A 110,042-nucleotide genomic window follows, 5' to 3' on the forward strand; every position below is an offset into this window, starting at 1 on the left:
ATCTTTGTGGGCAGTAACATAGCTGATGATTTTCTGCATCCTGACCTGGGCGTTCGGCTCGGCAAATGCTGAGTACCGGAGATTTCTCCGGTCGAAACTTCCGATGAACTCCGCAGGGTCCTTCAGCCGCAGCTCTTTTATGATATCCTCCCGCACCCTTTGAGTGGCCGTGGCCGTAAAAGCGGCAATCGGAACGCCGGGGAACTTGTCCCGCAGATGCTTTATCTCCCGGTACTCGGGTCGGAACTGATGCCCCCACATCGAAATACAGTGTGCCTCGTCCACGGCAAAAAGCGCGATCTTACAGCCGGCAAGCGTCGCGAAAAATGCCGGGGTGACCGCCCGCTCCGGCGAAACATACAGAATCCGGATCTTTCCTTCCTTCATCTCACGCTCGACCCTGCGCCGTTCATCATAGGTCTGCAGACTGTTCAGGGTTTCCACCGTTACTCCTTGGTTCGAGAGCGAATCCACCTGATCTTTCATCAGGGCGATCAAGGGAGAGATAACGATCGTCATCCCCTCAAGCATCATGGCCGGGAGCTGATAACAGAGGGATTTCCCCCCGCCCGTCGCCATCACTGCGAGTACATCCCTCCCGCTGACGATCGTTTCAATGATCTCCTGCTGGTTTGGACGGAACGTCTGATGATGGAAGTATCTTTCCAGAGTTTGCTGTATCCCTTTCGTCATGAAATTCTATGCAGATGACATTCTTCACCTTTATTTTGGTGCCGGCGGGGTATTCACTTTTCTCTTATCCACTTTATTCATTGCTCAGCTTTTGGGAGTGTAATTTTGTTCAGAATAGGTACTCCGAAAAGTCAGATACCAACGCCTTGTCAAGTTCCTGCTCATTAACGACGCTTGTTTCTGTAAACAGGAAAGCGAACAATCCCATTTCCGGGGCTTCAACCTTGCGGACGTCAAGAACATGTTCAAACTCAGTATAGAGTTTACCGTAGTTGAATCTGTCACTGTCTATCTCTTTTCCGCCCTTGTCGAGCAGGATCATGCTGTATATCTTCCCAAGTTTTTTACCGATAATATCATCAAAATCAGGTTTGATCTGATTCAGATAGCAGTCTACTGTGTTTATGCCGTAAGCAAAATACGCTATATCTGTAGAACAGGAACCGGCGAACCTCAGCGGGTTGAATTCTATTGGGATAATATCGTCTTCGGTAACTCTGACCTCGATATGCATCGGAAAATCCGTTATACGTAATTGTGTATTGATGCGTTCAAGGAACCGGGTAAACGGCTGAAGATACTCCTGCATGATTTCAGCAGACGTATAATATATTCTGTCTCTGACATCGCATTCGGATGCAAACCTGTGGGTCAGGATATTCAGTATGACCGGTTTTCCTTCAGTATCGTAATACGCGTCGATTGCATATTCCGTGCCTCTGATATATTGTTCAAGAAGGAATTTTGAACCGATGACCGTTTCCGGGAAATCAGCCGCCCATTTTTGTATATTTGCCTCAATGTCGGATACTGCAGTTCTCAAATCATCTTCATTGAACAGCGCATAGACCCCGACACTGAAAAATCCGACGGATGGTTTCAGAATGACCGGATAAGGAATCTTTGTATGATCGCCGCTTCGAAGTTGATCCAGTGTGACTTCTTCAAAAAACAGATCGGGATAGAGATCGGATACCGTTTTACGAAATGTTGCTTTGTCTTTCAGTATGCTGATCTTATGGACAAGTTCGCCGTCCGGCAGATTCGTATATATCCAATCGAGGGCGTTTTCAGAAACGGTATAGAGCCGTTCGCCGTCATGATATCTCTTTACCGCCTCTTTTGTACGTATGAAATTAAGGGTATTCCCTCTGGTATTGGAAACTGCATACTCGTTTGCAAGTACTGGAATTTTATTTGATGCAAGATATTTAAGCAGATAGTCGGAAACATATGGTTTTTCCAAAATTATCATAGAATCACCCTCGATAAATTATGTAAATTTATATAAATTTGCAGTTAAGCAGACTAATACATGTATTTATGCTAATTAAGCCGGTAAATATTTACCCATACTATATCCGGCGATATTACTGCTTTTACAGCCTTGTCCCTCAATTTCTGAACAAAAAGGGTATATGCGATTAGGATTAAGAGTAAATCGTCGATCCGGGTTTCATTTTCTGTATTGCCGAAAGGAATCCCGTCGAAAAACAAATCAATAGGATTACTTTTATGACAAAAACAGTAGGAATTATTGGCGGAACAGGCAACATCGGTGAAGGTCTGGCAAGAAGGATATGTCTTGGCGAGAAATTCCATGTGGTTATTGGTTCCCGTGAGTCGGAAAAGGCCTGCATCGCAGCAGACGGTGTTGTCTGTGCTCTGAACGACCGGAAATGCACGGCAACGACCTGCTCGGGCACGACGAATGCAGAAGTATGCTCAGCAGATGTCATCATCATCTCCTTACCTTTCGAGAGAGTTCAGGGAACGATTGAAACCATCGGCAAAGCCGCCTTTGAAAACAAGATCGTCATCTCCCTTATCAACCCGATGATCAGAAACCCGAAAGAAAAGTACTTCCTCCCGGACGCACCGGCAGAAGGTTCCGCAGCACTCGCTATCCAGAAGATGCTCCCTGCCTCTGCAAAACTCATTGCAGCATTCAACAATGTTGCAGCTAACAAATGGATGGAACTCGACGAAGTTCTGGATTACAGCGTCGCTGTCTGCGGTGATGATGAAGACGCAAAGAAGACCGTTATGGAGCTTGTCGGCAGCGTATCCAAACTGAAGCCGCTCGATGCCGGACCTCTCGCAATGACGAAGGTCGTTGAGGGGATCACGCCGCTTGTCATTACCATCGCAATGAGAAATGGTCTGAAGGATGTAGGTGTATACTTCAAATAAATAAAATCAAAAAAATTGAGAATCCCTCTCTTTTTTCAGATGCCGGGAATGTGGGATCCCTGTTCTTTATAATACGGAATATATACGATCCGCGAGTTCTCCACAGTGAAGTTGTACCTGAGGACCTGCAGGATACCCGGCTTTTCCGTTTCGTATCGGAGATACAGAAACTCTGTGAGTTCCCGTGCGGTTTTCTGGTTCATCAGGATCGGCAGATAATTCCCTTCATACCCGGCGATCATCTCAACGATCTCCGGGTTTCTGATCGTCATATCGATCTCCCACGGCTCGGAAAGATACCTGGGGATATCCGCCGCACAAATATAGTAACTCCGTTTTCCGTCAATGTCGGGAAGACCAGTCGTAGTATCTCCGCCTGTGAGTTTATCCGTCACTTCGAAGTCCACATCGAATCTCCAGAACGGAATGAAATCAGCTTTCACTCCCTCCATCGCTACTTTCGACAGAAGATCCGGTTTGGCCACATCATAGGGAACGATTTTCACCGTATCTGCGGTGATGTCCAGGAGATGGGCGCATTTCTTACAGGGAGAGATCACCTCACCCCACGGCTGGTTCACCTCTTCCCCGCAGAGCGGACACTTCAGGATGGTCGATTCGTGGTTCAGGATCTCGTGATCGGTGAGCTGTTTGGGTACTCTGACTGCGGGACGGAGCGAGGAGATATGCTGCATCGTTCCCGAAGCAACGAAGGTCTTACCCTCTTTGAACGCGGGGTATCCCGCCATACACATGGCAATACCCAGGAGAAGCAGAATGATCTGGAACATCTCGGCCAGCTGATAGGGCCCGGAATGAATGAGCATGGCAACCGATGAACCGATCATGATCCCCCCTACGGCAAGGGAGAGGATCATCATCCGGGTACGTGCGGTGAGGTTGATCGGGCTGGACCCGCCAAGCACATCGCCTCTCACTCCATCCACGATCGCCGTGAAGCTCCCGCCTTTGTACTCATAGTGCGCTATCCATATCGGGGCATACACCAGTTCGAACACCTTCGGGATCAGAAACGACTTGGTCAGCGTCAGGATATCGATCCGCTTCTCGGCCGCATCCTGGATCAGATCATGGACGGCTTCCCGCCCCCGTTTGCTTGCTTCGATCGCGGAACCGCCTGGCTCCATCGAGACGACCGAGCCCCGAACGTACGGCATCTCTCCTCCGGGATCCAGCCAGAGTTTTTCGATGCCGTATTTGCCGGTATCGCAGGCACACTCTGTCCAGATGAACTCCTCGTCGATCAGTTCTTCGAAGATGTTTCTGATCACGTTGCCTGTCTGCTCGGTGTATTCAGAGTAGCCGCAGGCGACTGCTTTACCTTGAGCTATGAATCTCCAGAACGGCAGATAGATAAGATACATTTCGCTGACTACGGCATACTTTGCCAGATCGGGGGCCTTGATCCCTTTTGCAAACCAGGTACGGAGTGTCCGGTCGGCGACACCTCTGGTGATCTTTGCCTTGTAATAGAACTCGGCGACCTGATCCTCGACTGAACGTTCAAGCCCCATCTTTTCCCTCCTTGCGTTTGAGGTTTATCACACCAAGCATCTCGCTTTGATACAGGAAGAATATCAGCAGTGCCGCCACCAGAAGGAATAACCATGGACTAAAATAGACGGCGATCAGCGAGAGGATCATTACCGGGATACTGGCGATCATCGCAGTCTTTCTCCAGTTGACCGGCTCTTTGATCGGGTGCCACTCTTCATAGACCATGCCGGATTCCGCGTCCACCTCGACCATGTAGATGGAATTTTTCACTTTGTAACTGATCAGCCAGAGCGGGATCCCGATCAACTCCTCTGCCCGGGCGATCCCGTGGAGATCGGGATAATATACCGAGGAGTAGATGGTGGCAGGCAAAATATTTGCGTCATCCGGGACCGGGCTGGATTTAATATCAAACCTTTGCAGATTCTGCAGACCCGAAAGAAGTGTTCCGAAGGCCGGCCGGTAGATGGTCACATCCGTGCCGCCGTCTTCCCTGCTGTATTTCCAGAAAGGATAATAGAGCATCACGGCTTTCCCGAACCTGATCTTGTCGTCGGGGATGAACGGCTTGGTGTCCGACTCCAGCCACTCGCGGACGATCTCCCGCGCCCGCGCCTCATCGATCAGAGGAGCAATTACGCCGGAGCACTGCAGAGGTGCGGGTATTCCTTCTGGTGTTTCTGCCATAAATTAGTCAATATATTTACGTACGTTCTGATAGATGTTTTCTTGCCTTGCCTCAGGGAGGTTCCTGCTCCCCGTTCAATTGGGAGCATATTTATACCTATGATGCACACAATTATACATTAACGTATATTGTTGTGATAGTTGATGTTGAATATAACCACCTTTCTTGATGCAAACTCCTGCCGTCTGGCAAAACCGGTTTTTTTCTGTCCGGAAAGAAACACGTCATACACCTCCGCTGAAATACTCTCAATAAGTTCCGCGATCGCCCGCGATCTCCTCTCCCTCGGTGCCGTGAAAGGCGACCGTATCCTTCTCTATATGAACAGCAGCCCCGAATACCTCGTTTCCTACTTCGCCGTCTGGAGGATCGGCTGCGTGGCAGTTCCTACAAATCGTGTCTATACGCCAAGCGAACTTGCCTATATGACGGAGAATTCCGGGGCAAAGATCTTCATTACTGATGTAGAAGGAGTGTCTGCAGCCCGTGATCTGCCGGTCAAGACGTATGTGCCGGACGACATCGAGTCCATGCGCGGCGCTCCCCGTCTCTTACCGGAGAATACTGAACACGATGATCTCTGCCAGCTCCAGTATACTTCCGGAACCACCGGCAAACCCAAAGGGGCAATGCTCACCCATGGAAACTGGCTCGCCGCGATCCACAACATCTGCGATGTTTTGACCTACAAACAGGACGACGTCTATCTCGGCATCTACCCGATGGGGCACGTAGGTCTCGCCTGGGGGATCGCCGCGATGCGGGCAGGCGCTCTCTATGTTATGATGGAGAGGTATGACTACACCAAATACCTCGATCTCTGCAAAGAACATAAAGTGACCGTTCTCGCCGGCATGCCGCCGGTGATCCATTCACTCACGGAAGCCCCTGCGGGACCCGAAGAGAGCCTGGCAACCGTCAGAGAGATCATCTCCGGCGGCGGCCCGCTCCACCACGATATCTGGAAAAAATTCTATTACCGGTACAACATCCCGGTCATCAACGCCTATGGTCTTTCAGAAACTGTCGTCATCGGCACGGGAACGGTGATCCGTCCCGAGGATTATGCATCGGCCGACCGGTTCCAGAGTGTGGGTCACCCGGTCTGCTTCTCGGAAGTCAAGATCGTTGACGAGCTCGACTCTTCGATCGAGCTGCCGATCGACACGCCGGGCGAGATCGCGCTTCGCGGTCCGGCCGTGGCAAAAGGCTACTGGAACATGCCCAAAGAGACCGCCGCGTCGTTTCTTGAGGACGGCTGGTTCCTCACCGGTGATGTCGGGTATCTCGACAAAGATCTCAGACTTTGCCTCACTGACCGGAAAAAGGACATGATCGTGATGTCAGGCTGGAAAATTTATCCGACCGAGGTCGAAGAGGTCCTCATCGGTCACGAAGGGGTCGCCGAGATCGCGATCTTCGGGATCCCGGACGAACATCGGGGCGAGATGCCGGTCGCCGCCGTCGTTTGGCGGAGGGGCTGGGACAGCTCTGATAAGGAAGGCTCTCTTCGCGCATTTGCGAAAGAGCGGCTTGCGGGATATAAAGTCCCCCGCAGGATCATTACGGTGGATGCCCTCCCCCGGGTAAACGGCTGGAAGCTCCTGAGACGGGAACTTCGCGAACAATACTCATAACACATACCAATCATGAAATCACGTGATATAGCACTCGTCGGCATTTTACTTGCCGCCGGAGCAATTGCCCGGTACATTTCCTTATTCGTACCGGGGGCCATCGTCGCGAATCTGACGATCGCCTTCTACTGCCTTGCGATCATCCTCGTCGTCCCGAAGTTCAAAGAAGCTCTTGGGATAGGCGTTGTAGCCGGAATTATCTGTGCGGTTTTTTCGCATTCGATCTTTCCGTTGGGAAACCTGATCTCGGAGCCGATCGGCGCCGTTGTCTGTTTAGCGGTGTATAAACTCGTCAAGGATCATACCCGCCTTGCCCCGGCAATTTCAACTGCGATCGCCACCCCTGCAAGCGGATTCACCTTCATCGCGGTCACCTGTTTCGTGATGTTCTTCACGACCCAGACCACCGTTGCGACCGTTCTCGCATTCGCGATTGCACTGATCCCGATCGTGATGAGCGCCATGGTGGTGAACGTTATCATCGCCCAGATCATCGCGATGCCGGCAACCTCGGTCATGCAGAAGACGAAGACCGTCATCAAAACCACCCACACGGAATCTGCGCCGAGTGATTCGGTCGCCTTGGACAAACTCACGTTCACCTATCAGGCGGCAGATACGCCGGCCCTCGATAATGTCTCGCTCAAAATAAACCCGGGCGAGTTCGTTGTTATCAACGGTCATTCGGGAGCCGGAAAAACCACGCTTGCCCGAGCGATTTCTGGTATCCTTGCTCACGCATACGGCGGGACGGTTGTTGGGAACGTCTCTCTTTACGGAAAATATGCCGATGAATACAAAGATGTGACCGAGCTTTCGTCAAAAGTCGGCATGGTCTTTGACGATGCCGATGCCCAGCTGATCTTCACCACGGTCGAGGAGGAGATCCTCACCGGTCTGGAGACCCGCGATCTTCCTGAGACCGAGGTCAGAAAGAAACTCGACGAGATCTACAAGGTCACCTGCACGGGTCATCTTACAGACCGTGCCCCGCACAACCTCTCCGGCGGTCAGAAACAGCGGGTCGCGATGGCCGCGGCACTTTCCCGCGAGACCCCTCTCCTCGTTCTGGATGAGGCGACCTCCGAGCTGGACAAAAATGCCAGACGCCAGGTGTACACCCTGCTGAAAAGCATGACGGCAAAGGGTCATACGATCGTTTTGATCGAGCACATGATCGATGAGACGATCGGGTATGCCACGCGGATGATCACGATGAACAATGGGAAGGTCGTGTATGACGGCGTTCCAAAACCCGAGAACACCAACTACCCGGCGCTCGAGAAGACCACTCCGACCCATGAAGTCGTGCTGGAAGCGACCCACGTCACGCACAAATTCCCCGAGGTCCTTGCTCTGGACGATGTCTCGGTCTCCTTTTACAAAGGCGAGATCGCGGCGATCCTGGGTGAGAACGGATCAGGCAAGACGACGCTCGTCAAACATCTGAACGGTCTTCTCCGTCCGGATGCAGGATCGGTCCTGTTGAAAGGCGAGGACATCGCGTGCCGGTCGATCCCGGAGATCTCGAAGCATGTCGGTCTGGTGTTCCAGAATCCCGACACGATGCTGTTTGAAAATACGTGCGAGAAGGAGATCATGTTCGGTCTGAAGAACATCGGCAAGTCCGATGCTTCGCCGTCGGTCTCTCTTGCGGCGGTCGGTCTCGGCGGCAAAGCCGGGATGAATCCCCGTCATTTAAGCCGCGGGGAACGCCAGAAGCTTGCTCTTGCCTGTGTTATCGCGACGGGTCAGGAGATCGTTATTATGGATGAGCCGACGACGGGTCTTGACCCGAAGGAGTCGTATGAGATCATGCGTGTTCTGACCGGGATGCGGAATGATGGTAAGACGATCCTTATGGTGACGCATGACCCCGTTCTTGCGGGTAAGTATGCGGACCGGATCATCGAGATGGAAGCGGGTAAAATAACCGCGATCCGCGGAGGTGAGTGAAATGGAAGACATTATGCAGTATATCCCGGGGAACCGGTTCGTTCACCGGTTGTCGCCGATGACGAAGATCTTCTTCGCGGTCGGTATGATGTTTGCGGCGATCTTCACATCGAATCCGCTGCTTCTTGGCGGGATGGTCGTTTTCGTGCTGGCGTTCGCGGCGATCGGCGGGCTTATGAAGCCGCTGATCCGTCAGGTCCCTCTGCTGATCATTCTCGGTCTTGCTCTGGTCGTCCTGACGGTGCTTACGAGTGCGTCGGGCGATGTGCTGTTTACGATTCTGCCGAACGGGATGATCCCGGTGACGACGGGCGCAATCATGTTCGCGGTCCAGATGGCTCTCCGGTTTGCGGTGCTGATCTTCTCGTTCCAGCTGCTGGTCATCTCGACCCAGCCGCGTGATCTGGTGAATGCTCTCTACACGCTCCGGATTCCGGGCGATTACGCACTGATGTTTTTGATTGCTATCCGGTTTATCCCGACTCTGCAGAGAGAGGGTGTCCGGATCAATGAGGCTCAGCTTTCCCGCGGGTATTCTCCCGGAGGAGGCGTTATCGGCAAGCTGAAGCAGCTTGGCCCGGTGATGCTTCCGCTGATGCTGAATTCACTCGCAAAGGCGGATACGCTTGGTCTGACGATCGATATGCGGGGCTACCGGAAAGCGTCGGAGCACCGGAGGAAGATGGTCTACCATGCGGCGGATCTCGTGACGGTTCTTCTGGTTGCCGGGATCTTTGCGGGCATCGTGTATGTGACGTTTATTCTGTGAGAAGAGCAAAAACCTTTTTTTTTTAAATTTTAATTAATATTGTCCATTTTATTCATTCTTTTTAAACTAAAATCCCATTTATTGAACAATGATTTGGCATTTTCAACATGAATTTCTATATTTGAGATATTTGAAACATCAACTTTTTCGATTTCTCCAAATCTTGCTTTATAAAATGCTATATTTTTAATTCCAGATCCAACAGGAGTACCATTGAATTCTTCACAATTTATTCTATCTAACAAATAGTAACCTATTAATTGCATCGTATTTTCCTTACGATATCCGTTGCGTTTGATTGTTTTGAAATCATACAATGTTCCGTCGATAAATATATCTGCATCAGCTCCATGCACAATCTCACTTGCATGCCCAAAAATAGGATTGAATATTACTTCGCTATCTTCATTTATTAAAACATTCACGAATTCTGTTTCAAAATCTGTGCATAATTGTGTCAAATCTTGATTTATGTTTTTCGGAACTTCTTCAAACCATTGCTGCAGATATTCTGTAGTTGGGAACAACTTAGAACGAAAGACATGTTCTAAACGTGACAAAAAAATTGCTGAACGAATTAATATGTTAAAATCATCCATATTGCCTTGGATATATTCTATTATTTGATTTATACTTGAATTAAACATCCCATCAATATCAAAATCTTCTTCGAATTTATGTCTATTTAATAAATCTAATCCAGCAAAAGCGACTAATTTCTTTGTTACCTCCATTCTATTTTTTTTGATTTTCTGTGCAATCATAAAACGTGCTAGGTAATCAAATGTGAATCCAACAAGTTGAGCCTCATATTTTGTCTCTAGGATATAGGGATAGTTTGTACAAATATTTAAAAATGGTTTTTTCCCGGAAATCGTAGTGAAATCTGATTTTAAAGGTTTAGCCTCTTCTAAAATTGTTCTGAACCTATCTTCATAAATGGATCCTGAACCATTGATAATTGAAGTTAATGACATTATATTCTCTAATGTTTTATCGAACGTACATACAGATAAATGGTTAGCCCTCTGTTAAAAATTGAGATGATAATAAAATCAGGGAGGCGCTGGGGCGCCGACAGGATTTGCCCGAACGGTCCCGATGAAGGGACGAGCAAGACAGCGAAGCTGGATTGCGAGAGTGAGGAATAGCAAATCCGATTCTCTCGCCCGTAGGGCGGATTCGCGCCGATTCGCGGTTGGTTTAATCTCATAATATCGCATATTTGCCTTCACGAAATCAAAGAACACTAAAAAAGAAAAATCCCTTTGCTCCTTCCACACAATATCCCGGATTTTTCACCCTTTCTTCAGCTCATCCATCCGTGTTTTCACATCATTCTGAAATTTATCATAGGTGGCCTTGATTTCAGAATTTCTCTTATAACAGTTCTCCGGGTACACAGCACGTAATTTTGCATCTTCCGGAGTCTGAGCTTCCGGTATGTATGCCTGTGCATAATCACACGCTTGATATGAACAGGTTTCTGCAAATTTCCGCAAATCAACAATGATATTTTCAGGAATGGAAGATGTGCTTGCCTCAGATAAAACTTCAACCTTACGAACTTTTTCCAATAATTCATTGCACCTCTCTTCATGCCATTTATTTCGTTCCTCCCGAGAAGAGGGGCCTCCTCCAAGTCCGTGACCTGGGTGCAAACCTAATGCATATGAATAGCAATCCGCAACTACTGGGGTGAGAGTTCGGTAAAGGAGAATTTCATTATCCATAAAGGTGCTAAGAGTATGCTCAATTTTCAACATATCTCTAGTTGATTTATTTTGGAAATTATACACCAAAACCGCAACTACTATTGTGATAATTATTCCAATGAGAGTAAGCACAATACTGATAATCGCGAGAGTATTTGGTGAATTATTTAGTAATATATATTCAATTGTCATATTAATCACAGAATATAACAGTAATATATATTCAATCATAAGCTATACTCCACAATATACGATAATGTTAGATTCAATCTCAGTGTATTTTAGGATTAGAAAGTTCATATTTCCCTACTCCCCCCTCTCCTCCGTCTTCACGATCCACTTCCCCTTCTTCTCCAGCCCCTCCATCACCCCTGCCGGATCCTCCAGAACCTTCAGAACCGCGTCAAGATCCCGTCCTTCCTCAAGCTCCTCCCTCAGCAGATCCTTCAGCCACGCGAAATACATCGACCTCTTACTATCCTTCAGACTCGCCCCGCACTCATTACAGAACTTCGCCGTCCCGGAATTCACCGTCCCGCACGTCGGGCACACATTCAGCAGACTGATCCGATTCACCATCGCTTTTCGCACCCAATCCTGAACCGTCGTCCCTTCCACGCGTGCCGCCGTTTCCAGCTGCATCTTCAGGTTCTTCGGGAGTCGAATCAGGATCTGATCATCGTTTCTTTCTTCAGACATAATACTAAGATATACATATGAGACTTAAACTATAAATACTATGCTATCTAATTATTCTGTATATCATGATACATTTGATAAATACAACAAAAGGAGTGACAACCTAGCCTTGATTGAAGTACAAACAACCCTGCCGATGCCTTACACAGTAAAGCATCACGAAACGATCACAGAACAACTCTCCCCCGAACACCCCGGCGTCAACCTGGATTTGAACGCCTACCGGTTCGGTCTGTATAAAAACGGCGAACTCGTCGACATAATCACCACCTTCGATACCGGCCCCGACCTTACACGGGCCGTCAAAGAACACATCACGGACAATGAACCGGAAGGTCCCGAAAAAGCGTTCCTTCTTCGGTTCTTCGACCCGTCTTCTGCCCCGCCCTGGGAGCGAAAGACCATGACCCGCCGGCAGCTCCCCACCCCCGAAGCTCTGCTGAATTCTCTCAACGACGAAGGAAACGCCGTCCGTTTCGAAAAAGAAGCTGCCGGCCACCTCATCTACGACGCGGCCCGGGGCGAATGGTTCGCCTACATCAACAATCACTGGGAACCCGCCGGCGACAAAATCGGCAAAACCCTCCGGTTCATCGGCAAAAGCATCGAAGAAGAACAGAAATACTGGAACCGGCGGGCAGAAATCGAAAACACCCCCGAAATGCGAAACCTCGTTGCTCAGCTCCAGAATCACCTGAACCTCAGCAAAAACCACACAAAACAGATCGCTCTCCGGAAAATGATCGAAGGCTCCTCCATGCAGGTGAACCTCGCCGAAGCGTCCGACGGCCGGTATATCACCTTCAAAAACGGTGCTCTCGACTGCAAAACCGGGGAGATCATCCCGATCTGGGCGTGCGATTCGATCCGGGAGAAGTATCCGCTGATCTATCTCGATCGGACCTATACGCCGGGGCTTCGCTCGCCGGCGTTCATCGGCCACCTGAAAAAAGCGTTCGACGACAACATGAGCGGGCTCGGTGAAGAGGAGCGGACGCTTCGGATGATGGAACTCGGCCGGTTTTTTCTGCGGCTGATGGGCTATCTGCTGTATCCGGGGAATCCGGAGCAGATCATCCTTTTCCTGTGGGGAAAGGGAAGCAACGGGAAGTCGACGACGATCGATGTGCTGAGGGAGATCTTCGGGCCCGAGATGTCGGAGGCTTCGGTTAGGGAGCTGTATTCCGGGGCCGAGGATCGGCCGGCTTCGGGTATTGCCCGGTCGCTTAGAAAACGTGCAATGTTGATCGCCGAGGCGAGCGATGAGGAGTCGCGGGGCGGCAGGATCAGTGCGGACACAGTGAAAGCTCTCACAGGGGACGCGGTGACCAGCCGGTTTCGGGACATGTATGAGAAGTCCCGCCCGCAGAAGATCGTCTGTACGCCGGTCGGGGTGACGAACGAACTGCCCCGGTTCGATAAGGTTCTGGATTTTGCCCTTCTGCGCCGGATCTTTACGATCCCGTTCCCGCATCTGTTTGCGGGGGATGAGCGGGTGCGTGATATCCGGGAGTCTTTGCTTGCCGAAAAGAACGAGATCTTCTCGATGATGGTAGATGAGCTTATCGCGTATACGAAAGAAGGTCTTTTGCCGGTTCCGGCGTTTTGCGCATCGACGCAGAATGAGCTGCTGGCAGGCTTCGAGGTGTCGGCGTTTATCGAGGAGTGCGTGGAGAGGTCGGAGACGGGGAAGGTGTCCCGCCTGGAGCTGGAGGAGGCGTATATCTCGTGGTGTGCCCGGCATGATATTCCGGTGGGCCTTGCTAAGATCCAGATGCCGGGGTATGATGAGTATTCGCAGGTGAATTTCCGGCAGGGTCTGTCGGAGAAGGAGAAGAGGGGGCTGTTTAAGGGGATGCGGGTGTATGGGTATGATGAACTGCGGACAAACAGTCAGCGGTATTTCAAGTGCCGGCTGAAATAGAGGTGGGTTTTGTGTCACGTTGGTTTTTGAAAAACGTGACACCTCTTTTCTGGAGGGAATTTTGTGTCAGGTTTTGAAAAATGATGGTGACACCAAAATCAGGCTTATTTTGGCTGAATTCTTAAAAAACAGGACATATGGTGGATTTATTGTGTGGTGTCAGGTTTTTCCCGAAACTCTCTTTTTAGTAGTATATAGGTATAGATTCAGGTGTTTGAAGATTTTCCCAGGGTTTTGAGAAAAATGTGACACTAGGGTAAAAGAGGATTTTATAATCGATGCCTTTTTTCACCGCGAATGTGTTAATTTAATCTGTTTTAGGTCTTTTTCTTCAAGGCAGGGTTTGGATTTGAAATAGCCAAATGAGTTCTTCACTTCTTCTGCGGCAACTAATTGAAGGTGCTGACACTCTGCTGTTTGCTCCTGAAGATTTACAAGCCCCATCTTCTTTTCCTTTGTAATTTTAACAGGCTCTGCCAATATTTCATCACGAGAAAATAATGCAGATTCTGGGAAATGGGACGTATCGTGTAGACTTTCAACTTCAAGACGGTAGTATCCATATTCCTCCTTATCAAACACGCGGAACTTTTTTGGAACAATTATTGGTGTCGTTCCATTTGTTGGTCTTACAAATACGCGGGGTCGATGTGCATTACCCATACTATCCAATCCGGAGCCAAATCCAAGGAAATCTCGTGCTGGAAGATAGATTGCTTCTCTATTTGTTTTACCATAATCCATGTTCACAAAATGAAGAAAATGATTTTCTTCGAGTCCATGCTTACCTAACCGTCTCTTTATTGTTGTTAGGGCAGTTGGATTGCTCAATGGTCCTTTTCTGTTAAAATCAATGTAATACGCGTTAATCCCATGTTCCACGTACAAGTCCACAATATTATTAAGAATTGGTCCTACTGTGAGGGGAATATAACCCATAATTGGTTTATGATTCCATTCTTCTATTGAGGTAACTGCTGATGTGAGATAATTGAGAAATTCCTCCTGATTATCGATAGTGAGTTTACTTGCATAATTTGGGAGGGCGGGTATTGGTGTAATATCTGAAAAAGTATATGCAAAATTTGTAAGGGTGTCTATCTCTTTAGCAGTAGGAATTAGGGGATTTTCCGTGTTTCTTTCCTTAAAATCCAAGAGTGTTATTGTGGGTGAATTTGATCCGTTGTTAAATAATTTACCGAATTCTTTGTTTTTCGTCTCATTATATTTTTGATCAGTTTGGATTTTATTCATTATCTCTGAGGTAAATGATTTGTAGATTTCATTTAACTGATTCCCGGCATTGGGAAAAGATAATTTCGGTGAAACTAAATCTGCTCCAAGAGATTTGGAAGGTGTCGTAATTTTAGATTTTCCAAGCGATATTTCCAAGGATCGAAGTGCCGTGTCGTCTGCAACAGAGAGGGTTTTTATTCGTGTTTCAGTTGTCATGAGTCAAGTTTTTTTAATAGAATTTCACTGACTCTGAATGGTGAGTCACGAAGTTCCTTTTTAATTTTGTTTATATCATCCGTTCCAAGCTGTTCTTTGTCTCTCTCCCAGATAATAAGCCCGATAGTTCCTGTTGTTGGAAGATTTTCAGCTTTTGAAATATTTCTTGCATCCTCATCTATAATACAATAGAATGGTATGTTATTGTCTTTAAGATAATGCCCAACACAGATCACGCTTGCTTCTCCATCGTGTATCCATGGATATCGTTTTTTATATGATTCTATAGCTTTTGTAATATCAAATGGTAATTTATCAGAGGGTAATACTGCTATTTTGCCATAATCCTGAAATTTCTTAAATGTATGTTCATTTTTCTTTAATTCTTCATAGACCTCGTTTGTGACATAGAGCTCATGACCTAATGTTTCACAGATGTCAAATATTTTTGGTTCTTCGATTTCTTTTAGGACACATATAACAGGACTTGCATCAAGTATTTTCATGCAAGATTCCTCTTTACCCGCATTTTGTCAAGGAGATTCTCCATGGATATCCCGGCAAGGTGTGCTGCCATTTCAAGTCCGACTTTTCCTTTTTTGTAGAGTGAGATGGAAAGTGGGATTCGTTTTGCAAGGACCTTCTCACGTATTTTCGATTCTGAGGTGTAGTCCGGGTGCAGGATATAGGTAAAGAGTATCCGTTCGTCGTGGGTCATGTCATTGAGGAATATTTTGACATCTTCTATCTCATCAAGATCAACGTCAGTATCCTCATTTTTGAGCAGATCTGCAATCTCTTTCCCACGTTTGGTAAGGAGATATTTCTCATCGATTTTTTCTGCAAGTCCGTATACGATGAGATTTTCCATTGCCGTTTCTCCGGGTTCACTAAAAGGACCGAAGTTATATGCCTGAAAATCTGCAACAGTGTTGAGTTCTTCATCGTAGTTTGCAATGAGGAAGAGCTCTTTTTGATATGCAGTATCACCAGGGATGGGGGAGTTGTTTGCTCCGCTCAAAAGAAAGAGAGCGCTCCGCTCCAGTTTGTCAAGGTATGATATTATTTCATCGTTGGTAGTCTGCATAGTGTATAGATAATATTAATATATTCGTTTTCAATAGCAAAAAAAGTTTAGTTGCTGAATTAATTCTTTGTGAGATATTAACTCGTACATTCTTTTCATCCATCTCTCTCTCCAGAATACCCCGTTAATGTCGAGGCGACTGCTCTTCTGAAATCACTCGGATGTGAATAATGATGAAGAGCCTGCCCCTCTCCATTTCGATATCGCCCAGAGAAATACCATCTTCTGGAACGACAATGAAGATCTCAAACAACAGCTCATCATGAAAATAAAAGAGTTACAGGAGACTGGAAAATAGCCCCTCACCCCTCCATCATCTTCAGCACACCCGCGATATCCCGCTCAATCAGCGGCCGCATATTCGCATTATACCTCCCCGTATCCGCATTCTTAAGCGCCTCCCTGATCTCCGGGACAAGATCCCTCCTCGCCGAAACAATACTCTTCAGCGCCTGAATACACTGCCTTGCCGTGATCGGCTTCTCATCACAAACATGCTCAAGATACCGGGCAAGGACCCCGTCCATCTTATGCTCCGTATCCCAGGCGGCATTCGCCGCAATCAGCAAAAGCCCCCGCGTCCGGACATACGAATTTTCGCTCTCGATCATCCCGGCAAAATCGTCCCAGAACCGGTAGACCGCATTGCCCGCCTCGCTCTCCGCCTTCAGCCGCAAAAAACTCGCATACGCCGCTTTCGTATCCGGTGAATACAATCCCCGGACATTCTCCTCCAGCTCTTTTGCATCCATACTATTCTCCAGGACCCCGGTCCGCAAAACTGCTGCCTCATCAATCTCAAAATGAATTTATAGTAGTATCATCATGAATTAACTATGTTAAACCGCTTCATCCCCCACTTATCCGGCGTAGAATCCCTCATTCTCGCACTGATTTGCGGGATCGGAACGGCGATATTCACGCCATGGTCTCTCGAGTTCGAACTCTTTGCCCTTTTCGGACTGGCATTCCTCATCATTGGCGTGATCCTCCTCCTCAAAAATCACAACCGCAGTACGGAGAAATAATACTATAAAAAAAGTGAACGGAAATATTCCGGTTATTTCCGTCTCTCACCATAAAGCGGCCCTTCGACCCGGGCCGGCGCATTCCCGCTTCTCACCTCAGCGGGTTTCGTATAACAATCCATACACAAGATCATACAGTTTCGCACTTCATCCTTCCCCCCCTCACTCGCCGGTTTAATATGACGTGCCTCCCAGGCTCCGCGTGCCTCCGCATTTCCTCTGCTATTAAATATCAATTTCTTCCCGCAGATCTGACAATATCCATTCACTTTGTCAAACGCGTTCTTTACCACATCTTCTGAAAATACCATTCCTTCTCCGATACGTAGGAGTAGGTATCTCTGTCACGATAAAACTATCCCTACAATACATTCTGCCGGAATATTTTGGGGTTTTGGGAGAATCAGGCCCGGAAATACGTTTTTTGCTCTCCTTACCCTCTCATCAACTCGTAAGAAACAGGAACTGATAATAGGTCCCATTCCAGAAAAGGATCTTCCCGCCGTACTTCCCGTAAATTTCCTGCCCCTCCAGAGAGGTGACCCCTGAAAACTTAAAATAATCAAGGGGGCGCTCATAGATATGCACATATTTTCCCATACACTCATAGAGACTCTGATGGGCCGCAAAATCCTCCTCCGTCAGATTCATGAGAACAGCATCATGCGGCAGTTCATCCTCCGCAATCGGGCGCATCGTAAACGCCTCGATTGTATCATTAAACGGTTCGACAATCACCCATAAGCCGATCACAGAGATGATAAGGATCCCGATTATCAAGAATATCACCGTTTGTTTCTTCATGATGGGTCTTTCGTTCCAGAAATATATAATCTGTCCGTTTGGTCAGAGTGCTTTTCTCACATTCCGCGTCGCTTCGCACATCCTCGAAAGCTTCTCGAACGCCGTCTCAGGCGTATGCATCCGAAGACCGCAGTCCGGATCGATCAGAATATTCTCCGCCCCGAACGCATCTACGCAGAGCATGATCCGCCGTTCGATCTCCTCCACCGACTCCATCGTCGGATCCGAACTCTTCACGCACCCGCACCCGATCTTCTTCCCGGCAAGATCTCTCTTTGAAAGAACCGACAGATTTTCCATCGACACCGCATACTCGAAATCCAGAATATCCACCGGAAGTTTTGTCCACGAATCCGCGATCTCCCCAAGCATCCCGCACGTATGGATACATGACGGTGTTTTGATCCCTGCAAAAATAATTTTCAGTGCCTCCCGTGCCGTATCCACAGAGATCGCCCCCGTAGAAAGGATCGGCTCATCCACCTGAATGATCGTTACCCCAGTCTCCGAAAGAAACTTTGCCTCCTGATGCAGAGCGGCGGCGAGATCCATCACCACTTCCTCCTTATTCCGGTAGGCGGGCGTTGCCACCTGCAAAGCATAGGCAAGCGTGCACGGACCTGTAAGGATCCCCTTCACGTACTTTGTCTGCGTCAAAGCATACTTCGTATCTCCCACAGTGATCGGCTTATCCGCCGCTCCGATCTTTCCAACGACTGTCTTCTCCGAGATCCCCGGCAGCTTCGAAACGAATGCCTGGACCATATCCGATCTGACCTGCCCGTCGGAAATAATATCCACCCCTGCCCGTATCTGCTCTGATACCGCAAACTGTACCGCTTTCTTATACGGGTCCAAAAGGGACGAAAGTCCCGTCCCTTTCACGCAGGGAAACGAACCGACGACCGTCGTCGGCAAAAGACAGGGGAGATCCATGATAAATTAGGTCGTCCTGAGCAGATAAAAACCCTCTGGGTCGGGGCCCACCTCTTCTGCCGCAAACCAAGAGTTTATTGTTGCCTGCGAGAACTTATTGCATGATCACCAATGTCCGCACCATTAAAAATCCCGAAGATGCTAAAACCCGAATACGACTCTCTCATCAGAAACAATGTCGTATCGCGTATTGCCTTCTCAGGGAAGGAATATCCTTACATCGCACCCTTCCTCTACGTCTTTGACGAGAAAAACCTCTACTTCCTCTCGACCCGATACGGCAAAAAAATGGAGCTGTTCTCCCAGAATCCAGCCGTCTCTGTCGAGATCGAAAGTGTGGCGCCGGATATGTCTGCCTACAAGTTCGTGACGCTGCTCGGCAAACTCTCCGAGGTTACGGACGATGAGAAAAAACGTGCGGTAAAAAATCACTTCGTCAAACTTATCTCAGACAAAAAAATCTCGGAAAACAGTCTCTATGCCCTGGGTCACTCACCCACCGAGTCTGCTGAGAAAATCATCAGCGAAGAACGAACAATGGTTTGGAAACTGGTTGATGTTAAGGAGATCGTCGCGCTGAAAAACGCATGACCCCTTAACTTTTTTTTAATAGGACTTACGCGGTGTGCTCTCAACCGAAAAAAAAACTGAAGTCCTTATGAGATGTACTTCGATTTCGTGTACGGCATTAATCTAGACACAAGAGAAAAAACCAACCGCGAATCGGCGCGAATCCCGCAAGCCTTTGGCTTGCTCCCAGAATCGGATTTGCTTTTCCTCACTTTCGCAATCCAGCTTCGCTGTCTTGCTCATCCCTTCATCGGGACCGTTCGGGCAAATCCTGTCGCCGCCCCAGCGGCTCCCATTATTGATTTTCATCTTGATTTTATGTCGTGATTGTCAGAAAAATGGATATTTTTCAGATTAAGAACTGCTCAATGAATTTCTCCCTCACGGGAGGCGCTGGGGCGCCGACAGGATTTGCCCGAACGGTCCCGATGAAGGGACGAGCCGTTGGGTCGAGCGGGTTGGCGACGAAGTCGACGACCTTAGCGGAGCAAGGCTTTGCCTTGCGACTTGACCCAACGAGCGAGAGTGAGGATAAGCAAATCCGATTCGCCTCGCCCGAAGGGCGGATTCGCGCTGATTCGCGGTTGATTTTATCTCAGATATCCACACCCAGTAATACCCTTCCCGAATTGGATTGGGAATAACACCGCGTAACTCCTATTTTAAAACACCTGATGTGAAGGAAACTTCATATGAAATAAACTTCATATGATATTGTATGCAAAAGAATATTCTCTTCTCAATCTTTGGGCTGGTTATTGGAATCGTGCTGATCCTTCTCGCAGTCTTCGTCTTTACGGGCAGTACTACGTTGAATGGTGCATGCTACGGAATCGGGGCCGCGTTGATTGCCCTGTCTGCGGGATTTCTGATCGGAAAATCCGTTATAAAATCGGTAGAGACGCCCGAGACCCTCAAAATACAGGCGATCGAGGTAAATGACGAGAGGAACATCCGTATTCGTGAACGTGCCGGCTGGAATACTGTCCGGATCTTTACGCCGGTTCTGTGTTTTCTGACACTTGCCTCGGCTCTTATCGGCGTTGAATTATATGTGACGCTTGCGGCGTGCGGACTTGTGATCCTGCTGGCAGGTCTTTCCATCGGTTCACAGATCTATTATGACAAGAGGCTCTAATGGAGAACAGGATAAAAGAACTGCGGACCGCCCGAAATCTGACCCAGGCGGAGCTTGCAGAGACCATTTTCGTGTCGTCCAGAACGATCATTTCGCTTGAGAAGGGCCAGTATAACCCATCGGTCCTTCTCGCCTACAAGCTGGCTCTTGTTTTCGGCTGTGCTATCGAAGAGGTCTTTATTTTCGGCAAAGAGGACGGTATCCTTTGAGACCGGTCCCTAAAAAGAAAAGAAAATAGGTGGAAAGTTCAATTGGTTCACTTAAGTTTTTTCTCGAGTTTCTTGAGCTTTTTCTGGGCGTCTTTGCTGCCCCCGGCTGCAAGCTTTGCGAGTCCTTCTGCCTTGACCTTCTTTTCTTTGTTCAGTTTCCCCATCTGTTTCTTACTTGTTGGCATATTATTCACTACTCCTTTGACTTACTCTATATAGGTTTTTTCCGTTTTATAAATATCCCTGAATAAAAGCCGGGTACGATTCCCGCGAATTTATTTTTTTTAGATGATGTAATCGACGACGACGCTTTTTTCGCTCGCCTGCGTCATGTATTTCTTGACGACGTCCAGATGATAGGGATGATCGGCATACCCGCGGAGTCCCTCATCATCATCAACGATCACCGTTAAGGCGATGTCGAAGGACCGGTCGGTGTGATACAGGTCGATGCCGACTTCGATCTCCCGGATATGTTCAACGGTTCCTTTCATGGAGAGGAGCAGATCGCGGACTTTTTTGCAGGATTCTTCGCTGTTGTCGGCGAGTTTGAAGAAGACGATGTGTTTTATCATAAAAAGAAGGGTTATGGACTGACTCTGTGTCGGTCACGCGGGAAGAGAACAGCTTCCCTGATATTCTGAAGGTCGAGCATGGTCATGACCAGACGCTCGGCGCCGAGTCCCCAGCCTGCGTGGGGCGGCATCCCGTATCTGAACGGGTTTAAGTAGAACTCGAATGCGTCGGGGTTGAGACCTTTTGCTTTGATCTGATCTACGAGAAGGGAGTGGATATGACAGCGCTGTGCGCCGGAGGTAAGTTCCATTCTGGGGTGCATCATATCGAATGCACGGCAAACCTCGGGGCGGTCTTCGAACGGCATGGTGTAGAATGGTCTCGTCGAGGTCGGCCATTCCGTGATGAAGTACATGGTACCCATCTTTTCTCCAACAACTCTCTCGGCAGCGGTCGAGAGGTCGTCACCGAAAACGAGCGGTTCGCCGCCGGCGGTGGAGATCTCGATGGCTTCTTTGTAGGTGATACGGGGGAACGGAACGGTCGGGATCTTGAATTCGGTGATGCCGAGTGTTTCAAGAGCATCGCCGCAGTGTTCTGCGACGTAGGTATACGCAGCTGCTACGACGTTTTCGAGCACCTTCATCGCGTCTTCTTCGTCAGCGAAGGACATTTCAATATCGATCGAGGTGGCTTCGTTTAAGTGACGAACGGTGTTGTGTTCTTCAGCACGGAAGATCGCACCGATCTCAAAGACTCTGTCGAACCCGGCGCTCATGAGCATCTGTTTGTAGAGCTGAGGGGACTGGTTCAAGAATGCTTCTTTGTCGAAGTAGGCGAGCGGGAAGAGTTCGGTTCCTCCTTCGGTGGCGGCAGCGACGATCTTCGGGGTCTGGACCTGAGTGAATTTCTGGTCCCAGAGGTATTCGCTTATGGCACGCAGACAGGCGTTTCTGATCTGGAAGATAGCGTTGATGCGGGGTTTTCGGAGATCGAGGTACCGGTTGTCGAGCCGGGTGTCGAGTTCTGCGAGAACTTTTTCCGAGACGTCAAGCGGAAGGGGGGTTTCTGCACGGGAGATAACGCGGAGTGTGTCGGGGACGAGCTCCCGTCCTCCGGGTGCTTTTTCGGTGGCTTTGACTACGCCTTCGCATTCAATAACGGACTCGCGGGTAGCGTCTTTGACGGCAGCGAGTACTTCGGCGGTGACTTTCTTTTTGGGGATGGTGACCTGGAGGATCCCGGTTCTGTCACGAACGAGGAGGAAGGTGAGCCCTCCAAGATCACGTTCTTCGTGGACCCAGCCTGCAATGTGTGCATGCCCAATTTCAGGGGTCACGTCTTTTATTGGTATACGCATAAAATCTCTATAGTATTTGCGGTGGGAATAGATTATAGTTTGTTCGGGGACCAAAGATGAGCCGCCCTCATTTCGAAGAAGTACTATGCTCAGAGATCGGCGGCCTTCTCAGCATGAAGGAAAAAAGGAGTTTTTAGGCAAGATGGACTGCATCGGTCCGCCATGCAATATGCACGACTTCTCCGGGATCATATGTGTCCCCGGTCTGCCGGAATGGGCAGATGACCGAGAAGATGCAGCCGGCATCTACCAGAACATGCAGAAATGCTCCCGCTCTATCTGAGGAGACCACTCTGCCCTGAACCGAGATCCGTCCGGGGTCGATCTCCGTTTTCGACAGAGAAATGTCTTCGGCGCGAAGCATGATCTGCACAATTCCGTCCGGAACATGAGGAGCAGGGCAGAACACGACGCCGCCCGATGTAGCATTCCCATTTCTGACAACGCCGGTGAAGAGGTTTTGGACGCCGACAAACTTTGCCACACGCTCATTTGTTGGATGGTAAAACACCTCATCGGCAGAACCGATCTGGACAAACTCCCCGTTCATCATCACCGCCACCCGGTCCGCGAGCCGCTGGCTCTGTGACTGATCATGGGTATTGATGATGATCGTGGTCTTGTTCACCCGGTTTTCGTGCAGGATCATTTCTTCGAGCAGTTTCGTTGCGACCGGATCAAGATTTGCTGTCGGTTCATCAAGGAACAGGATCTCCGGTTTTGTTACCAGGACGCGGGCGAACGAAACACGCTGTCCCTCTCCGCCGGAAAGGGTCCGGCTGCTCCGTCGTGCATACTCGCTCATCCCCATCTCCTCAAGGATCTCTGTTACCCGTTTTTGTCTCTCTTCATGGGAAACATGTCTGTAGGACAGACCGAGAGCGATATTTTCCTCCACGGTTCTGTCAAAGAGGACCGTTTTTTGGAAAAGCATCCCCATCCGGTTCCGGAGATTGTGAGTTGAGTGTTTTGTCACCTTTTCGCCGAACAGCGTGATCTCACCTTCGGATGCCGGTTCTATCGTGTCCAGCATGCGGAGAAGTGTACTTTTTCCGGCACCTGACGGTCCTATGATCGCGAGGATCTCGCCCTTTTTCACCGAGAAGTTCAGCGGGTGAACGACCTCTTTTTTTCCGTAGCTTTTTGCAAGGCCGCAAACCGAGATAATATCAGTCATCTTTCATCCTCCCGTTATAGTGCTGGAAAAAATTCACACCGAAGTTTACGATCAAAGCGATCGTCAGCAGAATAATTCCGAGGGCAATGGATGTGGAAAACTCACCCATGGAAGTGTTCAGGGTGATGGCCGTTGTCAGGGTCCGGGTAAAGTGCCGGATATTTCCGCCGACCATCATTACTGCGCCGACTTCCGCGATCGCCCTGCCGAATGCCAGGACGACTGCTGATAAAATAGCAAATTTCGTCTCGCGAACCAGGGTCATCATTGCCCGGTATGCCCGTGCATTGAGGGACATGGTCGTGTATTTCATCTCTTTGTCCAAGCCGGAGAGTGCGGCTATGGCCAATCCGACGATCAAGGGTGAAACCAGAATGACCTGTGCAATGATCATTGCATTGGTCGTGTACAGGAGTTTTAAGGGACCGAGAGGTCCCGAATTCGATACAAGGAGATATACCAGTAATCCTACGATGACGGTCGGCAGAGCATATAATGTCTGGACGAGATTGATGACGGTACGTTTTCCGCGAAAATCATAGTAGTAGATGATGGCGCCGATCGGGATCGCGATCAACGCAGCGACGAGCGTTGCGATCGATGAAACGTACAGACTTCGTCCGGCGATTTCCATAAGCTCCGGATTCATCGTAACGATGAGCGTTATAGCTTCCAGAAATCCGTCGGTTATCTCTCCCATGAGTATTTTCCTGTATTAGATAAAATAAAAAAAATTGGATGACTGTTTTATGCAGTCGGTATGACTACTGGAGTCTTACAGTCAATGTTGAACGGCGGAAGAGTGCTGTCGTTCAAGGTGCTCATCGGCGTGAAGAGTGGTTTGCCGTAGGTTTCAACACCGTATGCGCCGATAAAGTTCTGACCGTCTTCGGAGATGAGCCAGTTGGTGAAATCGGTTGCATCTTTAACATTGGTATCCGGGAATTTAGCAGGGGATATGGTCATGATACTGTATCTGTTCAGAAGGCTGGCTCCCTCATTAATGATCACTTCGAGTGAGAGGTTGTTGTTCTTCTTGTAGGTGAGATAGGTTGCTTCATCAGTGAGGATGTAGGCGCCAAGCTGACCGGCGGTGGTCAGGGAGTCTCCCATACCTGCACCGGTCTCTTTATACCATGGGCCGCATCCGGTGATCTGAGCAGTGTAGTTGAATCCGGCTGATTTCCAGATGGCCTTCTCTGCAGAGTGGGTTCCTGAGTTGTCGCCGCGGGATACGAAGATGATCCCCTCGGTTCCTGCATCTCCCAGTGCTTTGAGTGTGGCAACGCCCTCTTCCGGAGTCATTCCTGCAATTCCTGCCGGGTCATCAGCCGGACCGACGATGATGAAGTAGTTGTATGCAATACCTCTGTGGTTTACACCATAACCATCATCGATAAAAACTGCTTCCTGAGATGGGGAGTGGACGAGTAAGACATCGACATCACCGTTCATTGCGGAGGCGATTGCTTTTCCGGTTCCCTGCGAGGTGATCAGGAGATCAACATTGTATTTGTCAAGATAATAATCCTGGACGGCATCAAGGAGGCCGGTATCATACAGCGACGTGGTTGTCGCGATTTTCAGCTGGGTCGGTTCCTGCTGTTGTGTACTTACACATCCTGCTGCACAAATGACGGCGAGCAGAATGAGAAAAACACCAAACACACTTAGTAACTTTTTCATACGGATTTACGTATCTTAGGCATCCCATAAAAATCAATCTGGAGTTAATTTAATCAATTAAGTTTATTTAACTTAATGTTTGAAACGAATTTGGTGAATTAACCCTCATTTTTATGATAATTTTTGGTTATTGTTTGAAAAATTCTGATAAATTATCGAAATTTCAGCACAGGTCGCAAAGCATCGATTTTCGGGATGCAATCCTTCAGAAAAATTACGGGGCGCATATTTTGGTGAAAAAATTCAAAAAAAATATGCAAAAAAGTACGTATACCCTCTTCACTCAATGAAAAGAGGTCAGTATATATAAATTATCCCGGTGAGATTCAGATAGATATTGATGTCCTCTCTGATTGTACCGTCAGCAATCTTTTCCGGCACGGCGGTCATTACCCGATTCATCAGTGCGCCGGTATCATACTGGACTTTGATGTTAATCTGGCGTGCGGCTTTGTAGATCAAAAAAATTTCATGGGTAAGCTCGCTTCCTGCAGAAAGTGTGCAGACAAGGGTCGCCTCAAGTGAATAGACATAGTCCAGAGCCTCTTTTGCGAGCCGGATATTATCGTTGGCCGATTTCTCTATAAGACTGATGTTCGAGCGGGTGGTCTGGAGTTCATCAGCGATTTCCTGTTGAGTCATACCATCCTTTCGGCAGTGGATCACCATCTTCTGACGATCTGTTAACAACGGTCCGGGCATTATTCTTACCTTTGCAACTGATGAGTATAAAATATCTTTGATTCCACTATTTTTTTGAAAAAACCCTTCAAAGATGGGGGAAAACCGGCGCACGCACAAACACCACCATTATTGATCAAAAAATCGAAATGGGGCGAGCAGAATGGCCCGAATGTAATTACAAGCCCTAATGCGTTCTCCCTCAATTATTAGAAATACCTTGAATCCTTGCGCGTATCAGCAAACTGGGGCGTTTAGTGCGTTAATTTAATGTTAATGTAAAAAAATAAACACATCCATTTTGTAAACTAAAAAGTATGTTTTGTGCTGATTTATGATACTTTGTAAACTAACATCATTTTACACAAACCACAAATAATTGACAACACTGTCAATTAATATACCCTCGTTCAAAGAAATTTAACTATACGAGGTTTACCAAACATGGCTGATTTGAAATATATTCAGAGCACTTGCCCCTACTGTGGAACGGGTTGCTCTTTCAACCTCGTTGTAAGTGACGGGAAGGTAGTTGGTGTGTCTCCCTACCCCCGTTCACCTGTCAACGAAGGAAAACTCTGTCCGAAAGGCATGTACGCCAACGAGTTCATCAACTCCCCCGACAGACTGACAACGCCCCAGATCAGGAAAGACGGCAAACTTGTGCCTGTTTCCTGGGATGAAGCAACGAGCTTCATCGCGGAAAATCTGAAGAAATACAAACCATCAGAGCGGTGTGCTCTATCTTCTGCCCGTGTGTCCAACGAAGATAACTACGCCATGATGAAATTTGCCCGCGGTGTTTTGAAGACCAACCATCTTGATCACTGTGCACGTCTGTGTCACTCTTCCACCGTCGCCGGTCTTGCTGGTTCCTTTGGATCCGGTGCAATGACCAACAGTATTCCCGACATTGCCGAGTCCAAATGTGTTTTCATCATTGGTTCCAACACCTTTGAGCAGCACCCGCTGATCGGACGCCGCGAATACATGGCAAAAGCAAAAGGTGCCCACTACATCTACGCTGACCCGAGACGTACCATCACCGCCAGTCAGGCAGATCTCTTTTTACAGTTCCACTCCGGATCTGATGTCGCTCTCCTTAACGGTTTGATGCATGATATCATCAAGAACGGATGGGAAGACAAAGAGTTCGTCGCAAAACGTACCAAAGGCTACGAAGAACTCAAAGCCCTTGTCATGCAGGAGAGATACAACCTTGAGAACGCTGCCAAGGTTACTGGTCTCACGCCCGAAGAGATTCACACCGCAGCTGACTGGATCGCCAATTCAGGCGGATGTGCGTTGATCTACTCCATGGGTATCACCCAGCACACAGTCGGTGTCGACAACGTGCACGCGACTGCAAACCTTCAGATGCTTACCGGCAACCTCGGGAAACCAGGTACCGGCGTCAACCCACTCCGTGGCCAGAACAATGTTCAGGGTGCCTGTGATATGGGCGCACTTCCGGTTAGCTTCCCCGGATACCAGAAAGTCACCGATCCAGAAGCACACAAGAAATTCGCCGATGCCTGGGGCTTCCCCGAAGACATCGCTCCGACCCAGAACGGATACGAAGTTACCATCATGATGAACGTTCTCGTGGACAACCCCGGAGAACTCAAATGCATGTACATCATGGGTGAAAACCCGCTTATGTCCGATCCGGACTTAAACCACGTGAAGGAAGCATTCGAGAACATTGAGTTCCTCGTTGTTCAGGATATCTTCTACAACGAAACCTGTGACTACGCTGATGTCATTCTTCCGGCCGTCTGTTATGCAGAACGTGACGGAACTCAGACCAGCACCGAACGCCGTGTGATCCGCTGGAGAAAGGCTCAGGACGCTCCAGGAGAAGCACTTGATGACTGGCAGATCATCTCCATGGTCGCCGCAAAGATGGGCTACGAAAAACAGTTCGCATGGAAATCTGCATCTGAGATCTTCGACGAAATGGCGGTCCTTACTCCGCAGTATCACGGTATGAACTACGAACGTCTCAACACGCCCGAAGGTCTCCACTGGCCATGCAAGACCCCCGAAGACCCCGGAACCCCGATCCTCCACAAAGAGAAGTTCCTTACACCGGACGGACTTGGTGTCTTCTTCCCGGCAGAATGGAAAGCACCGGCTGAGGTCCCGGACGAAGAGTATCCGTTTGTTTTCACGACCGGACGTTGTTTGTTCCACTGGCATACCGGAACCATGACCCGCCGCAGTCCGACTCTCGACAAGGAAGTTCCGACCGGCTGGATCGAGATCAACGACGAGGATGCTAAAGCACTCGGCATCAATGACGGCGAGATGGTTCACGCAACGACCCGCCGTGATACTATCTCCGTAACGGCAAGAATCAGCCCGCAGATCATGAAAGGAACGACTTTCATGCCGTTCCACTTCGCTGAATGTGCAGCCAACCTGCTTACCCACAACGCACTTGACCCGGTCTGTAAGATTCCGGAATACAAGGCATGTGCAATTAAAATTACCAAGATCGAGGAGGGCCAGTAAATGTCTGCCAAAGGCGATATGTTCTACGCATGGACCGCAGTTCCCGGAATTAAGGGAGAATGCGGTGGTGCCGTAACATCCATTCTCAAATACCTGCTTGACAGCAAGATCGTTGACGGTGTCTTAACCGTCCAGAAAGGTCTTGATGTTTTCGATGCAGAACCGGTCGTCATTACCGACTCTGCAGATCTTGCAAAGACTGCCGGCTCCCTTCACTGCGGAACGCTGCTCCTGCCAAAGCTCATCAAGAAGTACCTGAATGGTGCAAAAGACATGAAGCTTGCCGTTACCTGTAAAGGTTGCGACGCAAAGGCAATGTACGAACTTGCAAAGCGTAACCAGATCAATCTTGACAACATCGTCATGGTCGGTCTGAATTGCGGTGGTTCAGTGTCTCCGGTCGTTGCCCGTAACATGATTTCATCGAAGTACGGCATCAACCCGAATGATGTAGTGAAAGAGGAGATCGACAAGGGACAGTTCATTGTTATGACCAAAGACGGTCAGCACAAAGGCATCTCGATCGATGAACTCGAGGAACAAGGTCTCGGCCGCAGAACGAACTGTCAGCGCTGCGAAACCAAGATCCCCCGTCAGTGCGATATCGTGTGTGGTAACTGGGGAGTTATCGGAGATAAAGCCGGTAAAGCGACCTTCGTTGAGATCTGCTCCGATAAAGGCGCAATGGTCTTTGACGGTGCCGTCAAGGCAGGCGTTCTTGAAACCTGCGCACCGAACCCGAAAGGTCTCGAGATCCGCGGGAAGATCGAGAACGTCATGATCAAGATGGGCAAGAAAAACCAGGATAAGCAGTTTGCCGCGATCGGTGAAGGCACCGGTGGCCGTCTGGTCCGCATCATGGCTGATACCAGCCGCTGTATCAAATGTTACGGCTGTATCGAGAGCTGCCCGATCTGCTACTGTGTTGAGTGTTCAACCAAGAAGAACTACTTAGTCCCGTCAGGAAGACTCCCGCCGGACTTTATGTTCCAGCTGATCAGATTCGCCCACATCGCAGATTCCTGTGTGAACTGCGGTCAGTGTACCGATGTCTGCCCGATGAACATTCCGAACTCGCTCTTTATGCACGCCCAGCAGGTCGAGCTTCAGAAGATGTTCGGCCACAAGCCGGGTATGGACATGGAACTCCCGGTTCTTGCCTTCGCAGAAGAAGCCGACGAGCGTGCCCGTCTGCATGCAACCGGCTCGGATATGATCTACGAGAACGTATTCAAAGAGTAAATTTCCAGTCTCCTATAATTTGGATTAAAACCTTACAGAGATAAACGGAGGGGGTCTACACCATCCCTTCCGAGCCTTCCTTCTCTGACTTCTTTTTGAAATAATAATATAGTGTATATTTTCAGATTTGACTTTTTTTGCACACCTATTGTTTGCACATGTAATGTATCCATCTGAAGAAAAATAGAGAAAGATCCCGTCTGATTGTATCCTGACGACGGGATACGGCTTTTATCAGGATCCATCAAAAGCAGTCGAAACTAGATTTGGTGAATATATTATTGCGTGCATCGCAGTATTTCCGGAACGGGAAATAACGTAACTGATACATACTGCAGATCGACATTGCCTGGGTGGATATTTGACGCAATTTTGTAAATATTATTATTTAACTTATTCAAAATAATAAATGAATCTATTTATATAATTGCGAACGAATAATGATACCGATAGGCAAAAATAATGACTTTTGATACCCCGCATTCCGATGAAATGAGTTTTGGATTCTGTAAAAACAGGGAGGGATACACATGACGATAAATACCCTGTATCCTAAATTCTCGAGAAGAAAAGAGAATGATGCGATGATGATCATGGAGCAGCGTCTTCTCACATCAGTATCACAACTCGTTCTTGACACCTCAAGATGTGCCGGTTGTGGAATCTGTGTTGAATCCTGCCCGAAAGATGCGATCGTTTTACAACATGTCGGTGTTCTGAGAGGGGAGGGTGCGATTTTGGTTGACCCGGCGATATGTTCATACTGTGGTATCTGTTCGATCCTCTGCCCGCTTAAAGCTCTGAAAATCACCGTTAACGGGGCAGAGACCCTGCCGATCATTGATAATGAAGGTTTCCCCCAGTTTGATAATACCGCTCAGATCGATGAAACGAAATGCACAAGATGTACTGTCTGCAGCGAGGCATGCCCTGAGGATGCGATCGTTCGTGACGTTCCGGTTTTTGAAGGTCAGGACCCCACCGGGGCAAAACGTCAGTCTGCTCTGACGGCGAATATCACGATGGTCATCTGCCTGCACAAGTGTACAGTCTGCGGCGTCTGCGCCTCACTTTGTCCAGCCCTTACTATCAAGCACCGCCGGTTCGATCCGGAGAAGATGTCCTTTGGTCCAACGGGCTGTCCTGCGGAAAAAAGCGGTATCAAATGTGATAGTCAGTCGGGAGAGATCAAGTGGGAGAAATCCCTTTGCGATGCCTGCGGTGTCTGTGTTGCTGCATGTCCGGAGAAGGCGATCCTTGAAGTTACCCGTAAACTGACGAAGGATCCGGTCCTTCCGGGGAAAGTCACGATCAACAAAGACAAGTGTGTGGCATGTCGCTGGTGTGATGAACTCTGTCCGTCCGATGCCATTGTCGTTACGAAGTTCTTCGAGGGAGAGATCCTCCTGGATACGGCAAAGTGTCAGGAAGGCTGTACTGCCTGTGTGGATGTTTGTCCGTGCCGTGCATTCTATGTTACTGTTCCAAAAGCGGAGAAGGGAAAGAAAAAGGGGAAGGGAAAGAGTTCCAAAAAGGCGTATGTTGCCGTGAATCAGGATCTCTGTATTCTCTGCGGTGCCTGCGTGTATGCTTGTCCGGGTGAACAAGCTCTCACGATCCAAAGGAAGGGAATCAATGTGAAGGGCGTGGAGACGGATATGTTCAAAACGATTGCGGCTAAACTCTGCACCCCGAGAACGTCTGCAGGTATAGAGAAGACCGAGGATGCGGCTCCGGTCGAAGAGTGAAGAAAAGAATTACCGTATTCCCGCACGCTTGAAAAAATCCAGAACCTGCTGCATATGGGGTGATGCGCCGAATATTTCTGTAAATTTTTTCAAGCACCGCTTATTTTGCAAAAAAGAGGTCTTTTAGACCTTCCATGAGATATGTGCGTACAGCCCCTCTTCAGGGAACCTCAAGTTCCCATTCTCCCCCCTCACGAGGACAGTGTTTAAATACTCTCCAATGATCGCCTTTTGCCGCTTATCATGCGCATCCATCCGGTCCGCGTAATCATCGACCGCTGACGTCAAATCAGGATATCCCCGTTCGTCCTTCATAGGATATACTGAGATGTCTGCATAGATTCCCATTTGATACAGACAGTTCCAGACCACATCCGCCTTCGGTTTTGCCCCGTACTTCTCCCCGTGTAGACTTTCCCACAACTTTCCATACGTCACATCCCAGACCGGCTCGTTCATAAACCAGAAAATATGCACCTCTTTCTTCGCTGCATGCTGCATCTTCTCCAAAGCCTCCTTCAGATCCGGTACACTCAGAGCAAATGACGAGATCACATAATCATATTTTCCAAGACTCTTCTTGTCCACATCTTCCCAGGCAGCCGGGATCACATCAATCTGTGCATTCACGTTTCGAAACTGCCGGTACTGGTCCATAGCAAGGATCATCGGCTGCGAAGGCTCGACCACTGTCACCTGGCACCCAGTTCCGGCCAAAGGCACGGCAAACGTACCTGGTCCAGCTCCGATATCCAGAACCGATGAACCGGGCGGGATCCCGAGAGCTGCAAGCTGGTCGGTTACCCGCCCCATCCCGCCGCTTTTGAGATTTTGCATCATTTTGTCCACAATCATTTGGATCGAAAAAAATTCCGCACTGGTTCTGTAATTCGCAACTTGCTGCTGATTTCGGGTCATTTCCCGCCATTCAAGATATGCGTTGTTCATATTTCTTCTGAGGTAGTATCTGGGGGTGAAAACAGATATGGTTTTCTTTCTCTCTCCAGTAACACGAAATTTTTTAACATTAATATTTCACACACATCAATTTTAAAAACTAACATATTAATAGAATCAATACCAAGAAAACAGTAGTTGCTATGTATCAGAAAAATCATGTTGTGTTCGTAGGGATCCTTCTCCTTACCCTCATCCTCGTCTTTTCCAGCGGATGTATCGGATCTTCACAGACCGATCAGGATGCAGTACTTAAGATTGCCACGCCAAATGAGATCACCGAAGCCTCGTATTTCGGGAACTACAACTTTGCTCAGATGACCCGGGTCACTACTCCGCCACTAGTCCAGGTGGATGAAAACGGTGATTATATCGGCGCAGTTGCGAAGTCATGGACCGTTTCTTCCGACGGAAAAACCTGGACCTTCACGCTGGATCCAAATTATCAGTGGAGCGACGGAACGTCTCTGACTGCTGATGATGTCAAATTCTCGCTTCTGTATACTGCAGAAAAGATCACTACATCCCCGTCGTGGATAAAGAATGCCACGATCACTACAAACGGGAATGTGGTTACCATCAGTCTTGCAGAACCTGTCTACCGTCTGTGCGGAGATCTTGTTGCGATCAACATCGTTCCACAACACATCTGGGAATCGATCGACAATCCTGAGGAGTACATCAATGCAGGACCTTACGTCGGCTCGGCCGCCTACTATGTAAAGTCGGTCGATATCAACTCCGCGACCCTCGTCCTCGCGGCGAACCCGAAGTGGAAAGGAGGTGCTCCTTACTATGGAACTGTCGAGATCCACTGGTTTGCAACCGAAGATGCCGCGATTTTCGCCATGCTTGGTGATGAATGCGACACCTATTGGAAATATGCAGCATCCTTCCCTACAGGCTCGGTCGCTCTTCTCGACTCCTCGGATAAATTCACCACGGTCGAGACCCCCTCCCTGAAAATGTCGTATGTTGGATTCAACACGATCACCTCTGATGTGGGAGGCGATATCGCGTTCCGCAAAGCGATCGTCTATGCACTGAATTATGATGAACTCGTTGAGATCTCCGCGTCGGGATATGCTCTCTCGGCGAACTCGGGATTCATTCCAAACGGTGTTCCGTATTATAAGAATACTACAGCCAACACCTATAATCTTGATACTGCCAAATCGATGCTTGATGCGGCAGGCTACAAAGATGTGAATGGTGATGGGATCCGTGAAGACACAAACGGCAATGCTTTAACCGTTACTCTCCTGACCCGTGACAAAGTCGCGGGAGAACTCATTAAAGAGTACCTCGAAAAGGCAGGGCTGAAGGTCGAGTATAAATTCGCGTCCGATCTGAATGCATGGATCGAATTAAAGGATGCCCATGCATACGACATCGCCTACAACGGGATCACACCCAAAGGCATGATGATGGATTCAGGCTGGGCGACCGGATACTTTGCTTCGAATACCGTGGGTGCGGGAAAACTCCAGAACGTGGATGATCCGGTATTCCTTGAACTCTGTGCGAAAATCGCGACGACCCCCGACGGGGATGAACTCAAGGCCCTTATCTACGATCTTCAGGATTATTATGCAGCCAACATGCCGGGTATCGCCATATACTGGTGTACGGATGTGACTCCGATCAACACCGAGATCGACGGATGGTACATCTCGAAGGCAACGGGGATCCTGAACGAGATCAATCTTGTCTCGATTCATCCTACTAAATAATCTACCTTTTTTTACTTTTGTGACAAATAGTATACATACTTCGAAATACGTATGAATAAAATACTTGTCAGAAAGATCATCCGCTATGCTGTATCCTTGCTGATAGTTGTTCTGCTCGTGTTTTTGCTCCCCCGGTGTATGCCCGGTGATCCGGTACAGTGTATTGTGGGCGAGGATGTGTATCTGACTCAGGAGATCCTTGATTCTGTCACGATAAAACTCGGACTTGATCGCCCGCTGATCGATCAGTTCTGGATATATATCGGCGATCTTTTTACAGGGAATCTAGGATACTCCTATACACGTCATCAGAATGTAGCGGAGCTGATCTGGGACCGTCTTCCCTGGACGCTTCTCCTGACTGGGGTCTCGATGCTGATCGGCTATACATTCGGTATCATCGCCGGCACCTGGTCCGGATGGATGTCTGAAAAAAAGGGTGCCAAGATCCTGACCGCGTTCGGGGTCGTGGTGTCCTGTGTCCCCCCGTATCTTCTCGGTCTGATTTTTTTCTCGGTGTTCGTGTACCAGCTCGGCTGGTTCCCGTACAAAGGATTTTACGAGACCCCGGATATTTTCAGCGTTGTCTATCACATGGCGCTGCCCGTTTTGACTCTCGCATTGTTCGTGTTTGTCAGGAACATGATCATCATGCGGGGTTCGGTTCTGACGGAAAGAACTCAGCTGTATCCGCAGTTTGCAAAAAGTCTCGGCGTCCCGCGAAGAAAAATCATTTACGGCCATGTGATGAAGAATGCGATCCTGCCGATTCTCACTCATTTTGCGATCGACTTCGGGTTCATTCTCTCGGGAGCACTGTTTATAGAGATCATCTTCTCTCTTAACGGTCTGGGCAGAGTCATGTACACCGCGATCCTGAATCTGGATTATCCTGTGCTTTCCGGACTGTTTCTGGTGATCGCGGTCATGGCGATCTGCGCAAATATGCTTGCCGATATTCTTTACGGGATCATCGATCCGCGGGTGAAACGGGGTGATGATCAGTGAAGTTCGACCGGCGGTATATTCTTCCGGGTCTTCTGATCCTGGTCCTTTTGATCGTTGCAGTTTTTCCGGGCGTGTTTGCCCCGTATTCGATCACCGACCGTAGTGCGACCTATCAGGCGCCGAGTGCCGAGCATATTCTCGGGACCGACAACATGGGAAAGGATATTTTCTCTCTTCTGATATACGGAGCGAGATGGACGCTGATGATCGGCTTTGCGTCAGGTCTTCTTGCCGTTTGTGTCGGTACCGCTTTTGGTCTTCTTGCGGGCTGGAGAAAAGGGATTTTGGATGAGTTTCTCATGGGGACGACGGATATCGTTCTGATTCTCCCAAAGATCCCTCTGGTGATCATTCTTGCCGCCTATCTGGGTCCAAGTCCGTGGGTACTGATTCTCGTTCTCGGGCTTTTGTCCTGGGAGTCGATCGCCCGTGTCGTACGCTCGAAGGTGATACAGATTAGGTCGGCCGAGTACATTCTCGCCGCCCGCTGTCTGGGATTTTCCGATGTTAGAATTATGGTCAGGGAGATCTTACCCGTGGTGTTTCCGGTGATCGTGCCGAAGTTCGTGCTCGTGACGGCGGCAGCGATGATATCGGAGACCTCGCTGGCCTTCTTAGGCCTTTCTGACCCTCTTATGGTCTCATGGGGAGGAATGATTTCGAATGCTTTTACCTACAGTGGATTCCTTCGCGGGATGTGGTATTGGTGGCTTCCGCCTGCATTATGCATCATTCTCGGTGTTCTGGCGATCACCAGCCTTGCCTTTATCCATGAACGCGGGGTTCGCGAGGTGATGCAGTTATGATGAATCTTCTTGAAATCACTGATCTTTCTGTTTCGTTTCCGGGTCCTAAAGGAAAAATCCCTGCTGTTCGAAACCTCTCTCTCTCGCTTGCACCGGGAGAGTGTCTCGCGATCGTCGGCGAGTCCGGGTGCGGGAAGTCTGTGGTCGCCCAGTCAATAATGCGTCTGCTTCCTTCCGGGACCGAAGTTCTTGGCCGAATAATGTATCAGGGTCAGGATATTATGCATCTCTCGGAACGCGAGATGGAACATATCCGGGGTCAGGAGATCGGGATGGTGTTTCAGAGTCCTGCACGGGCTCTCAATCCGATAATGAAAATTGGAAAACAGCTGATCCAGCCGCAGGTGCTCCACGGATTCTGTTCAGAAAAGGATGCAGAACTCCGGGCGAAAGGGGTCCTCCAGGGTCTTGGTCTGGATGCAGAATGGATCATGACCGCCTATCCCTGGATGTGTTCCGGGGGTATGTGCCAGCGGATTGTGTTTGCCGCGGTATCCCTTCTTCACCCGAATCTGGTGATCGCCGATGAGCCGACCAAAGGGCTGGATGCTGCGAATGTAACGGATCTTGAAGCAATGCTGTCAACGGTCACCGCCGGAAAAAGGACTGGTCTACTGCTGATCACGCATGATATGGACGTAGCGTCCCGTCTGTCGAACCGTATCGCAGTGATGTACTGCGGCATGATCGTTGAAGAGGGAGAGACCAAGGCCGTTTTATCATCACCGAAGCATCCGTATACCCGCGGTCTTCTCGGGAGTCTGCCGAAGAACGGATTCGTGCCGATCCCGGGTATGTCTCCTGCACTTACCGATCTTCCCGAAGGCTGCGTCTTTCATCCGCGGTGCAGGTTTGCGGACGAGAAGTGCAGGACGGATGTCCCCGATCTTAAAGACGGGGTGAGGTGTCACCGATGCTGATTCTTGAAGCTGAGCATATCTCAAGATCCTACGGGAAGATGGCTGCTCTCAAGGAGTTTTCTCTGCAGGTCGCCGCAGGTGAGACCGTTGGCCTTACCGGGTTGTCGGGCTCGGGGAAAAGTACCTGCGCCCGGGTCCTTGCCGGGCTGGAACGCCCCGATACCGGCGTCGTCAGATATGCAGGAAGAGAGCTAACCGGACCAGATCCCGGGATCCAGATGATCTTTCAGGATCCGGCAGGGTCCTTCAATCCGGTTCGGACGATCTATCAGTCATTATCTGCAGTGCTGAGTCTGCAGGGCGTGGCAAAATCCGAGCGCCGCGATGTACTTTCCGAGCATTTCCGGCATGCCGGGCTGCAGACCGAGATCTTATCGCGTTATCCAGATCAGATATCCGGCGGTCAGGCCCAGAGGGTCGCGATCGTCCGGGGTATGATCGTCCAGCCGAAGGTGATGATTCTGGATGAACCGACCTCGGCGCTTGATGTCTCGGTTCAGGCCCAGATCCTGCATCTTCTGAAGCATATTCAGGAGGAATATGATATGGCTTATGTGTTTATCTCGCATGATCCCTCGGTCGTTGCATTCATGGCGGATCGGGTGATTGGGATTTGATTTTTTTCTTTCCCGGTTTTGATAAACAGATTGATATTTTGTGTTGCCGATTATACTAACAATACCATGTCCGGGACCGTCTATCTGCATAAGGTCATACTGAAAAATTTTGATGACCACTCGTATCTTGCTGATTTACCCGTGGTCCAAAATCTTCAGCGAATGGGCGAACTCGCGTTCGATTCCCCGGTGACGTTTTTTGTCGGAGAAAATGGTTCGGGAAAATCAACATTGCTGGAGGCCATCGCTATTTCAGCAGGATTCAATGCGGAAGGAGGTTCCCGGAATTTTTCATTTGCCACGAGATCGACCGAGTCACATCTGCACTCCTATATCACTTTGTCACGCAGGGCACGGGAAAAGGACGGATTTTTTTATCGAGCAGAGAGTTTTTACAATGTGGCATCTCAGGTGGTGGATCTGCAACTCAACCTTGACGGGTACGGCGGGAAATCCCTGCATGATCAGTCGCATGGGGAAAGTCTGCTGGCACTTGTACAAAACCGGTTTCGAGGAAATGGTCTGTATATCCTCGATGAACCCGAAGCGGCATTGTCTCCTTTACGTCAGATGACGTTGATGCTGGAGATCAAACGGTTGGTCGAAGAGGAGCATTCCCAGTTCTTGATCGCGACCCATTCTCCGATATTGATAACCTATCCCGATGCGGATATTTTTGAGGTGACCCCGGACTCAATCAAAAAAACAACATACGATAAGACCGCATCATATCAGATCACCAAACGCTTTTTGGACGATCCAAAACGCATGCTCAATGCTCTATTTGAGGATTGAATACGAAAAAAGAAGGAAAGGTCAGCGTTCTTCTCTGACCATCTGAATACACTTTTTCGGGCATTCGTTGGCACAGATCCCGCAGCCTTTACAGTAAACCAGATCGATCTCCAGGGTGTCCGGATCAATGACCGCATCCGGGCAGAACATCGCACAGATCCCGCAGTGGTTGCAGGTTTCCCGGTCCACGATCGGACGGAATGTTCTCCACGTACCGGTAAGACCGGCTCCCCCTTCATGGGGAACGCTGATCGTCATTTTCGGCATTCTGCTCATACGATGACCTCCTCATAAGCTGCTCTCGCAGCTGACGTGTTTCTTGGATCGGCGAACGTTTCGGTGATCGCTTTTACGCCTGACTCACGGCTGAAGAGGCCGAGTTTTGCGAGAGCTCCGATCACCGGGGTGTTCAGGATCGGACTGCCGGCAACCACGAGATTTTCGCGGAGCGCGATCCCGGTAAGATCCGCCTTGTAAACCTTGAAGCCTGCGGGGAATGAGACCTCTTCATGCGTGTTGATGAAGATCGAGCCTCCTTCTTTCAGGCCGTCCAGAACATTGACCGTGTCCATGACGGTCGGATCAAGGATGACGATCATATCGGGTTTGTTGATCTGGGAATAAATTCTCACCGGCGCATCGTCGATTCTTACGAATGAAACGATCGGAGCACCACGGCGTTCTGCACCGTAGAACGGGCATGCTGTCGCGAATTTGCCGTCTTTTACGGCGGCGGTGGCCATCATTCGGGCCGCCGTCACGCCGCCCTGACCGCCACGTGAATGAATACGGATCTCGTACATTTACTGCTCCTCCTGCGGGATACCGAACCAGAACTCTGTTCCCATCTTGCGGCTGCGAACGAATTCTGCCATATCTTCATAGGTGACTTCCTGTCCGCCGAGACCGGCAATGACGCTCGCGATTTTCGCATCTGGGTATCTTGCCTGGATCTCGCCGGCAACAACGCCGCCGAATCCAAACGAGTAGTCACGGTCGATGACCACGAGGTCTTTTCCTTTGATTTTCATATCGAGCGGGAAGGGTCTGAACCAGCGGATCCGCATGACTCCGGCTTTGATGCCTTCTTTTCTGAGCAGATCAGCGGCGACCTCGGCCTCTTTGCCGAGTGTTCCCATTGCAACGATGATCACGTCTGCATCGTCACAGAAGTATTCTTCGACCGGTGCATAGCTTCTGCCGAAGCGTTTTGCAAACTCGGCCTCGGTCTCGTCGATTACAGTTCGGGATGCCCTCATGCATTTTTCCATGTCGAATCTGAATTGGTAGTGGACATTTGCCGGGCTCATTGCGCCGTAACCTTTCGGGTCTTTGACGTCGATTTTGTGCGGCAGGTCCAGTGGCGGGATGAAGTCGTCCGGCTCGGTCATCTCGAACGGCTGCATGATGTGGGATAAGAGGAATCCGTCCATGTTGATCATGACCGGCAGAAGAACACGGTTGTCTTCTGCGATCCGGTATGCCATTAAGGTTGCATCGTATGCTTCCTGCACGGTCGAGACATAGACCTGAAGCCAGCCGGTGTCTCTCTGCGAGAGGGCATCGGAGTGTTCGGCCCAGATGTTCCATCCCGGGGCGAGAGTCCTGTTGACCTGACCCATTACGATCGGCAGGCGTGCGCCTGCTGCCCAGTGGAGCATCTCGTGCATATAGAGAAGACCGTGCGAGCTTGTCGCGGTGAATACACGAACCCCGGTAATGGATGCGCCGATCGCGGCGGTCATTGCGGAGTGTTCAGACTCGACAGGGATATAGCGTGCTTTGAGTTTGCCTGACTCGACGTAGTCGGCGATGCTTTCGATGATCTCGGTCTGGGGGGTGATGGGGTATGCGGGAACGACGAGCGGTTTCGCCATTTTTACAGCTGCGGCGACGGCTTTGTTGCCGGTGGACATTATAAGTTCGCTCATTCTGTTTCCTCCGATTGTGCTGCTTCGAGAGCAATTTTCTTCAGGTTTTTGTCGACGTTTGCCTGGATGATTGCTTCGGTCTTTTCATCGACTTTTCTGAAGCGTCCCTGGGCTTTGAGGTAGTCGCCTACGGGTGTCGGCCGTTTCATGGCGGCACGCGAGGGGGTACTGACGGTGAATTTGTCGTACTCTTTTTCCCAGAGGACCCAGATCCCGGATTTGACTGCCATCTTTCCGATCTCAACGGTCTTTTCCGAGGGGATCCTCCAGCCCGGCGGGCAGGGTGCGAGGATGTGAATGAATTTCGGTCCCGGGATCGTGAGGGCTTTTTTCACTTTGTTGTAGATGTCTGCGGGGTAGGAGGAGCAGGCCGTTGCCTGATAAGGCAGGTTGTGGGCCTCAACGATCCGGTCAAGATCTTTTTTATTGACGGTTTTTCCGTTCGGAGTCGTGGTGGTTATGGCCCCAAGCGGGGTCGCACCGGATCTCTGCATGCCGGTATTTCCGTATGCTTCGTTATCATAACAGATGTAGAGGAAGTCCTCACCGCGTTCCAAGGCTCCGGAAAGTGCCTGGATACCGATGTCGGCGGTCCCTCCGTCACCTGCGTAAACGATGACGTTGGTCTTTTCGCCTTTTGCCCGTAGAGCTTCGCTCATGCCCGAGGCACAGGCTGCTGCAGCCGCAAATGCGATGTTATAGACGGGCACCGTGTGAAGCATGTAGGGGTAGACACCCTGGATCACACTGTTGCAGCAGGCAGGGATCACAAGTATGGTGTCTTTGCCTGCGGCCTTGAGGATATAGCGGAGTGCAAGTAAGGAGCCGCATCCAGCACAGGTGGATGGACACTTTAAGAGCATCTCTTCTTTGGGAATTTCCGTCATGGGTTCTTTATGTATTTGTCACGATTTATAATGAGGTTTACTAATCGAAGCGACGCTTCGATCAGTGAACCGCTGAGCAAATCTCTGAACTAGGCTGGTGATAGCGGGTTGGACGCGAAGCGGACGACCTCAGCGGAGCCAGTTTCCAAAGGAAACTGGCGACAGAGGTTTGCGACATTATGTACCCGCAAAGCAAAAATGAGCGAGGTGATTATGGGGAATAGAGTGTGCCTATTCGCTTCCATCCCCATCCACTGGTAGCTTCAGATTCGAATGTCGTAGCTGCTGTAGTAGAATCCCATACATAGAGTTTAGTATTGTTATAGTATAGTGTTCCTTTAGATACTGGTTTCACACCCTCATGGAATGATAAGTATCCCCACCCAATGAAATCTCCATCGTCATAGGTGAGCACCCGGCTTGTATTAATTTTAGTCCATTCATCGTGTTGTGGAAGTTCTGTGAATATAGTAATATTTGATGTTGTCTGAGCCTCTGCATTACTCAATGTGTATGGAGATACTCCGAATGAAGTAATAGCCCACCAGTGATATTCGCCATCATAATAGACATTATTATTTGGTAAGGTTATACTGCCAGTAGCGTTTGCTTCATCCCTGAGATTCTTCCATACTCCACCCCAAACAGCATCGGAAATTAAATATTTCTGCCCAGCTGCTAATAGTATCATCGGATCTGCACCCCCTCCGCTCCCCGCTTTACCGACCGTCTTCTCTGCAAGAAGTGTTGAGATGCCTTTATCACTCGTGGAAACTACGGAAACCGTTCCAACCGCTTCCGTTCCTGAATCCCATGTTAAGGTGATCCCGGGACCAAAATCCCCTGTCCCGCCGAACTCTGCTGTTTTGTCTACACCATCGACAAGGATCTTATATGTCCCTGCGGGAAGGAGTTCCCCGTTCAGATGTGTCACGGTGATGATATTTCCCTGTTGTCCTATGGAAATTCCGAGGATCGGAGCAGGCTCTGCCATACCAAAACCAAGAAAAACGACTGCAGATATTGAAATGAGTACTACGGTAAGAGCAATGATCAGTATTGTTCCGATGACCGGTGATACCGCATTGTCTTTTGAAATAGGAGTACTCAGCATGTGTTTAATCATCTATGAGTAATACCGTAATATGATTTTCCTTGTAGAAGCTTTCAAAATCTGCTGTTATTTGAAGTATGCTGGTGAGTCAATCTTTATGGGAAATCTTCGAAAGAATATTCATTCATGCGGGTATGGGAGATAAAATGAAGAGAGGTCTATTTTATATATGCAATTTTAACCCACTCACCTGTGTCTGGATCACGTGATGGATTCCATTGATTAGATGCTGTAATTACATCCATATATAATGCCCCAGAGTATTCATATAGTGAGCCTATTGTTGGATATGGGTATTTCCACGTTCCGCCAGGGGTCTCAATATCACTTGTATTATAAATCTTTTTTGACAGATCAATCTCTATCAACCTATAATCAGAATAACTTGCCATATACTCTTGGATTGATGGGTCTGTCGCTGCCTCTGCTTTAGACATATACTGATTGTTAATAGAAACCCAATACTCTCCATTATCAACGTACACAATCCCATGACCTAAAAGAAGACCACCCGAACTTGCATTCACATCATCAAGAAATGTCTGCCAGTTTACTCTGTGGATAATCGTATATTTATCTTCAAAGCCCCCTCCGCCGCTTCCCGCCTTCCCGATGTTCTTCTCCGCGAGTAGCGTTGATACACCCTTATCACTTGTATATACCACCGACACCGTTCCAACTGCTTCCGTCCCAGAATCCCAACTAAGCGTTATGCCCGGACCAAAATCCACGGTCCCGCCGAACTCTGCTGTTTTATCCACGCCGTCGACGAGGATCTTATAGGATCCTGCGGGGAGCTCTGCTCCATTCAGATGCGTGACCGTGATGATATTTCCCTGACTTTCGATCGATATCCCGAGAATAGGCGTCGGCTCCGCCATACCAAACCCCATTAGTACAGCTCCGATAATACCGATAAGAACGACCGTGAGGGCGACGAGAAGTATCGTTCCGATGACTGGAGACACGGCGTCTTCCTTCGGCGAAGCTGGAAAATGCATAATAAAAAGGTACATGGACTCATTAGTATATTAATCATCTCTAAAGGGCAAACCAGAAATTATATCAGGTATATGAGAGGAAACTTTTTTCAAGACATTCTACGAGAAATAGTATTATCATCTCAACCCGCCCTAAATTCATTATTATGGATGATGTTCCGAATGGATTAACCGACGAAGAGATTCTTCAGCGGGCTGAGGGTATCAGAAAGGCCGAAGAAGCTAAAAAGGCTGAAGAACTCAAACGAGCTGAGGAAATCAGAAAGGCTGACGAGGCGAAGAAAGCTGAGGAGCTCCGGCGTGCTGAGGAGATCAAAAAAACCGAAGCAGCAAAAAAAGCCGAGGAACTTAAGAAAGCTGAAGTTCTGGTCAATGAAGAACAAGCCAAAAAAGCTGCGGAAGCCAAAAAAGTTCATGATGCAGAAAGAGCTGCAAATCTCGAAAAAGAAGTTGCACGTCTAGCTGCAGAAAAAGCCGCGGCAGAAGATGCTGCAAAGAAAGCTGCTGCAAAAAATGAACCGAAACCAAAGAAATCCCATAAGGGTCTGATGATATTCGGGATCGTTCTCCTTCTCGTGATCGTCTTTGCAGGAGTTGTGGTCATTTCGGCAGATGTGACGATAACCGGCGGAACCGACAAAACCTACGGGTATGATACGACCTACAATGTCTGGATCCCACTCGACAAAGAACTGAGTGTCGGCGGCTACAAAATCATTGCCCTCTCTCCCTCATCAGGCAACGTCATGATGATCTCCCTAGGCGGCGTGACCTATCCGCTTACAGTCAATGCAGTGACCTATGTTCCTGATCAGATTGCTACGCTGACCATTTTCTGGGGCAAAGTAACGGTAATGAAACTCCAGTATGAGATCGCTCTTACGTATCTTGGCAACACGAACGACAATGAAGCAGCATTTAAAATGGTGATCTCAAGTGATCAGCAGTTGCCGGAGTTCATAATAACTCTCTTCCTCTCGTCAAGCGGGGTCAAGGTCCAATCAGTATAATTAAAAGATGACAACAAAATTCCTGGTGCTTTGCATCCTGGAAAAAAATACCGGCAAGTATGTGTCCGGCGAGCAGATCGCGGCGGAGCTTTCTCTCTCGAGAACTGCGGTCTGGAAAGCGGTCCGGGCTTTACAGAGCGAAGGCTATCTTATCTCAGCCGTTTCCAACAAAGGATATCTTCTGGAAAACTCCGACGTCCTCTCGGCTGAAGGTATACGTTCCCGACTTCTGCCGAAGTATGCCGACACGGTCGTCATTGTCAAGACCTCAACTGAATCGACGAATATTGATGCGAAGGTTTTGGCCGCTGCCGGAGCGAAACACGGAACGGTGATTCTTGCAGAAGAACAGACCGCCGGCCGCGGGAGATACGGGAAATCCTTTTACTCCCCCAAAGGTACCGGCATCTATCTAAGCATCATCGCCCGGCTTGGGATCTCCTTTTCGGACGCGGTTATGATCACGACCGCGGCAGGCGTTGCTGTCTGCAGATCGATCGAATCCGTTTCCGATCTTCGCCCTCAGATCAAGTGGGTCAACGATATATTTTTGAACGGAAAAAAGATATGCGGGATCGGAACCGAGGCGGTAAGCAATATCGAATCGGGAACTCTCGAGTCGGTGATCGTGGGGGTCGGCGTGAACTTCAAAACCTCAGAGTTCCCAAAAGACCTCGAATCCATCGCGGGTCCGCTGTTTCCAAAAGATTTTCCGCTCACCAGAAATGCGTTCGCCGCGATAATGATCAATCATCTGCTGGATATGTTCGCCGCTCTTCCGGAGAAAAATTTCATCGAAGAGTATCGTTCCCGATCGCTTATTCTTGGAAAAGAGATCATGTTTATCGAAAAGAATGTCTGGCACTCTGCGAAGGCGGTTGAAATCGACGACAAGGGCGGTTTGGTTGTTGAAACCGACGGAAAAACCAGGACACTGACCTCGGGTGAGGTCAGCGTTCGCATTTAGACAAAAAACTGAAGGATAACTGTCGGCATAAGTGCGAGATAGAGCAGGACAAGCGATACGGCAATAACTACGCCGAAGATGACCGGGTTCCATCTCAGAATCTTTTTTCCGTCAAGCGGCCCGACCGGGAGCATGTTGAAGAATGCGAGCATCGCATTGACCTGGAAGCCGATCATTCCCAGATAGAACAAAAATCCCGGCAGGGTTAAGAGGACGATTCCAGCAGAAGGCGAAATCAAAAACCCGACGATCATTATGATAAGGAATGGGATGATCAGGACAAGATTCGTCAGGGGTCCGGCGATGGAGATAAGTCCGTTCTCTTTTTTGGTCATCTCGCGTCCGGCAGTGTTGATGAGCGTGGCTCCGGGTGCGGCAAATACGATCCCCGTGATTGCCGCAACGACTACGGCAATGATCAGCATCTGCGTGCTTTTTCGAAACTCTGCCCAGTAGCCGAACTTCATGGCGGTGAATTTGTGGGCAAGTTCGTGAAGAACGAAGGAGAGTCCGACCGCGATCAGCGATACGAGGAAGGTTATCAGAAGTCCTTCTACGGTTATGTTTTGATAGTCGGTGATTAGTGCAAGTCCGCCGTTAATGCCGAGCGTAAAGGCAACACCGAGGACGAGCCAGGCGATCAGAAGATCTTTTCTTTCAAACGGGGAGATTTTATCTAAGAGACTCATTTATTCACCACATCCTACACGGACACATTCCTCGAGAGTGCCTAAAAGCGGCGTCGCTTTGCACATTCCCGGAAGGTACGTGAATGCTTTTCCGGAGTTCGTCATAACAACTCCGGCTTTGTCCATTAGCGGTGAGACGACCATACAGGTGTCGGGAACGATTTTTGCACCGCTGCTGAGGATCTTATTACAAAGATCCGGGTATTTTGCTCTCAATTCTTCTGCAGCAAAGATGTAAAACGGCATTACGACCCGTCTGTTTTCCAGAAGCGAGGCAAGTTCTTCGAGTTCATCCGTCGAAAGGTGGGGGCATCCAAGGGCTATGACATCCGCCTCCAGATTGCCGAACAGTTCTTCGATCTCGGCCACTTCGATCTCGATGACTTCGCGGTCATCCTCTTCGATGTGTTTTTTGAAGAAGGGGAATCGGGTCTCCGGAGTGATCTCGTTTACATGGTACAAAGCAACTGCCCCACTTGCGGCCATGGCAGCTCCCAGACTTTTGAGCATGTCGCGGTTTGGACGAATGTCGGTGAAAAACGGGATCCTGTTTCCGGAAATTGCTCCGGCGATGATGCCGAGTGCCCCGTAATGCGCATTGGTCCAGGATTTTGTCGCCGCCGGATCGTCAATGTGGAACTCGATCTGGGGGACACGGTTCTTGACAATGTGGAGACCGTAGTAGGGTGTCTTTCCGGTGAGGGCTGACGCGAGGGCTGACGGTCCGCCTTCTCTGTTTGTCCTTGCACCGAGAACAGAGTTCACGTAGCTGACTGCCGAGGACTCCGACCATGCGAGGTGGTCACCTCTTTCGATGATATTGAAGTAGTAAGGTGTGCAGGTGCAGGTCAAACGAATCCCGAGTCGTGCATATGCGGCATTTACTTCCAGCTGTTTTTTCGCGAAATCATTTGGGATCCCAAGGTTCTGCCACTCATCACGCGGCATCCCTATCGGATTCAGGAATGACGGGACGACTGCTTTTCCCGAGAGGGTGTTGAGCCAGGAGAGTCCTGCATCCCCGATGGTTTTGAAGGAGGCTCCGGATACCTGGACACTTTTTACTTCGATGAACTTCTCCGCCTCGTAGATCTTTCCGAGAGCGAGGAGGATCTCCATCATCTTTTGTTTGGTTTCGCCGTATTCTCCGTTCAGCAGCGCCTGATCATATTTGTCTAATTCCATTGTTCACTTCCTTATTATTCAATCCCATTCAGCACGGATAAACTCATCTTCTGATCCAAGCGGAATAGTTGCGTCCACTCCTGCCTTTACATTCATGCCGTCTCCGATCCTGCAGGGGTCGAGGGAGGATCCCCTGACACCTGATATGATCATGACATCCGTGTCTGCCCGGACGCGTGTTGCGATCGCGAACTCCACATCCGAGGGGTCGTAGATGTTGATGTCTTCATCGACGATGACGACATGTTTGAGCGAGGTGTGGGCGGCGAATGCTGCCATGATGGCATTTTTCCCGTCACCGTCGGTCATCTTTTTGATCTGGACGACCGCATGGAAGTATCCTGCTCCTCCAGGCGTCAGATACACGTCTTTTACGTTCGTGACGCCAGAAACCGCCTGATAGATCCTTGGTTCATACGGGGCACCCATGAGCATTTTGTGTTCTGCGCCGGCCGGGACGATCCCGTGGTAGATGAAATCGGTTTTTGTCCGCATGCCGATGATCTCAAGCACTGGCTGCATACGGACCGGGTCATAGGTCCCGCTGATGTCCACGAATGGCCCCTCTTCATGGAGTTCTTCGGTCAGGTATCCGTAGAGAACGATCTCAGCGTCGGGAACCTGGATTCCGTTTGGACAGGTGAAAAGATCCAGCTCTTTTCCGAGGATCTCTGCAGCATAGTTCATCTCTTTTCCTTCCGGGACCCGGGTGGAGGCGGCAAATGTCACTGCGGGGTGTGTTCCGATCGTGATCGCGATGGGTAGTTTTTTTCCTTCGGAGAAAGCCTGCTTCATCAGTTTGTAGGTATGTCTTCCCTCAACGATCCTGCCGATCAGATGGGTTTCATCCAGGACCTGCAGGCGGTGGATCGAGGCATTGGTGACCCCGTTCCATGCAGAAAATACGATACCTGATGTCAGGTATTTCCCTGCATCCTTCGGGAAATGCTTCATGATCGGGATCTTTGCAAGGTCTGCCTTTTCGAACTGCAGGGTTCCTGCATCCCGGGTTTTTCCTGCGTATGTGCAGGCAGCGAGTGTTTTTACAAGTCTTTCCTTTGGGATGTTGAGAGCGACCGAAAGCGATTCCCGGTCGAAGATGGTGTTCATCACACAGCGGTGACCATCCATATTCGTGAACTCAAGCATTTTTTTAGTTTGGAAAGCACGCTTTGGGGCTTCGTATTTGGAAGAGACCGGTTCATTGATCTCTTCAACAAGCCCTGCTGTTTTCATCTGCTGAATAAAATTTCTCATTATTTCCACCGTGTTCCAATGGTGTGTTCGATCCCGATGTGATCCAGGATCCGTGCGGCGATCATATCTGCAAGTTCGTCGAGAGTTTTTGGCTGTGTGTACAGCGGAGGGGATGCCGGCAGGATCAAGGCACCGGCATCATGGGCCGCGAGCATGTTGATGAGATGGACCCGTGAGTACGGGGTTTCCCGCGGAACAAGGATGAGCGGTCTCCTCTCCTTGAGACAAACGTCAGCGGCTCTCGCAATCAATGTTGTCGAGTATCCGTTTGCGATCTGGGCAAGGCTTTTCATGCTGCAGGGAACGATCACCATCGCATCGAACTGAAACGATCCGCTGGCGATTCCCGCTTCCAGATCTAAATTTTCCTCATAATGTACCGGGTATCCGGAGAGATCGACCCCTTCGAGTTTGGCGACGGTCCGGGCGGTATCCGAGATGACGAGAAAAACTTCGGCTTCCGCGTGTTTGAGCGCCTCAAGTAACCGTTTTGCATAAAGTATCCCGGATGCTCCGGTCACCCCGACGACGATCCTCTTCATAACTATACTATAGTACCTGGGAGTTTATCTTGTTTTGTTGCCCGGCGCAGGGAAAGGACCTCTCGTGCTGCGTCACCAACTTTGTCAAGGACGTCTGCCGGTGCATAAACCCCGAGCCGCCACTGGCCCTGCCGGGTGGCGTTCATCATGGATAACAGCGGGATGATTTCTTCGAAGGCGACAAGGTCGTGCTGGTTTTGTACCTGGACCATCATCCGCATCTCTTTTCGGATCGGCGGGATGTCGAGGATGATCTTTTCTTCAGGTACGCCGGCAGTTTCGGCGATCGCCCGTCTCATCCGGGTCTTCTCTTCTGGTCTGAGCGAAGAGAGCCGGTCCATGTTCAGTTGTTCCCGTCCGGTGTAGACCGCCCGTTTATAGAGATCCCTTCTCCAGATCCTGTGCATCATCTCGCGGGAGATGGCCGAGGGTGAGTTCATGAGGAGGGTCGTTCCGGCGACATCATCCATTCTCATAAATGAGTCAGGGGTGCTGTCGGCAAAATGACTTCTTCCGGCAAGGAGGAACATCTCCTCTGCGATCCTTCCGACATGGTGATAATAGACCGAAGGACCCATGAGTGTTCTGGCAATGAGGAGCGACTCGGCGGCCGCAACGCCGGATTCTTTGATGGCAAGACCGTCGCCGGTGAAAACAAGGGACTGGATAAGCCGGCTCGCATCCAGATTCCCGTACGGGACGCCGGTGTAATGTGCATCGCGTAAAAGATAGTCCATACGGTCGACATCCAGATCCCCGTGAATTATCTCTGCCAGTCGGTGGTTTCCTGCCACGATCCCGGCGATCTCTTTTGGATCCGTTCCGTTCTCTTCCAGGATGTCGGAAATTTCCGGCGTGATGAGGTATGGTCCGATCTCATCGTGTGAGAACGGTCCGTACTCTGCCCGGAGTCTTTCACTTGCATGGGAGAATGGTCCGTGACCTATGTCGTGGAGAAGGGCTGCTGCGCAGACGAGAAACGTGTCGTCCCTGCTCAGGTCAAGCTGACGTGCGAGGAGTGAGGCGAGATGCATCGCTCCAAGCGAGTGTTCGAATCTGGTGTGGTTCGCTCCGGGATAGACAAGGTAGATGAATCCGAGTTGTTTGATGTATCTGAGCCTCTGGACCGCTTCTGTGTCCAGAAGCGGGACAAGAGGCGTTGGGACCTCAATGTATCCATGGACCGGGTCTTTTATCTGTTTTGGCATTTATCAGGATATTCCCAGTGTGTTTTTCAGATCGGCAGGATCCCGTCCCCCATCGCTGAACGTGATGACGGATGTATGTTCTTTGATAATTTTACCGTCTTCTATCGTATATATGATCGCATACTTGCTTTCTCCGTAGTAGACCCGAATCAGCGAAGCTGCGTTGATGTAGTCTCCCTCTTCTGTTCGAATGACTGGGACCTGTGTTCCGTCGGCTGCCGTGGCCGTCAGAAGTTCGACGCCGAACCATTCCTCGAGGTTCTGTGCCTGCCGGTCCGAGGCGGTGTCGATCCCGATTCCTGCAAATCCGAGAGCTACGCCGGTCGAAACCATACATACTGCAAAAATGATCGCTATAATTTTCAGATATGTCTCCATGAGTAGAGTATTCGGGGTATAAGGTAAAGAATTTTTATATGAAAATGAGAAGGAGAATGCCGATTGCGGCACAGATGACCGTACACCATCTGATCGTACTGATGATCGATCTTCCCCCTTCAGCGAGGGTCTGTTCAGGATATCCTATCTGATAGACGCCGGGTTTTTCGAACATGACCCCGCAGCCGCCGGCAATCAGACTCATGGGGATCCCGCCGTTGAAACCAGGGCGTAATTTTCGGTCGTGTTTGAAGATATACCATGCCTGTTTGATTCTTCCTTTGAGAAGGAAGATGAGGAGAAGCACTGCTCCGGTGATTCGTGCAGGGATGAAGGCGAGGATGTCGTCCATTCTGGCAGGGAACCAGCCAAGACGGATCCGTTCGTCTTTGTATCCGAGCATGGCATCCATGGTGTTGGCCGATCGAAACATTACTGCGCCGATGATCCCCATGCCGAAGAGGAGTTCAAAGACCACGAACCAGAATATCGGGGAGATGATGCTGTCTACCAGATTTTCTGCTGCTGATTCATACGCTCCCGACCTGATCTGTTCAAAGGTGAGGGTTTTTGTGTCCCGGCTGACGAGATACTGAACGGCTTTTCTGCCCTCTTCTTCTCCCTGTTCCAGCGCAGTTTCGACTGCTCCGACATGCTCTTCGAGTGAGCGCCACCCGACGCAGAAAGCGAGTACGAGTATGGAGAACGGGAGGGATATGTACCATGGGGTGTAGAGGAGTATGAGAAGACAGGGAAGGATCACTATACTGACGGTCAGCAGCCAGCCGCAGATCCCTATGAACCGTTCCGTTCGACGGTGATAATAGGTCGTGCGACCCCAGAGACCGATGAATCTACCAATAAGAGCTACCGGATGAAAATTAGAACGCGGATCACCGATCAGACGGTCGATGACCAGTCCAAAAAAAAGAGTTACTGCACCGATCGCCATGTAATAATGATCCCGGCAAGCATAATGATATAGAGGATCACTGCCATGACAGTAGTATTGACCGCTGCGGGTGCCTGTATCCAGAAAATAAGAACGATGAAGCCGAGAATTGGAGCGATGAGGTTGATCAGGATCACACTCAGTCCGATCTTTGTCAGAGGAGCACGTTTGCTTTGTTTTTGTACCGGTTCCTGACAGATCGGTTCCTTCTTTTCTTCAAGTTCCGGCAGGATCACATTGACCGTAAACCCGGTACGCCGCATGCCGTATCCGGAGATGACCTGCATCTCAAAACTACCGGGGTTTGCTGAAGGAAGGATGTCGACTTTGATTTCCGACTCGGCCTCGACGTAGAGGTTTTCGTAGGTGAAGTTGGTATATGCCGATCCTTCGGTCCGAAGAGTTGCGTGGGTGGGTGCCCCGTAGTTTACGATCCGGATATGGAGGGGTGTTCCGGCACTGACCTCGACAGAGTCGGTCGAGATTTCGAGTGAGTTTATTCCGAGACGGTTCAGATGGACTTCAACAATTGGCATTTTAGGTTACCTCTGATCTTCTGGAAGGAGATTTGCGATCCCCGATGAGATCGGATACACCCGTTTGCATACGGTACAGGTCAAGAGTCCTTCCATTATTTCTGTATCATTACCCTCCATCTCTGTAAGCATAAACTTTCCCTTGCATACGGGGCAGCAGATGATGTCAAGTATTCGGCGTTTCATTGATTAAAGCTCTGATCTGATGTCGATGATATGTGATTGGTCAGGTCCGGTGGAGATGATCCCGACAGGTTTTCCGGTGTCGGCTTCGATCTGGTCAATGAAAGCCAGTACTTTGGGAGTGAGTTTTGCGTAATCGGTCGCTCCAAAGACGGTCGAGTCGACGTGGTCGACTCCGGTGATGGCGATGGTGGTACAGCCGTTGATCATTGCGGAGTAGCGTGCCATTTTGCCGTCCCAGGTTCCGATACGGCGTTCTCTGTGGGTGACGGCTCCAAACTCCTGGATTCCAAGGGCAATTGATTCTTCGTGGGTGAGTTCGGTTGGGAAGGGTCCTTCGCCGACTCGTGTTGGGAATGCTTTGAAGACAACGACGACGTCATCAATGTTGGTTGGTCCGACGCCAACGTCAGCTGCCATCTGGGATGCCGAGGTGTCTTTGCTGGTGACGAATGGGTAGTTTCCGTAGTAGAGGGAGATCCCAAAGCCCTGTGTTCCTTCAATGAGGACAGAGTCGCCCTTTTCAATAGCGTCGTTGACGCTTTGGGCAACATCGGTGATGTAGGGGGCGAGTTCAGGAATGTCTCTTGCAAGACGGCCTTTCCTCATGACGCGGTCTGAGTTGGCAGGCCCGCATCCTGATCCGGTCGATCCGACTGTTTTAGACAGGTGAGGATCTTTTTTGTCCAGAGTGATGTGTGCCTCTTCGATGATCCCGCAACGGCCGTCGATCTTTGTTCTATCGGCGCATTTGAGGATGTCAAGTTCGTGAGCGAAGACTCTTGGGTCAACGAGTACGCCGCTTCCGATCATGAGTTCCGCTTTGGGGTAGAGGAATCCTGACGGGATCATACGGACAACATATTTTTCGTTTAGTACATTTATGGTGTGACCTGCGTTCGGCCCCACACCGCCGCGGGCAATAATGGTTGCTTTGTCTTTTTGCGCAATGTGGGCGACGATTTTCCCTTTCCCTTCGTCGCCAAAAAAGCCACCGACTATGATCGTACTTGGCATGGTTATCGAATATTATTGGATGCAGTTGGTGATAAGGACTTGGGTTATTGGGTTGCGAACGGAGTGAGCGACCTCAAAGGAGCAAACCGTAGGTTTGCGACCGGGGCGGATCACGACCAGAGAGCGTGGCCAAAGCTTGAGCAAACCCCTGGTTTGCGTGTGCGGCTTACGATGCATCCTTCCTTCAAAGAAAACCACCTCTCTAAATCTCTCCAGCAAAGATGAGGTCCTCGTTCGCACTATTATATTATAGTGCATCTTCTTCCTTCTTGTCGTATGTGACGTATTACCAGCGGCAACATTCCGTCGTTTGTCGAAATGAATTATGCGGTTATTTCGCTTGAATGGTATGCCCCATAAGGATGCGTGTTTTATCTTTTGGCTCACGTTACCACCTATATTGGCCTGGATTCGAGACCCCGACCACAAAGTCTATTATATAACATAATCAAATATCAAAGCATATTCCGTTCATCGGAGTATGACCCTTGCAGAATGCTTATTCGACAAATGTCGAATATCACGTATCGCATGTTAAACATGCACAAACAAATTTACAATCCTAATTTAGGAGGAATTGAAATTGAAAACAACTAAAACTATTGCAGCAGTCCTCGCTGTGTTCCTTGTTGCCGTTCTCTTTATGGGAGCAGCATCAGCAGCACCAGTTGGTGGATCTACTGTATATGTATACCAGTATGGTGCAACAGGAGATGTTGCCCCCACAACGTACTACCTGTACCAGAATGGTCAGGTAGCAGGGTCTGCTACTACTGATGCCACCGGTACATTCGCTTCCGAGGGTATCGTTGCAGGTACATACGATAGCGTAGCTACCGGTCTTACCGCAGGCGCTTTCATCCTGAAATACCCCGCTTTAACTCTTGACGCATTCAAAGCAGGTACCGGAACATCAATCGTCGGAACCTCTGTCTTAAAGAGCCAGAATGTCGATTTAAGTGTGTCTGGAACCAACGGTCTTACCTATGGATTTACTTTTACTACCCCTGAAGGCGGTAAAACCAATGAATTCGGTAAGGATGCAGTAACCGGAGTTCCGCTTGTATTTGCAGACTCCACTGTCTTCCCCGCAGCTCAGCTGAGCAACATTGATATCAGCGATGTTGCCACTGGCGAATGGACCGCAAAGTATGCATTAAAGACTGGTGCTGTTGCGACCAGAATGACAGGAATCACTCCGTCAAAGTACCTTGACTCACCGTCAATTAAGTTCACCGTTGGCGCAGCCGTTACAGAATCTATCTCCATCAATACTGAGAAGATCATTCGCGGCGGCTCCATTCTTGTAACCATCACCGGTGATCCATATGCTGTAGTTCCAGTAACTATTGACTCCCTTGGTTTCACACCTCTTGCTGGTCAGTCAGGTATTACTACAGTAGCTGCTGATTACGATGTAACAACTGGTTACCTTAAAAGCTTCAGAGCAACCCTTAGCTCCTCTGGAACCCGTACTCTCCAGTTCGACTCCAACACTAAGCCACTTGCAATCGACGCAGAAGACACCACTTACACCTTCGCAGCAACCTTCCCTGTGACTCTTGTCACGAAAAAGGCAAAAGTAGCTGTTGAACAGGGTACAGTAACTGTTAAAACATCCCAGGATTCTTACTTTATCGGTAACGATATGACGATTTCCGGTACAAACACCGAGTCTGAAGTTGTTTATCTCTTTATCAAAGGTGCCAACGTAGCAACCACAGGTATTGCCGGTTACTCTGGTCTTACCCCAGTATCAGTTGACTCCGATAACACCTGGAAAGTAACCTTTAACACCAGAACCACCCTTGGTCCATTAGATGCAGGTACTTACACGATCTACGCAGCAGCATCTGCTCTTCCTGTTACCTTTGCATTTGACTCAGACTCAGTATATGAGAGTACCTCAGTTGCTCTTAAACAGCCGTTCCTTACCGCAACTGCAGCATCATCAACTGTTGCACAGGGCGATAAGATCAAGATTACCGGTACTGCAGAAGCAGCTACACAGGTTATGTATTACATCTTTGGTACCAACAAATTCGCTTCCGCAACAATCTCTGTTGATGATGACGGATCCTACTCCAAAGAAATCGCAACCGACAACTTTGCAGCAGGTCAGTACTTTGTTGTAATCCAGCACCCGATGTATGACGGCTGGTTCAACATTGGTCCAGTCCCAGCAGTTCTGCCGGCAACTGGATTTGATATCACTGAGAACACCCTTGGTCCGTATACCTTAGGTACCACTGTTCTGTTCAACACTGTAGAGCGCCAGAGCGCAAATGCTGCTGAAGCACTTTGCGTTGCAATGGACTCTCAGAACATCGATGATATCTACGTGAAACTCACCTTCATCGTTGCTCAGCCAACCCTTACAATGAACTCTGTTTCCGATGTCACCAAAGGCTCTGCCCTTAAAGTCTCCGGAACCTCTAACCTCAAAGAAGGTACTATTGTAACCGTTGATGTCCTTTCAACTGCATTCACTGCTGTTGATAAGAGCACAGTAAGTTCCGCATCCTTCATCACTCTGACCACTAAGGTCGTAAAGGGTGCTGACGGCGTTAACACCTGGGAAGTCACCTTTGACACAACCGGATTAAACGTTGACACTTACACTATCCGTGCAATAACTGACGATCTCTCTACTTCTACGACTGTCAAAGTCCTTGAAGCAACGAAGACTCCAACTGCAACTGCAACTGCAACTGCAACTAAGACTGCAACTGCAACCGCAACTGCAACTCCGACTAAGACTCCCGGCTTCGGTGCATTCCTTGCACTCGCAGGCCTTGGCGCTGTCGCTGTTCTCGTCCTCCGCCGCGACTAAATTCTTCTTGAAGAATTTTAACGGCTAAGACAGATTTGTGTCCCGCATGGGGCACAAATCCCCTAATTTTCCAGAGTTGCTTTTTTGAAGATTTAGTATTCTGGCTATGTTGGTATTTTTCCGTGATGTGGCTGCTTCTCACTCTAGGCATTCTCACTCCCTACTGAGCGCCCCGCACTCGCAAGTCTATCGACTTGCTCGACTGAGGGCACCCCTCCGGGGTCCCCCGTAACACAAAAATCCTTATCCTATCCCGACCAAAAGAGAATCATCATGAACCTCATCCTGGATATTATCGATATCTCTACACCTGTTATTCTTCTAAATGACACTGATGCCCGGCAGATCGGTGTTCTTGAAGGTGATCGTGTAACCATTACCCGCATAAAAACAAAACATACGATAACCGCTCCCGTTTCGATTACCAAAACACTCACTCGTCAGGGAACTGGCACCGTCTCTCTTGGAACTAATGAAACGCTTGCAGCCGAAAAAGGCGATGAAATGGAAATACGTGCTGCTCTTCGACCTGCCTCAATTGCCTTCATTCGAAAGAAAATGGACGGAGGCAAATTCACCCGTGAAGAAACGGCCACCATCATCTCCGACTTGTCATCCAACGTGCTTTCTCCATCAGAAATCACCGCCTACATCACCGCTGCCTACATCAACGGACTCGACATGGATGAAGTTGAATATCTCACCCGGGAGATGGTAGCTTCAGGAGAGCAGATCACCTTCTCGAAAAAACCTGTCGTTGACAAACATTCGATCGGCGGGGTTCCCGGAAACAAAATTACTCTTCTTGTTGTCCCGGTCATCGCCGCCGCCGGTCTTCTCATTCCTAAAACCAGTTCGCGGGCAATCACCGGGGCGGGAGGAACAGCTGATCTCATGGAAGCCCTTGCCCCAGTTGCCTTTTCAGCAGCCGAAATCAAAACAATGACCGAGAAAGCAGGCGGAGTTATCGTCTGGGGCGGGGCAACAAACATCGCTCCTGCTGACGATATCATCGTCACCTACGAGTATCCGCTCAAAATCGATGCCAGAGGTCAGATGCTTGCAAGCATCATGGCAAAGAAAATGGCCGTCGGTTCAGACACCTGCGTCATAGATATCCCGATCGGTCCCGGCACGAAAATTGCTGATGAAATTGAAGGCCGTGTCATTGCAAATGAACTCATTACACTTGGCAACCGTATTGGGATCCGTGTAGAATGTGCCATCACGTACGGCGGGTCTCCCATTGGAAGAAACATTGGCGTAAACCTTGAAGTATCCGAAGCTCTCAGCATTCTGGAAGGAAAACAAGGGGCCAATTCTCTTGTTCAGAAAAGTGTGGCCATCGCCGGAATCGCCCTTGAAATGACCGGTAAAACCGGGGCCGGTTCGGGAGCGGAAGCTGCGCATGATCTGATCAAAAAAGGCAAAGCTCTCAAGAAAATGCTGGAGATCATCGAGATCCAGGGCGGCGATCCAAAAGTCAAATCAACTGATTTCCCATCTGGAGAACATACATTTATTGTTCCATCAGCTTCAGACGGCTATGTGGTCTCCATCAAAAATCAGGCTCTGATTACTATTGCCCGAGCCGCAGGATCTCCGGTAGATCATGGGGCTGGTCTCCACCTTCACAAAAAACCCGGAGAGTATGTCAAACGCGGTGAACCGCTTCTCACCATCTATGCCGAACGCGGCTGGCGGCTAACCCGTGCGATCGAAGAAGCAAGAACCTCCCACCCTGTCCTTGTTGAAGGTATGCTTCTTGAACGGATCTCAAACAACCGATGAACTAATAGGAGTTGACCGCAAAATATGAATACAATGATAAAGCGTATCCTTGCAGTATTATTCCTCCTCTTTCTTTTATGTGGGACAGTCTCGGCTGTCTCCACAACTCTCACCGTAAATGTGTTTGACAACAACGCAAACTACGATGCGGTCAGCGGAGCGAGCGTCACTATTACAAAAGGAGCGATTAGTAACACTCTGTACACTGATGTGAATGGAGTTGCCCAGTTCATTGAGGTTGAATATGGGGGTGTGTACACCATGTCGGTTTACAAATCCGGTTACATCACCCAGACGAAAACCATCACTATAAGTACAATGCCCAGAAGCGAGTCCGTCTATCTCGTCTCTGAAACTCCCGTCTCCATAAAAATCATCAATGAGAATGGAGCCGCTATTTCCGGAGCAGTAATCAGCATAGATGGAAAAGAGGAAGGTACAACTAATAGTGCAGGTTTGCTTCACGTAGGAATGGGGAAAGGTGTGTATCATCTGATCACTGTCAGTGCTGATTCATACGATCCCTACAGCTCATCCCAATATATCGGTACAGATCAGACCTCCCTTACTATTTCCCTAACCAAATCCCAATTTACGCCATTGATCCTTATCTACAATGAGGCGAAGCTTCCTATCTCCGGAGCTGCAGTATATATCAATCAGAAGATCGTCTCTTACTCGGATGCATATGGTCGAGCTCAACTTCCGACCTATACCTCAGGAACCTATGCTCTGAAAATTGTAAAGGATGGTTATGTTTCAAATGAACAGGAGATCCAGTTCAGTTCCGATACACCCGACATCATTGTTGAACTTAACTACTCAGTTGTCCCTCTGATTATCTCCGTGACCGCACATGAAAAACCGGTTCAGGGGGCCATTGTCTACTTTGATGGAACGGTGAAAGGCATCACCTCCTTCAACGGAACCTACACTGCAAGCATTAAACCCGGGACAACTCTCGTTCTCTCTGCATCCGCTGATGGATATACGGGAACCGATGTTACCTATCTGGTTCTTGCTGACTCAAACAACAATGTAACCCTCACGTTATCGGAAAATCTCCCCACAACGTTGATCGGTATTTCTGCTCTTGCCGCAATCATCGTTATACTTATTCTCATCCTGGTTGCCACCGGCAAAAAACGGCGAGGGAAAAAATCAGGAAAAACCAGATCTCCTGCACCAAGCAGAAGGGATTCACTCTGATTTTTTCTATTAACATTATATCTTTGCAAGGGGAATAATAGAAACAGGCATACATGAGGGCATTACTTATAGGAGTCGGAGGTGCGGGATGTCGAATCGTTGAGACGTTATCCCGTCATGATGCAAAAAGTGGTGTGAAAAGTGTCCGCTCTTATGTCTTCGACTCAGATCGTGACCTTATCAATCGGATGTCCGGAATCCCCGCGGTTAACCGGATTGTTTTAACACCCATCGATCCGGTAAAAAAGGTTTACGACCGCGGGACGGATTTTGATACTGGTCATCTCGCAAGTTGTTTTCAGGATGCCGGTGTGGACGAAGTCGATGCAATTTTTGTATGTGCCGGACTTGGCGGCAGAATGGCCGAACTTGTACCGGATTTTGTCAAACAGCTGAGTTCCGCATTTCCCGATCCGGTCTTCACTATTCTGACCCTTCCCGGAAGAAACGAAGGGATCAAAGTCTCTGCCCATGCTTCAGAGACCCTTGAAGCTGTCCGTGCGGTCACAAGTGCCTCTCTTCTCTTCGACAACGAAACATGGTATACACGAATCACCGAGGATATCTCTCTCGCCGCAGAAAAAAACGGCGTTGCTGCCAAACCAACGCTCGAAGAACTTTATCCCCGGCTGAATGAAGATCTTGCTGCCCGAGTGGGTCTGCTCCTCCGTGCCGGCGAGTTTGGTCTCAAAGGTGTTGAGTCAGCTGAAGTTGTTTTGGATGCCGGAGAGATCCTGAATACGTTAACAGGCATGGATCTTGTCGCGGTCGGCTATGCGGTGGAAAAACTTCCGACAGCATGGTCAAGTTTTATGAAAAGACTCCGAGTTGAGGAGTATCTGCTCAACGAAGGACATCTCAGAACATCCCGAATAGTTGAGCTTGCGAAAAAAGCGGTGTATGAGGAAATCTCCGTTCCTTGCGACCTTACCTCGGCAGACAAGGCTCTCATTCTCATATCCGGTCCTTCGAAGGAGCTTTCCATGAAAGGGTTCCAGACAGTTCGCAAATGGATCGACCGGAGTATCAGGGGGCTTGAGATGCGTGCCGGTGATTATCCGGTCAAATCCAAGACGTATGTTGGTGTCATCATCGTTCTTGCCGGCATAGAAAATGTGCCCCGGGTCGCTGAGCTTGATGAGATCAGAATGATCTATGAATCGGAACAGACCAAAGTCTATGGTTTCGAGGAGATAACCGACTCCGACATTCCTCTTTTGACGATGGCAAAAGATGAGGTTATTTTTGAAGACGAATTGGTCGACTTGGGTGAAATACCTGAGGAACAGGATGATGATTTAGATATTGGTGGCCCCATGGAATTCGAAGACGAGGAAATATTTGAAGAACGTATCGTGGTAGAGCAGACGCCTGATCCTGAGGATGATCTTTTTGAGATCGATCCGGTGATCATCCCGACAAAACCTGTCAGGACTCCGGTCGCTGCCCCTCCCAAAAAAGAACCCCCAAAGAAAAAAGATCCGCAGATCCTTGTGGGCGGTCCCAAAAAAGTGGAAAAAATCGACAATACCATTCCCCTTCCGAAACGTGAGAAGAAGGAGGACGGTGTTCTCTCAGGCAAGGCAAACGTCGGCGGAAATGACAAGCCCAAGGAGATGTACGGAGGTGAAAGAAAACCTGCTGTTGGAACAAGGAAAAGACCGGACGCATCCGAGTCCGGTGTTCTGGAGGGCTCGATATCTATGGGTCGCGGTCAGCAGCTTCCGAGAGAAACCGACGGTCATGTCCGAATGGCAGATACCCAGCGCCCGAGGGAAACCGATGGTCATGTCCGAATGGCAGATACCCAGCGTCCGAAGGATACTTCGGATGATAAGGTTCGGATGAAAACATCCCAACGTCCAAACGACACCGGAGGTTCGATCAGGGCTGGAAGTTCCCAGAGAGCAAAAGATGACACTGCGGGGATAAAAATGCAGGGGAACAAAATCGCAAAAGATGTGAACCAGCCGATTCGTGTTACGTCGATCCCTCTCCCGAAAAATATTGACGGCAAAGTAGAAGCGAAGAAAAAAAAGCAGACCTGATTTCTTTCACTCCTCCAGCACAAATCCATCTACTTTTTCCGGCTCGACTGGGTTTTGTCCCATATGGATGTGAATGGGGCACCCCTCCTCTTCATGCCCGCCGTTTTTCATCACCCAGGTGAGAAGCGGAATCAGCAGTTCGCGTAACTCCCATCCCGCTACGGTCAGATAATATCTGACGGTTGGTGGACATGTGTCCTGCACCCTTCTCTCGACCAGTTCCTTCTCTTCAAGGTCCTTGAGCGTTACAGAAAGTGTTTTTGAACTGACGTCGCACAGTCCGCGTTTCAGCTCGTTAAAGCCTGCAGATCCCGAGTTTCCTATCACTGCGATGATCATGAGGGCCCATTTTTTACTGATCGTATCCAGGATTCCGTGCAGCGGACAGAAACATATGGTCGTGTGTTCAGATATTTCCAAAGTACCCACCTCTCAATGATTTTATGTTATGATTCGGATAGTAATAAATTTAACACTAAGTTACAAAAGGAAATCATATGGTTTGTGAGCCTCCCAACACTCGGCCAATTTGAATCTCAAATGATATTATTTATCTCAGAAAATATACTATACTATGTTAATATGTTTGAACAGAGAATATTTGAAACCGATTTTCGCGTGGCATTGTCCGAAGAGCTTGACCGCAGGGGGTTAAGCATCCGCCAGCTCTCGGAAATGACCGGGATACCTGCTGTTACTCTGTATAAAATCGCATCTGGGGAACGGGACCCCCGGTTATCTACCGTGAAAAAAATCGTCGCCGTTTTCTCCCCTCATCACGGCAAATTCATTGCCCTGATTGCAGCAAAGTTCCTCCTTGATGAGAACGAAGGCGTAAAAATCGAGGCAAACGGAACCGAGTACAGGATCAAAGGGTATGCGGCAAACTCTCTCGAAGACTGTCTTATCGTTTCTGTCCGTGCAAGAAATGACGGAGCAGCCGGTATTATCTGTGCGCCCATCCTGGCTTCTCTCATCGAAAAAATGGTGGATGTTCCGGTCGCGATTCTGAAACCGGATGGGCATGCCGTCCTTGGAGCGGGAGAATCAATTGCAAAACGACTGTAAAACAAGAACGCTGAGGGGGAGATTTGAACTCCCGAGAGACTTTCGCCTCACGGGCTTTCCAGGCCCGCGCCCTACCGCTAGACTACCTCAGCATTAAAACTAGCATAAAAGATGTGTTCTCAGCCTTTATTAACTTACTGAGTTGGGGGTGACGAAAACCCGTGTTGATTTCGCTATCAGACCAGGGTTGCCGCAGACGATTTTGTCTGAATCAAACAGTGAATCGGCAAGAGCGATCAGTTTCCCGCTTTGCGTGATCAGAGCAACACTCTGGCCGCGTGAGAATTTTTCTACTGATAATGCTCCGACTCCAGCCAGAATGGCCCCATTTGCCACAGCTTTTGCCGCACTGTCCCTGATGATAATCTTAGGGATATCTGCTATTGCCTGTTCGGGAGGAAGGATCATTGCTGAAAGTGCCGCTTCGTCTTTCATCTCCACCGCATCACGGATATCTTGAAGGGTGTGTGCCTCCTCGCATGAAAATCCGCCGGATTTTGTCCGCCGCAGTTCTACCATCTGACCGCCGCATCCGAGAACATTTCCTATGTGAACACAGACTGATCTGATATAGGTCCCTGCTTCGCACCGGACCCTCAGAAGGACTAGTCTGTCCTGCATGTCGATGAGTTCGATTCTGTAGATCACCCGTATACGAAGTGCACGTTTTACTGCAGAGCGTCTCGGCGGCCGCTGATATACTCTGCCGGTAAATTGTTTTACGACCTCCTCGACACGTTCACGCGGAATGTCCGCATGCAGACGCATACATGCTACGTACTCTTTTTCATGCTGAAGCAGAAGTGGCGCCAGTCGTACAGCTTTTCCCAGCATGACGACGAGGACTCCCGAGACCATGGGATCAAGCGTTCCTGAATGTCCCACATCGGATTTCAGCATTTTGCCGACCCAGGCAGCAACCTGGTGGCTGGTGGGTCCCCGCGGCTTGTCGACCAGGATGACCCCGGTATATCCCATCAGTGGCTCTCCGTCACAAGATAGGCATTCAAAGCTTTGAGTGTTCCTTCAATGGATCCGTCCCCTATTACGGCAGGGGCATCTCCTCCGTACATCATCTCATTTGCCGTGACCTCTCCTATTGCCATCTGGATTATGTTTTCCATCTTTGGAAGTATTGCCAGCTTGAATGCTATTGGGCTCGTGAATAAAATTGCGTCAACTCCTGTCAGATCCATGACTTCATCTGTCTTTTCCACGTCATAACAGATGTATTCTATGGGAATCCCTCCTGCATGTATGATGTCTTCGGCCAGTTTGGGGTAGGTATTTCCTGCTCTCGGGATCCCGATTTTCTTCCCGCGGATCCATTTGTCGAGATACAACACAAGATCCTTTGTGTAGAAAAACGGCAGCATCTCTGCGGCGAGTCCAATGTTATGCAGAATTTTTGCGGTTTGCGGTCCGTTTGCTATTATCCTGACTTTGGACGCTAGCTGCTGCTTGATGCAGTGTCCTAGTTTTTCAGCGACAAATGCATTCGGGAAAAAGATGGCATCAAACTCCTCTCCGTTTGCTGCTTTAATAAAACTCTCAATAACCTCCATATTTTTGACCGGTTTGATAGGTGAAACGACCTTTGCCTTATGATTGTATTTCTCGCAAAGGGCAGCGTCCTCTAAAGCCCCGGTATGGCGGGTTATGGCAATTAACATATATGCACTTATTGGACTGTTAGATTTAATAGTCGTTGTGTCTAAATCACTATTATGTTCGGGGTTGTGGCCGGATTTTTTGCGGGTGTCGTCTGCGGGACCATCTCCGGTTTTGTCCCGGGTATTCATTCAAATACCGTTGCGGGAATTCTTGCCGCACTTTCCGTTCCTCTGATTCTTGTATTCGGCGTTGAGGGTGTTTGTGTGATGATCGTATCAATGATGATCGTTCACACGTTTGTAGATATCCTCCCCTCAACGTTTTTGGGTGTTCCCGATCCGGATACCGTCCTCTCGGTTCTTCCTGCACACAACCTATGTCTCCTGGGAAATGGCCAGGAAGCGGTCAGAGTTTCTGCCCTTGGCAGTCTGTGGGGATTTATGTTATGCCTCCCGCTCTTTGCTCTGTTTGTGTTCGTTCTTCCATCAGTTCAGGAGTATGTTGATTGGGGCATTGGTCTCGTGATCCTGCTTGCTGCCGGGCTTCTGATCGTATTCAGCAAAGCTCCTGCCTGGTCATTTTCAGTTTTTCTCGTGTCTGGTTTACTTGGGGTTTATGCGATGCGGTTTTCGTATTTCTCCTTTGGTGTGTTTGGGATAGGAGAGATCCTCCTGCCTCTCCTTACGGGTCTCTTTGGCATTCCTGTTCTTATCACGTCGATGAGATCTCTGGTAAAGCCTGCCGAGCAGATTTTTACCGGACTCATGATATCACAGAAAACGATCCTGAAAAACGGCTTCAAAGGGGCTATTGCCGGCGCGATTGTCGGGTGGCTTCCGGGTTTTTCAAGTGGGACCGCAAATGCTTTGCTTGCCGTCCGAAGAAGCTCAGATTTCGAAAAAATGGATCCAAGGGAGTATCTCGTCTCAACATCTGCGGCGAACACGGCAAATGCCGTTTTGGGTCTTGCGGCCCTGTATGCGCTTGGGAGAATGCGTTCAGGTGCAATGGTGACTCTTGCATCGTTCGATCTCCCCTCGATCTATCTGCTGGTCCTGGCAGCAGGGGTCGCGGCTCTGGCCGGCTACTTTGTAACGGTCGGCGCCTCGACATTCAGCCGGGTGTTTATGAGCATAAATCAAAGAGTCCTTGCCAGAGTTGTTCTTATTTTTCTGGTTGGCATGACGGTGATCTTTTGTGGCCCCTTCGGTGTTTTGATTTTGATACTTTCAACGCTTGTCGGCCTGATCCCCGGGATGATCGATATCCCGAGGATCTTCTGTATGGGGGCAATAATGCTCCCTGTGATGCTTTTTACGCTCGGGATCTTAAATTTTTGATTTGACCGCGCCGTAACTATCCTGATAATTTCCATTGTATACGTTTTCCACTTTACCCTCAACAGAGTGGATGAGCATCTGGACGACCCGCATCCCTTTTGTTACTGGTATGTCCTCGGGTCCGTAGTTTGCCATGCAGAGTGTCAGGTTTCCGCGAAATCCCGGGTCGATATATCCTGCACCGAGCACAATTCCTTTTCTCCCGAACGATGATCGTCCCCAGAGTGTTGCGCAGAGATCTTCCGGGAGACTGACAAATTCCATCGTCGGAACAAGTGTCAGTTCACCTTTTTTTATTGTGATATCTTCTGCACTTCTGAGGTCGTATGATGAAGGCTGAAGAGATTCCTCGGCAAACGGGTCTATGCCCAGTGTCCCATTTTTGATGCGGATCCTGATTATTGATGAAGAAAGAACCATACAAGATAATACGCACCGGATACAAATATACTATTAACTCTGGACTTGTAGGGTAGTGGATATCCTTTCGGGCTTCGAACCCGAAGAACCGGGTTCGATCCCCGGCAGGTCCGTCTTCTGCTCATAAAGAGCGCATACTAAAACGCTGTATTTGCTGTTTTTTTCGTGTTGGGTTGCAAATGGGCTGAAATCTGCCGCTGATTCCTTTTTAAAATCATAATATATTTAAGCAGAGGAAAGCAATTTTAACGTGAGGTGTAAAGAACTATGACTTATGGAATTGAGTTTGTTCCAGGAAACGTAAATGTCAAACAGGTAGTTAACTACTGCCAGCTCGCAGAGAGCAAAGACATTGATTTCGCATGGATTACCAACCACTACAACAACCGCCACTGTTACCCGGTCTTAACCGCAGTAGCACTGGCAACGACCTCTCTTAAGATGGGTCCGGGTATCATGAATGCATTCACTGACACTCCGGCATCAATGGCATCCTTTGCCTGCACTCTTAACGAGATCTCCGATGGACGTGCAACCCTCGGTATCGGTCCAGGTGACCTGTCAACCCTTCCGAAGCTGGCAATCAAGGCAGAAAAGCCCGTTGCAAGACTTGGTGAAGCAATTGACCAGATCCGCGCACTCTGCAGTGGTGCAGAAGTAAAGAAAGACGGCAAAGAGTTCTTCGACTACGATGGTGCAAAACTTACTGGTGTTACTCTCCCAGGCAAGAAAGGTATCCCAATCTACGTCGGTGCACAGGGACCCAAAGTCCTTGAGCTCGCAGGACTGAAAGGCGACGGTGCACTTATCAACGCATCCAACCCCAAAGACTTCGCAATTGCAATCCCAATCATCAAAGCAGCATGCGAAACTGTTGGCAAGAAAGGATTCGATGTCGGTGCATACACTGCACTTTCGATCGACAAAGATGAGAAGAAAGCAAAGAAGGCAGCAAAGATCGTTGCAGCATTTATTGCAGCAGGATCTCCCGAAGCACTTCTTCTCCGCCACGGACTCGACCTTGCAAACGTAGCAAAGATCAAGGACGCACTGTCCCGCTTTGACTTCGGTGCAGTCGGTGGACTTGTAACTGACAAAGAAATTGAAGCATTCACCATCTGCGGTACCCCAGACACTATCCGCCAGAAGTGTGAAGACCTTACCAACGCAGGCGTTACTCAGATCATCTTCGGTTCCCCACTTGGACCCGACATGACGACCTCAATCCGCCTTCTTGGCAAGATTATGTAAATTCGGTACAACCGATTTTACCCTTTTTCTTTTAACATTATTATCCAGACATTTTTGACTGAATCGGGCGGAATGCTCTTCACTCTCTCGATATCTTGCTCTTATTAATAATAACTGAAAAAAATCCTTGTCATAGACGCGATTCTTTCAGTGGTCCGTCTATTATTATCTAAAAAAGATTATCTTGAAAAATAGTATATGTGATATTTCACACCCTCCTTCATCCAAAACCCTGATATAACGTCAGTGGTATATTGAATAAGGTATTCTAATGATGGGTCACCCGCCTTTCAAAAGATAAAAACTATACAATCCGTGAGTGTTCATGACAGAAAATCGTTCAAAACTTAACAAGGAACTTGCACAGATGCTGAAAGGAGGAGTGATTATGGATGTCACATCTCCAGAGCAGGCAAAAATCGCAGAGGATGCAGGAGCCTGTGCTGTTATGGCTCTCGAGCGTATCCCTGCTGATATTCGTGCCGCCGGGGGCGTGTCCCGAATGAGCGACCCGAAGATGATTAAGAGTATCCAGAAAGCGGTCTCGATTCCGGTTATGGCCAAAGTCCGTATCGGTCATTTTGTTGAAGCTCAGATTCTGGAAGCCATCGAGATTGATTACATCGACGAAAGTGAAGTTCTCTCCCCGGCTGACGATCTCAATCACATCGATAAAACGCAGTTCAATGTTCCTTTTGTCTGCGGTGCCCGTGATCTCGGCGAGGCTCTTCGCCGCATTGCCGAAGGTGCAACGATGATCAGAACTAAAGGCGAGGCAGGTACCGGGGACATTGTCCAGGCTGTTCGTCATATGCGCACATTGAACGGCGAGATCCGCCGCGTTGTCAGTCTCCGTCAGGATGAATTGTACGTTGCCGCAAAAGATATGCAGGTCCCGATCTCTCTTCTGCAGTATGTTCATGACAATGGAAAACTCCCGGTGGTAAACTTTGCAGCAGGAGGAGTTGCCACTCCGGCAGATGCCGCTCTAATGATGCAGCTTGGTGCTGAGGGCGTTTTTGTCGGCTCAGGTATTTTCAAATCAGGAAACCCGGCAAAGCGTGCAGCGGCTGTTGTGAAGGCCGTTACGAACTATAATAACCCGTCCATCCTTGCAGAGCTCTCCGAAGATCTTGGTGAGGCAATGGTCGGTATCAATGCAGACGAAATCTCTATTCTGATGGCGGAACGGGGAAAATAATTTTATGAATATCGGTGTTCTGGCACTTCAGGGTGCATTCATCGAACACATCAGGATGCTGGAAAGTCTGGGGGCTGAGACGTTTGAGATTCGGAACCTTTCCGATCTCAAACAAAAACCGGATGGTCTGATTTTTCCGGGAGGGGAGAGTACCGTCATGTTGAAACTTCTTTTGGATCTCGGTCTGTATGATGAGCTTCGTTCACTCATTATATCAGGCACCCCCGTTATGGGTACCTGTGCCGGACTGATCCTTCTTGCAAAATATGTTGAGGGTGGGGTACCTTCTCTTGCAACGATGGACATTACTGCGGTCAGGAATGCCTATGGTCGTCAGCTCGGCAGTTTTGAAACCATTGCGCCGTTTGCTGATGTCGGGGATGTTCATATGACCTTCATACGTGCCCCGGTGATTTCCCGTATTGGGAAAAATGTCAGAGTTCTTGCAGAAGTTGATGGAAACATTGTTGCTGCACGTGAGGAAAACCAGCTGGTGTTGTCTTTCCATCCTGAGCTGGGTCAGAATACTGCCGTCCATCAATATTTCCTGAATATGGTTTCCAGAACGAACTGAACTTTTAAAAAAAAATCTTTGTAATACAGAACAGAGAAATTTTTCATTAATACAGGGTCGGGAGAATTTCTCCCGCTCCCGCATCCAAAAAGAAAAATGGTAAATTGGGATGTCCGATTACTCGGGCTTGCTGATAAGGGTGACCTTAGAGACGATCTCACCGGTCTTCTTGTGTGGCTTGCGGATAACGCCGTCACATCCCTTCTCGAGCTCGCGTGCCTGATCACAAAGGTTTGCAGCTGCACGCATCATTTCGTGTGCTGAGGTGACGATTGGTACATAGTCTGTCCACTCTTTGGTCATGAAACAGCCTTTGACGTTGACGCCTGCGACTGCTGATGCGATTTCGTATGCTGCACGTGCTTTTGCCTGTGCATAGGGGTTTGTGAACTCGCCTTTGGTCGAGTTGTCAGCGTTCAGAACAAGTTTCGGGAGTTCGATCTCTGCGCCTTTCTTGCCTGCTTTCACCTGATCGATGACTTTGTCAAGCTCCATCTGGATTTTGCGGAATGCACCGGTAAGTGCAAGGACTTTCACGAGGTTGCCGTTGTAGTCTGCCATCTCGATTGGGTCGAGGAATTCACGGCGGGCACCGATCATTGCGTCTGCTTTGACAATGATGTAGCCAAAGCCAGATGCCTTCAGTAATTCCCAGCCTTCTTTCTTGGTCGTGACATCGTCAGTGATGACGATGGTCGGAATACCTGCTGCTTTGAGATCTTCGCGTGCACCGACCGGGCCTTCGAGAACTCCGTTCGGGGAAACAACGATTGCAAAGTCAGGCTGCCATGCTTTCAGGTTAGAAACAACACGGTCAACATCTTCCTTCTGCAGTTTAGTTCCGGAAGTTGCCATGAATGTCATCATGTCTTCGCGGTCTGCACGCTCATCTAAAAGCAACTCTGCCATAACACCTGATGCGATGTTACCGAGTTTTGCAACTCCTACCTTAACTACCATATTTGATACACCTCTCATTTTGAAATGAGAACATCAGTTTATCGACGAGAATCAATATAAGGTTTGTGAATGACACTGTCCAGAAATCAAATAACAACAATTCCTGCCTGTTATTATCTATCGGAATCAAATGCGCAGGTATTTTCACGATGGTTTCTCTACTATATCTCAGAATACTGATACCTTGTCTCGTTTTTTAGGAAATTTTGTATATATCCTTCTCTCTCTGTCTGCGCGCAATGTCCTCATGACATTTCATTGACAAGAATGTTTAATCAAATCATTTATAGTTAATCAGGTTGAATTAATACTTATGAAAGATACGCTTCTTACCGACCGTCAGAAGGAAGTCATCCGATATCGTAAAAAAGGTATGACGCAGCAGCAGATCGCTGACCGACTTGGGACATCCAAGGCAAACATCTGCACTATTGAAAAATCCGCCAATGAAAATATCCGTCGGGCAAAGGAGACGCTGGAGTTTCTGTACACACTTGACGCCACTGAACTGTGTGTTCTCCCTGAAGGTACGGATCTGATAGAAGCTCCGAAGATCATCTATGTCTCAGCGGCCCCTCTCAATATTAAAATCCGGTATGATACCCTTGCCTTGATCAACCGGATCTCATCCTACATGCCGGAAAAAATTAAAGGTCGGCATGTCAAGGAGGATATCATTGTCTATCTCAATAATGACGGCGAACTGTACTTCGGCTGATCACGGTCCCGATCGTATTTTTCAGGTAATGCCGAGTGTGTGCCTCCAAGGTTCAGTGTATGGCGGCTGGGTGGATCCGAAGACCATACAACAATTTATATTCTCTCTTCTCCAATAACATAGGAGCCTTCAATAGGCTGATATCAGCAAAATCTGCTGAATGAGGATATCCAGTTGGTATGAAACAACCGTGGTTTCACGTTTGTTTTGTAATTGTGTAACTCTAAGCGGGCAATCCCGCGGTAGATGTTAAGACCTACTATAGGTCTGATTAGGTGCGCCGGGCGAACGTCTTAATGATGTGCCCTTTCCTGGACGTCAGGAAGCGTATCGGAAGTCAGGTTCTCTTTCGTGAGACTTGGAAATCGCAGTAAAAACTGCAAATCGGGTAAATGAACAGATAAGACGTTATCGTGTTCATAATCGGATATCCCACAAGGAATCTCAATTGCGTGCAAAGCAGTGCTTTGCGTGCCTTCACACGTTGAAATACACGTGAGTTGAACTCCCGTCTTTCCGTCCAATGTGTCACATGCCCGCGCTTACCAGCGCAATCAGGTGTGTTAAACACAGAGACCGACAAAATGCGTCCCGCAGGTCGATTCCTGGATTCTAGGAAGCCGGCGGTGAAAGAACGGCTGTCATATTGATGACAACCACAGCAGACGTCTTCCTTGCATAATGCAAGAGAAGGCACTAAAGGATTGATTAATAAATGAGAACAGTGAGACCCCGTGCCGGGTCACTTGCATACTATCCAAAAGTGCGGGCTAAGGGCATCGTACCAAAGTACCAGTCCTGGCCAGCATACAATGGGCAGCCAATGCTCCAGGGATTTGCAGGCTACAAAGCCGGTATGACCCACGTGATCATGATCGATGATCGCAAGAAGAGTCCGACTGAAGGTAAGGAAGTAATGGTTCCCGTAACCGTTATTGAAATCCCAGCCATGATCGTTGCTGCCATTCGTGTTTACGTTAAAGATACCTACGGCAAACACCCGCTGACTGAAGTCTGGGCAGAAAACCTCGAAGCACTCTCCGGCAGAATCACCAAAGCAAAGACCAACAATGCTGCAAAAGCAACTGAGAAGATCAATGCTGCAATTGGCGATGTTGTTGAAGTAATGGTGCTCATGTACACTAAACCGACCGAGATCACCGGTATTCCAAAGAAGGTCCCTGACCTTATGGAGATTCGTGTTGCCGGCGGCAGTGCACAGGAACGTTTTGATTACGCTCTCTCCATCCTTGGGGCCGATGTCGATATGAATTCCCTCCTTAGCGAGGGTCAGTTCGCTGACATTACCGGTATCACCAAAGGAAAAGGATTCCAGGGTGCAGTCAAAAGATTCGGTATCACCCTTCGTAAGAGAAAACACGCAAGAACCAAGAAGGAAAGACATATCGGAACTCTTGGTCCATGGACTCCCCACCACGTCCGCTGGCAGGTACCAATGCCAGGTCAGATGGGTTTCCAGCAGCGTACTGAGTTCAACAAACGTATCATCAAGATCGGTGAGAACGCAGACGAAATCAACCCGGCCGGAGGCTTCCTCCACTATGGTCTTGTCCGTAATAACTACGTCTTGATCAAAGGAAGCATCCCCGGACCGGCAAAACGCCTCGTCAGAATCCGGTCTGCTACCCGCATGGGTGAGCAGAAGGTTCAGACCCCGGTTGTAGAATATGTCAGTCTTCAGAGCAAACAGGGGTGAAATGACCGATGAAAGCAAATGTAAAAGCAATTAACGGCTCAGTCCTCCATGAAATTGAACTCCCGGCCGTATTCGACGAAGCATACCGCCCGGACCTTATCAGAAGGGCCATTCTCGCATACCAGAGCGAACAGTACCAGCCGCACGGGGCAGACCCGCTTGCAGGTCTGCGGACCTCTGCAGTAGGTTGGGGATCCAAACGCGGTGAAGCTAAGATTCCGCGTATCAAAAACGGAAGCCGTGCTGCAAAAGTACCTAACGTAAAAGGCGGTCACCCAGCACACGCACCAAAAGCAGAGAAGATCCTTGTTGAGAAAATCAACAAGAAAGAGAAAGCAAAGGCAATCCGCTCAGCTATTGCAGCTACCGTTAACACCGGACTTGTCACCGCCCGCGGTCACAAATTCGAAGGCGAAGCAGCAATCATCGTTGATGACTCCTTTGAACAGATCGTCAAGACCGCCGAAGTCAAACTTGCCCTTATGGCACTTGGACTTGGGGCTGATCTTGAACGTGCAAGACTTTCCAGAAATATCCGTGCCGGTCGTGGAAAGATACGTGGACGCAAATATAAGCAGGCGAAGTCTGCTCTTATCGTGACGTCCGGTGAATTCCCCGCTGGTGCGAATATCGCAGGAGTCGACTGCGTATCCGTCAATGCCCTGAACATCAATGTTCTTGCACCCGGAGCCGACGCAGGCAGACTGACCGTCTGGACCGAAGCTGCAATCAAGAAGTTCGGGGAGGCCTAATCATGACACTCGCACACCCCCTCGTAACAGAAAAAGCCATGGTCCTTTTAGAGAACTCGAACCAGCTCTCTTTCATTGTTGAGAAGGAAGCCCGCAAGGCATCCATCAAGGCAGCAATGGAGAAGAACTTTGGCAAGAAGGTCGTCTCAATCAACACCATGATGACCTCTAAAGGAAACAAGAAGGCAGTCATTACCTTCGAAGAGAAAAACGCCGCTGAAGAAATCCTTTCTCAGCTCGGAATCGTGTAAGGTGAGATAAATGGGACACAGAATCAGTACACAGTCACGTGGAAAAGGCGGTCCAACCTACCGCGCCCCGTCGCACCAGTATAAAGCAGCACTCAAGCACTTTGGCTCCGCGCTTCAGACCGTTCGTGCAACCGTCATCGACATCGAGCACGACCCGGCACGTCACACTCCGATTGCAGTCGTGAAAATCGAAGGCACGGTAGCTGAAAAGAAAGAATACGCACTGATTACCGAAGGTGTTGGTATTGGCCAGGAACTCGTATGGGGACCTGAAGCCACTGTCGAAAACGGTAACTCGTTACCACTTTCAGCAATTCCGACCGGAGTTGCCGTCTGCAACATCGAAGCCCGCCCCGGAGACGGTGGCAAATTCGTTCGTGCAAGCGGAGTTCAGGCCGTTATCATCGGAAAATCCGCTGGTAAAGTCGGTGTCAGAATGCCTTCAGGAAAACCCAAATGGTTCAATGAGGCATGCCTTGCAACCGTCGGCCTTGTGGCCGGTGGAGGACGCTGTGACAAGCCAATCCTGAAAGCAGGTAAACAGTATCACAAGATGAAATCCTCTGCAACCCGCTGGCCAAGAACCCGTGGTGTCGCAATGAACGTCGTCGATCACCCATTCGGTGGTGGAGGACATCAGCACCCAGGTAAACCAAAGACTGTTGCACGTGGAGCATCCCCCGGTAGAAAAGTCGGATCTGTTGCAGCGCGCAGAACTGGATATCGGAGGTGAACGTAAATGGCAAAGAAAACTACTAAGAGAATGCCAAAGCGGCGAGAGGAATACACCTATCACGGCTTTAATATTGAGCAGCTCAAAGCCATGTCCATGGACGAGCTTCTTGCTATTATGCCCAGCGGCGCACGCAGAAAGGTCCTTCGCGGATTTACCCGTGATGAAGAGGATGTTCGCGCGAAGATCGCTGAAAGTGATGGTGTCAGAACCCACAGCCGTTCAATGATTATCCTCCCAGAAATGGTTGGCAAAAATGTTGCCATCTACTCCGGTAAGGATTTCGTTAACGTAGAGATCCCGGTTGAAGGAATTTTCCACTACTTTGGAGAGTTCGCCTTAACCCGCAAGAAAGTTGCTCACGGAAGTGCCGGTATCGGTGCAACCAAGTCGAGTAAGTACGTTCCGTTGAAGTGATTGTTATGGCAAGAACAGAATACAGTAACAAACTTACCGGCGACAACATCGCCCGTGCCAAGGCTAACGAACTCAGCTGCTCTCCAAAGCACTCTGTGGAAATCGCTCACCTTGTCCGTAATATGATGGCAGACGACGCAGTTGCATATCTTGAACAGGTCATCGACCTCAAGCGTGCAGTTCCGTTCCACCGCTATAACAGAAATGTTAGCCACCAGAAGAGCTTAAACGGAAAAACCTTTGGAACCGCAGCCGGCAGATACCCGGTCAAGGCAGCCGGAGAATATATCCGCTTAATCCGTTCTGCACAGAAGAACGCTGAATATGCAGGTCTCGCACCGGAAAAGATGGTCATCATCCACGCCGCTGCAAACAAAGGACGCTGCATGAAAGGAATCTTCCCCCGTGCAATGGGTAGAGCTACCCCCAAACACAGAGATTCCGTCAACGTCGAGATCATCCTCCGTGAGGTACAGTAAGTATGACAATCGAAAAGAAATTCGTTGCAGACGGTGTCCGCAAAGTCAGAGTCGAGCAGTACCTTAACAAGGAACTCAAACGTGCCGGCTACGGAGGTATGGACATCGTCCGGACTCCCGTTGGAACCCAGGTCACGATCTTTGCAGAGAAGCCAGGTATCGTTATCGGTAAAGGCGGTAAACTGGTTCGCCAGCTGACCTCTGACCTCAACACTATCTACGGCATCGATTCGCCGCAGGTTGAAGTTCAGCAGGTTGCAAACCCGAACCTCAACGCCCAGATCATGGCAGAACGCCTTGCAAATGCACTTGAACGCGGCTGGTACTTCCGAAAGGCTGGAACCTCCGTAATCCGCCGTGTCATGGACTCTGGAGCACTTGGCTGTGAAGTTATTATCGCAGGTAAGCTGACCGGTGCCCGTGCTCGTGTGCAGAAGTTCGTAGAAGGCTACATCAAACACTCAGGTGAACCATCAGAGTCAATCGTTGAGAAGGGCTATGCAACTGCAATCAAAAAGCTCGGTATCATCGGTGTCCAGGTTAAGATTGTTCCCCCGGGAGCAAAACTACCTGATCAGTTCGAAATCCGTGCGGATGCAGCTCCTGCTCCGGCACGTGTTGTTGAGACCGATATCTTCGAAGAGTTCGATGCAGAACTTGCAGCCGAACCGGAACCTGAATTTGTTGAGGAGGTCTGAAAATGGCTATCTTCAGAGCAAAAGAAGTCGCCCAGTTTTCCGATACTGAACTGATCGAGAATGAGCAGAAACTCAAGATCGAACTAATTCAGAACTATGGAAAAGTCAGCGCCGGTGGTGCACCGGAAAACCCCGGAAAGATCCGGGAAGTTCGCAGAACTATCGCACGTATCAAGACTGAACAGACTAAACGTCAGGCATAAATCTCGTCTATGATCACTCCGCAGAATATAATCAGACATGAAATGATCGGTCTTCTTGTATCTGTGGAGTATTCACCGAACAAGTCTGAAGAAGGTATTTCCGGTGTCATCATTGATGAGACCAGAAACACTCTTCGGATCAATACAGGGAATGGCATTAAGTGCCTGGAGAAACAACGTAAGTTACTCCGGGTGACCCTCCCGGATAGTGTTCAGGTGATAATAGACGGCAATGCTTTGTCTGTTTCTCCAACGCGGCGCGTAAGTATGCGCGTAAGCCCATATCGTAAGATGTGAGCGAGACATGAGGGTTAATATGGCAAAAAATATCGGCTTAAATGTCACGGTCCCAGAAAAGGATTGTGACGATGTAAATTGTCCGTTTCACGGCAGCTTACCGGTGCGCGGCCAGGTGATTACCGGTAAGGTCGTAAGCGAACGAATGCAGGGAACTGTTGTCGTCGAGAGGAACTTTCTCCATAAAGTCAAGAAATATGACAGATATGAGAAACGCAGTTCCAAAATCCACGCACACATGGCTCCATGCCTTGACGCCAAAATCGGCGACGAGGTAAAGATTGCAGAGTGCAGACCACTGAACAAAACAACCTCCTATGTAGTTGTCGAGGTGACTAAGGAATGAGAGGCTTAACGTCAAAAATTCCGCGCGCACTTCAGACCGGCTCAAAGATGGTTTGTGCAGACAACACGGGTGCCCGTGTTGTACAGATTGTATCCGTCTTCGGTTACCACGGTGTTAAAAACCGGCAGCCTAAGATGGGACTTGGGGACCTTGCGACTGTCACAGTCAAAAAAGGAACCCCGGACATGAGAAAGAAGCTCGTCAGAGCAGTCGTTGTCCGTCAGAAGAAGGAATTCCGTCGACCCAATGGTCTCAGAGTATCCTTCGAAGAGAACGCAATGATCCTCCTGAACGAAAACGGCGATCCGCGTGGAACCGACATTAAAGGACCGGTTGCCCGTGAAGTCGCAGAACGTTTCCCGAAGGTTGGATCAATGGCAACCATTATTATCTAAGGTGAAAACATGGCACGTATTTCAAGCACTCAGCCAAGAAAGCAGCGGAAGTTCCGGTATAATGCTCCTATTCACATTCGTGGTGCATTCTTACACTCTCCTCTCGCAAGCGATCTTCGCAAAAAGTATGGAAAGCGCAGTTTCCGTGTTGTTACCGGCGATACTGTCAAAGTACTTCGTGGTGAATTCAAAGGAATCGAAGGCGTTGTTGATGGCGTAGATGTCAAAAACACGAAGGTCCTTGTTCACGGAGTTTATGTCAAGAAAGCCAACGGCGAAGATGTCCCAAGACCACTCGATCCGTCCAAGATAATGATCACCAAACTCAACACAAAAGATGCAATGCGTGTTGCACGTCTTGAGGTGAAGGCATAATGACCCGAACTAAGAGAATGACAGCACCGGATGCATGGCAGATCGCCAGAAAAGAAAGCAAATATGTCGTCAGCACCGCAAGCGGTCCGCACGATGGTTCAGCTCTTCCGATTGGCGTCTGGCTTCGCGACCACATGCAGTTTGCATTAAACACCAAAGAAGTCAGAAAGATTCTGCACGACCGCCAGGTTTTCCTGAATGGTCACATCGTAACCGACGAACACATCGGAATCGACGTCTTTGATATCATCAGCTTCCCGAAAATTGACAAGCACTACATGATTCTTGTTGACGAAAAGGGACGCCACAATGAATATGAGATATCCGCAGATGCTGCAAAAGTCCAGCTCGTTAAAGTTGCAAACAAAACCACCATCAAAGGCGGCAAGACACAGATCAACTTAACCAGCGGTGCAAACTTCATTGGTGAAGACAACTGCAAAGGCAAAGATTCGCTTGTCATCGGCATCGCCGGCGACGACCGTTTCGCAGTCCAGCAGCACTTCCCGTATGCAGTCGGCAACATGGTCATCATCATTGGCGGACAGCACACCATGAAGACCGGAAAGCTTGTAGAAATCCTTATTCAGGACTCCTCACTGCCGAACCGTGTCATCATCGAGGATGCTAACGGCGACAATTTCGAGACCATTGAAGACTACGTCTACATGATCGGAACTACCGAGTCCTTCCTTAAAACCTGGGGTGTTGACGCATGAGTGATATGCAGACCCCGTTCGTTTCAAAAGTCGTCGTCCACATGGGCGTCGGTGAAGCAGGTGAGCGTCTTGTCAATGCCGAGAACATCATGGCAGATCTGACTAAAGGCGCAAAACCAATCCGCTCATATGCCAGAAACACACTTCCGGCATTTGGTATCCGCAAAGGACAGCCAATCGGATGTAAAGTTACTCTCCGTGGTAAAAAAGCGATGGAATTCCTCGAAAGGGCACTCAAAACCTACGCTGTGGAAAATGTTCTCCACACCCGTCAGTTTGATGTAACCGGCAACTTTGGGTTCGGTATCGAAGAACACACCGACTTCCCGGGTCAGGCATATGACCCGAAGATCGGTATCTACGGTATGGATATCATCGCTGTCATCGAAAAGAAAGGAACCAGAACCGCACGCAGAAAAATCCAGCAGAAGAAACTCAACAGCAAACTTCGGATGTCTCGTGAAGAATCCATGAAGTTCGTTACTGAGACCTTCGGTATTGAGGTGGAGTAATATGGCAGCAAAAGAGATCGGCAAAGTCCAGCAGAAAAAGTTTGGCCGCGGTGCAAACCAGTGCCAGCTCTGCGGACGTAAGCAGGGACTTGTGCGCAGATACAACATTTACTTCTGCCGTCAGTGCTTCCGCGAATGGGCGCCCACCATGGGCTTTAAGAAGATGAACTAAGAGGTGAAAGGAGAATGACAAAACAGAATCCTATCGCAGACGCAATGAGCGCTATCAAGAATGCCGGTGACACTGGCAAACTTGCAGTGGCCGTTGAACCGGCAAGCCGCCTCTTTGGTGACATGCTTAAGGTCATGCAGGAATATGGCTACATCACCGGTTTTGAGATGATCGACGACGGCAGAGGAGGTCAATTCCAGATCGCTCTCTCCGGCGGCATCAACAAATGTGGTGTAATCACGCCGCGTTTCTCGGTGAAAGTTGAGGACCTTGAGTCCTGGGAAATCAGATACCTTCCGGGAAAGGGCTTTGGAATTATTATTCTGACCACTTCCAAGGGAGTAATGTCCCACGAACAGGCACGTAAGCTCGGCATCGGTGGCGAGCTTTTAGGGTATGTCTTCTGAGGAGTGAAAACAATGGCAGAATTGATTTTCGAAATCCCGGAAGGCGTAACTATCACCAAAGATGGTGATTTCGTTACCGTGAAGGGATCCAAAGGCGAACTTACCCGCACAATGTACCACCCTGCAATCAGTATTACTATTGCAGATGGTTCAGTTACGCTTGTAAGCTCTTCCGCAAGACGCAGTGTCTATGCACTGCTTGGAACCTACAAGGCACACCTCGGTGTCATGAGCAAAGGTGTATCCGAAGGCTATGAATACCACATGAAAATTGTGTACAACCACTTCCCGATCCAGGTCAAAGTTGCCGCCGACAAAGTTGAGGTCGCAAACTTCCTTGGTGAGAAGCAGGCACGTTACGCAAACATCGTGGCAGGTGTCAAAGTAAAAGTCCAGGGCGACGAACTGATCTTAAACGGTATCAACCGTGAGACGATCGGTAACACCGCAGCAAATGTCGAACAGGCATGCAAGGTCAGAAACCGTGACCCGCGTGTGTTCCAGGACGGCATTTACATTACCAGCAGAGGCGACTAAAATGGCGAGTGAAATCAAGAAACTTATCAAAGCTCGTGGAGCTAAGAAGTCATCACGCTTTGCCCGCCAGTGCCTCCAGGCTAAAGTAAAACTGGCAGACAGCTGGAGAAGACCACGGGGTCTCCACAGTAAACAGCGCAAGGATTACCGTGCAAAGGGTGCACACCCGGAAGCAGGTTTCGGAGCACCGAAAGCAGTACGTGGATTCCACCCAAGTGGATACCGTGAAGAACTCGTCTTTACTCCATCCGAGCTTAGCGCAATCGACCCGGCAACCACCGCAGTACGCATCGGCGCAACTGTCGGCGGTGCAAAACGCAGCATTATCCAGAACAAAGCAGCTGAACTCGGCATCAAAATTTTGAATCCGAAAGAAGCCAAAGTTGCCGTTACACCGGTTGCAAAACCATCAGAAGAGGTGAAAGCAGATGAGTGATCTCGCATCCCAGCGCAGAATTGCCGCATCCGTTCTTGACTGTGGTCAAAACCGTGTATGGTTTAACCCGGAAAAACTCTCTGACATCCAGAATGCAATGTCCCGCGAGGATATCCGCAACCTCATTGACGAGGGTGCAATCTCTTCCCACCAGAAGAAAGGAATCTCGCGTGGACGTGTCCGGGCCCGTATGGTCAAACGTTCATACGGACACGGGAAAGGTCCGGGACGCCGGAGTGGTGCAAAAGGTGCCAGAACTCCGTCCAAGACCCAGTGGATCAAAAAGATCCGTGCCCAGCGTAAGGAACTCCGTAACCAGCGTGAAGCAGGATCCATCACACCGACCGAATACCGCAGACTTTACCGTCGCGCAGCAGGTGGTCAGTTCCGTAACGTCGCTCACATGAAAACACAGGTTGAGCTCGTAACCTCCAGGAGGGAGTAAACAATGGCAATTAATGGAAGATATTTCGTTCAGTTCAGAAGACGCCGTGAAGGCAGAACTGATTACTACCAGCGCCAGCGTTTAATCGTTTCTGGTAGAAACCGTATGGTTGTCCGTAAAACAAACCGCCACATCATCATCCAGCTCATCGCTGCCCAGATGGATGGCGACTACACCCTCGTTCACGTCAACAGCCGTGACCTGGTAAACTACGGATACAAAGGATACCTCGGAAACACCCCTGCCGCATATCTTACCGGTATGCTTTTCGCAGTTCGTGCCCAGAAAGCCGGTTACGAAGGTGGAATCGCAGATCTTGGTCTGCAGGTTGCATCGACCGGTGCACGTGTGTTTGCTGCAATCAAAGGTGCAGTTGAAGCAGGTTTCGATGTCCCGGTAGGAGAATCAATCCTTCCGGATGATGACCGCTGCAACGGCGCCCACATCGCTGAATACGATGAGCGCTTTGGTGACCTCGTTGAAAATGTCGAGGCTACGAAAGACGCAATTATGAAGGAGCTGGAGTAATATGGCTTACGAGCAGGAAGTATGGGTCCCTGTAACCGGTCTTGGCAAAAAAGTCATGGCAGGCGAATTTGCAAGCTTCGATGAGATCCTTGCAAGCGGACAGCCCATCAAAGAGGCAGGCATTGTTGACGCAATGCTTCCCGATCTTGTTGACGAAGTCCTCTGTATCGACATGATGCAGCGTATGACTGACTCCGGACGTCGTATTAAGTTCAGAGCTGTGGTCGTCATCGGCAACAAGAATGGTTACGTCGGTTTTGGTCAGGGCAGAGATGTCCAGGTCGGAACTGCAATCAAGAAAGCAATCACAAATGCAAAACTGAACATGGTCAAAGTCCGCCGTGGATGCGGTTCATGGGAATGCGGCTGCGGTATGAAACACTCTGTACCAATGCAGGTCACCGGTAAAGCCGGCTCCGTCACCGTTACTCTCAAACCCGCTCCGAAAGGAATCGGTCTTGTGACTGGTGATGTTGGTAAGAAAGTACTTACCCTTGCAGGAATCCAGGATGTCTGGGTTTACACTAGTGGAAACACCAGAACTACCCTGAACTATGCAAAGGCAACCTTCAATGCACTTCGTGAATCGAATCTGATTCGTATCGGAGGGCGCAAATAATGTATGCTGTCGTTCAGGTTCGCGGTGTGGTTAATACCCGCCGTGACATTAAGGAAACCCTCAAGATGCTCCGTCTTCACCACATCAACCACTGTGTTCTTGTGCCTGAGACCCCCGAGTACCTCGGAATGATCCGTAAAGCAAAGGACTTCATCGCATTCGGTGAAGTTGACGCTGCCACATTGGCGACTATCCTCACCACTCGTGGAAGACTTACCGCCAACAAACCACTCACTGAAGAGTACGTGAAATCTGCAACCTCCTATGGAAGTATTGAAGAATTTGCAGCTGCTCTTGTCAACGGTGAGATCCGTATGAAAGATGTCCCCGAACTCAAGCCGGTGCTTCGTATGCACCCGCCAAGAAAGGGATACAAGACCACGAAACGCACGTATAACCAGGGCGGTGCCCTTGGCTATTACGGTACGGCGATCAATGATCTTCTGATCAAAATGAGGTAAGTAGCATGCCAGTAAACAAGCGTTCAAAGTTCCGGGGGACCCGCACCTGTGGTGGAGGTACCCACAAAAACCGCCGTGGTGCAGGTAACCGTGGAGGTCGTGGAGCAGCCGGATGGCGTGACCACAACTTTACCCACTGGTATCTTCTCGGAAAGACCGAGGGAAAACACGGATTTGTCAGTAAGATATCTGTAACATATGAGGTTCTTGATATTGGTGACATCGATCAGATGATTCCTGATCTTGTTGCCCGTGGAATTGCAACCCAAGATGGAGATATTATTACTCTTGATGCCGCACAGATCGGTGTGGAGAAAATCCTCGGTGGAGGCAAGGTCACTCATAAACTTGCACTCACCGCAGAGGGCTTCTCCGTCCGTGCTGTTGCTAAAATCGAGGAACTGGGTGGCACCATCCAGACCTCAGAATAATTTTTTGGTGTATAACTCATGGGAGAACTGTTGGATCGAATGGAACCCCTGCTGGCCCGAATGCCGGCAGTCAAGCCACCGGAAGGTCATGTCCACTTCAAAAATAAGCTGATGTGGACAGCTGCGGTGTTGCTGCTGTACTTTATTTTAACGAACATTCCGGTGTTTGGTCTTTCCGCCACATCAATTGATGTTTTTCAGTATTATCGTGCCCTTTTAGCTGGTGCACAAGGTACTATCCTGCATCTTGGTATCGGACCGATCGTCACCGCATCAATCGTTTTGCAGTTACTCCGTGGTGCTGATCTGATCAAAATCAACACATCAGATCAGCGTGGTCAGGTCCTCTACATGGGTCTGCAGAAAGTCCTTATCTTTGTCATGATCATCATTGAAGCTCTGCCGAATGTGCTGGGTGGATGGATGACTGCTGATTCGACCGTTTCAGCATTTTTCGGCGGAAACGCCGGTTTTGTCATGATGCTGATTTTCCTGCAGATCTGTATTGGTGGTGTCCTTGTCATGTTTATGGATGAGGTCGTCTCCAAATGGGGTATCGGATCCGGTGTGGGTCTTTTTATCGTCGCAGGAGTCGCCCAGGGTCTTGTTAACGGATTCTTCAACTGGGAAGCAACAACCGATCAGTTCGCTGTCGGATTCTTCCCTAGACTGTTCCAGGTCATTGCCGATGGTTCAAACTTTATCGAATACTTTGGTCTTCAGCTCCTGGCTCTCGTAACAACCGTAGGATTGTTCTTCGTTATTGTATATGTTGAATCAACCCGTATTGAGATCCCCCTCGCACATGCGAATGTCCGTGGTGCCAGATCAAGATTCCCGGTAAAGCTTGTCTATGCAAGTGTTCTGCCAATGATTCTTGTTCGTGTGCTTCAGGCAAACGTCCAGATGATTGGTATGTTCCTCTCGAGTATTGGATTTACTGCACTTGGTGAGTTCAACGGCTCAACGCCGATGAACGGTCTGATGTGGTACCTTGCTCCGATTAACCAGCCTCAGGACTGGATGTGGTGGCTCTCCTCATTCACAGGAACCGGTCATGCCGTATGGGAAGTTATTCTCCGTGTAGGTATTGACTGTACTGTAATGATTCTTGGAGGTGCTCTCTTCGCAATCTTCTGGGTCAAGACAGCAGGTCTTGACTCAAAGCATGTTGCCCGGCAGATTCAGAACTCTGGTATGCAGATCCCCGGCTACCGGAGATCTCCCGCCGTTCTTGAACGTTACCTCGACAGATACATTCCCCGTGTAACTGTTATTGGAGGAGTGTTCATTGGTCTTCTGTCTGTCCTTGCAAACATGCTTGGTATCATCGGTTTTGTTGGCGGAACCGGTCTGTTACTGACGGTCTCGATCATTTACCGTCTGTATGAACAGGTTGCTAACGAGCAGATGATGGAGATGTATCCGTTTATGCGGGGCTTCTTCGACAAAGAATAACCAAAATCCCAAAAATTATCCTCAATTTTTCTTTTTTGCTGATAGTAAATCTTTCAAATATCTGGAATCTAGTTATTACGCACTGCTATCGTGAAAATACATTTATTAGCCTCCAAACCCAACCTTAGAGATACTATCTCTAAAGGAAGAGAATAACTATGTCAGGCAAAAAAGTAATCATCACCGGTGTTCCCGGCGTTGGAAAAACCACCGTCATTAACGCCGCATTTGACAAAATCACCGCTGAAGGTGTCAAATACCAGAATCTCAACTTCGGCAGTTTCATGTTCGAAGTTGCTCAGGCCGAAGGTCTGGCCACTGACCGCGACCAGATGAGAAAGCTCAACCGTGTTTCCCAGAAAAGTCTTCAGAAGATTGCTGCAGAAAAGATCGCTGCGATCGAAGGCAACGTGATCATTGATACACACGCATCGGTCAAGACTCCGAATGGATATCTTGCCGGTCTTCCATCATGGGTCGTATCTGCAATCATGCCGGATGTGATCGTTCTTGTTGAGACCGATAATGATCAGATCCTTATTCGAAGACTCTCTGACGAAACGCGTGTCCGTGATATGGAAGGGTCGAAATCTATCGCTGAGCACCAGGAAATGAACCGTGCATTCGCCGCTTCATACTCCATGCTTACTGGATGTACCGTTAAGATCATCACCAATGCAGATTTCCTTTTAGACAAGGCTGTCGATGAACTTGTAGCAACGCTGAGGTAACTGGTCATGGACAGAGCCACATTCAGCAAGAAATACAGTATGTATATAGCTCTTGCTGTAGTTTTTGGCATGATGATGCTTTACGGCTGGCAGGAAGCCCGTCAGGTTATTGCAGGTATTGTAAATATAGTAATAGGTCCTTTTGCGGCACTCGGTCTGCCGTTCTTTGCCCTGGTTCTGATTCTCGCAACCATCACGGGTTTTTACTCTTCACTGATTCAGAAATACACGATGGATTATGAGAAGATGGCTGAAAATCAGGCAAAGACAAAAGATTTCCAGGCAAAGTTCCGGGAAGCTCAGCTTTCGGGTGACGAAAAACTCATCAAGAAGATGCAGGCCCGTCAGCAGGCCATGATGGCCGATCAGATGGAAATGTCCAAAAATCAGTTCAAACCGATGGCATTCATTCTGGTTTTGACGGTGCCGATTTTCTTCTGGCTGATCGAACATATCCCGACTGAGCTTGAGATGCTTGCAGACCCGAGTCTTTCTACAGCGATCATTATCCCGTTCGCCGGTTTATCCACCTACTTTGAAGTCTACCTCGGCTTCTTCCCGCTGTGGATCCTCTGGTATATGCTTTGTTCATTAGTAATGTCCCAGATCATCAGAAAAGCCCTGAATATCGGGGGAATATAAGTGAGGATCACGATCAGCGGGTCGCCTGGTTCAGGCACGACAACTCTTGGTCGTTCAATTTCTGAGAAGTATTCATACAGATATGTATCGGCGGGGGAGGTGTTCCGCGGCCTTGCAAAGGAACGGAATATGGATCTCGCAGCATTTGGTAAAATTGCCGAAAATGATCCGGCAATTGATCTGGAGATCGACGCCCGTCAAAAGGAGATCGGCGAGTCATCGGATGATATAATCCTCGAAGGCCGGCTTGCAGGCTGGATGGTTGAGAATGCTGATCTGAAGATTCTCTTGTATGCATCTCCTGAGTGCCGTTCGATCCGTATCGCTGCACGTGAGGGTCTTACCGAAGAGCAGGCGTTTGAGATGACGGTCGAGCGTGAAGCGTCCGAGGCCGGTCGGTATATGGAGTATTACGAGATCGATATTCTCGATTTCTCTCCGTATGATCTGATACTTAATTCTGAAACATTTAGCGCGGATGAGTTATTTTCTATCGTTAACGGTGTTGTCTCTTTGCTCCTGAAACGCGATTAACTCTTACCTCCAATCTCTTTTTTGTGAGTATTTAGGTCTGAACCTTGATGTTCATTTTTGCTTTCACTCCTTCACCACATCGGAATTAATATCTGGTGACGATCGGCGAGAATATCGTTATGACCGGAATTATTTTTGTAGAAGACGTCATTGAAAAAAAAGAAAAGAGTAATGGTCCGGTAATCAGCAGGGGTGCCCCGCGTACCTAGAACGAAGCGATCAATGCGGTAATGATTCCTGTAAGGAAGATCCCGTCAAAGGTTCCTGCGCCGCCAATGGACAGCATCGATGTTTCCTTCCCGGGAACATCCTTAAGATGCAGGAGATCTGCTCCTATCAGAGTCCCGAGCGTTCCCGCCACAAAGGCGATACCCGCTGCTGGAAGGCCGAACCCTCCACCCAAAATCAAAGCCGCCGCGAGCGTTACGACCGGGCCGACAAAGAACGGTGTGGCAATGCCAATTCCCCTCACCGGTTTTGCAGCGAGATAAACACATATCGTCGTGATTGCGAGAGCTGCAACCATCTTTATGAGATACCAGGGATCATGCGAAATATTGCCAAATGCTCCCATGAATATGATATAGATTGAGATGAGGATCGGTATCACTGCACCCCCGACATTTATTGAGATCCGTGTCCCATGCTTTTCTGAACTGGTGGTATAGGGTTCAGGTTCGAACCGGTCCGTGCGGTACATCTTATCATACATGGAGGGAGCATACTGTCCGGCCGGTTTTCTTGGGGTCGGCTCATCTTTTGGTTTCTGATCTTTTGGCTTCAGAGTTCCAAGAGGAATATTAATAAAACTCCCGACAACGATTGCGATGATCAAAAGGACAATCATCCAGAATCCGAATCCCAGATTTCCAAGAGCAGCTCCGATGAGTCCGAAGAACAACAAAGGGAGGCCAATTACGACAAGGAGGATCAGGGCAAAAAGGACCCAGATCGAAATTGGGCTGAAGATAAGTCTTGACACTGGTATTTTGTTTGTGAGGGCTGATATAAAATCTATCTGGTCATCGTCCAATCGCTATCTTAATATTCTGTCATGTCATATTCATTAAGGTAATTTAGCCCGTTAGTGTAGTGGTCAATCATGGGGGACTCTGGATCCCTCGACAGCAGTTCGAATCTGCTACGGGCTACTTGTTTTTTTTCTGATCGTTAGGTCTCTTTTCAAAATGATCATTGACTAAAAATATCTATCTTAAGGTTCTATTCTATTACATGAAACTACTTCGTGCACCGGATCTTGCACGGGCACATGAACTTGTTATCCGCTATATTCTGGAAAAGGGTACATTGCTGACAACTGAGAATGGAGAGGAAACGGTCGAAACGGACGAGGTATGTCTGTGTATTGACACACCTCTTGCCTCGCCGATGGTCTCACCATGTTCTAGATTTAAGGAAGCTTTTCTGGATGAATATGCCCGAAATCTGATTGAAGGTTCGGATTCGGTGTTTGAATATGATTATCACGGACGACTTTTTGACTGGGGGTGTGGACTCTCGCTGAACGGCGAGATCCATCAGGATCAGATCCAGTATATCATCGATAAATTACAAGAACGTCCTGTCTCCCGTCGCGCCGTCGCGATTACCTGGTGTCCGCCTGTCGATGAAAAACTGGTCGATTGTCCCTGCCTTCAGCTGGTCCAGTGTGTGGTCAGAGAAGGAAAACTGAATATGAAGATCGTTTTCCGAAGTAATGACATGCTCTCGGCAGCCGGGTCAAACATGTTTGCGCTTGCAAAACTTCAGGAATATATGGCAGAAAAAATCGGCGTGGGGGTCGGGACATACACGCACATATCGCTCGTACCTCATGTCTATTACAAGAGAGATGCGGCCGATATTCCGCCGTTCTGTGGAAAAGGGGCACACTTCACCCCGCGCGTTGAGGTATGCCGTGTCTGCGGCGTTTGCCCGAAATCAAAACGGTAACCTTTTTTTTATTCCTCGTCCATAATGCTCCAGAATCCGTCTTTTGGTCCGATGATCAGATGATCCAGCAGTTTGATTCCGAGCAGTTCGCCGGCAGCTTGCATGTCCTTTGTTATCTTCAGGTCCTGCTTGCTTGGATGAAGATTTCCGGATGGATGGTTGTGAATCAGGATCATTGCCGCTGCCCTGTCCAAGATCGCGCCGGCAAACACCTCCCGCGGATGGATTTGTGATTCATTCAGCAGCCCTTTCGTGATAAGTCTGACCTTCAGCACCTCATGAGCTCCGGACAAAGTCACCGCGACAACATTCTCCTGTGTGTCGTATCTGTATTGATGAACAAACGGCAGTACATCTTCTGCTTTGTGAATGACTGTAAGCCGGTGAATCGGCGGAGGAAACCGCCGGGCGAGTTCCAGTGCTGCTATGATCTGGCACGCCTTTGCCTCTCCCATCCCGTTCACCTCACAGAGATTGGAGACCTCTGTTTCGTAGGTCTTGGACATCAAAATCTTTCCGACCTTCTTGCCGATTTGGATCGCATCACATCCGGGGATCCCTCTCCCGATGATTGCCGCCACCAGTTCATCAAGTTCCAGACTTGCAGGGCCCTTGGCAATCAGTTTTTCCCGAGGTTTATCGATATCAGCGGTATTCTTCAGACTCATATGTAATTCTCTTTTGGAAAAGAGCATACATAGTTGTTTCGCATAAATGTTCCTCCTTCCAAATCTTTATCCGATTTTCCGGGCAATAGTAGTGTATGAACACTCAGGATTGTATCGATGGAGCATTTGCCGGAGAATCACAGGCAAACCGTAAGTATAAGTCCTTTTCCGAAGCAGCAGCCGACGAAGGATACGACCATGTAGCAAAACTATTCCGTGCAACGTCTGCGGCTGAAGAGATCCACGCACGCCGGCTTCTCCGTGTCGGCGGCCACATCGGAAGCACGGTTGCCAACCTTGAAGCAGGCCGTGATGGCGAACTTCACGAGACCAATGAGATGTATCCGGAGTTTATTTCCATTGCAGAAAAGGAAGGAAGACAGGATGCAGTTATCACGTTTACTCACGCCATGAAAGCCGAGGCCGTGCACGCAGACCTCTACAAAAAAGCACTTGAGGCAGTAAAAGCAGGCAAAGACTTCAATGTAAAAACCGTCTACCTCTGCCCTGTCTGCGGAAATGTTGAGATCAACAAGACCTCGGAGCGCTGCCCGATCTGCGGCATTCCTGGCGAATCATTCAAAGTGGTCGAGTAAACCCTGGTTTACCCTTTCTCTTTTTAACCCAGAATTTAGTCTCCTTTGCCCTCTCCCTCCCTCTCCTGGATTTTCAGACAATATTAGTCGTTCTTGAGAAAATATTTCGAGATATGCGGTTTGAAAATGTTTCCTCTCCATTATCTTTATCAAATTTCTGCACATAGTAAAATATTATGAACACAGATGACTGTATTCTCAGTGCGTTTTCCGGTGAATCCAGGGTAAACCGCAAATATAACTCCTTTGCTAAAATAGCGGCCGACGAAGGATATGATCACGTTGCAAACCTCTTCCGTGCAACCTCAGCGGCGGAAGAGGTCCACTCACACCGTCTTCTCAGTATCGGAGGATACCTCGGAAACACAGCCGCAAATATTGAGGCCGGCATCATAGCTGAACTCCGTGCGAGCACTGAGAGTTATCCCAAGTTTGTCACGATTGCAGAAAAAGAGGATAGACAGGAAGCAGTTGTCACGTTCACGTATGCTATGAAAGCCGAAGCTGCACACGCAGAACTTTATAAAAAGGCGCTTGAAGCGGTCAAAGCAGGCAAGGACTTCGAGGTAAAAACCATCTACCTCTGCCCGGTCTGCGGAAATGTTGTGATCAATAAGACCCCTGAACGCTGCCCGATCTGCGGAATTCCTGGCGAATCATTCAGGGTAGTTGAGTAAGTCCGATTTACTCTTCTTTTATAACCCAGAATTTATTATCCTTTGCCGTCTCTAATCATATAATGAATATTCCGCAGTATGCAAGGGACCATTTCAGTTTGATACTTGTCGCTCTGATATTTCTTGCAATCCTTGCTGTCTCGTGGAATTATATTTTCCTCTTTATCCTTGCTCTTTCCGTAGCGGTGGTTATTTTGCCGCTGCACAGGAAGATGATTCGACGGATTCCTGCAGCGTTCTCTGCGGGAATCTTAACAACGCTCATTCTTGCGGTAATCATCGGTGTCTGTGTGGGTATTATTGTCGTGGTCAGCTCTGATTTTGAGTATTTCATGTCCATTTTTCAGACCATCATAACCACAATTACTAATATGCTCCATCTGACTGACGGCAGTGAGTTCTCCATAAAAATCGTCGAGGAAATAAAAAGCATACTGCTTACCATGTTTCCAAGCTTTGCCCTGAGCGCAGCACAGATGATTCCGGCAGTCATCATCGATATGATCCTGTTCTATGCTCTGGTTTACCTTTCGATCATTTTGGGGGACAATGTTTGGGCAGATTTCCGTGGGATCGTTCCTGAGAGCTCGATGGAAAATGTTTCTTTGATGGCAAAAAAGACCAAAGATATTCTATTCTCAATTTATATCGTACATGTCTTCATTGCATTCCTGACCTTCTTTTTAGCATATGCGTTTTTCCTGGTGCTCGGATATGGTCACGAGATCTTTTATTCCACAATGTGTGCATTGTTTGCCCTGATCCCTGTCTTAGGTCCTTTGATGGTGATCATCTTTGTCGGCATCTATGCCCTGTGTCTCGGGGATATCCGGGGTGTTATTTTGATCGCGACGCTTGGTTATTTCTTGACCTGTGTCCTGACCGATCTGATCATTCGCCCGAAACTCACCGGGAAACGGGTGAAGATCAGACCGATGCTTATGTTTGTCGGATTTTTTGGCGGAGCTATGGCTATGGGACTATTGGGTTTCGTTCTGGGTCCGGTCCTTTTGATCCTTGGAATAACTGCGTATGAAATCTTCATCAAAGAGGCAAGAAAGAAAAAAGCTGAAGAGTTGACATATGAAAAAATCCAAGTTTGATCCTGAGCAGTATTCCCTCCTTTGGGAGTGCTCAAAGGCGAAGAATTTCACCCGCTGGAACGAGTGGTATGCTGCCCATCTGAAAGAGACCATGTATCTGAGAAGTTCGGATGCATACGGTGCTCATCTTGAGGGCGGAGACCTTGCCTACTGGTTTTTGGAGGGTGCAGATCTCAGATTTGCCAATCTGCAGAAGGCTGATCTCTCTTATTCTTATCTGAAGTCAGCTGATCTTTCAAACGCGAATCTGGCAGGTGCGAATCTCTGGCGGGCCTATTTATCCCGTGCTGCCCTTGACGGTGCCAATCCGGATGCTGCCGTATATGACGGGGCGGGTAAAATAAAGTGTGATCCTGCTCAGGTTGCCCGCCTCAAATCAGGGGTTTCCTGCTGGAATGAGTGGTATGAAAACGAGATATCTAATAAACCCGATGATACCAGGGTCTATGGTGCGTATCTGGAAGAAGCTTCGTTAATGGGTCTGGATTTGTCGGGAGTAAATCTTTCCTATGCTCATTTGGAAGGTGCCGATCTCAGGCATGTAAATCTATCGGGAGCTGATCTTTCCCACGCCCATCTGGAAGGTGCCGATATGTGGAAGGCCGATCTTACCGGCGCTGATCTCCGTTTTGCTGAGCTTGGAGGCGCAAATATGGCTGGTGCCAAAAAAGTAAATGCCCTCTTTTAAACCACCCGGCGAAACCATATATAGTCGAAACAACTGATACGTTAGTATTATGGTAATGGGTTTTAGTGAAAACATCCAGAACTCAATGGAGTATGCAAATCACGCATTCAAATCCTTTGGAAGCTGGTTTGTTCTGATCCTCCTGTATGCAGTAATGTTTGCAGGCACAGTTATGCTGATCCTTGGAACGATCTTTATGCTCGCGACGCTTCTCGCCGTCATGACTCCTGCTTTTTCATCGGCGGTCGATTCTGCTATGATGACGGGTTCGATGATGACCGATCCGGCTTTTGCTATCCTTACTTCGGTTTCGATCGTCTTGTTCATTCTCGGGACCATTGTGACGATACTTGCGGGCATCTTCATCTATGGATTCATGATGAGAGTTTACCGTGGAGGGGAGCTTTCACTGAACAACTGGGGTAAGATGTTTGTTGAGGGTATCCTTGCAATGATCATCCTCTTCATCTACATGATCCCCTACATCGTCATCTCCACCCTTGTGGCCCTCGGTCCGATGGACAACATGGCCTATCTGATCATTGTCGGCATGATCATACCGATCATTATTCTGATCATCTCAATTATGGTCGGCATGATGGGTGTTATCAAATTCGCAAAGGAAGAGAAGTTCGGTGCTGCATTCCACGTAAAGGAACTCTTCAGCCTCATTGCGAATATCGGATGGCTCAGATATCTCGGATACTGGATCCTTCTCGGTCTTATAGTCAGCGTCGCAGAACTCGTTCTTCTGTGTATCCCGTTCGCCGGCTGTATTTTACTTGTTGCAGCCATGCCCTTCATTATGATCGTCACTGCCCGGTTCTTTGCCAATCTCTATGATTCGGCTCTCCCGGCAGTTACGGAATAACTCTCCTTTTTTTTATTTTGTAGATCGACAATCCGGTTATACCAACTCCCGTTCCCGGCTTGGACATCAGGTATTATCAGATTTGAAAACACATACTTACAGACACATCTATAGCAGGTAACAATACATGGAAGAAAAAATACATGAGAAGATTCATTGGGCTGATGCAAAATCCGCGCAGGTTTCAGCCGATGCCCCGCAACTGATCGCAACCGGTATCACTCCATCTGGTCCGATCCACCTCGGAAATATGCGCGAGGTCATGACGGGTGATATGATCTACAAAGCCCTCCTCACACGGGGAGTCGAGGCCGAACTCGTCTACATTGCTGACGATTTCGATCCGCTCAGAAAAGTGTACCCGTTCCTCTCAGATGACTACCAGAAATATATCGGCTGGCCTGTCAGCGATATCCCGTGTCCCTGCGGAAAACACAAAAGCTATGCAGAGCATTTCCTTGATCCGTTCCTCTCGGCAATCGAAGAACTCGACATCCACCCGCGGATCATCCGGACCAGTGAAGCGTACCGCTCTGGAATGTTTACCGAACAAATCAAAGAAGCACTCATCCATGCTGAGGAGATCAAAGAAATCCTCGAACGAGTTTCCGGAAGAAAACTCGAAGAAGGCTGGACTCCGTATTATCCGATCTGCTCATCCTGCGGCACGATTTCACGTGCAGCGATCCTCTCCCATGATATCGAAAACCATATCGTCACCTACAAATGTTCCTGCGGCCACGAAGGCGTTTCCGACTACTCCAAAGGTGAAGGAAAACTCGTCTGGCGTGTTGACTGGCCGATGCGCTGGTCCGTACACGGTGTGACGGTCGAACCATTCGGTAAAGACCACGCCTCGCCCGGAGGATCGTATGATACCGGGAAAATCATCACGAAAGAGATCTACGGCTACAATGCTCCGGTCCCGGTGACGTATGAATGGATCAGCCTGAAAGGAAAAGGCGAGATGCACTCCTCAAAAGGCGTCGTCTTAACGATTCGGGATATGCTTGACATCGTCCCGCCGGAAGTTCTCCGTTTCATGATCGCAAAGACCAAACCCGACAAGACCATCGCGTTTGATCCGGGAATGGGCTTACTCCGTTTGATTGACGAGTATGACAGAGCAGCCGCTGCCGGTGATTCACGCGAGTATGAACTTTCCAAAATCGCCACCCCTCAGACAACGATCCCCTTCCGTCATATGGTGACGGTCGTCCAGATCGCTCGGACCGATGATGCCGTTTTCGATATCCTGAGACGCAGCGGGTATGAGATCATTGACAAAGATGCAGTTCTCGATCAGGCAAACCGTGCCAAGATGTGGCTTGAACGATATGCTCCCGACGACTCCAAGTTTGCCATTGCTGAATCCCTTCCGGAAGTTGCTGCAAACGAAAGGCCCGAGGTCAAAGCTGCCGTCGTTGCCTATGCAAAATCTGTCATTGATGCTGAGTGGAAAGCTGATGTCCTGCACAATGCAGTTTACGGTGCGGCAGAAACTGCCGGTGTTACCGGAAAAGATCTCTTTACCGGCATTTACCGTGCCTTCCTCGGGGCTGACAGAGGTCCGCGTCTTGGCTGGTTCCTGGAAGCACTCGGTCGTGAAGAGACGCTGAAACGTCTCCTTGAGATGTCGTTATAATTATGGCTAAGGACAAACAACCAAGAAATCTCTCTGAAGGCTGCAAACTCTGCTATATCGGGGCAAAGCTTGTCCTTTTTATTACCGGACGGTGTGATCGGGACTGCTGGTATTGTCCTCTTTCCGAGGAGAGAAAGGATCTCGATGTGATCTATGCAAACGATCAGAAGATCACCACTCCTGAAGAGGAGATTCTAGAAGCAGAAATGATGGATGCTCTTGGGACCGGTGTCACGGGAGGAGAACCCCTTCTGGAAATCGAACGGGTCGTTGAGTTCTGCTCGGCGCTCAAAAAACATTTCGGCAAGGATCACCACATTCACCTTTACACCGGCCACGCCCCGACCGAAGAGGATCTCGCCGCTCTTGTCGGGTGTGTTGATGAGATCAGAATGCACCCGCCTCATGAAGTCTGGAAAGATATTCTGAACTCACCGTACGTTCAGTCGATTGAGAATGCAAAACGAATGGGTTTTTCGGTCGGTTTCGAGGTTCCTTCCCTGCAGGGTCTCAGGTATTTCTTCCCGCTTCTTGACTCTCTCGACTTTTTCAACATCAATCAGCTTGAGTGGGGTGATGCCTGTGCTGACAACATGCGTGAGAGAAAACTCGAGACAGAAAATCCTCTCTGTAATGCGATCAAAGGTTCGACGAAATGGGCCGGTGAGATCAATGGTCATCCAAAAGTCCATTACTGTACATCCACCTTCAAGGACTCTGTTCAGCTCCGCGAAAGGCTCAAGCGTATCGCCATGAACTCTGCACGTCCGTTTGATATGATCACCGAGGACGGCACGGTGATGTACGGCTCTATGGAACCAAATGGGGATCTCGAAATGATCCTCCCATGTCTTCGTGCCGGAAGTTATTATGAAGAGATGGAGGACGGGACCATCGAACTCGACTGGCAGCAGATGCGAAAGATCCCCCGCAAGTTTGGCGGTGAGCGGAAAATCATCGAGCGGTATCCCAATAACGGGATGATCGTTGAGGTGATTCCTCAGTGAGTCTCCGGTCTTTTGCAGAGGACCTGTATGTCCACAGGCTTATTCGGCAGTTAACCTATGTCCCGAACCATGTAGCTATCATTCAGGACGGAAATCGGAGATTTGCAAAGGCCCGTGGAAAAGACCCCGCATTCGGGCACCGCGCCGGAGCTGAAATCACTATGAAGGTTTTTGACTGGATGGAGGAGCTTGGGGTCATACACACCACCTTTTATTCTTTTTCCACCGAGAACTTCAAGCGCTCGCCCGAAGAGGTGAATGAGCTTCTGGAACTCTTTATCGAAAAATTCTCGGAGATGATTAAAGACCCGCGGATCTATGACAAAAAAGTGAACATAACCGTGATCGGGGACAGGTCACTTATCAACGATCGGCTTTTGGAAAAGATCCGGGATGTCGAAGAGGCCACGAAGAATCATCACCAGTATTATCTGCATTTTGCCATCGCATACGGCGGGCGAAACGAAATTCTGGAAACAACGAAGTCGATCATCTCAAAGGTCCGTGCCGGCGAGTTATCTCCTGATTCGATCACGCCGGATTGTGTGACCGAACGCATGTATTCTGAAGTGGAGATGCCTCCGGTCGATCTGATCATCCGGACGGCAAATGACAAACGTACCTCGAACTTCCTTCCGTGGCTTGCGAACGGAAATGAAGCGGCCGTTTGTTTTTGTGTACCTCCCTGGCCCGAATTTCGGTATGTGGATATGGTACGTGCTCTCAGGACGTACGATCAGCGTATGAAAGTCTGAGATTATTTTCTTTTCATTCCTCTGAGGATGGTTTTTGCCTCTTCGTCGGCCCGGTAGGATTCGCATATCTTCTGGATCGCTTTGTTATAGGTGACGTTATCTAAGGTGCTGTTTTCCAGATACACATGAGTGATCTCGGGGAACTTTACATAACAGACTGAAACTGCCCAGGCGACTGCCATTTTTACATAATAGCCGTCGTGAGTGATGGTATCGAGCCGCTCCAAAACTGCAGATATGTGTTTTTCATCCACATAATAGGACAGAAGCATCACGACCCCGAACCGAACGAAAAATTCCTTGTTCGAGTCAAGATACGGCTGGATAAACTTCCAGAACGTATCCTGATGTTTTGTGACGATCTTCAGCCCCATCGCGGTTGAATCATTGATTGACCAGTTGTCTATTTTCGGGATAAAATATTTGAGCGCCGCAATTATCTCATCCGGCTGGCCTTTTGCATACCCGATAACAAGACCCTGCAGCATGATCTCTTCAAAGGAGTCATCGGTTGCTTCTTTCAGATATTTCTTCCAGTCGCCTGCGGCAATTCTTTTTGCCAGATCGCGGAGGTCCGGGATTCTTACCCCGATCATATTATCAGCTCCCGGAATGAGACCGCTGGAGAATGTACGGTATTTCGGATCGGCAAGCCGTATAAGTTCCGGTTTTATATCCAAATTATCCGCGTGCTTTCGTGATTGCTTCACCTAATGCTCTCCCTTTTTCGTATGCTGCTTTCAGCACATCTGGTTTGGTCTCTATTTTCTTAATGGTGTCCATATCGTTTTGCAGAAGTTCATCAAAGTATTTCGTGTCGATGATCTGACAGAACGCTTTTACGGTGAGTAAGGGGCCGATGAAAACTTCGGGCGTGTTCATTCCTGAGATGCAGATGAACAAGGTTTTGCGGATCTTTGCGTGTTCAGGAGTGATGAAGGAGTTTTTCCGATGATATTTTGCCATGTAAAACGGCTGACATCTGTCCATGAAGGATTTCAACTGGCCCGGTATCCCGTAGGTCATCACCGGGGTTGCAATAATAATCCCGTCGGCCTCCTTAAGCATAGTAAGATATTTTTCTGCTTCATCCTGAATGGCACAGTGTACTTTATCCATGCAGTGGTAAATCTGTCTGCACCCGGAGAGATTTAGTCGGACAACATCCACTCTTTCAACGCTACATCCGGCTTCCTCTGCGCCGCGAATCGCTTCGGTAAGAAGTTTGTCGGTGTTTCCTCCGAGAACATTACTGCCGAACAAGGCCACGATCTTTTTCGTCATTACTGAATGATATGCCGGGCAATCTATAAGAATGTGCTTCGATACATAGAATAATTACCCTCACAGACAATATTTTGCTGAGTCAAAATGTCATTTGAAGAAAAAAAAGGTACCTGCGGATGTCAGGGGAAAATGAAGGAACTTGAACACAATATCGGGCACGTTCCTGTATTTTTCAAAGAACTAGCCGAATCTGATCCGCTTATTCATGACGCAGTTCTGAAACTGGATAACTATATCTGGTCGGATGGCTCTCTGACGCGGAAAGAGAAAAAACTGATCGCCATCGGCATTGCGGCGGCAATGAGAGATGACCATGCTCTCCGTGCACAGCTTGCCGGAGCACAAATGGTTGGCGTTTCTTTAGATGAGGTCGAAGAGGCATTACGCGTATCATATATGCTTGCGGGCATGCCGTCATATGTTCACGGAAAGTACGTAGCCAAGACTGTTTTTCATGAGTGAGGATCCCCTCACCCATTGATTTTATCTGATTTCAGATCGAATCGTAGGTAATGATTTTCTCACTGCCGCTTGCATTGTCGGCGTTCCTGCTCCTCGCGACATTTCTCTATGCATGCTGGCAGGACCTGAAGACCCGTACGATCTATGCAGTGACCTGGTACCCGGCGGCAGTCGGCTGCGGAGTTTTGGTTCTTTGGTTCTGGGCAGAATCTTTTTTGGCCCCCTGGGCATTGTATGTCTTACTCACATCAGTTTCCATCGCTCTCTTGATGGGTGTATTCACCTATTTCGGTCTTTTTGGGGTTGCCGACGGAAAAGCCCTGATCCTTTTATCACTCGCGGTTCCCGTTACTCCGTTTGTCGCATGGATCTTTCCCTCGCTTGCTCTGTCATCTCTTGTGAACGGTGCGGTTTTTGCGCTGATCGTTCCGGTCGTATTCCTTATTCGGAATCTTGCCTTGAAAAATAAAGCTCCGTTCTGGCTGATGTGTTCGGGAAAACCGGTTCCAGGCGATTCCATCACTGAGTATTTTGGTTTTGTATCCGAGGATATCACCGAGGAGAACGGCGTTATTTCCCGAAAATTTTCCCGTGCACACAGTTCGATCCGTGCTCTCAGAACTCAGTCCGATATGTCGATCCGTAATCTGCGTGAGGATCCGGATACGTATGCCTCAAAACTTGAACTGTATGCAAAAGCCGGAAATGTATGGATTTCCTATGGGGTTCCGTTTATGATCCCGATCACGATCGGGTATGTGTTTGCCCTCTTCGGATTTTCGCTGGTGGATATCCTTCTTGGTATCCTTATTCTGTGAAAAAGCAACTCAGCGGTAAAAAAGAGAAGATCAGAGGAGATTATAGAAGGTGTCTCTCTGATGAAGTGTTCTGCCGATATCTTCACACATCAGTTCCATATCCTCGGGACTGAAATAATCCGATTCATCTCCGCCGCCGGCATCCCTTGAGAGCGAGTCCACAAACATGGTTCCGCCGACATCGTTTCCACCTGCCATTAGACAGAGTTGTGTTACCTTCCTTCCGATTTTTGACCACGGGACCTGAATGTTGTCGAAGTTATCCAGGAAAAGCCGAGATATGGCGATCAATAGAATATCCTCACGTCCGGTCGCGTCATGATTTACGAGACCTGCTCGCTCGAGCGGCGTATTTTTGTGCAGGAATGAGAGCGGCACAAGCTCGGTGAACACACCGGTTTCGTCTTGGACCTCGCGGAGAACCGATAAATGACGTGCTCTCTCCTCTGCTGTTTCCACCGAGCCGTACATTATTGTGGAAGTCGCCCGAAATCCTACGTCTGATGCCTCTTTGATGATTCTGACCCATTCTGAAGTGGAGAGTTTTTTATCACAGATGATGTTTCGGACCCGATCAACGAGAATCTCGGCGGCAGTTCCCTGGACAGAACCTAGTCCGGCAGCTTTCAGGCGGATGAGTGCGTCTTTAGTTGAAATGCCGCTTTGATTTGCTGCAAACAGGATCTCATCCGGACTGCATCCATGCACATGAATGCCGGGGATCTCTTCGTGGAATGTTCGGATCATCTTTTCGTAACTTTCGATAGTGAACCCGGGGTGGATCCCGGAAAGATACGAGACCTCGGTGACCTTTTTTCTGCCGGCGTCTCTGGTGTGTTCCCGAAACTCTTCATCCGTAAAGCAGAACGCTTCGGGATCGGTACTCTTTCGTCCGAACGCACACAACCCGCAGCAGTTTTTACAGATGTTGGTCATGTGGATGTTCATGTTCCGGACATATGTTACGACATCGCCGTTTTTTCGTTCACGAATGATATCAGCGGCTTCTGCGATCTTCCAGATATCCCGGTTTTTTACCGAGAACAGGAATGCTGCTTCATTTTCAGTGAGCCGTGCGCCTCCAAGGACATCATTCAGGATGGTGTTGACGTTCATTTTTTCTTTCCTTTTGATTTGTTGTCTTTGCTCTTCTTCAGTCTTCTGCTGGCGAGTTCAATGATAACTATGATGAGTACGACGACCAGAGCTGATTCAAACAGGTGAAGCGGTATAAAACCGATCAGCGGGATCGCAAACAATGCTTTTCCAACGATCCATTCCTTTTTGACCGGCTGCATCCTCCCGTATTCTGAGAAGATCGCATTCTGATCATACAGTTCGTTGTTGTCTCCTTTGGTAATATATCCTGCATGTGCCGCATCGCCGGTGAATCCGGCTTCTTCGGCCACGGATTCATTGATCCAGGTTATTGCCCGGTGAATGATCGGGGTCACGCCGGTTTGCCCGTTCGGCTGATAGACGATCACATCTCCATATCCTCCAAACGAAATCTTCCCAGCTTCTTCCGCCTCAACCATGATCATGTATCCGCCGTATCTGTTCTCTTCAACAACAAACACGAGGTCGTTGACGTTCAGATTCGGGACCATACTCGGGGATTCAACGGCCACCAGAGCCGGCCATGTTCCGGATACTGCAAACAAAGCACCCCCTATTGCCGCAACAACGATGAAAACAAGCAGGATATCCCTGATAAAATTGATTTTCGGGTCTTTTGATTCAGGTAATTTTGGAATGGAAAGCGACATTGTTGTAGTACCTTATTCATCTATGAAAGGTATAGATGTTTTCCCTTTTGGGATCGGATCAGGTTCCATACCGCCGGCCTCTCGACTGATAATCGCGAAGTGCCCGCAGGAAGTCCACTTTCCGAAATCCGTCCCAGTTGATGTCTGTGAAAAACAACTCCGAGTAAACTGACTGCCAGATCAAAAAATCGGTGAGATGGTTTCCGCCGGTTTTGATCACATAATCCGGGTTTACCTGGAAGGCCAGGTGTTTCTCTATCGTCTCTTCCGTGATATTTGCTGGATCGATTTCCTCTTTTGCGATTTTTATTATCGCATCGGTGATTTCTTCTCTCCCGTTTTTACCAAGGGCGATCAGGATCTCAGGCGTTCCGTTCCCGAATGTCGTGTCATGTTTTGGCGTACTCACACGAACTTTCGTCTTTTCTCCAAGGGATGCGGGTCTCAGCAGCTCCTCAACTTTCCCGGCATCTTTCGTGCTGATGTGAAAAATGATTTTTTTGATATCCGGGAACTCTTTTGCCCAGGTAATTACCTCTCCTACTTTTTTTGAATCGGCAATGACATCTGCATCGCTGAGCATGAAACATATTTCTTTTGGGAACTTCGTAAGATCGCGGGAAATCAGATACTCATAGAGGCGATATATCATGAGGTATTACTCTATTGCTTCTTCAGGCATATCAAATTCGTGTATTCTTCGATTATTCCATATAAGCGGTATGTATTTATATACAGAGATACATAATAAAAAATATGCTTTCACCTTCAGATCTGCGAAAGGAGATTGAGCGAAGACTTCGCAGTTATCTATCCCGTGACAAGTCAGGAATCAGAAAGGCACTGTTGCGTCTGCTTATCCGTGCCAAGTCCATGACTGTTCCACAGATTCATGAGGCACTTTCGACAAAGTTTGATGTAACCTATCATTCCGTGGCATCCATGGTTGGTATCGTTGCCTCGAAACTAGGTATCCTGTCGACCCACAAAATGAAAGACGGCGCACTTGGGGTCTATGAACTCAAGGGTCAGTATGCCGAGCTAGTCGAGCAGGTCGTTGCATCCACCTGAATATATCAGTGGATCCAGTACCAACTTTTTTGAGGATATACTTCCCATCTATATGAAATGGATAACGAGCAGGGTGGTCCTTCCCCTCTTTCCGATATTTTGGTCACGGACGAGGTCATCGCGTACATGGATAAACGCGGCGGGGATTTTCGAATAAGTACTTCGTGCAGCGGTCCGGTCCTGATGCCGGTACGGATACGCCCGGCGAAATCGTCTGATATCCCCCTTCGGGCGGGAGACCATGTGATCTTCATCTCCAAGTATCAGATCCAGTGGATATCCGAGATCAACATGCGCATGGTTCCGCGGCTTCTTTTCGAAGACGGCGATTATGGCTATTGAAGAGCTGGAACATACTGCGGATATCCGCATGCGGATCTCGGCACCTGACCTTTCATCCCTGTTTTCTGAAAGCGGGTCCGCTCTGGCAAAGACTTTGTACGGCGACTATCCTTTTGAGACCCCGACGGTTTCATTTTCCATTGAAGCTGAAGGAAAAGACCGCGAGGAGCTGATCGTTAATTTCCTTTCTGAACTGTTGTTTCTCACAGAAACCGAGTATCTCGTACCGCAGAAGTTTACGCTCACGGTAGGAGACTCTGTTTCCGGCACGGTCGAAGGGGTCCTCTTCGACAGAAAAAAACATGCCGGCGGTACCGGAGTGAAAGGTATCTCCTACTCAGGTCTTTCACTGACCGGAACAAAAACAGGATATGAACTGATAATCATCTTCGACATCTAAACATCATGAACGATCAGATACATAAGATCACAAATAACGAGTGGGAGATCCCCATGGATTTTGTTCCGGGGATGCGGGTCCCCGGACGGTTTTTCCTTTCGGAAAACCTTGCAGAAACTCTTGAAGACGGAGCTCTCACTCAGCTTGCCAATGTGGCAACACTTCCGGGCATCCTGCGGTATTCGCTTGGCATGCCGGATATCCATTGGGGGTATGGCTTTCCTATCGGCGGCGTCGGTGCTTTTGACGCGGAAACCGGGGTCATCTCTCCGGGCGGCGTAGGGTTCGATATCAACTGCGGTGTCCGGATGATCACGACCCCCCTGCACGTTTCCGATATTCCTGATATGAAAGGGATCATCGAGGATCTTTTCACCGCGGTCCCTACCGGGGTCGGTTCAAAGAGTCCGATCCGTTTATCGCAGAACGATCTATCTTCAATGCTGGAAGACGGAGCAAAGAACGCGGTCGAGATGGGATACGGCATGGCAGGCGATATCCCGCGTTGCGAGGAGAACGGGGCGATGGGCGGCGCACAACCGGAACATGTCAGTAAAAAAGCCCGACAGCGGGGCATTCCCCAGTGCGGAACGCTTGGTTCCGGCAATCATTTCCTGGAGATCCAGGTCATCGATGATATCGCTGATGAGGCGACGGCAAAAACGTTCGGCGTCTCAGAAGGGCAGATATGTGTGATGATCCACTGCGGTTCACGGGGTCTTGGGCATCAGGTCTGCACCGATCATCTGCAGATCCTTGAGTCGGCAACGAAAAAATACGGCATAGAACTTCCCGACCGTCAGCTTGCCTGTGCTCCGCTCTCTTCTCCCGAGGGAGAAGCATATTTCGGTGCCATGGCGGCTTCTGCAAATTATGCCTGGGCAAACCGTCAGATCATCACGCATATCGTCAGGGAACTTTTCGTGAAAAAATTCCAGGTCGATTACGAAGAGATGCCTCTCGTGTATGATGTTGCTCACAATGTCGCAAAATGGGAGGAGCACGAGGTCGACGGGCTCCGGCAAAAAGTCTGCGTCCACCGGAAAGGAGCGACCCGGGCTTTTGGTCCGGGCAGGGCCGAGCTCCCTCACGAGTTCCGTGCCTGCGGTCAGCCGGTGATCATCCCCGGAAGTATGGGGACGTCATCCTATCTTCTCGCAGGGACCCAAGGAGCAATGGAAAAAACGTTCGGGAGTACCTGTCACGGATCGGGCAGAGTAAAAAGTCGATCTTCAGCGAAAAAATGTCAGACCGGCGAGGAGGTCGCACATGCCCTTCTCGAGCAGGGAATCATTGTTCGGGCGCCGAATCAGGCGGCTATCGCAGAAGAGGCGCCCGATGTGTATAAATCCAGCAGCGAGGTCGTTCAGACCGTTCATGATGCCGGGATCTCCCGGATCGTCGCACGCCTGAGGCCGCTTGGAGTGATCAAAGGATGACCGTTGCCGTATTCTGGGATACGAAGATGACGTTTCACCGTCTCGTCGAAGATTCGGCCTGCCCGTGTGAAGCAGTCACCCCGCTTCTGCTTTCGGCACCGTTCTACCGTGGAAAATACTCAGGTGTCATTATCCCGACCGGGTTTGGCAATATGTCGTACTCAAAACTCCTTCCTGCACTCCGGGCATGTTCAGAGCGGATCGAACGGTATCTTGAAGCGGGGGGCAAACTCCTCGTTTTTGGAGCGGCCGATGCTTCACCAAATAGATATGACTGGCTCCCGGTGGACGTGGAATATCATTATGCATTTGGTGAACACTGCCTCGATGTCGATACTTCCTCACCTTGGTCATCTATATTTGACGGGTATGACACAACGAAGTTTGCTGCCGACGGCTGGTTTGAAACATATGAGGGAACTCCTCTTGCTACTGCAGAGAATGGATTCCCTGTTTTGGTCGAATGTCCTGTGGGAAAAGGCACGCTTCTTCTTGCAAGCACTCACGAGTATCCGAGCGATGCGTTTCTGAAGAAATTTTCCGAAGGAGAGTCCATCCCTTTCTAACTGCAAATATATTGGTCTTCAAACGAAATCTTATTCTTTTCATATGGCATAACAAGTCATATCCATTTCGGAGTCAAAACCTCATGAAAAACATAATATTTGATCTTCTGCATATTTTGGACGAAGCCGGAATTGACCAACCGGTTGCCGGAAACGTCATCAGTGAACGTCTGGGAATATCCCGTACCGCTGTCTGGAAATATGTCCATCTTTTGCGTGAGGTTGGATATGTTATAGATGCCTCGCCAAAAACCGGCTATACTCTCCGAAAACGTACTTGGCTCTTACTTCCATATGAGGTGAAGAGATATCTGAAGACCAAGGTCATCGGTCAGGATATGCATCATTTCGAACAGGTGCCTTCAACAAATGCTCTCGCCCGTCAGATGATGCATGAGGTCGGGGACGAAGTTCAGCCCGGAACTGTTCTTATCGCAGAACAGCAGACCGGCGGTCTTGGTCGTATGAACCGCGTGTGGATGTCGCCAGCAGGAGGTATCTGGGCGACGATCGTGGTGATGCCAAAACTACACGTCGATCAGACCTTCCTTATTATGATGGCGTCCTCCATATCACTTGCCCGTGCGATCCGTCACGAGTTTGAACTCTCTGCCCTGATCCAGTGGCCGAATGATGTGTTCATCGGCGATAAAAAGGTTGCTGGAACCACTATGGAACTTACCGCGGATGAGGATATCATCCGTTACTGTCTGGTTGGGATCGGTGTTGATGTGAATGTTTCCGTCGAAAAAGTTATGCCGAATCTTTCCAATTTCGTAACATCTCTCTCGGACGAGCTTGGCCATGATGTGGACCGAGCCCAGTTCTTTGCCGTGTTCTTAAAGGAGTTCGAACGCCGGTATGAGATGATCCTGAAAGGCGAGAAGGAATCGCTCTTCCGGGAGTGGAGAAGCCTTTCCCGTACGCTGCACCGCAGGGTCAGGGTCCGGACGATCAGGGAAAGCTTCGAAGGAGAGGCACTTGATGTCGATGAACACGGTGCTTTGATCATTCATAAAGATAATGGTGAAGTTGAACGCGTGATTGCGGGCGACTGCTATCTTATCTGATCCTTTTTTATTGTTAACCGCCATAATATATTTGGTTAACAATGTACGGAAACGAGAAACGTTCGAGTCTTATTATTTATTCTGCGGTGTTTGTGGCATTGATCACGGTCGGCGGCTGGATATCTATCCCGTTTATCGTTCCGTTCACTCTTCAGACACTTTTTGTTTTGCTTGCGGCATCAGTGATGAAAAAATACGCGGTGATCCCGGCAGCTTTGTATGTGTTGTTTGGAACGCTTGGTCTCCCGCTTTTTCACAACGGCACTGCCGGGATCGGGATTCTGTTTGGTCCGACCGGCGGGTTTTTGATCGGTTTCATTCTGATGGCGTTCATTGCAGGCATGTTCTTTTCGAAAAAAACCCTGTCTGCCGATATAACCGGGCTTGTTCTCGCAACTCTTCTCAGTTATATCTTTGGCGCCGGATGGTTCATGATCTCGTCGGGAGCTACGCTTCCGGCTGCATTGATCACCTGTGTGGTCCCGTTTATTGCCGGCGATGTCATAAAAATCACAGCGGCGGAACTGGTGACGCTCCGTCTTCGAAAAAGTGAGGGATCTGCTCTTGATCCAGATCGATGATCTCCGTCACGGCGTTTTGGATATCCCTTCTCTTGTGATCCTGCCTGGACTAACGGTGGTCTCCGGAAAAAACGGGGCCGGGAAGACCACGCTCCTGAAGATCTGTTCGGGACTTATTTTGCCGACAATGGGCTCGGTGAGTATTGACGGTCTTTCTCCTCGTTTGCAGAATGTCGACTACGTGAGCGAGTTTCCCGACCGTCATCTGCTGTTTCCGATCGTCTATGACGAGATCTCCTCCCCCCTTCGGTTTGCCGGAATCCCGCAGGCGGAGATCGAGGAAAAAGTTTTGAAAACAGCAGAGGGGGCGGGTATAACACATCTTCTCAAGAGAGAATGCAGGACACTCTCCGGCGGAGAGAAGATGCTCGTTGGGATAACGGCGGCGATCATTCATGATCCGGTCCTTCTTGTTCTTGATGAGCCGGATTCCCATCTGGATCCGGAAACCGTTGAAGATCTTCTCTCGTTTATTTCTTCGAGGAATATTTCGTATGTGATGTGGAGTTCGCATTCCACGGCGCTCAGACGTAAAGCGGATTTTGAGGTGAGGTTATGAGGATCGTTCTTGATGATGTTCACCTTCATGCAGGTACGTTTTCTCTGACGGCAGACACCGTTTTCGAGGAGGGGGTCCATATGATATCCGGTAGGGTGGGTTCAGGCAAATCCACGCTTGGCTCGGCTCTTGCGGGCTTATCCAAGGTAGAATCCGGACAAATCAGTTTTGAAGGATGCGGTTCGCCGGTTCTTTTGATGCAGTTTCCCGAGTATCAGGTGACGGGCGCGACGATTTTGCGTGAGATATCCTCATGGGGCGTTTCCCGTGAGGATCCGATTTTCTCCCGTTTCGATGTGGAGATACGGGACCGGGATCCGTTCACGCTTTCTCGCGGAGAACTGAAACGGCTGATGCTCGCCTGTGTTTTTGCGAAAGATCCGGATGTTCTTGTTCTCGATGAGCCGTATGCTTCGCTTGATCAGTCGGCGAAAGAGGTTTTGACCGGTCTGATAGAGAGCCGCCGCGGGATAACGGTCGTCTTTTCCCATGAGACGGAGTATGCGCCGAAGAATTCCCGGAAGTGGAAGATACACAACGGAGGGCTGCACTGTGAGTGATATCAGATTTCGGCTTCTTACGCTTGTGCTTCTTTCGGTCCTTTCCTTTGTGAGTCTGTTTGGAGCGGCGGCGGTTTTCTGCTGGTGGATCGTCTTTGGTGCGAAGACGACGTTTGCAAAAAATTCCTGGAAAGTGGTGATCCCGGTATCGATATTTGTCGGTCTGTTTCCCTCGGTCGTTTTGTATTTTACCGGCGGGGATGTTTTTTACGGAGCAAAGATCTTCGTTCTCGTTCTGCTTGCCTTCTGGTTTTCGGCTTCGCTCCTCTCCGGCGAGCTGATGAGTTTCTTTGTCTGGGTTTTTGGTCAGGGAAGCGGTTTTGATCTGGGGATGGCTGCCGAGTTTTCCGTTCAGGCGATCAGCGAGATCCGTGAAGATTTTCTGCATATGTGGTCTGCACTCAGGATCAAGGGGCAGAAGTTTTCCGTTTTGGCCATTCCCTCTCTTGCGGCAGGTCTGCTTATACTTTCGTTGAGGAGGGCTGGCGTCCAGTCATCACTTCTGGCAAGACGGGGGTATATCTCGGGCGGGACGTATGTCCCGGTGTTTTCGCCTGCTGTGTTTGATTTTCTGATGCTTGGAAGTGCGGTTTTTCTGTATGGCGTGCTACTGGTTTGAGATGTGGGGGCATACCTGTCTACTCGCAAGGCAAAGACTTGGTCGCAAATCAAAGATTTGCTCCGCTGAGGTCGGCCGCTTCGCGCTCACCCCGCCTCAGCTAAGGCCGCCCCTCCGGGTCAGCCCGCCACACAAACAAATTTTATCCCAGGGAACCTACAATGAATCATGGATAAAATTAAGGACGATGGCGTTAGTCCGGTTATTGCAACTATACTCCTTATCGCTCTTTCCGTTGTTCTTATATCCCTTGTCAGTATCGCCATAATGGCGGGGATCGGCTCTTTTGTACCGGCTGAGAATAAAGTGGTCGGGTTTACTGTTTCGGTGAATGCCACAAATAATACTGCTCTTGTAACGCCGGTCTCAGGAAATGATCTGCCATTTATGGAGTCGTATCGTGTGTACACCAATCATGGGCACTGGGATAGTCCAAATGCGGGAAGTATTACCGTTACGGATTTTAATTCGACTGTACACTATGTGAATATCGTCGGCAATTTTTCCGATAGGGTGACCGCACTGGTTTTCAGCGGGAAGGTCGTTATTGAAGGCGGGGTGATCGTGGTCGAACCGGTGGTGAGTCCGTATTATGTGGTCGGGAATGACGGATACAATACAACGTTTGAGTTTGTTGACTCAATCAATGATTGGTACAACAAATTCTACAATAACGCTTCTCCAGGTGATCCTAATTATGAGGTGGTGGTCGTAGTTGATCCACACAACGACAAAGACTTTACCTTCTTTAATGAACTCCCAATTATTGTTGGAAACCAGCCGATCGAGTTTTCCGCGTCAAACATCGAAACCCTCAGCGATGGCAATGTCAAAATCCTTATTGAAGAAGGAGGGAATATTGTGCGTGCCCCTGGATATTATGATGCATTATTACAGATAGGTAACGTCAGCGATCTCGGGACAACAATGGTCACTATTGAAAAAAAGCAAGGCGATCCATTTACGTTTAATGGGAGTAATATCGATGGTGTTACCTCTCCTCTTATTATAGTCTCACCCCAAGGTCGTTTGGTCGTTCAAAAAGATGCGACTCTTGTTGTGGAAAATAATATGAACCTATATGGAGATGGATTTGGCGGAGGTATATTTGTCGATGATGGTGGTGAATTGGATATAAGTGGTACATTAAGAGTTATTTCCAATTCTGCAAATTACGGCGGCGGAATTTACAAAGCACGATGGGGCATTGTCGCAACTCCGGGTACTGGGACTATTTTATACTCGGGAAACACTGCAGTGATAGCAGGTCCTAATATCTACAATGAACCATAATCTCTCCTTCCGTGCAATCGGTTTTCCAAGGGACTACTTTTTTAACTCTTCCCTCCAAAATAATAAAGGTTTAGATAACTCGTATGAGCAGGGAGAACACCATGAAAAAACTCAATATTACCGACACAACGCTCCGTGACGCTCATCAGTCACTAGCGGCAACGCGTATGCGAACCGAAGATATGCTCGGTCTTGCCCGCGAGATGGAAAAAGCCGGATTTTGGTCCGTAGAAGCGTGGGGCGGGGCAACCTTTGACACCTGTATCAGATACTTAAACGACGATCCCTGGAATCGTCTCAGAACGCTTCGCGAAATATTTGTCAAGACCCCGATCCAGATGCTTCTGCGCGGGCAAAATCTTGTTGGATATCGTCACTACCCCGATGATGTCGTTGACAAATTCGTCTCCTCCGCATCAGAAAACGGGGTCCGTGTCTTTCGGGTCTTTGACGCACTGAACGATATCAGAAACATGCAGAGGTCCATGACCGCTGTCATCGACACCGGAAATCACCTGCAGGGCACTATATCCTATACGACCAGCCCTGTCCACAGCATCGAAGGTTTCGTTACAATGGCTGAGGAACTCTACGCCCTTGGCTGCAACTCGATATGTATCAAAGATATGGCAGGACTCATCATGCCTGAGTCTGCCCGTGAACTGATCACCGGCATCAAAGAACGGCTCGACATCCCTGTCTGTCTTCACAGCCACTCGACAAGCGGCATTGCCCCCATGAGTTATCAGGCGGCGATCGAAGCAGGCGTCGATATCCTGGACACCGCCATGTCCCCCTTTGCAGGCGGAACAAGTCAGCCCGCAACAGAAAGTATCGTGGCATCCCTCATTGGAACGCCCCGTGACACGAACATCTCCCTCTCGACTCTCCGTTCGATCAAAGTCGCAGCGGCAAACATCAGAGGAAAATATGACTGCCTGATCGATCCGATCAGTGTCAGGATCGACAGCGATGTTCTGATCTATCAGCTCCCCGGCGGTATGATCTCCAACCTTGTCTCCCAGCTGAAAGAGCAGAATGCTCTCGACAAAATGGAAGAGGTCCTTCTCGAGATCCCCAAGGTCAGAGATGATCTTGGATTCCCGCCGCTTGTAACGCCGACCTCCCAGATCGTCGGTACCCAGGCTGTTTTAAACGTTTTAATGGGCGGACGCTACAAGACCGTCACGAACGAAGTCCGCGATTATCTCAAAGGACTCTATGGAAAGAGCCCGAAACCGCTCGATGATGCTCTCGTAACCTCGATCATCGGCGATGTTCCGCG

131 protein-coding genes and 3 tRNA genes (2 of these 134 cut by a window edge) are annotated in these 110,042 nt (G+C 49.0%); 83 read left to right on the plus strand and 51 right to left on the minus strand.

The genetic code is table 11. The features are described 5' to 3' along the window. Together Q7J08_RS03845 and Q7J08_RS03850 are read right to left on the minus strand one after the other, a co-directional pair. Window positions 1-693: the 5' end (the start) of an ATP-dependent DNA helicase RecQ gene (locus Q7J08_RS03845; protein WP_304910372.1), read on the minus strand. The gene continues 792 nt to the left of window position 1, outside the view; only the first 693 of its 1,485 coding nucleotides appear in the window; the start codon lies at window positions 691-693; the stop codon falls past the left edge of the window. A 109-nt stretch (window positions 694-802) separates the two neighbouring features. Beyond that, window positions 803-1,948: an ATP-grasp domain-containing protein gene (locus Q7J08_RS03850; protein WP_304910373.1), complete on the minus strand. Its 1,146-nt coding sequence runs from the start codon at window positions 1,946-1,948 to the stop codon at window positions 803-805. Between the two features lie 260 nt (window positions 1,949-2,208). Here Q7J08_RS03850 and npdG point away from each other — a divergent pair, with 260 nt between their 5' ends. Then, on the plus strand, window positions 2,209-2,886 hold the full coding sequence (gene npdG, locus Q7J08_RS03855; RefSeq protein WP_304910374.1) for an NADPH-dependent F420 reductase: 678 nt from the start codon (window positions 2,209-2,211) through the stop codon (window positions 2,884-2,886). Between the two features lie 35 nt (window positions 2,887-2,921). Here npdG and Q7J08_RS03860 read toward each other — a convergent pair whose 3' ends face one another. Both Q7J08_RS03860 and Q7J08_RS03865 read right to left on the minus strand, forming a co-directional pair. After that, window positions 2,922-4,421: a hypothetical protein gene (locus tag Q7J08_RS03860; protein ID WP_304910375.1), complete on the minus strand. Its 1,500-nt coding sequence runs from the start codon at window positions 4,419-4,421 to the stop codon at window positions 2,922-2,924. After that, window positions 4,411-5,091: a hypothetical protein gene (locus Q7J08_RS03865; RefSeq protein ID WP_304910376.1), complete on the minus strand. Its 681-nt coding sequence runs from the start codon at window positions 5,089-5,091 to the stop codon at window positions 4,411-4,413. Before Q7J08_RS03865 ends, Q7J08_RS03860 begins: the two co-directional genes overlap by 11 nt. Window positions 5,092-5,235: 144 nt before the next feature. On the opposite strand from Q7J08_RS03865, the gene Q7J08_RS03870 reads away from it, so the two are divergent. Genes Q7J08_RS03870 through Q7J08_RS03880 form a run of 3 tightly spaced genes read left to right on the plus strand, consistent with a single transcriptional unit; the run spans window position 5,236 to window position 9,454 of the window. After that, window positions 5,236-6,729, plus strand: a complete 1,494-nt coding sequence (locus tag Q7J08_RS03870) for a class I adenylate-forming enzyme family protein (RefSeq protein WP_304910377.1) — start codon at window positions 5,236-5,238, stop codon at window positions 6,727-6,729. Between the two features lie 12 nt (window positions 6,730-6,741). Beyond that, on the plus strand, window positions 6,742-8,685 hold the full coding sequence (locus Q7J08_RS03875) for an ABC transporter ATP-binding protein (RefSeq protein WP_304910378.1): 1,944 nt from the start codon (window positions 6,742-6,744) through the stop codon (window positions 8,683-8,685). Window position 8,686: 1 nt separating this feature from the next. Then, window positions 8,687-9,454: an energy-coupling factor transporter transmembrane protein EcfT gene (locus Q7J08_RS03880; protein WP_304910379.1), complete on the plus strand. Its 768-nt coding sequence runs from the start codon at window positions 8,687-8,689 to the stop codon at window positions 9,452-9,454. A gap of 29 nt (window positions 9,455-9,483) precedes the next feature. Here the strand turns inward: Q7J08_RS03880 and Q7J08_RS03885 are convergent, their stop codons facing one another. From Q7J08_RS03885 to Q7J08_RS03895, 3 genes are all read right to left on the minus strand, one after another. Continuing rightward, window positions 9,484-10,431 carry a hypothetical protein gene (locus Q7J08_RS03885; RefSeq protein WP_304910380.1) on the minus strand — a complete coding sequence of 316 codons (948 nt, stop codon included), beginning with the start codon at window positions 10,429-10,431 and terminating at the stop codon, window positions 9,484-9,486. Window positions 10,432-10,752: 321 nt separating this feature from the next. Then, the gene (locus tag Q7J08_RS03890) at window positions 10,753-11,400 is read right to left on the minus strand and encodes a hypothetical protein (RefSeq protein ID WP_304910381.1); all 648 of its coding nucleotides are present in this window, start codon (window positions 11,398-11,400) and stop codon (window positions 10,753-10,755) included. 75 nt (window positions 11,401-11,475) lie between these two features. Beyond that, window positions 11,476-11,868, minus strand: a complete 393-nt coding sequence (locus Q7J08_RS03895; protein WP_304910382.1) for a zinc ribbon domain-containing protein — start codon at window positions 11,866-11,868, stop codon at window positions 11,476-11,478. 109 nt (window positions 11,869-11,977) lie between these two features. Between Q7J08_RS03895 and Q7J08_RS03900 the strand changes: the two genes are divergently transcribed. Beyond that, window positions 11,978-13,792: a hypothetical protein gene (locus Q7J08_RS03900; RefSeq protein ID WP_304910383.1), complete on the plus strand. Its 1,815-nt coding sequence runs from the start codon at window positions 11,978-11,980 to the stop codon at window positions 13,790-13,792. Between the two features lie 288 nt (window positions 13,793-14,080). Here Q7J08_RS03900 and Q7J08_RS03905 read toward each other — a convergent pair whose 3' ends face one another. Genes Q7J08_RS03905 through Q7J08_RS03915 form a run of 3 tightly spaced genes read right to left on the minus strand, consistent with a single transcriptional unit; the run spans window position 14,081 to window position 16,331 of the window. Then, a complete protein-coding gene (locus tag Q7J08_RS03905) occupies window positions 14,081-15,244 on the minus strand; it encodes a hypothetical protein (protein ID WP_304910384.1) in 1,164 nt (387 codons plus the stop codon). Further along, on the minus strand, window positions 15,241-15,750 hold the full coding sequence (locus Q7J08_RS03910; protein WP_304910385.1) for a hypothetical protein: 510 nt from the start codon (window positions 15,748-15,750) through the stop codon (window positions 15,241-15,243). Before Q7J08_RS03910 ends, Q7J08_RS03905 begins: the two co-directional genes overlap by 4 nt. Beyond that, window positions 15,747-16,331, minus strand: a complete 585-nt coding sequence (locus Q7J08_RS03915; RefSeq protein ID WP_304910386.1) for a hypothetical protein — start codon at window positions 16,329-16,331, stop codon at window positions 15,747-15,749. Before Q7J08_RS03915 ends, Q7J08_RS03910 begins: the two co-directional genes overlap by 4 nt. Before the next feature lie 163 nt (window positions 16,332-16,494). On the opposite strand from Q7J08_RS03915, the gene Q7J08_RS03920 reads away from it, so the two are divergent. Continuing rightward, complete coding sequence (locus Q7J08_RS03920; protein WP_304910387.1) at window positions 16,495-16,629, plus strand: hypothetical protein; 135 nt, start codon at window positions 16,495-16,497, stop codon at window positions 16,627-16,629. A gap of 4 nt (window positions 16,630-16,633) precedes the next feature. On the opposite strand, the gene Q7J08_RS03925 is transcribed toward Q7J08_RS03920, so the two are convergent. After that, window positions 16,634-17,083: a SufBD protein gene (locus tag Q7J08_RS03925; protein WP_304910388.1), complete on the minus strand. Its 450-nt coding sequence runs from the start codon at window positions 17,081-17,083 to the stop codon at window positions 16,634-16,636. 84 nt (window positions 17,084-17,167) lie between these two features. On the opposite strand from Q7J08_RS03925, the gene Q7J08_RS03930 reads away from it, so the two are divergent. Beyond that, the gene (locus Q7J08_RS03930; RefSeq protein ID WP_304910389.1) at window positions 17,168-17,359 is read left to right on the plus strand and encodes a hypothetical protein; all 192 of its coding nucleotides are present in this window, start codon (window positions 17,168-17,170) and stop codon (window positions 17,357-17,359) included. Window positions 17,360-17,391: 32 nt separating this feature from the next. Here Q7J08_RS03930 and Q7J08_RS03935 read toward each other — a convergent pair whose 3' ends face one another. The 3 genes from Q7J08_RS03935 to Q7J08_RS03945 form a co-directional block, all read right to left on the minus strand. Next, on the minus strand, window positions 17,392-17,670 hold the full coding sequence (locus Q7J08_RS03935; RefSeq protein WP_304910390.1) for an HNH endonuclease: 279 nt from the start codon (window positions 17,668-17,670) through the stop codon (window positions 17,392-17,394). Between the two features lie 133 nt (window positions 17,671-17,803). Beyond that, window positions 17,804-18,163, minus strand: a complete 360-nt coding sequence (locus Q7J08_RS03940; protein WP_304910391.1) for a hypothetical protein — start codon at window positions 18,161-18,163, stop codon at window positions 17,804-17,806. Window positions 18,164-18,205: 42 nt separating this feature from the next. Continuing rightward, window positions 18,206-19,099, minus strand: coding sequence for a methionine synthase (locus Q7J08_RS03945; protein ID WP_304910392.1), 894 nt, complete (start codon window positions 19,097-19,099; stop codon window positions 18,206-18,208). Window positions 19,100-19,210: 111 nt separating this feature from the next. Between Q7J08_RS03945 and Q7J08_RS03950 the strand changes: the two genes are divergently transcribed. The 3 genes from Q7J08_RS03950 (at window position 19,211) to Q7J08_RS03960 (ending at window position 21,016) form a co-directional block, all read left to right on the plus strand. Then, window positions 19,211-19,690, plus strand: coding sequence for a pyridoxamine 5'-phosphate oxidase family protein (locus tag Q7J08_RS03950; protein ID WP_304910393.1), 480 nt, complete (start codon window positions 19,211-19,213; stop codon window positions 19,688-19,690). Between the two features lie 697 nt (window positions 19,691-20,387). Further along, on the plus strand, window positions 20,388-20,807 hold the full coding sequence (locus tag Q7J08_RS03955) for a hypothetical protein (RefSeq protein ID WP_304910394.1): 420 nt from the start codon (window positions 20,388-20,390) through the stop codon (window positions 20,805-20,807). Continuing rightward, window positions 20,807-21,016 (plus strand): helix-turn-helix transcriptional regulator, encoded by a 210-nt coding sequence (locus Q7J08_RS03960; protein WP_304910395.1) that lies wholly within the window; start codon window positions 20,807-20,809, stop codon window positions 21,014-21,016. Before Q7J08_RS03955 ends, Q7J08_RS03960 begins: the two co-directional genes overlap by 1 nt. 47 nt (window positions 21,017-21,063) lie before the next feature. On the opposite strand, the gene Q7J08_RS03965 is transcribed toward Q7J08_RS03960, so the two are convergent. The 7 genes from Q7J08_RS03965 to Q7J08_RS03995 form a co-directional block, all read right to left on the minus strand. Continuing rightward, complete coding sequence (locus Q7J08_RS03965; RefSeq protein ID WP_304910396.1) at window positions 21,064-21,201, minus strand: hypothetical protein; 138 nt, start codon at window positions 21,199-21,201, stop codon at window positions 21,064-21,066. A gap of 99 nt (window positions 21,202-21,300) precedes the next feature. Continuing rightward, a complete protein-coding gene (locus Q7J08_RS03970) occupies window positions 21,301-21,591 on the minus strand; it encodes a Dabb family protein (RefSeq protein ID WP_304910397.1) in 291 nt (96 codons plus the stop codon). 11 nt (window positions 21,592-21,602) lie between these two features. Beyond that, a complete protein-coding gene (gene aspS / locus Q7J08_RS03975) occupies window positions 21,603-22,892 on the minus strand; it encodes an aspartate--tRNA(Asn) ligase (RefSeq protein WP_304910398.1) in 1,290 nt (429 codons plus the stop codon). Between the two features lie 133 nt (window positions 22,893-23,025). After that, window positions 23,026-24,069 carry an ABC transporter ATP-binding protein gene (locus Q7J08_RS03980; RefSeq protein WP_304910399.1) on the minus strand — a complete coding sequence of 348 codons (1,044 nt, stop codon included), beginning with the start codon at window positions 24,067-24,069 and terminating at the stop codon, window positions 23,026-23,028. After that, window positions 24,062-24,769 (minus strand): ABC transporter permease, encoded by a 708-nt coding sequence (locus Q7J08_RS03985; RefSeq protein WP_304910400.1) that lies wholly within the window; start codon window positions 24,767-24,769, stop codon window positions 24,062-24,064. Before Q7J08_RS03985 ends, Q7J08_RS03980 begins: the two co-directional genes overlap by 8 nt. A 47-nt stretch (window positions 24,770-24,816) precedes the next feature. Next, window positions 24,817-25,755 (minus strand): substrate-binding domain-containing protein, encoded by a 939-nt coding sequence (locus tag Q7J08_RS03990; RefSeq protein ID WP_304910401.1) that lies wholly within the window; start codon window positions 25,753-25,755, stop codon window positions 24,817-24,819. A 297-nt stretch (window positions 25,756-26,052) separates the two neighbouring features. After that, window positions 26,053-26,457, minus strand: coding sequence for a Tfx family DNA-binding protein (locus tag Q7J08_RS03995; protein WP_304910402.1), 405 nt, complete (start codon window positions 26,455-26,457; stop codon window positions 26,053-26,055). A 423-nt stretch (window positions 26,458-26,880) separates the two neighbouring features. Between Q7J08_RS03995 and fdhF the strand changes: the two genes are divergently transcribed. The 3 genes from fdhF to Q7J08_RS04010 all read left to right on the plus strand — a co-directional run bounded on the left by fdhF (window position 26,881) and on the right by Q7J08_RS04010 (window position 31,943). Beyond that, complete coding sequence (gene fdhF / locus Q7J08_RS04000) at window positions 26,881-28,953, plus strand: formate dehydrogenase subunit alpha (RefSeq protein ID WP_304910403.1); 2,073 nt, start codon at window positions 26,881-26,883, stop codon at window positions 28,951-28,953. After that, window positions 28,954-30,195, plus strand: a complete 1,242-nt coding sequence (locus Q7J08_RS04005) for a Coenzyme F420 hydrogenase/dehydrogenase, beta subunit C-terminal domain (RefSeq protein ID WP_304910404.1) — start codon at window positions 28,954-28,956, stop codon at window positions 30,193-30,195. A 530-nt stretch (window positions 30,196-30,725) separates the two neighbouring features. Next, window positions 30,726-31,943, plus strand: coding sequence for a 4Fe-4S binding protein (locus Q7J08_RS04010; RefSeq protein ID WP_304910405.1), 1,218 nt, complete (start codon window positions 30,726-30,728; stop codon window positions 31,941-31,943). A gap of 123 nt (window positions 31,944-32,066) precedes the next feature. Here Q7J08_RS04010 and Q7J08_RS04015 read toward each other — a convergent pair whose 3' ends face one another. Beyond that, window positions 32,067-32,783, minus strand: a complete 717-nt coding sequence (locus tag Q7J08_RS04015; RefSeq protein ID WP_304910406.1) for a bifunctional 2-polyprenyl-6-hydroxyphenol methylase/3-demethylubiquinol 3-O-methyltransferase UbiG — start codon at window positions 32,781-32,783, stop codon at window positions 32,067-32,069. A gap of 260 nt (window positions 32,784-33,043) precedes the next feature. Here Q7J08_RS04015 and Q7J08_RS04020 point away from each other — a divergent pair, with 260 nt between their 5' ends. The 6 genes from Q7J08_RS04020 to Q7J08_RS04045 all read left to right on the plus strand — a co-directional run bounded on the left by Q7J08_RS04020 (window position 33,044) and on the right by Q7J08_RS04045 (window position 38,779). Then, entirely contained in the window at window positions 33,044-34,633 is a 1,590-nt protein-coding gene (locus tag Q7J08_RS04020) for an ABC transporter substrate-binding protein (RefSeq protein ID WP_304910407.1), read from the plus strand. Between the two features lie 51 nt (window positions 34,634-34,684). After that, window positions 34,685-35,641 (plus strand): ABC transporter permease, encoded by a 957-nt coding sequence (locus Q7J08_RS04025; RefSeq protein ID WP_304910408.1) that lies wholly within the window; start codon window positions 34,685-34,687, stop codon window positions 35,639-35,641. Continuing rightward, entirely contained in the window at window positions 35,638-36,447 is an 810-nt protein-coding gene (locus Q7J08_RS04030; RefSeq protein ID WP_304910409.1) for an ABC transporter permease, read from the plus strand. The genes Q7J08_RS04025 and Q7J08_RS04030 overlap by 4 nt, the downstream gene beginning before the upstream one ends. After that, window positions 36,444-37,367 (plus strand): ABC transporter ATP-binding protein, encoded by a 924-nt coding sequence (locus Q7J08_RS04035; RefSeq protein WP_304910410.1) that lies wholly within the window; start codon window positions 36,444-36,446, stop codon window positions 37,365-37,367. Before Q7J08_RS04030 ends, Q7J08_RS04035 begins: the two co-directional genes overlap by 4 nt. Further along, entirely contained in the window at window positions 37,361-37,984 is a 624-nt protein-coding gene (locus tag Q7J08_RS04040) for an ABC transporter ATP-binding protein (RefSeq protein ID WP_304910411.1), read from the plus strand. The genes Q7J08_RS04035 and Q7J08_RS04040 overlap by 7 nt, the downstream gene beginning before the upstream one ends. A gap of 66 nt (window positions 37,985-38,050) precedes the next feature. Beyond that, entirely contained in the window at window positions 38,051-38,779 is a 729-nt protein-coding gene (locus Q7J08_RS04045; RefSeq protein ID WP_304910412.1) for an AAA family ATPase, read from the plus strand. 21 nt (window positions 38,780-38,800) lie between these two features. Here the strand turns inward: Q7J08_RS04045 and Q7J08_RS04050 are convergent, their stop codons facing one another. From Q7J08_RS04050 to Q7J08_RS04075, 6 genes are all read right to left on the minus strand, one after another. Further along, window positions 38,801-39,055 (minus strand): 4Fe-4S binding protein, encoded by a 255-nt coding sequence (locus Q7J08_RS04050; RefSeq protein WP_304910413.1) that lies wholly within the window; start codon window positions 39,053-39,055, stop codon window positions 38,801-38,803. Further along, entirely contained in the window at window positions 39,052-39,582 is a 531-nt protein-coding gene (locus Q7J08_RS04055; RefSeq protein ID WP_304910414.1) for a 2-oxoacid:acceptor oxidoreductase family protein, read from the minus strand. The genes Q7J08_RS04050 and Q7J08_RS04055 overlap by 4 nt, the downstream gene beginning before the upstream one ends. Further along, complete coding sequence (locus Q7J08_RS04060) at window positions 39,583-40,710, minus strand: transketolase C-terminal domain-containing protein (protein ID WP_304910415.1); 1,128 nt, start codon at window positions 40,708-40,710, stop codon at window positions 39,583-39,585. Next, on the minus strand, window positions 40,707-41,597 hold the full coding sequence (locus Q7J08_RS04065) for a thiamine pyrophosphate-dependent enzyme (protein WP_304910416.1): 891 nt from the start codon (window positions 41,595-41,597) through the stop codon (window positions 40,707-40,709). Before Q7J08_RS04065 ends, Q7J08_RS04060 begins: the two co-directional genes overlap by 4 nt. Before the next feature lie 211 nt (window positions 41,598-41,808). Then, on the minus strand, window positions 41,809-42,723 hold the full coding sequence (locus Q7J08_RS04070; protein WP_304910417.1) for a type IV pilin N-terminal domain-containing protein: 915 nt from the start codon (window positions 42,721-42,723) through the stop codon (window positions 41,809-41,811). A gap of 146 nt (window positions 42,724-42,869) precedes the next feature. Continuing rightward, window positions 42,870-43,727: a type IV pilin N-terminal domain-containing protein gene (locus Q7J08_RS04075; protein WP_304910418.1), complete on the minus strand. Its 858-nt coding sequence runs from the start codon at window positions 43,725-43,727 to the stop codon at window positions 42,870-42,872. Between the two features lie 131 nt (window positions 43,728-43,858). Between Q7J08_RS04075 and Q7J08_RS04080 the strand changes: the two genes are divergently transcribed. Together Q7J08_RS04080 and Q7J08_RS04085 are read left to right on the plus strand one after the other, a co-directional pair. Next, the gene (locus Q7J08_RS04080; protein WP_304910419.1) at window positions 43,859-44,722 is read left to right on the plus strand and encodes a hypothetical protein; all 864 of its coding nucleotides are present in this window, start codon (window positions 43,859-43,861) and stop codon (window positions 44,720-44,722) included. Between the two features lie 7 nt (window positions 44,723-44,729). Beyond that, the gene (locus tag Q7J08_RS04085) at window positions 44,730-45,689 is read left to right on the plus strand and encodes a biotin--[acetyl-CoA-carboxylase] ligase (protein WP_304910420.1); all 960 of its coding nucleotides are present in this window, start codon (window positions 44,730-44,732) and stop codon (window positions 45,687-45,689) included. On the opposite strand, the gene Q7J08_RS04090 is transcribed toward Q7J08_RS04085, so the two are convergent. The 10 genes from Q7J08_RS04090 to Q7J08_RS04135 are packed head-to-tail and all read right to left on the minus strand — an operon-like array spanning window position 45,686 to window position 53,636. Further along, entirely contained in the window at window positions 45,686-46,378 is a 693-nt protein-coding gene (locus Q7J08_RS04090; protein WP_304910421.1) for a peptidase M50, read from the minus strand. The two genes, Q7J08_RS04085 and Q7J08_RS04090, sit on opposite strands and share 4 nt — an antisense overlap. Further along, window positions 46,379-47,563 (minus strand): aconitase X catalytic domain-containing protein, encoded by a 1,185-nt coding sequence (locus Q7J08_RS04095; RefSeq protein WP_304910422.1) that lies wholly within the window; start codon window positions 47,561-47,563, stop codon window positions 46,379-46,381. An 18-nt stretch (window positions 47,564-47,581) separates the two neighbouring features. Further along, window positions 47,582-48,820, minus strand: a complete 1,239-nt coding sequence (locus Q7J08_RS04100; RefSeq protein ID WP_304910423.1) for a UbiD family decarboxylase — start codon at window positions 48,818-48,820, stop codon at window positions 47,582-47,584. Next, a complete protein-coding gene (locus Q7J08_RS04105) occupies window positions 48,820-49,362 on the minus strand; it encodes a UbiX family flavin prenyltransferase (RefSeq protein ID WP_304910424.1) in 543 nt (180 codons plus the stop codon). Before Q7J08_RS04105 ends, Q7J08_RS04100 begins: the two co-directional genes overlap by 1 nt. Window positions 49,363-49,364: 2 nt before the next feature. After that, window positions 49,365-50,570, minus strand: coding sequence for an HD domain-containing protein (locus Q7J08_RS04110; RefSeq protein WP_304910425.1), 1,206 nt, complete (start codon window positions 50,568-50,570; stop codon window positions 49,365-49,367). A gap of 3 nt (window positions 50,571-50,573) precedes the next feature. After that, window positions 50,574-50,948: a hypothetical protein gene (locus Q7J08_RS04115; RefSeq protein WP_304910426.1), complete on the minus strand. Its 375-nt coding sequence runs from the start codon at window positions 50,946-50,948 to the stop codon at window positions 50,574-50,576. Between the two features lie 34 nt (window positions 50,949-50,982). Beyond that, window positions 50,983-51,900 carry an adenosylcobinamide-phosphate synthase CbiB gene (cbiB, locus tag Q7J08_RS04120; RefSeq protein WP_304910427.1) on the minus strand — a complete coding sequence of 306 codons (918 nt, stop codon included), beginning with the start codon at window positions 51,898-51,900 and terminating at the stop codon, window positions 50,983-50,985. Next, window positions 51,882-52,436, minus strand: a complete 555-nt coding sequence (locus Q7J08_RS04125; RefSeq protein WP_304910428.1) for a hypothetical protein — start codon at window positions 52,434-52,436, stop codon at window positions 51,882-51,884. The genes cbiB and Q7J08_RS04125 overlap by 19 nt, the downstream gene beginning before the upstream one ends. Window positions 52,437-52,442: 6 nt before the next feature. Continuing rightward, window positions 52,443-52,622, minus strand: coding sequence for a methytransferase partner Trm112 (locus Q7J08_RS04130; protein ID WP_304910429.1), 180 nt, complete (start codon window positions 52,620-52,622; stop codon window positions 52,443-52,445). A gap of 3 nt (window positions 52,623-52,625) precedes the next feature. After that, on the minus strand, window positions 52,626-53,636 hold the full coding sequence (locus Q7J08_RS04135; RefSeq protein WP_304910430.1) for an adenylosuccinate synthetase: 1,011 nt from the start codon (window positions 53,634-53,636) through the stop codon (window positions 52,626-52,628). Window positions 53,637-54,219: 583 nt separating this feature from the next. Here Q7J08_RS04135 and Q7J08_RS04140 point away from each other — a divergent pair. From Q7J08_RS04140 to Q7J08_RS04155, 4 genes are all read left to right on the plus strand, one after another. Then, window positions 54,220-56,469 carry a PGF-CTERM sorting domain-containing protein gene (locus Q7J08_RS04140; RefSeq protein WP_304910431.1) on the plus strand — a complete coding sequence of 750 codons (2,250 nt, stop codon included), beginning with the start codon at window positions 54,220-54,222 and terminating at the stop codon, window positions 56,467-56,469. A gap of 273 nt (window positions 56,470-56,742) precedes the next feature. Beyond that, window positions 56,743-58,260, plus strand: coding sequence for an AMP phosphorylase (locus Q7J08_RS04145; protein ID WP_304910432.1), 1,518 nt, complete (start codon window positions 56,743-56,745; stop codon window positions 58,258-58,260). 24 nt (window positions 58,261-58,284) lie between these two features. After that, window positions 58,285-59,469 carry a hypothetical protein gene (locus Q7J08_RS04150; protein ID WP_304910433.1) on the plus strand — a complete coding sequence of 395 codons (1,185 nt, stop codon included), beginning with the start codon at window positions 58,285-58,287 and terminating at the stop codon, window positions 59,467-59,469. 53 nt (window positions 59,470-59,522) lie between these two features. Beyond that, on the plus strand, window positions 59,523-61,517 hold the full coding sequence (locus Q7J08_RS04155) for a tubulin/FtsZ family protein (RefSeq protein WP_304910434.1): 1,995 nt from the start codon (window positions 59,523-59,525) through the stop codon (window positions 61,515-61,517). 6 nt (window positions 61,518-61,523) lie between these two features. On the opposite strand, the gene Q7J08_RS04160 is transcribed toward Q7J08_RS04155, so the two are convergent. Then, the gene (locus Q7J08_RS04160; RefSeq protein WP_304910435.1) at window positions 61,524-61,946 is read right to left on the minus strand and encodes a helix-turn-helix domain-containing protein; all 423 of its coding nucleotides are present in this window, start codon (window positions 61,944-61,946) and stop codon (window positions 61,524-61,526) included. A 153-nt stretch (window positions 61,947-62,099) separates the two neighbouring features. On the opposite strand from Q7J08_RS04160, the gene Q7J08_RS04165 reads away from it, so the two are divergent. After that, window positions 62,100-62,585, plus strand: coding sequence for a helix-turn-helix domain-containing protein (locus tag Q7J08_RS04165; RefSeq protein WP_304910436.1), 486 nt, complete (start codon window positions 62,100-62,102; stop codon window positions 62,583-62,585). Window positions 62,586-62,593: 8 nt separating this feature from the next. Here the strand turns inward: Q7J08_RS04165 and Q7J08_RS04170 are convergent. The 3 genes from Q7J08_RS04170 to Q7J08_RS04180 all read right to left on the minus strand — a co-directional run bounded on the left by Q7J08_RS04170 (window position 62,594) and on the right by Q7J08_RS04180 (window position 64,258). Next, a tRNA-Ser gene (locus Q7J08_RS04170) sits at window positions 62,594-62,677 on the minus strand. 37 nt (window positions 62,678-62,714) lie between these two features. Beyond that, a complete protein-coding gene (locus Q7J08_RS04175) occupies window positions 62,715-63,563 on the minus strand; it encodes an RNA-guided pseudouridylation complex pseudouridine synthase subunit Cbf5 (protein ID WP_304910437.1) in 849 nt (282 codons plus the stop codon). Continuing rightward, window positions 63,563-64,258 (minus strand): uroporphyrinogen-III synthase, encoded by a 696-nt coding sequence (locus tag Q7J08_RS04180; protein WP_304910438.1) that lies wholly within the window; start codon window positions 64,256-64,258, stop codon window positions 63,563-63,565. The genes Q7J08_RS04175 and Q7J08_RS04180 overlap by 1 nt, the downstream gene beginning before the upstream one ends. A 54-nt stretch (window positions 64,259-64,312) precedes the next feature. Here Q7J08_RS04180 and Q7J08_RS04185 point away from each other — a divergent pair, with 54 nt between their 5' ends. Continuing rightward, entirely contained in the window at window positions 64,313-65,539 is a 1,227-nt protein-coding gene (locus tag Q7J08_RS04185) for a tripartite tricarboxylate transporter permease (RefSeq protein ID WP_304910439.1), read from the plus strand. Here the strand turns inward: Q7J08_RS04185 and dcd are convergent. Continuing rightward, complete coding sequence (gene dcd, locus Q7J08_RS04190; protein WP_304910440.1) at window positions 65,528-65,959, minus strand: dCTP deaminase; 432 nt, start codon at window positions 65,957-65,959, stop codon at window positions 65,528-65,530. The genes Q7J08_RS04185 and dcd overlap by 12 nt on opposite strands. 41 nt (window positions 65,960-66,000) lie before the next feature. Between dcd and Q7J08_RS04195 the strand changes: the two genes are divergently transcribed. From Q7J08_RS04195 to pdxT, 4 genes are all read left to right on the plus strand, one after another. Then, window positions 66,001-66,072, plus strand: a tRNA-Arg gene (locus Q7J08_RS04195). Window positions 66,073-66,226: 154 nt separating this feature from the next. Beyond that, complete coding sequence (locus tag Q7J08_RS04200; RefSeq protein WP_304910441.1) at window positions 66,227-67,210, plus strand: 5,10-methylenetetrahydromethanopterin reductase; 984 nt, start codon at window positions 66,227-66,229, stop codon at window positions 67,208-67,210. A 325-nt stretch (window positions 67,211-67,535) separates the two neighbouring features. Next, window positions 67,536-68,411, plus strand: coding sequence for a pyridoxal 5'-phosphate synthase lyase subunit PdxS (pdxS, locus tag Q7J08_RS04205; RefSeq protein WP_304910442.1), 876 nt, complete (start codon window positions 67,536-67,538; stop codon window positions 68,409-68,411). Between the two features lie 4 nt (window positions 68,412-68,415). After that, window positions 68,416-68,985: a pyridoxal 5'-phosphate synthase glutaminase subunit PdxT gene (pdxT, locus tag Q7J08_RS04210; protein WP_304910443.1), complete on the plus strand. Its 570-nt coding sequence runs from the start codon at window positions 68,416-68,418 to the stop codon at window positions 68,983-68,985. Between the two features lie 117 nt (window positions 68,986-69,102). Here pdxT and Q7J08_RS04215 read toward each other — a convergent pair whose 3' ends face one another. After that, window positions 69,103-69,945 (minus strand): F420-dependent methylenetetrahydromethanopterin dehydrogenase, encoded by an 843-nt coding sequence (locus Q7J08_RS04215; RefSeq protein ID WP_304910444.1) that lies wholly within the window; start codon window positions 69,943-69,945, stop codon window positions 69,103-69,105. A 313-nt stretch (window positions 69,946-70,258) separates the two neighbouring features. On the opposite strand from Q7J08_RS04215, the gene Q7J08_RS04220 reads away from it, so the two are divergent. From Q7J08_RS04220 to cmk, 28 genes are all read left to right on the plus strand, one after another. Next, the gene (locus Q7J08_RS04220) at window positions 70,259-70,663 is read left to right on the plus strand and encodes a Tfx family DNA-binding protein (RefSeq protein ID WP_304910445.1); all 405 of its coding nucleotides are present in this window, start codon (window positions 70,259-70,261) and stop codon (window positions 70,661-70,663) included. 715 nt (window positions 70,664-71,378) lie between these two features. Next, window positions 71,379-72,380 (plus strand): 50S ribosomal protein L3, encoded by a 1,002-nt coding sequence (locus Q7J08_RS04225; protein ID WP_304910446.1) that lies wholly within the window; start codon window positions 71,379-71,381, stop codon window positions 72,378-72,380. An 8-nt stretch (window positions 72,381-72,388) separates the two neighbouring features. Beyond that, window positions 72,389-73,132: a 50S ribosomal protein L4 gene (rpl4p, locus tag Q7J08_RS04230; RefSeq protein WP_304910447.1), complete on the plus strand. Its 744-nt coding sequence runs from the start codon at window positions 72,389-72,391 to the stop codon at window positions 73,130-73,132. A gap of 2 nt (window positions 73,133-73,134) precedes the next feature. Then, the gene (locus Q7J08_RS04235) at window positions 73,135-73,383 is read left to right on the plus strand and encodes a 50S ribosomal protein L23 (RefSeq protein WP_304910448.1); all 249 of its coding nucleotides are present in this window, start codon (window positions 73,135-73,137) and stop codon (window positions 73,381-73,383) included. A 10-nt stretch (window positions 73,384-73,393) separates the two neighbouring features. Further along, window positions 73,394-74,116, plus strand: a complete 723-nt coding sequence (locus tag Q7J08_RS04240) for a 50S ribosomal protein L2 (RefSeq protein ID WP_304910449.1) — start codon at window positions 73,394-73,396, stop codon at window positions 74,114-74,116. 6 nt (window positions 74,117-74,122) lie between these two features. Further along, complete coding sequence (locus Q7J08_RS04245) at window positions 74,123-74,533, plus strand: 30S ribosomal protein S19 (protein WP_304910450.1); 411 nt, start codon at window positions 74,123-74,125, stop codon at window positions 74,531-74,533. Between the two features lie 5 nt (window positions 74,534-74,538). After that, window positions 74,539-75,012 (plus strand): 50S ribosomal protein L22, encoded by a 474-nt coding sequence (locus Q7J08_RS04250; protein ID WP_304910451.1) that lies wholly within the window; start codon window positions 74,539-74,541, stop codon window positions 75,010-75,012. A gap of 2 nt (window positions 75,013-75,014) precedes the next feature. Next, window positions 75,015-75,710 (plus strand): 30S ribosomal protein S3, encoded by a 696-nt coding sequence (locus Q7J08_RS04255; protein WP_304910452.1) that lies wholly within the window; start codon window positions 75,015-75,017, stop codon window positions 75,708-75,710. A gap of 2 nt (window positions 75,711-75,712) precedes the next feature. Continuing rightward, entirely contained in the window at window positions 75,713-75,913 is a 201-nt protein-coding gene (gene rpmC, locus Q7J08_RS04260; protein ID WP_304910453.1) for a 50S ribosomal protein L29, read from the plus strand. A gap of 9 nt (window positions 75,914-75,922) precedes the next feature. Next, a complete protein-coding gene (locus Q7J08_RS04265) occupies window positions 75,923-76,210 on the plus strand; it encodes a ribonuclease P protein subunit (protein ID WP_304910454.1) in 288 nt (95 codons plus the stop codon). 19 nt (window positions 76,211-76,229) lie between these two features. Continuing rightward, window positions 76,230-76,556 carry a 30S ribosomal protein S17 gene (locus Q7J08_RS04270; protein WP_304910455.1) on the plus strand — a complete coding sequence of 109 codons (327 nt, stop codon included), beginning with the start codon at window positions 76,230-76,232 and terminating at the stop codon, window positions 76,554-76,556. Next, on the plus strand, window positions 76,553-76,951 hold the full coding sequence (locus Q7J08_RS04275) for a 50S ribosomal protein L14 (protein WP_304910456.1): 399 nt from the start codon (window positions 76,553-76,555) through the stop codon (window positions 76,949-76,951). Before Q7J08_RS04270 ends, Q7J08_RS04275 begins: the two co-directional genes overlap by 4 nt. A 9-nt stretch (window positions 76,952-76,960) precedes the next feature. Then, on the plus strand, window positions 76,961-77,326 hold the full coding sequence (gene rplX / locus Q7J08_RS04280; RefSeq protein WP_304910457.1) for a 50S ribosomal protein L24: 366 nt from the start codon (window positions 76,961-76,963) through the stop codon (window positions 77,324-77,326). Beyond that, window positions 77,326-78,045, plus strand: a complete 720-nt coding sequence (locus tag Q7J08_RS04285) for a 30S ribosomal protein S4e (protein ID WP_304910458.1) — start codon at window positions 77,326-77,328, stop codon at window positions 78,043-78,045. Before rplX ends, Q7J08_RS04285 begins: the two co-directional genes overlap by 1 nt. Then, complete coding sequence (locus tag Q7J08_RS04290) at window positions 78,042-78,557, plus strand: 50S ribosomal protein L5 (protein ID WP_304910459.1); 516 nt, start codon at window positions 78,042-78,044, stop codon at window positions 78,555-78,557. Before Q7J08_RS04285 ends, Q7J08_RS04290 begins: the two co-directional genes overlap by 4 nt. A 1-nt stretch (window position 78,558) precedes the next feature. Next, a complete protein-coding gene (locus tag Q7J08_RS04295) occupies window positions 78,559-78,729 on the plus strand; it encodes a 30S ribosomal protein S14 (RefSeq protein ID WP_304910460.1) in 171 nt (56 codons plus the stop codon). Window positions 78,730-78,743: 14 nt separating this feature from the next. Then, window positions 78,744-79,136, plus strand: a complete 393-nt coding sequence (locus tag Q7J08_RS04300) for a 30S ribosomal protein S8 (RefSeq protein WP_304910461.1) — start codon at window positions 78,744-78,746, stop codon at window positions 79,134-79,136. A gap of 12 nt (window positions 79,137-79,148) precedes the next feature. After that, on the plus strand, window positions 79,149-79,673 hold the full coding sequence (gene rpl6p, locus Q7J08_RS04305; RefSeq protein ID WP_304910462.1) for a 50S ribosomal protein L6: 525 nt from the start codon (window positions 79,149-79,151) through the stop codon (window positions 79,671-79,673). Window position 79,674: 1 nt separating this feature from the next. Then, window positions 79,675-80,109 (plus strand): 50S ribosomal protein L32e, encoded by a 435-nt coding sequence (locus Q7J08_RS04310; protein ID WP_304910463.1) that lies wholly within the window; start codon window positions 79,675-79,677, stop codon window positions 80,107-80,109. Then, window positions 80,102-80,554, plus strand: coding sequence for a 50S ribosomal protein L19e (locus Q7J08_RS04315; RefSeq protein WP_304910464.1), 453 nt, complete (start codon window positions 80,102-80,104; stop codon window positions 80,552-80,554). Before Q7J08_RS04310 ends, Q7J08_RS04315 begins: the two co-directional genes overlap by 8 nt. Window positions 80,555-80,557: 3 nt before the next feature. Further along, window positions 80,558-81,082 (plus strand): 50S ribosomal protein L18, encoded by a 525-nt coding sequence (locus tag Q7J08_RS04320; RefSeq protein WP_042696700.1) that lies wholly within the window; start codon window positions 80,558-80,560, stop codon window positions 81,080-81,082. A gap of 1 nt (window position 81,083) precedes the next feature. After that, entirely contained in the window at window positions 81,084-81,701 is a 618-nt protein-coding gene (locus Q7J08_RS04325; protein ID WP_304910465.1) for a 30S ribosomal protein S5, read from the plus strand. Continuing rightward, entirely contained in the window at window positions 81,701-82,162 is a 462-nt protein-coding gene (locus tag Q7J08_RS04330; RefSeq protein WP_304910466.1) for a 50S ribosomal protein L30, read from the plus strand. The genes Q7J08_RS04325 and Q7J08_RS04330 overlap by 1 nt, the downstream gene beginning before the upstream one ends. Window positions 82,163-82,167: 5 nt before the next feature. Next, window positions 82,168-82,593: an uL15m family ribosomal protein gene (locus tag Q7J08_RS04335; RefSeq protein WP_304910467.1), complete on the plus strand. Its 426-nt coding sequence runs from the start codon at window positions 82,168-82,170 to the stop codon at window positions 82,591-82,593. A gap of 18 nt (window positions 82,594-82,611) precedes the next feature. Beyond that, window positions 82,612-84,051 carry a preprotein translocase subunit SecY gene (secY, locus tag Q7J08_RS04340; protein ID WP_304910468.1) on the plus strand — a complete coding sequence of 480 codons (1,440 nt, stop codon included), beginning with the start codon at window positions 82,612-82,614 and terminating at the stop codon, window positions 84,049-84,051. Between the two features lie 158 nt (window positions 84,052-84,209). After that, window positions 84,210-84,782: an adenylate kinase gene (locus Q7J08_RS04345; RefSeq protein ID WP_304910469.1), complete on the plus strand. Its 573-nt coding sequence runs from the start codon at window positions 84,210-84,212 to the stop codon at window positions 84,780-84,782. Window positions 84,783-84,788: 6 nt separating this feature from the next. Next, the gene (locus Q7J08_RS04350; RefSeq protein WP_304910470.1) at window positions 84,789-85,424 is read left to right on the plus strand and encodes a DUF106 domain-containing protein; all 636 of its coding nucleotides are present in this window, start codon (window positions 84,789-84,791) and stop codon (window positions 85,422-85,424) included. Continuing rightward, window positions 85,425-85,958 carry a (d)CMP kinase gene (gene cmk / locus Q7J08_RS04355; protein WP_304910471.1) on the plus strand — a complete coding sequence of 178 codons (534 nt, stop codon included), beginning with the start codon at window positions 85,425-85,427 and terminating at the stop codon, window positions 85,956-85,958. A 205-nt stretch (window positions 85,959-86,163) separates the two neighbouring features. Here cmk and Q7J08_RS04360 read toward each other — a convergent pair whose 3' ends face one another. Continuing rightward, window positions 86,164-86,940, minus strand: a complete 777-nt coding sequence (locus Q7J08_RS04360; RefSeq protein ID WP_304910472.1) for a DUF1614 domain-containing protein — start codon at window positions 86,938-86,940, stop codon at window positions 86,164-86,166. A gap of 96 nt (window positions 86,941-87,036) precedes the next feature. Here Q7J08_RS04360 and Q7J08_RS04365 point away from each other — a divergent pair. Continuing rightward, window positions 87,037-87,109 (plus strand) — tRNA-Gln (locus Q7J08_RS04365). An 82-nt stretch (window positions 87,110-87,191) separates the two neighbouring features. Then, window positions 87,192-87,911: a thymidylate synthase gene (locus Q7J08_RS04370; protein ID WP_304910473.1), complete on the plus strand. Its 720-nt coding sequence runs from the start codon at window positions 87,192-87,194 to the stop codon at window positions 87,909-87,911. Between the two features lie 8 nt (window positions 87,912-87,919). Here Q7J08_RS04370 and Q7J08_RS04375 read toward each other — a convergent pair whose 3' ends face one another. Continuing rightward, the gene (locus Q7J08_RS04375; RefSeq protein ID WP_304910474.1) at window positions 87,920-88,579 is read right to left on the minus strand and encodes a RadC family protein; all 660 of its coding nucleotides are present in this window, start codon (window positions 88,577-88,579) and stop codon (window positions 87,920-87,922) included. A 95-nt stretch (window positions 88,580-88,674) separates the two neighbouring features. On the opposite strand from Q7J08_RS04375, the gene Q7J08_RS04380 reads away from it, so the two are divergent. The 8 genes from Q7J08_RS04380 (at window position 88,675) to uppS (ending at window position 95,921) form a co-directional block, all read left to right on the plus strand. Continuing rightward, entirely contained in the window at window positions 88,675-89,175 is a 501-nt protein-coding gene (locus Q7J08_RS04380; protein ID WP_304910475.1) for a rubrerythrin family protein, read from the plus strand. Window positions 89,176-89,351: 176 nt separating this feature from the next. Next, complete coding sequence (locus Q7J08_RS04385; protein WP_304910476.1) at window positions 89,352-89,852, plus strand: rubrerythrin family protein; 501 nt, start codon at window positions 89,352-89,354, stop codon at window positions 89,850-89,852. 62 nt (window positions 89,853-89,914) lie between these two features. Then, window positions 89,915-90,955 carry an AI-2E family transporter gene (locus Q7J08_RS04390; protein ID WP_304910477.1) on the plus strand — a complete coding sequence of 347 codons (1,041 nt, stop codon included), beginning with the start codon at window positions 89,915-89,917 and terminating at the stop codon, window positions 90,953-90,955. Next, window positions 90,936-91,643, plus strand: coding sequence for a pentapeptide repeat-containing protein (locus Q7J08_RS04395; RefSeq protein WP_304910478.1), 708 nt, complete (start codon window positions 90,936-90,938; stop codon window positions 91,641-91,643). Before Q7J08_RS04390 ends, Q7J08_RS04395 begins: the two co-directional genes overlap by 20 nt. Window positions 91,644-91,698: 55 nt before the next feature. Beyond that, window positions 91,699-92,514, plus strand: a complete 816-nt coding sequence (locus tag Q7J08_RS04400) for a DUF4013 domain-containing protein (protein ID WP_304910479.1) — start codon at window positions 91,699-91,701, stop codon at window positions 92,512-92,514. A gap of 127 nt (window positions 92,515-92,641) precedes the next feature. Then, window positions 92,642-94,159: a lysine--tRNA ligase gene (lysS, locus tag Q7J08_RS04405; RefSeq protein ID WP_304910480.1), complete on the plus strand. Its 1,518-nt coding sequence runs from the start codon at window positions 92,642-92,644 to the stop codon at window positions 94,157-94,159. 2 nt (window positions 94,160-94,161) lie between these two features. Then, window positions 94,162-95,166 (plus strand): radical SAM protein, encoded by a 1,005-nt coding sequence (locus Q7J08_RS04410; protein WP_304910481.1) that lies wholly within the window; start codon window positions 94,162-94,164, stop codon window positions 95,164-95,166. Beyond that, entirely contained in the window at window positions 95,163-95,921 is a 759-nt protein-coding gene (gene uppS / locus Q7J08_RS04415) for a polyprenyl diphosphate synthase (protein WP_304910482.1), read from the plus strand. The genes Q7J08_RS04410 and uppS overlap by 4 nt, the downstream gene beginning before the upstream one ends. Window positions 95,922-95,923: 2 nt before the next feature. Here uppS and Q7J08_RS04420 read toward each other — a convergent pair whose 3' ends face one another. Both Q7J08_RS04420 and Q7J08_RS04425 read right to left on the minus strand, forming a co-directional pair. After that, window positions 95,924-96,601: a DNA alkylation repair protein gene (locus tag Q7J08_RS04420; RefSeq protein WP_304910483.1), complete on the minus strand. Its 678-nt coding sequence runs from the start codon at window positions 96,599-96,601 to the stop codon at window positions 95,924-95,926. 1 nt (window position 96,602) lies between these two features. Continuing rightward, window positions 96,603-97,205 carry a flavodoxin family protein gene (locus Q7J08_RS04425; RefSeq protein WP_304910484.1) on the minus strand — a complete coding sequence of 201 codons (603 nt, stop codon included), beginning with the start codon at window positions 97,203-97,205 and terminating at the stop codon, window positions 96,603-96,605. Between the two features lie 87 nt (window positions 97,206-97,292). Here Q7J08_RS04425 and Q7J08_RS04430 point away from each other — a divergent pair, with 87 nt between their 5' ends. Continuing rightward, window positions 97,293-97,670: a carboxymuconolactone decarboxylase family protein gene (locus Q7J08_RS04430; RefSeq protein ID WP_304910485.1), complete on the plus strand. Its 378-nt coding sequence runs from the start codon at window positions 97,293-97,295 to the stop codon at window positions 97,668-97,670. A 50-nt stretch (window positions 97,671-97,720) separates the two neighbouring features. After that, window positions 97,721-98,488: an A24 family peptidase C-terminal domain-containing protein gene (locus Q7J08_RS04435; protein WP_304910486.1), complete on the plus strand. Its 768-nt coding sequence runs from the start codon at window positions 97,721-97,723 to the stop codon at window positions 98,486-98,488. A gap of 30 nt (window positions 98,489-98,518) precedes the next feature. Here the strand turns inward: Q7J08_RS04435 and cofH are convergent, their stop codons facing one another. The 3 genes from cofH to Q7J08_RS04450 are packed head-to-tail and all read right to left on the minus strand — an operon-like array spanning window position 98,519 to window position 100,909. After that, complete coding sequence (gene cofH / locus Q7J08_RS04440) at window positions 98,519-99,604, minus strand: 5-amino-6-(D-ribitylamino)uracil--L-tyrosine 4-hydroxyphenyl transferase CofH (RefSeq protein ID WP_304910487.1); 1,086 nt, start codon at window positions 99,602-99,604, stop codon at window positions 98,519-98,521. Continuing rightward, window positions 99,601-100,257 (minus strand): S26 family signal peptidase, encoded by a 657-nt coding sequence (locus Q7J08_RS04445; protein WP_304910488.1) that lies wholly within the window; start codon window positions 100,255-100,257, stop codon window positions 99,601-99,603. Before Q7J08_RS04445 ends, cofH begins: the two co-directional genes overlap by 4 nt. Window positions 100,258-100,315: 58 nt before the next feature. After that, window positions 100,316-100,909 carry an undecaprenyl diphosphate synthase family protein gene (locus Q7J08_RS04450; protein ID WP_304910489.1) on the minus strand — a complete coding sequence of 198 codons (594 nt, stop codon included), beginning with the start codon at window positions 100,907-100,909 and terminating at the stop codon, window positions 100,316-100,318. A 104-nt stretch (window positions 100,910-101,013) separates the two neighbouring features. Here Q7J08_RS04450 and Q7J08_RS04455 point away from each other — a divergent pair, with 104 nt between their 5' ends. The 12 genes from Q7J08_RS04455 to Q7J08_RS04510 form a co-directional block, all read left to right on the plus strand. Then, on the plus strand, window positions 101,014-101,328 hold the full coding sequence (locus Q7J08_RS04455) for a DUF2551 domain-containing protein (protein ID WP_304910490.1): 315 nt from the start codon (window positions 101,014-101,016) through the stop codon (window positions 101,326-101,328). 57 nt (window positions 101,329-101,385) lie between these two features. Beyond that, window positions 101,386-101,670: a hypothetical protein gene (locus Q7J08_RS04460; RefSeq protein ID WP_304910491.1), complete on the plus strand. Its 285-nt coding sequence runs from the start codon at window positions 101,386-101,388 to the stop codon at window positions 101,668-101,670. Beyond that, entirely contained in the window at window positions 101,660-102,070 is a 411-nt protein-coding gene (locus tag Q7J08_RS04465) for an archease (RefSeq protein ID WP_304910492.1), read from the plus strand. The genes Q7J08_RS04460 and Q7J08_RS04465 overlap by 11 nt, the downstream gene beginning before the upstream one ends. Window positions 102,071-102,075: 5 nt before the next feature. Beyond that, on the plus strand, window positions 102,076-103,509 hold the full coding sequence (locus Q7J08_RS04470) for an RtcB family protein (RefSeq protein WP_304910493.1): 1,434 nt from the start codon (window positions 102,076-102,078) through the stop codon (window positions 103,507-103,509). Further along, window positions 103,506-104,075: a hypothetical protein gene (locus tag Q7J08_RS04475; protein ID WP_304910494.1), complete on the plus strand. Its 570-nt coding sequence runs from the start codon at window positions 103,506-103,508 to the stop codon at window positions 104,073-104,075. The genes Q7J08_RS04470 and Q7J08_RS04475 overlap by 4 nt, the downstream gene beginning before the upstream one ends. Before the next feature lie 83 nt (window positions 104,076-104,158). Continuing rightward, window positions 104,159-105,145: a biotin--[acetyl-CoA-carboxylase] ligase gene (locus Q7J08_RS04480; protein WP_304910495.1), complete on the plus strand. Its 987-nt coding sequence runs from the start codon at window positions 104,159-104,161 to the stop codon at window positions 105,143-105,145. Between the two features lie 41 nt (window positions 105,146-105,186). Then, a complete protein-coding gene (locus Q7J08_RS04485) occupies window positions 105,187-105,726 on the plus strand; it encodes a biotin transporter BioY (protein ID WP_304910496.1) in 540 nt (179 codons plus the stop codon). Then, window positions 105,710-106,285 carry an ABC transporter ATP-binding protein gene (locus Q7J08_RS04490; RefSeq protein ID WP_304910497.1) on the plus strand — a complete coding sequence of 192 codons (576 nt, stop codon included), beginning with the start codon at window positions 105,710-105,712 and terminating at the stop codon, window positions 106,283-106,285. Before Q7J08_RS04485 ends, Q7J08_RS04490 begins: the two co-directional genes overlap by 17 nt. Continuing rightward, entirely contained in the window at window positions 106,282-106,845 is a 564-nt protein-coding gene (locus tag Q7J08_RS04495; RefSeq protein WP_304910498.1) for an ATP-binding cassette domain-containing protein, read from the plus strand. Before Q7J08_RS04490 ends, Q7J08_RS04495 begins: the two co-directional genes overlap by 4 nt. Beyond that, complete coding sequence (locus tag Q7J08_RS04500; protein ID WP_304910499.1) at window positions 106,838-107,464, plus strand: hypothetical protein; 627 nt, start codon at window positions 106,838-106,840, stop codon at window positions 107,462-107,464. The genes Q7J08_RS04495 and Q7J08_RS04500 overlap by 8 nt, the downstream gene beginning before the upstream one ends. Window positions 107,465-107,632: 168 nt before the next feature. Further along, window positions 107,633-108,757 carry a type IV pilin N-terminal domain-containing protein gene (locus Q7J08_RS04505; RefSeq protein ID WP_304910500.1) on the plus strand — a complete coding sequence of 375 codons (1,125 nt, stop codon included), beginning with the start codon at window positions 107,633-107,635 and terminating at the stop codon, window positions 108,755-108,757. A gap of 101 nt (window positions 108,758-108,858) precedes the next feature. After that, window positions 108,859-110,042, plus strand: the 5' portion of a protein-coding gene (locus Q7J08_RS04510) for a pyruvate/oxaloacetate carboxyltransferase (protein ID WP_304910501.1). 550 nt of this gene lie beyond the right edge of the window; 1,184 of the gene's 1,734 nt are visible here — the first part of the coding sequence; it begins with the start codon at window positions 108,859-108,861; its stop codon lies off the right edge, out of view.

The sequence above is a fragment of the Methanocorpusculum sp. genome, from assembly GCF_030655665.1.
Classification (GTDB): domain Archaea; phylum Halobacteriota; class Methanomicrobia; order Methanomicrobiales; family Methanocorpusculaceae; genus Methanocorpusculum.

Coding starts and splice junctions, on each gene's coding strand:
- Q7J08_RS04080 (WP_304910419.1), top strand. CDS start 43,859: ATGGATGATGTTCCGAATGGATTAACCGACGAAGAGATTCTTCAGCGG.
- Q7J08_RS04275 (WP_304910456.1), top strand. CDS start 76,553: ATGAGAGGCTTAACGTCAAAAATTCCGCGCGCACTTCAGACCGGCTCA.
- Q7J08_RS04175 (WP_304910437.1), bottom strand. CDS start 63,563: ATGGGATATACCGGGGTCATCCTGGTCGACAAGCCGCGGGGACCCACC.
- Q7J08_RS04385 (WP_304910476.1), top strand. CDS start 89,352: ATGAACACAGATGACTGTATTCTCAGTGCGTTTTCCGGTGAATCCAGG.
- Q7J08_RS04225 (WP_304910446.1), top strand. CDS start 71,379: ATGAGAACAGTGAGACCCCGTGCCGGGTCACTTGCATACTATCCAAAA.
- Q7J08_RS04200 (WP_304910441.1), top strand. CDS start 66,227: ATGACTTATGGAATTGAGTTTGTTCCAGGAAACGTAAATGTCAAACAG.
- cbiB (WP_304910427.1), bottom strand. CDS start 51,900: ATGGCGATCGGTGCAGTAACTCTTTTTTTTGGACTGGTCATCGACCGT.
- aspS (WP_304910398.1), bottom strand. CDS start 22,892: ATGCGTATACCAATAAAAGACGTGACCCCTGAAATTGGGCATGCACAC.
- Q7J08_RS04165 (WP_304910436.1), top strand. CDS start 62,100: ATGTTTGAACAGAGAATATTTGAAACCGATTTTCGCGTGGCATTGTCC.
- Q7J08_RS04095 (WP_304910422.1), bottom strand. CDS start 47,563: ATGGAATTAGACAAATATGATCAGGCGCTGCTGAACGGAGAATACGGC.
- Q7J08_RS04455 (WP_304910490.1), top strand. CDS start 101,014: ATGCTTTCACCTTCAGATCTGCGAAAGGAGATTGAGCGAAGACTTCGC.
- Q7J08_RS04060 (WP_304910415.1), bottom strand. CDS start 40,710: ATGAGCGAACTTATAATGTCCACCGGCAACAAAGCCGTCGCCGCAGCT.
- Q7J08_RS04185 (WP_304910439.1), top strand. CDS start 64,313: ATGTTCGGGGTTGTGGCCGGATTTTTTGCGGGTGTCGTCTGCGGGACC.
- Q7J08_RS04330 (WP_304910466.1), top strand. CDS start 81,701: ATGTATGCTGTCGTTCAGGTTCGCGGTGTGGTTAATACCCGCCGTGAC.
- Q7J08_RS04480 (WP_304910495.1), top strand. CDS start 104,159: ATGAAAAACATAATATTTGATCTTCTGCATATTTTGGACGAAGCCGGA.
- Q7J08_RS03905 (WP_304910384.1), bottom strand. CDS start 15,244: ATGACAACTGAAACACGAATAAAAACCCTCTCTGTTGCAGACGACACG.
- Q7J08_RS04465 (WP_304910492.1), top strand. CDS start 101,660: ATGGCTATTGAAGAGCTGGAACATACTGCGGATATCCGCATGCGGATC.
- Q7J08_RS03945 (WP_304910392.1), bottom strand. CDS start 19,099: ATGGATCTCCCCTGTCTTTTGCCGACGACGGTCGTCGGTTCGTTTCCC.
- Q7J08_RS04395 (WP_304910478.1), top strand. CDS start 90,936: ATGAAAAAATCCAAGTTTGATCCTGAGCAGTATTCCCTCCTTTGGGAG.
- Q7J08_RS04125 (WP_304910428.1), bottom strand. CDS start 52,436: ATGCCAATTGTTGAAGTCCATCTGAACCGTCTCGGAATAAACTCACTC.
- rpmC (WP_304910453.1), top strand. CDS start 75,713: ATGGCTATCTTCAGAGCAAAAGAAGTCGCCCAGTTTTCCGATACTGAA.
- Q7J08_RS04105 (WP_304910424.1), bottom strand. CDS start 49,362: ATGAAGAGGATCGTCGTCGGGGTGACCGGAGCATCCGGGATACTTTAT.
- Q7J08_RS04035 (WP_304910410.1), top strand. CDS start 36,444: ATGATGAATCTTCTTGAAATCACTGATCTTTCTGTTTCGTTTCCGGGT.
- Q7J08_RS03980 (WP_304910399.1), bottom strand. CDS start 24,069: ATGACTGATATTATCTCGGTTTGCGGCCTTGCAAAAAGCTACGGAAAA.
- Q7J08_RS04445 (WP_304910488.1), bottom strand. CDS start 100,257: ATGTCGCTTTCCATTCCAAAATTACCTGAATCAAAAGACCCGAAAATC.
- Q7J08_RS03935 (WP_304910390.1), bottom strand. CDS start 17,670: ATGGTATTTTCAGAAGATGTGGTAAAGAACGCGTTTGACAAAGTGAAT.
- Q7J08_RS04015 (WP_304910406.1), bottom strand. CDS start 32,783: ATGATGCAAAATCTCAAAAGCGGCGGGATGGGGCGGGTAACCGACCAG.
- rplX (WP_304910457.1), top strand. CDS start 76,961: ATGGCACGTATTTCAAGCACTCAGCCAAGAAAGCAGCGGAAGTTCCGG.
- dcd (WP_304910440.1), bottom strand. CDS start 65,959: ATGGTTCTTTCTTCATCAATAATCAGGATCCGCATCAAAAATGGGACA.
- fdhF (WP_304910403.1), top strand. CDS start 26,881: ATGGCTGATTTGAAATATATTCAGAGCACTTGCCCCTACTGTGGAACG.
- Q7J08_RS03990 (WP_304910401.1), bottom strand. CDS start 25,755: ATGAAAAAGTTACTAAGTGTGTTTGGTGTTTTTCTCATTCTGCTCGCC.
- Q7J08_RS03930 (WP_304910389.1), top strand. CDS start 17,168: ATGTTAAACCGCTTCATCCCCCACTTATCCGGCGTAGAATCCCTCATT.
- Q7J08_RS03955 (WP_304910394.1), top strand. CDS start 20,388: ATGCAAAAGAATATTCTCTTCTCAATCTTTGGGCTGGTTATTGGAATC.
- Q7J08_RS04005 (WP_304910404.1), top strand. CDS start 28,954: ATGTCTGCCAAAGGCGATATGTTCTACGCATGGACCGCAGTTCCCGGA.
- Q7J08_RS04010 (WP_304910405.1), top strand. CDS start 30,726: ATGACGATAAATACCCTGTATCCTAAATTCTCGAGAAGAAAAGAGAAT.
- secY (WP_304910468.1), top strand. CDS start 82,612: ATGGGAGAACTGTTGGATCGAATGGAACCCCTGCTGGCCCGAATGCCG.
- Q7J08_RS04450 (WP_304910489.1), bottom strand. CDS start 100,909: ATGATATATCGCCTCTATGAGTATCTGATTTCCCGCGATCTTACGAAG.
- Q7J08_RS04150 (WP_304910433.1), top strand. CDS start 58,285: ATGAATACAATGATAAAGCGTATCCTTGCAGTATTATTCCTCCTCTTT.
- Q7J08_RS04325 (WP_304910465.1), top strand. CDS start 81,084: ATGGCTTACGAGCAGGAAGTATGGGTCCCTGTAACCGGTCTTGGCAAA.
- Q7J08_RS03895 (WP_304910382.1), bottom strand. CDS start 11,868: ATGTCTGAAGAAAGAAACGATGATCAGATCCTGATTCGACTCCCGAAG.
- Q7J08_RS04235 (WP_304910448.1), top strand. CDS start 73,135: ATGACACTCGCACACCCCCTCGTAACAGAAAAAGCCATGGTCCTTTTA.
- Q7J08_RS04495 (WP_304910498.1), top strand. CDS start 106,282: ATGAGGATCGTTCTTGATGATGTTCACCTTCATGCAGGTACGTTTTCT.
- Q7J08_RS04110 (WP_304910425.1), bottom strand. CDS start 50,570: ATGCCAAAACAGATAAAAGACCCGGTCCATGGATACATTGAGGTCCCA.
- Q7J08_RS04055 (WP_304910414.1), bottom strand. CDS start 39,582: ATGTACGAGATCCGTATTCATTCACGTGGCGGTCAGGGCGGCGTGACG.
- Q7J08_RS04410 (WP_304910481.1), top strand. CDS start 94,162: ATGGCTAAGGACAAACAACCAAGAAATCTCTCTGAAGGCTGCAAACTC.
- Q7J08_RS04285 (WP_304910458.1), top strand. CDS start 77,326: ATGACCCGAACTAAGAGAATGACAGCACCGGATGCATGGCAGATCGCC.
- Q7J08_RS04255 (WP_304910452.1), top strand. CDS start 75,015: ATGACAATCGAAAAGAAATTCGTTGCAGACGGTGTCCGCAAAGTCAGA.
- pdxT (WP_304910443.1), top strand. CDS start 68,416: ATGAATATCGGTGTTCTGGCACTTCAGGGTGCATTCATCGAACACATC.
- Q7J08_RS04085 (WP_304910420.1), top strand. CDS start 44,730: ATGACAACAAAATTCCTGGTGCTTTGCATCCTGGAAAAAAATACCGGC.
- Q7J08_RS04040 (WP_304910411.1), top strand. CDS start 37,361: ATGCTGATTCTTGAAGCTGAGCATATCTCAAGATCCTACGGGAAGATG.
- pdxS (WP_304910442.1), top strand. CDS start 67,536: ATGACAGAAAATCGTTCAAAACTTAACAAGGAACTTGCACAGATGCTG.
- Q7J08_RS03870 (WP_304910377.1), top strand. CDS start 5,236: ATGTTGAATATAACCACCTTTCTTGATGCAAACTCCTGCCGTCTGGCA.
- Q7J08_RS04300 (WP_304910461.1), top strand. CDS start 78,744: ATGACAAAACAGAATCCTATCGCAGACGCAATGAGCGCTATCAAGAAT.
- Q7J08_RS04155 (WP_304910434.1), top strand. CDS start 59,523: ATGAGGGCATTACTTATAGGAGTCGGAGGTGCGGGATGTCGAATCGTT.
- Q7J08_RS04430 (WP_304910485.1), top strand. CDS start 97,293: ATGTCATTTGAAGAAAAAAAAGGTACCTGCGGATGTCAGGGGAAAATG.
- Q7J08_RS04470 (WP_304910493.1), top strand. CDS start 102,076: ATGAACGATCAGATACATAAGATCACAAATAACGAGTGGGAGATCCCC.
- Q7J08_RS03875 (WP_304910378.1), top strand. CDS start 6,742: ATGAAATCACGTGATATAGCACTCGTCGGCATTTTACTTGCCGCCGGA.
- Q7J08_RS04215 (WP_304910444.1), bottom strand. CDS start 69,945: ATGGTAGTTAAGGTAGGAGTTGCAAAACTCGGTAACATCGCATCAGGT.
- Q7J08_RS03985 (WP_304910400.1), bottom strand. CDS start 24,769: ATGGGAGAGATAACCGACGGATTTCTGGAAGCTATAACGCTCATCGTT.
- Q7J08_RS04270 (WP_304910455.1), top strand. CDS start 76,230: ATGGCAAAAAATATCGGCTTAAATGTCACGGTCCCAGAAAAGGATTGT.
- Q7J08_RS03865 (WP_304910376.1), bottom strand. CDS start 5,091: ATGGCAGAAACACCAGAAGGAATACCCGCACCTCTGCAGTGCTCCGGC.
- Q7J08_RS03890 (WP_304910381.1), bottom strand. CDS start 11,400: ATGATTGAATATATATTACTGTTATATTCTGTGATTAATATGACAATT.
- Q7J08_RS04070 (WP_304910417.1), bottom strand. CDS start 42,723: ATGATTAAACACATGCTGAGTACTCCTATTTCAAAAGACAATGCGGTA.
- Q7J08_RS04375 (WP_304910474.1), bottom strand. CDS start 88,579: ATGAGTCTGAAGAATACCGCTGATATCGATAAACCTCGGGAAAAACTG.
- Q7J08_RS04130 (WP_304910429.1), bottom strand. CDS start 52,622: ATGAAACGCCGAATACTTGACATCATCTGCTGCCCCGTATGCAAGGGA.
- Q7J08_RS03960 (WP_304910395.1), top strand. CDS start 20,807: ATGGAGAACAGGATAAAAGAACTGCGGACCGCCCGAAATCTGACCCAG.
- Q7J08_RS04435 (WP_304910486.1), top strand. CDS start 97,721: ATGATTTTCTCACTGCCGCTTGCATTGTCGGCGTTCCTGCTCCTCGCG.
- Q7J08_RS04295 (WP_304910460.1), top strand. CDS start 78,559: ATGGCAGCAAAAGAGATCGGCAAAGTCCAGCAGAAAAAGTTTGGCCGC.
- rpl4p (WP_304910447.1), top strand. CDS start 72,389: ATGAAAGCAAATGTAAAAGCAATTAACGGCTCAGTCCTCCATGAAATT.
- Q7J08_RS04115 (WP_304910426.1), bottom strand. CDS start 50,948: ATGGAGACATATCTGAAAATTATAGCGATCATTTTTGCAGTATGTATG.
- Q7J08_RS04135 (WP_304910430.1), bottom strand. CDS start 53,636: ATGCCAAGTACGATCATAGTCGGTGGCTTTTTTGGCGACGAAGGGAAA.
- Q7J08_RS04100 (WP_304910423.1), bottom strand. CDS start 48,820: ATGAGAAATTTTATTCAGCAGATGAAAACAGCAGGGCTTGTTGAAGAG.
- cofH (WP_304910487.1), bottom strand. CDS start 99,604: ATGAACGTCAACACCATCCTGAATGATGTCCTTGGAGGCGCACGGCTC.
- Q7J08_RS03970 (WP_304910397.1), bottom strand. CDS start 21,591: ATGATAAAACACATCGTCTTCTTCAAACTCGCCGACAACAGCGAAGAA.
- Q7J08_RS04265 (WP_304910454.1), top strand. CDS start 75,923: ATGATCACTCCGCAGAATATAATCAGACATGAAATGATCGGTCTTCTT.
- Q7J08_RS04315 (WP_304910464.1), top strand. CDS start 80,102: ATGAGTGATCTCGCATCCCAGCGCAGAATTGCCGCATCCGTTCTTGAC.
- Q7J08_RS03850 (WP_304910373.1), bottom strand. CDS start 1,948: ATGATAATTTTGGAAAAACCATATGTTTCCGACTATCTGCTTAAATAT.
- Q7J08_RS04250 (WP_304910451.1), top strand. CDS start 74,539: ATGGCAAGAACAGAATACAGTAACAAACTTACCGGCGACAACATCGCC.
- Q7J08_RS04345 (WP_304910469.1), top strand. CDS start 84,210: ATGTCAGGCAAAAAAGTAATCATCACCGGTGTTCCCGGCGTTGGAAAA.
- Q7J08_RS04090 (WP_304910421.1), bottom strand. CDS start 46,378: ATGAGTCTCTTAGATAAAATCTCCCCGTTTGAAAGAAAAGATCTTCTG.
- Q7J08_RS04220 (WP_304910445.1), top strand. CDS start 70,259: ATGAAAGATACGCTTCTTACCGACCGTCAGAAGGAAGTCATCCGATAT.
- Q7J08_RS04425 (WP_304910484.1), bottom strand. CDS start 97,205: ATGACGAAAAAGATCGTGGCCTTGTTCGGCAGTAATGTTCTCGGAGGA.
- Q7J08_RS04050 (WP_304910413.1), bottom strand. CDS start 39,055: ATGAGCAGAATGCCGAAAATGACGATCAGCGTTCCCCATGAAGGGGGA.
- lysS (WP_304910480.1), top strand. CDS start 92,642: ATGGAAGAAAAAATACATGAGAAGATTCATTGGGCTGATGCAAAATCC.
- Q7J08_RS04145 (WP_304910432.1), top strand. CDS start 56,743: ATGAACCTCATCCTGGATATTATCGATATCTCTACACCTGTTATTCTT.
- Q7J08_RS03880 (WP_304910379.1), top strand. CDS start 8,687: ATGGAAGACATTATGCAGTATATCCCGGGGAACCGGTTCGTTCACCGG.
- Q7J08_RS04320 (WP_042696700.1), top strand. CDS start 80,558: ATGGCAATTAATGGAAGATATTTCGTTCAGTTCAGAAGACGCCGTGAA.
- Q7J08_RS04380 (WP_304910475.1), top strand. CDS start 88,675: ATGAACACTCAGGATTGTATCGATGGAGCATTTGCCGGAGAATCACAG.
- Q7J08_RS04390 (WP_304910477.1), top strand. CDS start 89,915: ATGAATATTCCGCAGTATGCAAGGGACCATTTCAGTTTGATACTTGTC.
- Q7J08_RS03995 (WP_304910402.1), bottom strand. CDS start 26,457: ATGCCCGGACCGTTGTTAACAGATCGTCAGAAGATGGTGATCCACTGC.
- Q7J08_RS04335 (WP_304910467.1), top strand. CDS start 82,168: ATGCCAGTAAACAAGCGTTCAAAGTTCCGGGGGACCCGCACCTGTGGT.
- Q7J08_RS03885 (WP_304910380.1), bottom strand. CDS start 10,431: ATGTCATTAACTTCAATTATCAATGGTTCAGGATCCATTTATGAAGAT.
- Q7J08_RS04460 (WP_304910491.1), top strand. CDS start 101,386: ATGGATAACGAGCAGGGTGGTCCTTCCCCTCTTTCCGATATTTTGGTC.
- Q7J08_RS04045 (WP_304910412.1), top strand. CDS start 38,051: ATGTCCGGGACCGTCTATCTGCATAAGGTCATACTGAAAAATTTTGAT.
- Q7J08_RS04245 (WP_304910450.1), top strand. CDS start 74,123: ATGGCAAAGAAAACTACTAAGAGAATGCCAAAGCGGCGAGAGGAATAC.
- Q7J08_RS03860 (WP_304910375.1), bottom strand. CDS start 4,421: ATGGGGCTTGAACGTTCAGTCGAGGATCAGGTCGCCGAGTTCTATTAC.
- Q7J08_RS04240 (WP_304910449.1), top strand. CDS start 73,394: ATGGGACACAGAATCAGTACACAGTCACGTGGAAAAGGCGGTCCAACC.
- Q7J08_RS03965 (WP_304910396.1), bottom strand. CDS start 21,201: ATGCCAACAAGTAAGAAACAGATGGGGAAACTGAACAAAGAAAAGAAG.
- rpl6p (WP_304910462.1), top strand. CDS start 79,149: ATGGCAGAATTGATTTTCGAAATCCCGGAAGGCGTAACTATCACCAAA.
- Q7J08_RS03910 (WP_304910385.1), bottom strand. CDS start 15,750: ATGAAAATACTTGATGCAAGTCCTGTTATATGTGTCCTAAAAGAAATC.
- Q7J08_RS04180 (WP_304910438.1), bottom strand. CDS start 64,258: ATGTTAATTGCCATAACCCGCCATACCGGGGCTTTAGAGGACGCTGCC.
- Q7J08_RS04505 (WP_304910500.1), top strand. CDS start 107,633: ATGGATAAAATTAAGGACGATGGCGTTAGTCCGGTTATTGCAACTATA.
- npdG (WP_304910374.1), top strand. CDS start 2,209: ATGACAAAAACAGTAGGAATTATTGGCGGAACAGGCAACATCGGTGAA.
- Q7J08_RS04475 (WP_304910494.1), top strand. CDS start 103,506: ATGACCGTTGCCGTATTCTGGGATACGAAGATGACGTTTCACCGTCTC.
- Q7J08_RS04400 (WP_304910479.1), top strand. CDS start 91,699: ATGGGTTTTAGTGAAAACATCCAGAACTCAATGGAGTATGCAAATCAC.
- Q7J08_RS03950 (WP_304910393.1), top strand. CDS start 19,211: ATGTCCGCACCATTAAAAATCCCGAAGATGCTAAAACCCGAATACGAC.
- Q7J08_RS04485 (WP_304910496.1), top strand. CDS start 105,187: ATGTACGGAAACGAGAAACGTTCGAGTCTTATTATTTATTCTGCGGTG.
- Q7J08_RS04290 (WP_304910459.1), top strand. CDS start 78,042: ATGAGTGATATGCAGACCCCGTTCGTTTCAAAAGTCGTCGTCCACATG.
- Q7J08_RS04025 (WP_304910408.1), top strand. CDS start 34,685: ATGAATAAAATACTTGTCAGAAAGATCATCCGCTATGCTGTATCCTTG.
- Q7J08_RS04065 (WP_304910416.1), bottom strand. CDS start 41,597: ATGACGGAAATTCCCAAAGAAGAGATGCTCTTAAAGTGTCCATCCACC.
- Q7J08_RS04075 (WP_304910418.1), bottom strand. CDS start 43,727: ATGTACCTTTTTATTATGCATTTTCCAGCTTCGCCGAAGGAAGACGCC.
- Q7J08_RS03925 (WP_304910388.1), bottom strand. CDS start 17,083: ATGGATGCAAAAGAGCTGGAGGAGAATGTCCGGGGATTGTATTCACCG.
- Q7J08_RS03940 (WP_304910391.1), bottom strand. CDS start 18,163: ATGAAGAAACAAACGGTGATATTCTTGATAATCGGGATCCTTATCATC.
- Q7J08_RS04350 (WP_304910470.1), top strand. CDS start 84,789: ATGGACAGAGCCACATTCAGCAAGAAATACAGTATGTATATAGCTCTT.
- Q7J08_RS04020 (WP_304910407.1), top strand. CDS start 33,044: ATGTATCAGAAAAATCATGTTGTGTTCGTAGGGATCCTTCTCCTTACC.
- Q7J08_RS04370 (WP_304910473.1), top strand. CDS start 87,192: ATGAAACTACTTCGTGCACCGGATCTTGCACGGGCACATGAACTTGTT.
- Q7J08_RS04310 (WP_304910463.1), top strand. CDS start 79,675: ATGGCGAGTGAAATCAAGAAACTTATCAAAGCTCGTGGAGCTAAGAAG.
- Q7J08_RS03915 (WP_304910386.1), bottom strand. CDS start 16,331: ATGCAGACTACCAACGATGAAATAATATCATACCTTGACAAACTGGAG.